Here is a 115,051-nt window from a genome sequence, read left to right as displayed (position 1 = left end):
CGACCACGTGACGTAGAACGGAATGTGCTTGTAGAGCGGGTCCGTGTGCTTTGCGCTGTAACCCATCGCGTCGATGTTGCGCATCTCGAAGCGCGCGCCGGTGCGGTCGAGGTCGCCCGCGCGCTCGCCGAGACCGAACACCTTGTCGCCGCGCTCGCGAGCGACGTAGTGATAGGCGCGATCGTCCCACCAGCCGAAGTTGTACGCCTGCGTCGCGCGATCGGCGAGCACGACGCGCCACGTGCCGTCGGCGCCGCGCATCGACCACGTGCAATGGCCGCCTTGCCGGCTTACCGTGAGGCGGATCTGCGCGGTTTCGATGCGCACGCCGCCGTCGTCTTCGACGAAGTCATAGGCCGGCTGCGCGAAGCCGCTCAGGTCGAGACGGTCGCGCCCTTCGAGCGGCACGTCGTCGAGGCCCGGCGCGATGGTCCAGGTGCGCGGGTTGCGCGCCGTCGCGTCGGGCAGCACGCGCACGCGCACGATGTCGTCCTCGAGCACGAAGATCTCGAGCGTCGCGTCCGCGTCGGACGCGAGCAGCACACGGTTCGCCTGCCGGTCGGCGACGTGGAACACGGGCGGATGAAGAAGCGAAGTCATGAAAGCGATTCCTGGTGAAGACGGAGGTCAGGCGTGCTGCGCGAGCAGGCGTTCCTGCTTCGACTGCCCGCGGATCAGCACCGCGAGCAGCGCGACACCGATGATGTCGAACAGGCCGAGGCACGCGAACAGCGGTGCGTAGCCGATCTTGTCGGCGAGCGCGCCGACCAGCAGCGAGAAGCCGAGCCCGCCGATCCATGCGGCCATGCCCGCAAAGCCGCTGGCGGTGCCGACTTCCTCGGGATCGAACACGTCGGCCGACAGCGTGTTGACGAGCGCGGAGATCATCTGGTGCGCGAAGCCGCCGACGCAGAACAGGCCGATGGCCATGTACGGCGACGACACGAGCCCGATCATCGCCGGCCCGAGCATCAGCACCGCGCCGAGCGCAACGCCGGCGACACGCGACCACACGAGCGGCAGCCTGAACCGGTTCGCGAGGTAGGGCGAGAGATAGCCGCCGGCGATGCCGCCGAGATCGGCCGCGAGAAACGGCATCCACGCGAAGACGGCGATCTGCGCGAGCGCCATGTGGCGTTCGGTGGCGAGGTACAGCGGAATCCAGAAACTGAAGGTCTGCCACGCGGGTTCCGCGAAGAAGCGCGGCAGCGCGATCGCCCAGAAACGACGCGCGGTGACGACGTCGCGAATCCGGCGCTTCGACGCGGCCGGCATCGTGGCCTGGCCGTCACGGATCAGCGTGCGCTCCTGTGACGTGATGCGCGGATGATCGGCCGGCGACCGGTACTGCGTGTACCAGAGCGCGGCCCACACGAAGCCGAGCGCGCCGGTGACCATGAACGCGGATTGCCAGCCGAATCGCATCGACAGGAACACGACGAGCGGCGGCGCGATCGCGGCGCCGAGCGACGTGCCCGCATTGAAGTAGCCGACCGCGACGGATTTCTCGCGATCGGGAAACCATTCGGCGACGGCCTTCATCCCTGACGGAATCGCGGCGGCCTCGAACAGCCCGAGCAAGCCGCGCAGGATGCCGAGCGACAGCCAGCCGGACGCGAAGCCGTGCGCGACGCCGACCACCGACCACAGCATCGCGAACAGCGCGAACCCGACCCGCAGGCCGATCAGGTCGACGATGAACCCGCATACCGGCTGCATGATCGTATAGCCGATCTGGAACGCCCCGACGATATACGAGTATTGCTGCGTCGAGATCGCGAACACCTGCTTCAGTTCCGGTGCGAGCACCGCGAGGGAATTTCGCGCAAGGTAGTTGAGGATCGTGCCGAGACATACCAGCACGATGATCCACCAGCGCAACGCCTTGACTGTTTTCACTGCTGTCTCCTGAGCCATGCAAGTCGCCCGGCTGGGGCGTCTTATGCGGTCATATTTGTACGATGTCAGATCTTCATGGGCGGCCGATTGACCTGGCTTCTACCGGAATTGGCGCATTCGATCGAACATTTCGCTGCTGTTGAAAGCCAGCGTTATCTGACGACTGATCATTTTCGAGCATCCTATGTTCGAATTCGAATCAGGTCAACGTGAATCTGCATTCGAACGAACATCCTCGGGGTATTCCCGATAGGTTCGCGGACGGGATCCTCGGTGCGTTGCGCGACGAGGGCGGCGAATGCCGGCTGGACGGCAATCGAGCGGTCGTCGCACGACCAACTGCATCAGGCGGGCCCGGCAGGGGGCGTGGGAACCCTGATGAAAATTTATTTTTTTCCGGTCGGCAGATTGTGTAAATTGATTTTCATCAACCTTGCAAAACCATTCGCAATGACGCCTCTCGTTCCGCACGATGCCAGTCACGAGGAATCCGCGATCGCGGAGCGCATCGCCTCGGCCATGCCGCGGATGACGCCAATCCACCGCCGGATGGGCGAGTTCGTGCTCGCGAATCCGTTTCGCGCGGCGACGATGCGGATCGACGAGCTGGCGCAGGCCGTGAACGCGTCGATCGCGACCGCGAACCGCTTCGCGAAGGCGCTGGGTTTCGACGGCTATCCGGCGATGCGCGCGGCGCTCGTGCGCGGCTTTGAGGCGACGCTCGGCCCGGTCGAGCGGCTGCGTTCCGCGCAGGAGCAGGAACAAGAGGGGGGCGTGCGCGGCGCAGCGTGGATCGACGCGGTGTTCGACCAGGCCGTCGCGAACATCGAGAACACGCGTGCGCAGCTGGATGCGGCCGACGTCGAGGCGGCCGTCGAGGCGATCGTCGGCGCGCGGCGCGTGCTGATTCTCGGCGCCGGTTCGAGCGCGTTTCTGACCGGACTGATGGAACACGGATTGTCGGTGTGTCACGACAACGTGCAGTCGCTCGCGCTGCTCGGGGGGCCGTCGCATGCGGCGCGGCGCCTGTATACGGCCGACTCGCGCGATCTCGTGATCGCGCTCGCGTTTCCGCGCTACGTCAAGGACACGATCGAGCTGGCCCGCCGCGCGGCCGCGCGCGGCGCGCGCGTGCTCGGCATCTCCGACGGGCCCGGTTCGCCGCTTGCACCGATCGCGTCGCTGAATCTGTATGTCAAGGCCGAACGGCGTTTCGCGGCCACGTCGGAGGCGGCCGTGCTGACGATGATCGAGGCGCTGATCGACGCGGTCGCGCTGCGCACGCACCGCTCCGCGAAGTCCGCCGCCGAAATGACCGAATTCCTGTTGCCGTGGCTGATCCACCCGCAAGCGGTGCCGCCGGCCGCCACCCCTTCTTCCTCCGGTACGAAAAAATCATGACTTCACCCGCGATCGTCGCGATTCATGGCGGTGCAGGCACGATCCTGCGCGATGCGATGGACACCGACACCGAACGCCAGTACCGCGCCGAACTCACCGCGATCCTGCTGGCCGCGCAACAGGTGCTCGCCGATGGCGGCAGCGCGCTCGACGCCGTCACCGTCGCCGTGCGGCTGCTCGAGGACTGTCCGCTGTTCAACGCCGGGCGCGGTGCCGTCTATACGGCCGAAGGCAAACACGAACTCGACGCGGCGGTGATGGACGGCACGACGCTCGCGGCCGGCGCGATCTGCTGCGCGACCCGCGTGCGCAATCCGGTGCTCGCCGCACGGCGCGTGATGGAGGCGAGCGAGCACGTGCTGCTGGCAGGCGCGGGCGCCGACGCGTTCGCGGCCGCAAAGGGCCTCGAACTCGCCGAGCCCGGCTACTTCGACACCGAGGCGCGTCATGCACAGTGGGTCAAGGCGCGCGCGGCGGCCGGCACGATGCTCGATCACGATGCCGCGACCTTCGCGTTCGGCGCCGGGCAGCCGGCCGAGCCGCTCGATCCCGATCGCAAGCACGGCACGGTCGGCGCGGTCGCGTGCGACGTGCACGGCCATATCGCGGCGGCGACGTCGACCGGCGGCATCACGAACAAGCAGCCCGGCCGCGTCGGCGATTCGCCGATCATCGGCGCCGGCTGCTATGCGGACGACGCGACCTGCGCGGTATCCGCGACGGGCACCGGCGAGATGTTCATCCGGCTCGCGACCGCGCATGACGTGGCCGCGCAGATGGCCTATCGCGGCGCATCGCTCGCCGATGCCGCGCACGACGCCGTGATGAACAAGCTGTCGCGCCTGGCCGGGCGCGGCGGGATCGTCGCGGTCGACGCGCACGGCAACGTCGCGATGCCGTTCAACACGGAAGGGATGTATCGCGGCTACGCGCGCGTCGGCGAGACGCCCGTGGTCGGCATCTATCGCGACGATGCGGCCTGATTCCGGATCGTACGAGGAGACCTTCGCATGACTTCGAGCCGAACCCCGTCCGCGCTGGTGCTGCCGGAGCAGCGCGTCGTCGCCGTCGACGACCTGTCGGTCATGTTTCGCCGCGAAAACGCGACGTTCGATGCGGTGCGCAACGTGTCGTTTCACGTCGATCGCGGCGAGACGCTCGCGATCGTCGGCGAGTCGGGCTCCGGCAAGTCGGTCACGTCGCTCGCGCTGATGCGGCTCGTCGAGCATGGCGGCGGCGAGATCACGAGCGGCCGGATCGCGTTGCGGCGTCGCGGCGGCGCGCTCGTCGACCTCGTGCGGGCGAGCGCGGCGACGATGCGCGGGATCCGCGGCGCGGACATCGCGATGATCTTCCAGGAGCCGATGACGTCGCTGAACCCGGTGTTTACGGTCGGCGACCAGATCAGCGAGGCGATCGCGCTGCACCAGTCGAAGAGCGCGACCGAAGCCCGCGCGGAAGCGTTGCGGCTGCTCGATCTCGTGCGCATTCCGGAGGCGCGCCGCGTGTTCGCGCGCTATCCGCACCAGTTGTCCGGCGGGATGCGGCAGCGCGTGATGATCGCGATGGCGCTGTCGTGCCGGCCCGCGCTCCTGATCGCCGACGAACCGACGACCGCGCTCGACGTGACGATCCAGGCGCAGATCCTGCAACTGATCCGCGGCCTGCAGGACGAAATGAACATGGGCGTGATCTTCATCACGCACGACATGGGCGTGGTCGCCGAGGTGGCCGATCGCGTGCTCGTGATGTATCGCGGCGAGAAGGTCGAGGAGGGCGAGTCCGAACGCATTTTCGCGACGCCCGCGCATCGCTATACGCGTGCGCTGCTCGCGGCCGTGCCGCGGCTCGGCTCGATGCAGGGCACCGATAACCCCGAGAAATTCCCGCTGCTGAAGGTGGACGGCGCGAGCGCGGCCACGCCGGCATCTGCCGCGAACGACGCGGTCGCGGCCCCCGTCGCCGGGCAGCCGCACGTCGATCCGGCCGCGCCGCCGATCCTGCGCGTGCGCGATCTCGTCACGCGGTTTCCGGTGAAGAGCGGTGTGTTCGGCCGCGTGTCGCAATACGTGCACGCGGTCGAGCGCGTGAGCTTCGAGCTGCGCGCGGGCGAGACGCTCGCGCTCGTCGGCGAATCCGGCTGCGGCAAGTCGACCACCGGCCGCTCGCTGCTGCGCCTCGTCGAATCGCAGAGCGGCTCGATCGAATTCGACGGCCGCGACATCAGCGCGATGAAGGGCCATGACCTGCAGGCGCTGCGCCGAAACATCCAGTTCATCTTCCAGGATCCGTTCGCGTCGCTGAACCCGCGCCTCACGGTCGGTTTCTCGATCATGGAGCCGCTGCTCGTACACGGCGTCGCGAGCGGCCGCGAAGCGCAGGCGCGCGTCGATTGGCTGCTCGAGAAGGTCGGCCTGCCACCGGAGGCCGCACGCCGCTATCCGCACGAATTCTCGGGCGGCCAGCGTCAGCGGATCGCCATCGCACGCGCGCTCGCGCTGAATCCGAAGGTCGTGATCGCCGATGAATCGGTGTCGGCGCTCGACGTGTCCGTGCAGGCGCAGATCGTGAACCTGATGCTCGACCTGCAGCGCGAGCTGGGCGTCGCGTATCTGTTCATCTCGCACGACATGGCCGTCGTCGAGCGCATCAGCCATCGCGTCGCGGTGATGTATCTCGGCCAGATCGTCGAGATCGGCCCGCGCCGCGCGGTGTTCGAGGCGCCGCAGCATCCTTATACGAGGAAGCTGATGAGCGCGGTGCCGGTGGCAGACCCCGCGCGCCGGCATGCGCCGCGCCAGCTCGCGGCGGACGAGATTCCGAGCCCGATCCGCGCGGTCGGCGACGAGCCGATCGTCGCGCCGCTCGTTGCGGTCGGCCCCGATCATTACGTCGCGGCGCATCGCGTCGGCGGCGCGTATTGATTGCACGGCGAGTCGGATATGGACCGCAGCTGCGCACGCGCCAGGCAACGGCGTCATTTTCCCGAGCGGATGCAGTCACGCCGCGATTTCCACCACGCGTTACCGAATCATCCAAAGGAGCCAGACAAAATGAACAAGTCGAATTCGTTCCCGATGTTCCGTCCGCGCGCGTTGTTCGCCGCGGGGGCAGGCGCGCTCGCGCTGTCGGTCGCCGTGCCCGCGTTCGCGCAACAGAACGTCGTGGTCGCCGTGTACTCGACGTTCACGACGATGGACCCGTATGACGCGAACGACACGGTGTCGCAAGCTGTCGTCAAGTCGTTCTACGAAGGGCTGTTCGGCTTCGACAAGGACATGAAGCTCGTCAACGTGCTCGCGACGAGCTACCAGGCGTCGCCCGATGCGAAGGTCTACACGGTCAAGCTGCGCCCGGGCGTGAAGTTCCACGACGGCACGGATTTCAACGCCGAGGCGGTGAAGGCGAACTTCGACCGCGTGACCGATCCGGCGAACAAGCTGAAGCGTTACGGGCTGTTCCGCGTGATCGAGAAGACCGAGGTGGTCGATCCGATGACGGTGCGCTTCACGCTGCGCGAGCCGTTCTCCGCGTTCATCAACACGCTCGCGCATCCCTCGGCGGTGATGATTTCGCCGGCCGCGCTGAAGAAGTGGGGGCGCGACGTGTCGCTGCATCCGGTCGGCACGGGCCCGTTCGAGTTCGTCGAATGGAAGCAGACCGACGACATGAAGGTGAAGAAGTTTGCCGGCTACTGGAAGAAGGGCTATCCGAAGGTCGATTCGATCGACTGGAAGCCGGTGGTCGACAACAACACGCGCGCCGCGTTGCTCAAGACCGGCGAGGCCGATTTCGCGTTCACGATCCCGTTCGAGCAGGCTGCCGACCTGAAGAGCAATCCGAAGGTCGAGCTGATCGAGCGGCCGTCGATCATCCAGCGCTACATCTCGCTGAACACGCAGAAGAAGCCGTTCGACAATCCGAAGGTGCGTGAAGCGCTGAACTACGCGGTCAACAAGGAAGCGCTCGCGAAGGTCGTATTCGCCGGCTACGCAACCCCGCAGACGGGCGTCGCCCCGGTGGGCGTCGAATACGCGACCAAGCTCGGGCCCTGGCCGTACGATCCGGCGAAGGCGCGCGCGCTGTTGAAGGAGGCCGGTTATCCGAACGGCTTCGAGTCGACGCTCTGGTCCGCGTACAACCATTCGACGGCGCAGAAGCTGATCCAGTTCGTCCAGCAGCAGCTCGCGCAGGTCGGCGTGAAGGTGCAGGTGCAGGCACTCGAGGCCGGCGAGCGGGTCGCGAAGGTCGAGAGCGCGCAGGATCCGGCGACGGCACCGGTGCGGATGTACTACAGCGGCTGGTCGGCCTCGACGGGCGAGGCGAACTGGGCGCTGTCGCCGCTGCTCGCGTCCACGTCGGCGCCGCCGAAGCTCTACAACACCGCGTACTACAAGAACGGTGCCGTCGACGACGATCTCGCGAAGGCGCTCGAGACGACCGACCAAGCGAAGAAGGCCTCCCTGTACGCCGACGCGCAGAAGCAAGTGTGGGCCGACGCGCCGTGGATCTTCCTGGTGCAGGAGAAGATCGTCTATGCGCGCAGCAAGCGCCTGCACGGCATGTACGTGATGCCGGACGGCTCGTTCAACTTCGACGAAATCTCGGTGAAATGACGGCGATTCGCCCGTTGTGCGGCGCCGGCGGCGCGAGCTGTCGGCGCGCTGATTCGATCGGTGCCCCATGCTGAATTTTCTCGTCAAACGCCTGTTCGGCCTGCTGCCCACGCTCGCGATCGTCGCGGTGCTGGTGTTCCTGTTCGTGCACCTGCTGCCGGGCGATCCGGCGCGGCTCGCGGCCGGCCCGGAAGCCGACGACGCGACGGTCGCGCTCGTGCGCGCCGATCTCGGGCTCGACCGGCCGCTGCCGGCGCAGTTCGCGAACTTCTTCGTGAAGATCGCGCACGGCGATTTCGGGACGTCGACGCGCAGCAAGCGTCCGGTGTCGACCGAGATCGGCGAGCGCTTCATGCCGACGCTGCTGCTGACGCTCATCAGCATGGTCTGGGCGACGGCGTTCGGGATGGCGATCGGGATCGCGTCGGCGGTATGGCGCAACCGCTGGCCCGATCGCCTCGGGATGACGATCGCGGTGTCGGGCATCTCGTTTCCGGCGTTCGCGCTCGGCATGCTGCTGATGGAGATATTTTCGGTGAAGCTCGGCTGGCTGCCCGTCGTGCCGGACGGCACGTGGAAGAGCTACGTGCTGCCGTCGCTGACGCTCGGCGCCGCGGTCGCGGCCGTGATGGCGCGCTTCACGCGCGCGTCGTTCGTCGAGGTGCTCAACGAGGACTACGTGCGCACCGCGCGCGCGAAGGGTGTGCACGAGCCGATGGTCGTGCTCAAGCATTGCCTGCGCAACGCGATGATCCCGGTCGTCACGATGATGGGGCTGCAGTTCGGCTTCCTGCTCGGCGGCTCGATCGTCGTCGAGGCCGTGTTCAACTGGCCGGGGCTCGGGCGCCTGCTGGTCGACGCGGTGACGATGCGCGACTACCCGGTGATCCAGGCGATCGTGCTGCTGTTCTCGCTCGAATTCATCCTGATCAACCTGACCGTCGACGTGCTGTACGCGGTCATCAACCCGACCATCCGGTTCAAGTGAGGCGCGCATGAACGCGACTGTCCAGCCCGCGGCGTCGGCCGCATCGAGCGCGATCCGCACGCCGTGGCGCGAATTCTGGCGCAAGTTCCGCAAGCAGACCGTCGCGCTGGTCGCGGGCGGTTTCGTGCTGGGGCTCGTCGTGCTCGCATTCGTCGGCCCGCACATCGTGCCGTTCGATCCGGAGAACTATTTCGACTACGACGCGCTGAACGCCGGTCCGTCGGCCGTGCACTGGTTCGGCGTCGACTCGCTCGGCCGCGACATCTTCAGCCGGATCGTCACCGGCACGCGCATCTCGCTCGCCGCCGGCTTCTTCTCGGTCGCGCTCGGCGCGCTCATCGGCACGTTCTTCGGGTTGCTCGCGGGCTACTACGAAGGCTGGTGGGACCGCATCACGATGCGCGTGGCCGACGTGCTGTTCGCGTTCCCGGGGATCCTGCTCGCGATCGGCGTGGTCGCGATCCTCGGCAACGGGATGGTCAACGTGATCTGCGCGGTCGCGATCTTCAGCATTCCGGCGTTCGCGCGGCTCGTGCGCGGCAACACGCTGATGCTCAAGCACATGACCTACGTGGAAGCCGCGCGCAGCATCGGCGCGTCGGACTGGACGATCATCATGCGGCACATCCTGCCGGGCACCGTGTCGTCGGTCGTCGTGTACTTCACGATGCGGATCGGCACGTCGATCATCACGGCCGCGAGCCTGTCGTTCCTCGGGCTCGGCGCGCAGCCGCCGACGCCGGAGTGGGGCGCGATGCTCAACGAGGCGCGCGCCGACATGGTGACGGCGCCGCACATCGCAGTCTTCCCGAGCCTCGCGATCTTCCTGACCGTGCTCGCGTTCAACCTGCTCGGCGACGGACTGCGCGACGCGCTCGACCCGAAGCTGGAGCGCCGCTGATGCGTGCGGTTCCGATGTGGAGCACGACGCTGCCGGCCGGGCCGCGCGGCACGATTGCCGACGTGCCGGGCGTGACGGTCGGCCATGCGACGCTCGATGCCGGCGACGTGCAGACCGGCGTCACCGTCGTGAAGCCGCATCCGGGCGACCCTTACCGCAGCAAGGTGCCGGCCGGCGCGGCCGTGATCAACGGCTTCGGCAAGAGCGTCGGGCTCGTGCAGGTCGACGAACTCGGCACGCTCGACACGCCGATCGCGCTGACCAACACGTTCGGCGTCGGCGCGGTCGCACAGGCGCAGATCCGCGCGGCGATCGCGAAGAATCCGCACATCGGCCGCGACTGGTCGACCGTCAACCCGCTCGTGTTCGAGTGCAACGACGGCTATCTGAACGACATCCACGCGTTCGCGGTGACGGCCGCGCATTACGAAGAAGCCTGCAATACCGCGGCGCGCGACTTCGCACGTGGCGCGGTGGGCGCCGGGCGCGGGATGTCGTGTTTCGACCTGAAGGGCGGGATCGGCTCCGCGTCGCGCGTGGCCGTCGCGGCCGGCAGGCCGTACACGATCGGCGCGCTGGTGCTCGCGAATTTCGGCCGGCTGCCGATGCTGACGCTCGGCGGCGTGCCGCTCGGGCGCATCGCCGCGCAGCGCCGTGCCGCCGTGGACGCGCAGGCGGCGGCGCCGGAGCAAGGCTCGATCATCCTGCTGCTGGCGACCGATGCGCCGCTCGACGCGCGGCAACTGTCGCGGCTCGCCCGTCGCGCGGGCGCGGGGCTCGCCCGCACCGGTTCGGTCTACGGGCACGGCAGCGGCGACATCGCGCTCGCCTTTTCGACCGCGTACACGATCGCGCACGATGCGTCGACCATCGCGCTACCGGCCCTCGTGGCCGATGCGGCGCTCGATCCGCTGTTCATGGCCGCGGCCGAGAGCGTCGAGCACGCGATCGCCGACGCGCTGCTGCAGGCCGTGACCGTGACCGGGCGCGACGGCCACGTGCGGCAATCGCTGCGCGACGTGGTGCCCGATCTCGATCGGTTATTCAACGAAGGTAACGAGGGACGTCCGATCCATTCATGAAGATACTCATCTCGACCGACATCGAGGGTGTCGCCGGCGTGTTCGCCATCGAGCAGACGCGTGCCGGCAATCCGGAATACGAACGTGCGCGCCGCTGGATGACCGCCGAGGCGAACGCGGCGATCGAAGGCGCGTTCGCCGGCGGCGCGCAGGCCGTCTGGGTCAACGATTCGCATGGCGGCTTCCGCAATCTGCTGCCCGACGGGCTCGATGCCCGTGCCCGCGTCGTGCTCGGCAAGCCGCGCATGCTGGGGATGATGGCGGGCCTCGAACAGCAGCCCGACCTCGTGTTCATGATCGGCTTTCACGCGAAATCGCAGACGCGCGGCGTGCTTGCGCACACCATCAACAACTTCGCGTTCACGCAGGTGTGGCTGAATGGCGTCGAGCTCGGCGAAGCTGGGCTGTACGGCGCGCTGGCGCGCGAATATGGCGCGCACGTCGCGCTGGCGTCGGGCGACGACGTGTTCGCCGAGGAAACCCGGCCGTTGTTTCCGGACGCGCGTTTCGAGACGGTCAAGACGGCCGGCGGCGCATCGAGCGGCGACACGCTCACGCCGGCAGCGTCCTGCGCGCGCATCGCGACCGCCGCACGCGAAACGGTCGCGCACGCGCTGTCGTCCGGCTGGCGCGCGGGTGCGCATCGGCCCGCGCCGGCTGCTTGCACGCTGCGCGTGCAGACGGCCGCGCTCGCCGACCTGTTCTGCGTGCTGCCGTCGCTCGAGCGGGTCGATGCGGTGACGCTGCGCTTCGACGGGCCGTCGGTGGAGCACGTGGTGCGCACGCTGAACAGCCTGTCGGCCATGTCGTTCATGCTGCGGTGATGCGTGCCGATCGGATGCCGGACCGCGAGCTCGTCGCTGAAATCCGCGTCGGTCCACGCCCCACGAGATGAAACGTATTGGGCATCTCCGCTCCGATGAAGTCGCTATCCGGCCGATTCGGCCGTCGGGTCTCGCGGCCGTCCGGTCGCGCAAGCGTGGAGCGGATCGTAGACCGATCGAAGGTGCCCCGCCTTCGCTGTCGGGTCACTCATGATGGAATTCGGGCCTTGAGAAATACGCTGCTGGATCCCTACGAACATATTCCGCGTAGCGTCGTGGCGACCGCCAACGACTACGCGGCGGGTACGACGTTTCCGGAGCGCGCGCACGGGCGCGGGCAGTTCGCGTTTGCGTCGCGCGGCACGATCGGCGTGTCGACGCCGCACGGCCGCTGGCTGGTGCCGCCGCAGCGCGCGTGCTGGGTGCCGGCCGGCGTGCGGCACGAAATGACGATGACCGGGCCGGTCACGATGCTCAACGCGTTCGTGTCCGAAGACGCGGCCCGGGCCGCAGGGCTGTCGGACCAGTGCGGCGTATATGGGGTGTCGCCGCTCTTGCGGCAGTTGATCGACGATGCGATCGACCTGCCGGCGATGTACGACGTCGACGGTCGAGCGGGCAAGCTGATGGCGCTGCTGATCGCGGAAATCGCGCAGATGCCGAGGCTGTCGCTGCACGCGCCGCTGCCGACCGATGCGCGCCTGGGGAAGATCTGTCGGCATCTGTTCGCGTCGCCGTCGATCGCGGCCGATCTCGACCGGATGGCGACCGATGTGGGCGTGAGCCGGCGCACGTTTACGCGACTGTTCCGCGCGCAGACCGGTATGAGTTTTGCCGCGTGGCGTCAGCAGGTCTGCATGTTGGCGGCAATTACACGGCTGAGCGACGGGCAGCCGGTGACGCGTGTCGCGCTCGATCTCGGATATGCGAGCGCGAGCGCCTTTACGTCGGCGTTTCGCCGCATTCTCGGCGAAACGCCGAGCCGGTATCTGGAGGCGCGCCGCTAGCCGGAACCGATACGGCGGCGGGGCGCGGCGCAGTGCTTCGGTCATGGACGAAAAAAACGCGCCTGCCAGGTTTCGGTCAGACGCGCTTAAAGGCACTCGGTTAGAAAAAATGCGCGACAGCCAGTGGGGCCATGTTCGCGCATCGAGTCGTGAAATTATTGCTTGATCCGATTCAATTCCGTCAGTGGACTGCGGATAGCGAAGCATACGCCGCATAACGCACAAACGATATCGCGCGGCCTCAATGATTCATGTGCAGTCGCAGCATGCGTTTTAATCGCGCGTTCGATTTCGGGGTCTGAAGCAGGCAACCGCGAGCGTTCGACGATCATGACCGGACGTGCTGCGGCGCGGCATCGAATGTTGGCGCCCGAAAACGAAAACCGCCGCGCGCCGCGATACCTGTTGGTATCGCGCCACGCGGCGGTTCGGTGCGATCAGCCGGCCGGCGCCGGCTCGCGCGTCACACGTCGAAGAACACGGTCTCGTCCGGCCCCTGCATGTGGATGTCGAAGCGGTACACGACGGGCCGGCCCGGTTGCGCGTCGCGTTTCGCGACGAGCGTCGCGCGGCGTTCGGCAGGCACCAGGTTCAGCACCGGATCAGCCGCGTTCGCGGCAGCTTCGTCGTCGAAATACACGCGGGTGAACGCGTGGGTCAGGATCCCGCGCATCATCACGGTCACGTTGACGTGCGGTGCTTCGTCGGCGGTGATGCGGCCAGGCTTCACCGTCGGTACCACGAAGCGGTTCTGCACATCGGTGCCCGTGCCGACGCGTGCGAAGCCCGTGAAACCGGACTTCGCGATGTCGTCACGCGACTCGGGATAGCGACCCGCCGCGTCCACCTGCGTGAATTCGAGCACCGCGTCGCTGACGACGTTGCCGTCGCCGTCGAACACCTGTCCGACCAGGAGCACGTGCTCGCCTTCGGCCTCCGGCGTGGCGATCGCCGGCGTGAACAGGCTCTTCAGGTCGTAATCGTATTGCTGCGGGCACAGGCCGTACGCGAAGTACGGGCCGACCGTTTGCGAAGGGGTTTGCTTCAGCGTCGTCATGGTTCAGCGCTCCATCGGGGTAGCGTCGCGGCCGCGCAGCACGATGTCGAATTCGTAGCCGAGCGCATAGCCTTCTTCGGTGATGTCCATCGAGAAGCGCGAGATCAGGCGGTCGCGCGCCGCTTCCGGCGTGCCCTGGAAGATCGGGTCGTACGCGAGCAGCGGGTCCCCGGGGAAGTACATCTGCGTGACGAGGCGCGAGCCGAAGTAGTCGCCGAACAGCGAGAAATGGATGTGATTCGGACGCCACGCATTCGGATGGTTGCCCCACGGATAGGCGCCGGGCTTGATCGTCAGGAAGCGGTAGCGGCCTTCGGCGTCGGTCATGCAGCGGCCGGCGCCGAGGAAGTTCGGGTCGAGCGGCGCGTCGTGCTGGTCGACCTTGTGCACGTAGCGGCCGGCCGCGTTCGCCTGCCATACCTCGACGAGCGTGTTGCGCACGGGCTTGCCGCCTTCGTCGAGCACGCGGCCGGTGACGACGATGCGCTCACCGAGCGGCTCGCCGTTCTTCACGGCGTTCTTCGTCAGGTCGTGGTCGAGCGCGCCGAGATCCTCGGCGCCGTAGACGGGCGCGAACTGGTCGCGCAGCTTTTCCTTCAACGGGATCATCGGGCGCGTCGGGCCGCGCGTCACCGACGAACGGTACTCGGGGTGGACATACGCGGGATGCGACGGCCAGTCGCGCGGCGTGAGGATCGTGGGGGAATCCATCGGGCGTCTCCTGTTAGGTATTTCGCGAAGTGGATGGCAAGACTTTAGTCAATCCGGAAAGTTATGAAAAATGAACTTTTTTAGCGAATTGCATAACCATTCGTTATGTTCTGCGGCGCCAGTGAAAATCCGGCGGACGGGCCGCCTGTCCGGCGGAGAGAGCGATCGGGCTTCGCGTCGTCGATGACGATGCCAGGCACGGCCCTCCAGCCAGCCCGTCGCTGCTTTCTTGTGTTTCGTTGTTGTTACCCGGCCTTCCCGGGCGTGCCCGTCGTTCGTGAGGCGTTACCGTCGGGCGGGATCGAAGACGATTCCGTCGAATTCGAGCGATAGCGTGCCGGTGCGCAGCGGTGCGGTCGGCGCCGAGCACGTCGCTCACGTAGTTCGCGCAGAACCCGCGCTGCGCCAGCAGGTCGACGCGGCTGCCGAGCCGCGCGTCGATCCGCCGTTCGGCCGGCGCGTGCACGTTGCGCTCCGCGTCGGCGCGCGGTACCGCGACGCGGCGGGCCAGCGCGATGCGTTCGCCGTCGGCACCGCTCGGGCAGAAGCGCGGCACGGCTCTGCTGATCGCGAAACGGATCAGGGAGCCGACCGGATTCCACGCGCTGCGGCGTCATGCGTGATACCACGCCGAATGCTTGGGTCTTTCCGGAAAGTTATGCAAAATGGCATTTCATCGCCACTCCCATAACTGCTCGTTATGAATAACCGTATCGCCGACGGCCGCGTCAAGTTCCGGCACCTGCAGTGTTTTCTCGCGGTCGCGCAACTGGGCGGCGTGCAGAAGGCGGCCGAAAGCCTGTCAATCACGCAGCCGGCCGTGTCGAAGACGATCGCCGAACTGGAGTCGATCCTCGGCGTGAAGTTGTTCGAACGCGGGCGGCACGGCGCGCAGCCTACGCGCGAAGCGCAACTGTTCATCCCGCATGCGAATGCGTGCGTGCTGGCGCTGCGGCAGGGCGTCGGGCTGCTCGCGCGCGAGGGCGGCGCGGCCGCGGCGACCCTCGAAATCGGCATGCTGCCGACGGTTGCGGCATCGCTCGCACCCGCGCTGATGAAGGCGCTGACCGCACGCTGGCCGCGCATCGTGGTGCGGATCACGACGGCCGCGAATGCCGAACTGCTCGAGCGCCTGAAGGCCGGGACGATCGAATGCGCGATCGGGCGCCTGTCGGAGCCGGAGCGGATGATCGGGCTTGCGTTCGAGCAGCTGTACAACGAACCGCTCGTCGCGGTCGTGCGCGCCGGCCATCCGCTGCTGGCGAGCGCCGCGCCGGCTGCCGAACTCGCTTCCTACCCGGTCGTGCTCCCGCCGTACGGCACGCTGATCCGCCAGTCGGCCGAGCACCTGCTCGGCGCATGCGGCGCGCCGCCGCTGGATTCGTTCATCGAGGTGCTGTCGGTGTCGGTCGCGCGGGCGCTTGCGCTCGAGAGCGACGCCGTGTGGTTCGTGCCGCTCTATGCGGCCGAATACGACCTGTCGGCCGGTGCACTCGCGCGGCTGGCGCTGCCGTCCGCAGGCACCGACGAGCCGGTCGGGCTCATCCTGCGCACCGATGCGCAACCGTCGCCCGTCGCCCGGACGTTGATCGACGCCGTGCGCGAGATCGCGCAGGCGCGGTTCGGCGATGCGCTCACCCGTCGCACGCCCCGCGGCGCGCGCAAGCCGGCTCGCCGCGCGCGTTGAGACACCGGGCAGGGCGTGGGCGGGTGGTGTCCGGCCGTCGTTCTTTCACCTCCATTCGTTAGCCGTTCGGTCAGTAGCGGGTCTCGTCATGCTTGGCATATCGTACCGTTTTTGATACGCTCGATGACACGACGATGGCGAGACAGCAGATTCAGATCACGCTCGGCGTGCGGTTCTTCCGCACCGCGCGTGGTAACGAGCCGGTGCGCGAATGGCTGGAGGCGCTCGGGCAGATCGAGCGCAGGATGATCGGCGAAGAGATCAAGACCGTTCAACTCGGCTGGCCGCTGGGCATGCCGCTGGTCCGGAAGATGTCGGCGGATCTTTGGGAAATCCGCGTGATGCTGCCGCGGCGAAGCGCGCGCGTGCTGTTCACGATCGTCGGCGACACGATGGTGCTGCTGCATGCGTTCTTCAAGCAGTCGCAGGCCACGCCGTCCGACGATCTAGACGTGACCGTCGCGCGGCTGAAAGCGCTGACGCGCGCCATCTGAATTCCCCCGGCCGCGCCGCCGCATGAGATCGGCGATGGGTCGGCCGGCAACGCCATGCACTGGAGTACTCATGACGACCACGAACAACCCGCATATCGGCAGCGACTTCGACACATTCCTCGAGGATGACGGCCACCTCGAAGCGGCCACCGCCACCGCGATCAAGCGCGTGATCGCGTGGCAGATCGGGCAGGAAATGAAGGCGCAGCACATCACGAAAACCGCGATGGCCGCGCGGATGAAGACCAGTCGCGCCGCGCTCAACCGGCTGCTCGACGAAACCGATACGAGCCTCACGCTCGCGACGCTCGCGAGCGCCGCCACCGCGCTCGGCAAACGGCTCAGCTTCGAACTCGTGCCCGCCTGACGCGCCGGGCGAAGCGGCGCGCGGCGGGCCGGTGCATCGCGGCGACGGGCGCACGCTCGTCCGCACACGGGCACCGGCGCGCGATCACGTGCGCTGTCCGGCCATCCGCAGATACAGCAGCGCACCGCCCGCGAGCAGCAGCGGGCACAGGAAATACCATCCGGTCGTCAGGAACAGCCCGGCGACGGCGACGAGCGAAATCCACGCGCAGCGATACGCGATGCCGCCGCGCGGCAGCAGTTTCAGCGCGGCGGCCGCGCCGAGCCCGTACACCATCACGAAGCATCCGGACGTGACGAGCACGAGCGGCTTCGGCCCGACGTTCGAGAGCGTCGTCGCGGCCAGCGCGACGGCCGCCAGCATCGCGATCACGCCGAGGCTGCGGCGCGGCACGCCGCCGACCTGGCTGCCTTGTGCGAGCCACGCCGGCAGTGCGCCGTCGCGCCCGAGCGCCGCGCCGAGCTTGGCCGCGCCCGCGAAATACGCATTCATCGTGCCGAGCGTCAGCAGCAGCGCAGCCGCGGCCGCCAGCACCTGCGCATGACCGCCGATGCCGCCCGCGATCAGTTCCGCAAGTGGCGCACCGGACGCGCCGGCCGACGGCCCGAGCACCGTCACGCTCGCGGCCGCGACCGACAGATACAGGAAGCCGACGACCACGACGGCGATGCCGGCCGAACGCGGCATGTCGTGCGCGGGTCGGCGAAATTCGGCCGCGAGGTGCGTGATCGCTTCCCAGCCCGCGAAGCTCCACACGAGCAGTGCGGCAGCCTGGCCGACCGCGAGCCACCCGTGCGGCGCGAACGGATGCAGGTTCGCCGTGCGCGCATGTGGCGCGGATGCGAGCACGGCGGCCAGCAGCAGCGCGACGAGCAGCGCCGACAGCACCAGCTGCATGCGGCCCGACACCGTGACGCCGAACGCATTCGCGGCCGACACCGTCCCGATCAGCGCGGCAGCCGTGACGATGACCGTCGTATGCCCCCCGCCCGTGACGGCCGCGACGTACGCGCCACCGAACATCGCGGCGGCCGGCGCACCGGCCGGCACCGCGAAATAGAAACACCAGCCGACGATCGCCGCGGCCTTCGGCCCGAACGCGCGTCGCGCGTAGGTCGATACGCCGCCCGCGTCCGGATAGCGCGCGCCGAGTGCGGCGAAGGTGGCCGCAAGCGGCCCCGACAGCACGACGAGCGCGGCCCACGCAAGTAGAGACGCAGGGCCTGCGACCTCGGCGGCGAGCGCGGGCAACGCAATCACACCGGTGCCGAGCACCGCGCCGATATACAACGCGGCACCCTGGAAAATCGTCAGCGAGCCCGCGTGATGAGCGGCGGGCGAATCGGCATGCGAGGACATGAAGGGCAGTCTCCGGAAGGCTTGTTCTGGGCGCGGTCGGCCGCGCGGTGAATCGCTCGATGCTACCCGAACGGGCGCGGCGATGCGGCACGGCGTTCAGTAGTCCGCGACGTGCCGCGTGTCAGCCGATGTCAGTAGCGGCGAGCGAGCCGCAGCCGCGCATCCTCGCGTGCAGCGGGCGGCAGCTCGGGCACGTAGTGGAACGTGCCCGATACGAGCGACGCGACCGGCACGCCATCGCGGAACAGCACGCGATTGCCGGCCAGCGCGGGCACCTTGTCCCCGGGCAACAACGTGCCGGCCAGGTTCAGCGGATCGGCGCCCGTCACGCACACGTACTGCCCGTCGCCCGGTTGGCGACGCAGTTCGCGCAGGATCGGGATCGCTTCCGGCAGCGCGAACTGCTCGCCCGCGAGCCCCGCGACGAAGCGTCCGCCGCGAATCTCGCCGCGCGCTTCGAGACGTTGCAGCACGCGCACGAGTTCGCGCCAGCTCGGCAGCCAGTCGGCCTCGCGTTCGAGCAGCCGCCAGAACACCACGCCGTAGCGGCGCAGCAGCGTCCAGGCGATATGTTCGAGTGCGTCGGGATCGATCGCGGCCGGGCCGCGCTTCGGTGCGGGCGCATTGTCCGGTGCCGAGGCGCGTTGCACGAGCGCCCAGCGGCCGGCGTCGTCCATCCCGCCGATCAGCGCGCCGCCGCGCCGCGTGCGCGGCGCATACGTCGCGCTGCGCTTGACCGCGGGCTTCAACAGCGCGCGCAGCCCGGCGAAGCTGTCCGCATTCACGAGGCCGGCCGACACGAGTTCGCCGAGCGCCTGTTCGAGTTCGACGGGCAGCATGTGCAGTTCGTCGAGCAGCGCGTCGAAGAACATCGCACCATGCGTGGCGAGTGCGTCGCGCACCTGCGTCGCGCGCGCGGACAGCGCCGGTTGCGGGTCCGCGTCGCGCAGCGCCTGCCATGCACCGAGGTGGCGGCGCGGCAGCAGCACGACTGGCGTCGTTTTCACGGGGGCGCCGGCCGCGCGGGCCGGCGCGCCGATTCGGGTCCACACGAGCTTGCCCGAGCGGCACAGCTCGTCGAGGCCGCCTGCCGTGTAGTCGGTCAGGCGCGCGGGCAGCAGCGCGTCTTCCCATGCGCTCGCCGCGGCTTCGTAGCCTTCGAGCTGCGCGACGACGGCCGCGAGCGCGTCGCGGCCCGTGCCGCGCGTGTCGGGCGTCAGGTGCTGCCAGTGGAACAGGAAGCGCATGAAATCGGCGCGCTCGACCGGTTCGATCTCGCGGCGCAGCCGCTTGACCGTGTAGCGATGAATGCGGGCGAGCAGGTGGCGTTCGCACCATTCGTCGGTCGTCGCGCCCGGCGTGAAGCGGCCGCGCATCACGTAGCCTTCGCGCTCCAGTGCCGCAAGCGCAGTTGCAACCTGCGCGGACGGCAGGCCGAGTGGCCGTGCGATCGCGTCGAGCATCAGCGGCCCGAAGCCGGTCAGCCGCGCGCGGATCACATCGACGAGCGCGGCATCGGCTTCCCATGGTTGCGCGCAGGCGGCGGGCACCTTCAGCGCGGGCGCGACGCGTGCGTCGGGGTGCAGCGCGCGCATGCAGACCAGCCGTTCGACCGGCACCCACACCGCTGCGCCGTCCGGCGTGACGAGTTTCGTCGCGCGCCGGCGTTCGGCCAGTTCCGCGAGCCGCTCGGGCCAGCCGTCGTGCGCGCGCGCTTCGCTGTCGGCGACGCAGGCGAGCGTGAGCAGTGCGTCGTGCATTTCGTCGGCATCGCGCACGAGCGGCCATGCTTCGTCGCGCACCGCGTTGATCGCGTCGGCGTCGAGCGCGCCGAGATCGTCGGCCGATTCGGGATCGCTCCAGCGGCGCGACTGCACGGCCTGCGTGCGGCGCTCCTCGAGCGGCGCGTCGTCGAGGAACGCATAGGGCTTCGCGTTCAGTATCTCGGCCGCCAGCGGCGACGGCGCGGGCAGGTCGCGCGCGATCAGCTCGATCGCGCCGCTTTCGATCCGGCGCAGCAGCGCGAGCCAGCCGTCGGTATCCATCGCGTCGTGCAGGCAATCGTCGAGCGTCTGGTCGACGAGCGGATGATGCGGGATCTCGCGTTCGCCGACGATGTTCTCGAGGCACGCGACCTGGTCGGGGAACACGGTCGCGAGCAGGTCCTCGCTCTTCATCCGCTGCAGCTGCGGCGCGGTGCGCCGGCCGCCGGTGAAGCGCGGCAGCGCGAGCGCGGTCGTCGCGTTCCAGCGCCAGCGCACGCCGAACATCGGTGCGTCGAGCAGCGCCTGGACCAGCACGTGCTCGGCGCTGGCCGAGCGGAGGTAGCGCCACACTTCGTCGAGCGCGAAGCTGTGCGCGAGCGACAGCGACAGAATGATCGCGTCGTCGGTCGCGGCCGCCTGCAGCTCGAAGTTGAAACTGCGGCAGAAGCGCTTGCGCAGCGCGAGCCCCCACGCGCGGTTGATGCGGCTGCCGAACGGTGAATGGATCACCAGCTGCGTGCCGCCCGATTCGTCGAAGAAGCGCTCCATCACGAGCGTGTCCTGCGTTGGCAGTGCGCCGAGCGCCGCGCGCGTGCGCGCGAGGTAGTCGACGATCTGGCGGGCCGCATCGGGAGACAGATGTAGATCGTCGACGAGCCAGCGCAGCGCCGGCGCGAGACGGCTTTCGGCCGGTTCGATCGCGGTGCCGACGGCATCGTTGGGCGAATCGGCGGCGGCACGGGCTTGTGCCGCTTGCCTGGCGTTGCCGCGCGTGCCCGTCTTGCCGGCCGCGTCGCCGCTCGTGTGCTTGCGTCCACCGGCCTTCGCGGGCCGATCGCCTTCGGCGAACAGCCCGTCGAGCCGCGCGCGCAGCCGGCCGACCGCCGCCGACAATTCGTCGCTGCGCCCGGGCGCCTCGCCGAGCCAGAACGGAATGCTCGGCGACTGGCCCTGCGCGTCCTCGACACGCACGCGGCCCGTTTCCACGCGAATGATCCGGTACGACTGGTTGCCGAGCTGGAACACGTCGCCCGCGAGGCTCTCGATCGCGAAATCCTCGTTGACCGTGCCGACCTGGAGGCCCTGGGGTTCCAGCAGCACCGCGTAGTCGGCCATGTCGGGAATCGTGCCGCCCGACGTCGTCGCGGTCATCATCGCGTTGCGGCGCCCGCGCACCGTGCCACCGACCACGTCGCGATGCAGATACGCGCCGCGCACGCCGCGCCGGCTCGTGAAGCCTTCCGCGAGCATCTTCATCACGTCGTCGAAGCGTTCCCGCGACAAGCGTGCATAGGGCGCGGCGCGCGTGAAGCTCGCGTACAGCGCGTCCTCCTGCCATTCCGCGCAGGCGACTTCGGCGACGATCTGCTGCGCGAGCACGTCGAGCGGCGCTTCGGGAATCCGCAATGCGTCGAGCTCGCCGCGTTGCACGCAGTCGAGCAGCGCCGCGCATTCGACCAGCTCGTCGCGCGACAGCGGGAACAGGCGGCCCTTCGGCACGCCGCCGACATGGTGACCCGAGCGGCCGACGCGCTGCAGGAACGGCGCGATCCCGCGCGGTGAACCGACCTGGCACACGAGATCGACGTCGCCGATGTCGATGCCGAGTTCGAGCGACGCGGTCGCGACGAGCAGTTTCAATTCGCCGCGCTTGAGCCGCTGTTCGGCTTCGAAGCGATGCTCCTTCGCGAGACTGCCGTGATGCGCCGCGATCGCGTCCTTGCCGAGACGGTCAGCGAGATGGCGCGCCATGCGCTCCGCGGTGCGTCGCGTGTTCACGAACACGAGCGTCGTGCGATGCGCGGCCGCGAGCGCGGCGATGCGGTCGTACACCTGTTCCCACACGTCAGTCGCCATCACCGGTTCGAGCGGCACGTTCGGCAGTTCGAGCGCGAGGTCGCGCTCGCGCGTGTGGCCCGTGTCGACGATCGTGCAGTCGCGCGGCGCGTCGGCCGGGCCGCCGACCAGGAAACGCGCGACCGCGTCGATCGGTTTCTGCGTGGCCGACAACCCGATGCGCGGCAGCGCGCAGCCGGTCAATGCGTCGAGGCGTTCGAGCGACAACGCGAGGTGGCTGCCGCGCTTGGACGATGCCAGTGCGTGAATCTCGTCGACGATCACCGAACGCACGTTCGACAGCATCTGCCGCCCCGACGTGGACGATAGCAGCACGTATAGCGACTCCGGCGTCGTCACGAGGATGTGCGGCGCGCGCTTGCGCAGCGCCGCGCGTTCGGCCTGCGTGGTGTCGCCGGTGCGCACGGCGGTGCGGATCGCCGGCACCGGCAGGCCGAGCTGCGCGAGCGACTCGGCGATGCCGGCCAGCGGCGCGTCGAGGTTTACGTGGATGTCGTTCGACAGCGCCTTCAGTGGCGACACATAGACGACGAGCGTCGCGTCGGGCAGCGCGCCGTCGTGCGCGAGCGCATCGCGCACGAGGTCGTCGAGCGCGCACAGAAACCCGGTGAGCGTCTTGCCGGAGCCGGTCGGCGCGGCGACAAGCGTCGACCGGCCGGCCTTGATGTGCGGCCACGCGAGCGCCTGCGCGCCGGTGGGCGCGGCGAACGTGCGCCGGAACCACGCGGCGACGGCCGGGTGGAACACGTCGAGCGCACTGGCGGCAGGGCGGGTAGCGGTGACGTCCATCGGAGCGTTGAATTGGGGTGCGAGCGCGTGGGCGGCGCGCGTCAATCGCCAGTGTGCCAGACGTCGCGTGTGCGTGCCGGGCACGGCGGGCGGGGGAACGCGCGCGCCGGAGATTCAGATGAGGTGCGGTGTCGGTATTTCAACATACAGGCGCGCGGAACGGCACCCGTTCGGCCGCGGGTGCCGGATCGGCGAGAGGAGGGCGTCGCGTTCGACGTGCGTCGGGCGGTTGCGCGGCTCGATCCGCGGCCACACGCAACTGTACGCGACTACACGCAACTAAACGCGATGCAACCAGCCAAGCCAGTGTTCGAGCAGCGGTGCACGCGTCCACAGCGACTGCGCGAGCCACAGCGTGCCGCCCCATGCGGCGGCCACGACGATCAGGTCGCAATGCCCGCTGTTCCACAGGTTCAGTGAATGGCGCCGCCAGATCCACGGCACGCCGAGCGGATTCGGCCAGTCGGCGAGCAGATGCATCACGCCGCCGCACGCGAAGCCGAACAGCGGCGCGGCCCACAGCGGATGCGGATGATGGATGAGCCCGTGCCACCCGAGTGCGAGCAGCGCGATCCAGCCGATGCCCCAATGCGTGACGGTGCGGTGCGTGATCCACAAGCGGCGCTTGCGGGTCCACCAGGCGACTTCGAGCCAGTCGGGCGCGGTGCCGCCCGCGACGCCCGCCGCGAATGCGGCGAACATGCCCAAATGCCACGGGCCCGTGGCGCCGGTTTGTGCGACGAGGACGGCGGCGGCGACGCCGGCCGCGAAGCCGGACGCATGATGCGCATTGTGTGAAGCCATAGGAAGCGAGACGAAGAAACGTGAAGCAGCGCGTGCAAGAAAAAAATGATGCGGCGCGAAAGCGGGGCGCTATCTTCGCAGATCGTCCGTTGCAGTGGGAGCGATGTTTGCAGATTTTTTTGCGCAGACTGCGCGGCGTGCCGCGCAGTTCGCAACTTTCGGTTTTGTGCACTGCGTGATGCTGCGTATCGCGTGCAATTTCGACCGATCCACCGGCCTGTTTTGACACTTCGACGTGACCACGCGCGCACAACGCATGCGCTTTCGTTGCACGTCATGTGTTCGACCCTTTTTGTCCCCCTATACTACGAAACCGGAGATGGCCGTCGGCATGCCGGCGGTCGTGAGCGGAACAGGTGCCTTTCCTGCCTGAAGGAGATCCACATGGGAGACATGCAATGACTATGCTGAATCGCTTCAAATCATCCGCTGTCGTGCTTGCGACGGTGGCCGGCATCGGTTTCCTGCCGAACGCGCCGGCCTATGCGAAGGGCCCGCAGCCGGCGGTCCTGACGAGCGCGGCGGTCGCCGTGGCCGACAAGTACAGCGCGGACGCCGCGGAGCGGATCTTCAAGGAAGGCGGCAACGCGATCGACGCAGCCGTCGCGATCGCGTTCACGCTCGCCGTCACGTATCCGGAAGCCGGCAACATCGGCGGCGGCGGCTTCATGACGATCTACAAGGACGGCAAGCCATACTTCATCGACTACCGCGAGCGTGCCCCGCTCGCCGCGACGAAGGACATGTATCTCGACAAGGACGGTAACGTCGTCAAGGGCATGAGCCTGTATGGCCCGCGCGCGGTCGGCGTGCCGGGCACGGTTGCGGGCATGTGGGAAGCGCAGAAGCGCTTCGGCAAGCTGAAGTGGAAGCAGGTGCTCGCGCCGGCGATCCACTATGCGCGCGACGGCTTCGTCGTCGACGAACAGCTCGCGCAGCGCGGTGTCGACGCATCGAAGGAGTTCGGCGGCAAGACCAACTTCGACAAATATTTCTCCGGGCTGAAGGCCGGCGTGAACTTCAAGCAGCCGGATCTCGCCGACGTGCTCACGCGCATCGCGAACGACGGCGCGGAAGGTTTCTACAAGGGGAAGACGGCCGAGCTGATCGCCGCATCGATGAAGACTGGCGACGGCAACGGGCTGATCACCACCGAGGATCTCGCGCAATACCGTGCGGTGTGGCGCCAGCCGGTGCAGGCGAAGTGGAACGGCTATGACGTGATTACCGCGCCGCCGCCGAGCTCGGGCGGCATCGGCCTCGTGCAGCTGCTGAAGATGAAGGCGGACCTCAAGCAGGACTTCGAGGGCGTGAAGCTCAACTCGCCGCAGTACATCCACCTCGTCGCGGAAATCGAGAAGCGCGTGTTCGCCGATCGCGCGCAGTATCTCGGCGATCCCGATTTCTACAAGGTGCCGATCTCACAGCTGACCGACGACACGTACATCGCGAAGCGGGCGGGCGAAGTCAACCCGAAGGAGCCGTCGGATACGAAGAGCGTGCAGCCGGGCCTCGGCACGACGATGCCGGAGAAGGCCGAGACGACGCACTTCTCGGTCGTCGACAAATGGGGCAACGCGGTGTCGAACACGTACACGATCAACGGCTATTTCGGCTCGGGCGTGATCGCCGACGGCACCGGCATCGTGCTGAACGACGAGATGGACGACTTCTCCGCGAAGCCGGGCGTCGCGAACATGTTCGGCGTGGTCGGCAGTGATGCGAATGCAATCGAGCCGAAGAAGCGCCCGCTGTCGTCGATGTCGCCGACGATCATGACGAAGAATGGCAAGGTGTCGCTCGTGATCGGCACGCCGGGCGGCTCGCGGATCTTCACGTCGATCTTCCAGGTGATCAACAACATCTACGACTTCAAGATGCCGTTGAAGGAGGCCGTCGGCGCGATGCGTTTTCACCATCAGCTGCTGCCGCCGAACACGATCTTCTGGGAGCCGTACCACCCGATCGAAGGCGAACTCGCGAAGCAGATCGAGGCTCGCGGCTACACGCTGAAGGGGCAGGACTTCAGCGGCGACATCCAGGTGATCAAGATCGACGGCAAGACGCCGGAGGCGATGGCCGATCCGCGCGGACGCGGGGTCACGCGGATCATTCACTGACGAAGGCGGCCGGATGCGCGACCGCCGCGGCGGTCGTGCCGCTGCGTGTCGCCTGACGCGCAGCCCCGGTCGTTCGCCGCGTTGCTTTCGAGGAAGCTGTCCACCGCGATCAGCGACGGCTCGTCGAGCGTGCCGCGCACGCTTTTCAGCGTCAACTGCAGATTGAGCACATCGAGATGGCGATCGAACAGCTTCTGCCGGATGCCCGAGATGTCGCGCCGCAGGTTCAGCGTTTCATACGTCGTGCCGTAGCCGACCCGGTGCGCTTTCATCGACGCGTCGTATGCGAGCCCCGCCGCCTGCAGCGACTGCTGCCGCGCACGCATGCGCATGCCGACCGATTCGAGCGCGGACAGCGCCTCGCGGTGATCGGTGCTGAATTGCTCCGCGACTTCGCGCAGCCGGTTGCGATACGGCTCGGTCACGTGTTCGGCTTATCCCGTTACACACGAAGACCACGCTTGACATTCGGGCCGCCGAATCGGACGCTGGCGTCCAATACCTTCAACATTACCGCGAACCCGGTGCAGACCAGCGTGCTGCCCGGATTCCGCTTCTGAGGGGCGGATCGGCCCCTTTTTCATCAATTTGACGCGAGACACTGGGATAATGGTGGAGTTTGGCTGCGTCAATTGAAGGAAGGAGGCCGCATGGACGATAACGATTCCCGCACCGAGACCGACAACTTCACCGATACGGCATCGCTCGATTCGCGCCGGCGCCGTTTCGAGGAAGACCTCGTCGACGCGTACGACGAAGAACTCGAAATGGAGCTCGACGACCGCCGCTTCGACAACGACGAGGATCTGCTGTTCTCGGCGGAGCGCCGGGAAGCGCGCAAGCAGTATTTCCGCGAGCTGTTCCGGCTGCAGGGCGAACTCGTGAAGCTGCAGGACTGGGTCGTGAGCACGGGGCACCGGCTCGTCGTGATTTTCGAGGGGCGCGACGCGGCAGGCAAGGGCGGCGCGATCAAGCGCATCACGCAGCGCCTGAACCCGCGCGTGTGCCGCGTGGCGGCACTCCCGGCACCGAGCAACCGCGAACGCACGCAATGGTATTTCCAGCGCTATGTCGCGCATCTGCCGGCCGGCGGCGAAATCGTGCTGTTCGACCGCAGCTGGTACAACCGCGCGGGTGTCGAGCGCGTGATGAATTTCTGCACCGACGATGAATACGAGGAGTTTTTCCGCTCGGTGCCCGAGTTCGAGAAAATGCTCGTGCGCAGCGGGATCCAGATCGTCAAGTACTGGTTCTCGATCACCGACCACGAGCAGGAGCTGCGCTTCCAGAGCCGGATCGAGGATCCGCTGAAGCAGTGGAAGCTAAGCCCGATGGACCTCGAGAGCCGCCGTCGCTGGGAAGCGTATACGGCCGCGAAGGAAGAGATGATGCTGCGCACGCATATTCCCGAGGCGCCGTGGTGGGTCGTGCAGGCGGTCGACAAGAAGCGCGCGCGGTTGAACTGCATCCACCACCTGCTGACCCAGGTGCCGTATCACGAGGTGCCGCGGCCGACGATCGATCTGCCGCAGCGCGAGCACCATGAGGACTACATTCGCCGTCCGACGCCGGACAGCATGATCGTCCCTGACGTCTATTGAGCGGTTCGGGCCGACTGGGTCGACCACTGAGGCGCGCCGTGCAATGCGGCGCGTGTCATACCGGATCGGGAATGCGGCTCGGTTGCCGGAATTTCACAGGTCGGGGAAGCCTGAGCGCCCCTGTGTCAAATCGAACAGTTCGGTCTTGGCAGCCGCCTCGGCCGTTTCCGGCAGCTTAATCACGAGCCTCACCGTCATCCCGTACGCGCTGTCCACCAGCTCGTAACCCGCCTGCTCGATCCAGCGGCGCACGCGTGCCTCGTCCGGGTAGCCGATTTCGATCGCGAACCGCGCGTGGCGAATGCGTTCGACGCGCTCGGCATCGAGCAGCGCCGAGGCGATCGCATCCGTATAGGCGCGCACCAGGCCGCCCGCACCGAGCTTCACGCCGCCGTAGTAGCGGACGACCGCGCCGAGCACGCCGTCGAGATCGTGATGACGCAGCACTTCGAGGATCGGCCTGCCGGCGGTGCCCGACGGCTCGCCGTCGTCGGACATCCCGGACTGGCCGCCGGCAAGCAGCGCCCAGCACACGTGGGTGGCCGTCGGGTGCTCGTCGCGCAGGCGCTGCAACGCCTGCATTGCGGCTTCGCGGTCCTCGACGGGGATCGCGAATGCGATGAAGCGGCTCTTGCGGATTTCGAGTTCGGTTGTGCGGGAAGCGGATAAGGTGTAAGTCACGTTGATCGTCGTCGGCATGCACGGGGCATGCAATGGCTTGCCCGCATTGCGGGCGCTTTCTGTCGCGGCCGAGGTGAACGCGGTGCATGGTTCGGCATGCGCGTGGCTGGCCGATGAACGGGACGGCCACGCGGCGGCGTCAGACGAAGGATACCGCGAGCGGGCGCGACGGCGGTGAAACCTCTCGCGACGCGCACCGAAAAGGGAGCGGGATTCGGCACGGACAATGGTTTCCGGGTTGTGACGGACAGCTTCGGACGGCCGTCGATCGAGGTCCAGGTTGCGCTCGACGCGCGCAAGGGGCGTGCATCGACGGCGGGCTTCGTTCGACTCGAGACCGTCGACATCGCTGCGGATGCCGATCTCGAAGCGACATTTGCACGGGAGATTGCGTGCAATCGCGAAGCGGCGGCTCAGCCGGGCGTCTTGGCGGCCGCCGTCAGCATCGAGCCGGCGCACCGGAAGGTGACGCGGGCGCTCGTGTCGGAGCATGAGCCGGAGGACGGCCGCGCAGGCGCCGTGTATCGGGTGCTGCATCTCGCGCGGCCGTTGCTGGAGACGCCCGAACGGAGCGAGTGCCGATGCGGTTGCCGCGCATCTGGCGGACGTGGTGGCGTCGATCGTCGCGCTCGCGACGCTGCTGGCGCTGGTGCTTCGATAGCCGAAGCAGCAGTCGGGCGCACGCGTGTCCGGCGTACGGAAAGCGGAAGCGCCGCACCTCACGAGCGCGGCGCTTCCGATCACTTCCGCGGCTCAGCTCCCCTGCAGCCGGATATCGCGCGACGACGCGCCCACATACACCGTCCCGCCCGGCACGACCTTCCATCCGTTGCGCGACGTGTCCCACACGCTCTGCATCCGCGGCGACACGGTCACGCGTACATGCCGCGCCTCACCCGGATTCAGCCGGATCTTTTCCCAGCCGACCAGCCGCTTCGGCGGTTCGTCCTTGTACGGCACGCCGAGATAGACCTGCGGCGTTTCCGCGCCGGCGACGCGGCCGTCATTGCGCACGGTAAACGCGACGCTCAAGGAACCGTCCCGTTGCCGCGACACCGACAGGCCCGAATACGCGAAGTGCGTGTACGACAGCCCGTAGCCGAATTCGAACATCGGCTTGATGTTGCGCGCGTCGTACCAGCGGTAGCCCATGTTCAGCTTCTCCGCGTAGACGGGATCGTTCTCGAACGCGCCGTTTTGCCCCCACGTCGGCGAATCCTGGTCGCGCGCCGGGAACGTGACGGGCAGCTTGCCGGACGGATTGACCGCGCCGAACAGCACGTTTGCGATGGCCTTGCCGCCGCCCTCGCCGGGATACCACGCCTCGACGATCGCCGACACGTTGTCCTTCCACGGCATCAGCACCGGATTGCCGCTCTGGACGACGACGATCGTGTGCGGGTTCGCACGCGCGACGGCTTCGACGAGCGCATCCTGGTTCGACGGGTTCGCGAGGCTCAGGCTTTGCAGATCGCCGAAGTCCTCGCCGGCCGGCTGCGCGACCACGACGATCGCGACATCCGAGCGGCCCGCGAGCGCCGCGGCCTGGTCGATTTCCTGCTGCGTGTACGCGCGGAACGGCGACTGCTGGTCGCTGTTGCCCGCGAACGTGACCTGTGCCGCCGGCGCGAGCGCGCGGATCGCCGCGACGATCGGCACGTCGACCTTGAGCCACGGATTGCGCCACCAGCTGCAACCCGTCGACGACCCGAACGTCAGCCCGCCGCAGCCCGCGAACGAACCCGTCACCGGATCGCGCGTGTTGCCCGAGCCGCCGCCCGACAGCACGGCCGCGTCGGCATGGCCGCCGATCACGGCGATGCGCGACAACGCCGCGGCCGCCAGCGGCAACTGGTTGCCGTCATTCTTCAGCAGTACGATCGACTGCTCGGCGACCCCCTGAGCGAACCGGTTCGCGGCCGCGAAATCGATCGCGCCGCCGCCCTTGGCCGGATCGTCCATCACGCCGACGCGAATCATCACGGCCAGCTTGCGGCGCACCATGTCGTCGAGGCGGGCGGTCGACACGGAGCCGTTCGAGATTGCCTGCTTGACGGCGGCTGGCGTCAGGTAGACCGACGGGCCGACGTCTTCTTCCTCGTCGAGCCCGGCGTTGATCGCGGCCGCCGTGCTGTGCGTCGCGCCCCAGTCGGATTGCACCTGGCCCTGGAAGCCCCATTCGTTCTTCAGCACGTCGTTCAGCAGGTGATTGTTCTCGCACGCGTACGTGCCGTTCAGACGGTTGTAGCTACACATCACGCTGCCGGGCTGCCCGCGTTTCGCGGCGATCTCGAACGGCAGCAGGTAGAGTTCGCGCAGCGTGCGCTCGTCGATCTGCGTGTTCCCGCCCATCCGGCCGTGCTCCTGTTCGTTGCCGGCATAGTGCTTGATGGTCGCGATGACCTTCTGCCGCTGCGTCGCGAGCGTGCGCTCCGCGAGCAGGTCGCCGGCGAGCAGCGGATCCTCGCCGAGATACTCGAACAGCCGGCCGCCGCGCGGCTCGCGCGCGAGGTTGGTGCCGCCGCCGAGACCCATGCCAAACCCTTGCGCGCGCAGCTGAATCGCGACCTGCTTGCCGTAGTCGTACGACAGGCGGCGATCCCAGCTCGCGGCGACGGCGATCGTCGCGGGGAAGGTCGTGCTCGCGAGCGACGTGCTGCCGGAGCCGGTCGCCGAGTCGACCATGTTGAGATCGGGAATGCCGAGTCGGGGCACACCCTGGATGTAGCCGGCGCCGCCGCTCGGCACCTTCGACATTTCGTATTGCGAATGGATGAACTGCAGTTTCTCGTCGAGCGTCATCTTGCGCACGAGGAGGTCGGCGCGCCGCTGCACGGCGGAAGACGCGAACGCGTCGGCCGCGTCGCTCTGTGAACTGAAATCGGCGTTGCCCGCGTAGGCGCTGGTGCAGAGGGTCGCCGCCAGCACGGCGGCCGGCCAGAGTGTGTCCCGCATGTTGCTCTCCATGATCGTATTGCTCGTTGTTCGGATGATGTCTGGAGCTGCGCACGCCCGGTGGATTCGCACCGGACGCATTCGGCTGGCGATGCAGGGTGGTTGCGCGTCGGCATGCCAGGCCAGGCGGGGAATCGTTACGGCCGGTTGGGCCCGATCGAACAACGCGGACGGCGACGCGGACCGTCCGATGCTGCCGAATCGGATGTAGCGATTCTCTGCAGCGACCAATCGTACGAATGTAGTTTGACTACAGCATCGGTGTTTCTACCGATACGTACGATCTTTTTTCGATGCGCGTGCGTGGCGTGGGAAAAAGACGGTCATCGTTCCCGATCCGGCGTGTGCGGCGGAGTAAGAAGTACCTGCGCGCGAGCGTCTGGCGGGGAGGGAGGTGCGGAGGTGCGTGCCCGCGCGATGCGGTTCGTTGCGCGCGCATCGAACGGAATGCCGTCGGATTCCGGCCGCCTCGGGGAGAATCGGGGCGGCACGAACGGTGCGCTAGCCGCGCCGCGCGACGGGACTGCCGGGCATCGGTATGCCGGCGCGATAGACGACGGTTGCAAGCGCCGCGGCGACGGCAGCCTCGGCCGTCAGCACGGCGGCGGCGGCGCCCACTTCGGCGAAGTACTTCGCGAGCACCGGCACGAGTACGATGTTCAGAATGCCCGATGACATGAGCACTCGCGTGAATTCGGACTTCATCCCGAGCGGCAGCATCGTCTGCACACCGAATAGGTCGGTCATCCCGGCCATGAATGGAATGAAGGCCATCCACCGCAGAACCAGGACCGTCGGTTCGTACGAAGGCCCGTACAGGATGCGCACGGCGAGCGGCGCGCCGAAGAAGATCGCGAGCGAGATACCGAGCACCATCGCGACCTGCACGACGAACAGCTTGCGGAGGAAGGAAAACGCGTCGTTTCGCGCATGCCGCATCAGATAGCTGATGCGCGGATAGGTGGCAGCCTTCAGCGGCTGGAGCATGCTGAGCGCAGCGCGGATCAGCTTGTCGCCGGCGGCGAAATAGCCGGCCGCGACGTTGCCCGACACGAAGCCGAGCAGCACGGTGTTGGTCGACGCATAGAACGCGATCGACGTCGATGCGAGGAACACCTGCCAGCCGCCTTTCAGCGATTCGGCGATGTCGGCGAAACCGACGCGAACGAAGTCGATTTCGCGCTGGGCATACAGATAGACGGCCAGCACGAGCGCGGACAGCGTCGGGACGGCGGCGTTGACGATCATCGCGCGGTCGATGTCGGCCGGGCTGTGCACGAGCGCGAACATCGCGGGCAGGCTCAGGATGCGGCCGATGAACAGGATCACGCTCAGCGCGCGCAACTTCTCCATGCCCTGGAAATACCAGCCCGGCGTGAACGCCACGCCGGCCACCATCCCGAAGCCGATCAGCAGCAGGTCGCGGTCCTCGCCGAAGCGGCCGACGAGGACGATCAGCCCGACCAGCGCGATGAAACAGATCACCGCGATGCCGATCTGCGCATACAGCGTCGCCCAGAAGATGCGGGAGCGTTCGGCGCGGTCGTCGCGGGCGAGCGCGATGCGCGGCGTGGCGGTCAGGTCGAAGCTGTAGCTCGTGCAGTTGGTGAGGTACGCGATGACCGCCAGCGAAAACGCGAGCTGCCCGTAGCCTTCCGGGCCGAGCGCATGCGTGAGCAACGGTGCGATCAGCAGCGGCACCGCATACATCGAAATCTGCAGCGTCAGCAGCAGCAGGAAATTCTTCTTGAGGTTTGACATTCGCTTGGTCGGCGCCGTGGGTGTCGCTGGGCGGCGGCGTGCGGGCCGCCGTGCGCTCGCGCGGCCGGTCGGCGCTGACCCGGCTGCGTGGGTTCGCGGCCCGTTCCGGCAGGCGCCGGCTTCGTCCGGCGATGCCGGACACGGCCACATCGTATGGCGGTCATGATACGGGCCGAGCGGGACGACTGTGTTCGCGAGCCTACCTTTCGAGGATTCGGTACGCATGGGCGGCGCGAATCGCGACAGCGCGGGCCGCGTTGTATCGCTGCAGTGATGAATGCATTTGTAAGCTGGCGCACCGAAGAACGCTCGGGCCGAGTGCTCTAATCGAACGACTGTTTTGGTTCGTGACGGAAAGGCTTGACGACGACTCGGGCCGGCAACCTGCCGTCCCCGGCAGCGGGACCAGGACAACGCATCGCGAAGGTCGAACAAGTCGCGCAGGGGCGCGGCGAAGGTCCGTTGCCAGAAGGCCGTGCCTGGTAGCGCAGTCACATGATCGTGGAGTGGCCGATTCCGGTGGAGCCGCCGGAATGCGCGTCCGCGTCCGATAAAAAATACCGATCCGAGGAGTACCAATTGAAGCCGATAACGTTCGGCAGCTGCGTGGGGTGGCTGCACGAAGGACAGACGAAACAAGGCGTGATCCTGTGCGAATCGCTGGGTCACGAGGCTTCGTGGACGCACAAGCTCATGCGGGCGATCGCTGAGCGGCTGGCCCACGAGGGCCTCACGGTATTGCGATTCAGCTATCCGTGCACCGGCGACTCGGCGGGCGACGATCGCGACGCCGGTCGGCATGCCGCGAGCATCGCCAGCATTCACGATGCGATCGACCTGCTGCGCGATCAGGCTGGCGTCACCGCGCTGACGCTGGTCGGGATCCGCGCAGGCGCGCTGTTCGCGATGCTGGCCGCCGCGGGTGTCGGCCCGCGCCCGGCGCCGCGCGTCGACGCAGTGGTGGCGCTGGCGCCGGTGGTGCGCGGCCGCACCTATCTCCGCGAGCTGTCGTTCGTGCATCGCCAGTGGCTCGATACCACGTCGCCTGCAATTCGCGTCGCGCATCGCGACGAACCGTGCATGAACGTGCTCGGGCATCGCTTTCCCGCCGATTTCGTCGAGGCGCTGAAGGCGGTCGATCTGTGCGACGTCGTGCGCGACGCGCCGACGTTGCCCGGCGCGATGTTGCTGATCCAGCCCGAGCAGGGCGACGGGCCGGCATTGCGTGAAGCGTTGCTCGAGCGCGGCGTGGACGTGGCGAGCGATCCGTTCCGCGAATGGCCGACGACGATGCAGGACGGCACGCGCTCGCGCTTGCCGCTCGCTGCGATCGACACGCTCGCGAACTGGATCGCCGAACGCGCGCCGGGTAGGCCGACTGGCGTCGAGACTCCGTCGCGAGCGGATCCGACGTGGAATGGCGAATCGGCCGTCGCGCTCGACTTGCACGACATGACCGAGCAGGTCGTCGCGGTCGGTCCGGACCGGCTGGTTGGCGTCCTGTGCCGTCCCGCCGACACGCGGCCGGCGAATCCGGTGGGGCCGGCTGTCGTGATCGCGAACACGTCGACGAATCCGCGCAGCGGCGAAGGGCGCTTCAGCGTGCGCCTCGCGCGCACGCTGGCACGCGCCGGCGTGACGACGCTGCGGATCGATGTGCATGGCGTCGGCGATAGCGGGCCCGCTGCGCTGGACGATCAGTCGGGCGTCGTGTATTCGGCGCAGTCGAGCGACGACGTTGCCGCTGCCGCGGACTGGCTGCGCGCCCTCGGTCACCCGGAGGTCGCCGCGGCCGGCATTTGTTCCGGCGCCTATGCCGCGTTGCATGCGGCCGTGAAGACCCCGTCGCTCGGCGGCGTGATCGCGATCAATCTTGCCCGCTTCGTCTGGCCGGCCGGGCTCTCGCTCGAGTCGGTGCAGAAGCAGCGGAACAACTCGGTGCGCGGCTACTGGCTGTCGGTGCGCGACTGGCAGAAGTGGAAGCGTCTTCTGCGGGAACGGCGCGACCTTCGGCCGATCGTGCGGGCAGTGGCCGCGAATGCGATCGCGCGGGTCAGCGTGCCGGCGAAGGAACTCGCCGCGCGCGTCGGCTGGAAGCCGGGCATCGGCACGCCGCGCGGCGTGATGCACGCGCTTGCGCAGCGCAATGTATGGACGACGCTGGTGTACGGCGCGCTCGATCCCGGCATCGACGATGTCCGGCGGCACTTCGGCGCAATCGAGTGCGCGTTCCGGCGCTCGCGTCACGTGCGTCTGCACCTCGAGCCGCAGGTCGACCATGCGGTGTACGGCGCGGTGGGCACGGACATCGTGATCGACCTGTGCATGCAGGCGCTGGGCCGCGACTCGGCCCGGCCGGTCGCGCGCGTCGCCGATCCGGCCGCACCCGACGCGGCCGCGCGATCGTACGCGAGCGTGTCGGTCGGGCGGTCGTGATGCGTGCTGCGTCGCACGCATCGGGCGCTTCGGGGTGCGATCCCCGTTACCTATGAAGATCGGCGTTCGGTGGGGTCCCTCACAGACGCGCCATTCGCCGTGGTGTCCAATCCCGTATCGGACATCGCCGGTCACGCCGTGGCATGACCGGCCGGGATGCGTCAGTCCGGATCGCCCGGTTGCTCATAGGGCGACTTCGCGTAGGGCGACTCGTACAACCTGTCGCTGCGCCATACGTCGGCGGCGGGTGCGCTGACCACTTGCGGGCGATGCGGCCGCCTCGGCACGAGCGGCCGACGCAGCATGCCACGGGCGCGCGTGTCGGGCTGGACGGCGGCGCTGGCGGCGGGACGCCCGAAGGCGGGCGTCGCGGCCCCGGGGGCGGTTGCAGCGGGATCGGCGGCGTCGCTTGTCGCGGCGGCTTGCGCGGAACGTTGCAGCGGTGCCGGCGGAAGCCCCGCCGACGATGCGAACACCGGCGCGTCGGCCGGGACGGCGGGCAACGTCTGCGCATTGACGGCGCAGGCAATGCCGGCCGAGACGATGCAGACGAGTGACGAAAGCGGCGAAGAGCAGTTCATGACGAATCGTACGGAATGACGTGCGGTGTAGAGGGAGGCGCGGCACCGCGATGCGAGCCGCGCCGGCAAGCGTAATGCCGGAACTCGCCGCGTTCGGCGGGTTACCACACAGTTTTGGAAGGGCACGATGTCAATCACTACGCAACCCGAATCGACGCCAGGGACGCCGCGGCCACGCGTGGCCGGCACCCGTCGCGCACCGTGGCTGTCGCGCATGGCGATCGTGGCGGCCGCGTGCGCGTTGAGCGCATGTGTGCTGTCGCCGGGCATGACGTATCGGGCGCCTGCCGACCGTGACGCGAATGCGCGCGTGAGCGCCGATGCGTCGGGCTCGGGCGGCCTCGACGGCGTGCAGAACGTGTCGAGCGAGGAGCTGATCGAAATCACGCCGGCATTCGTCGCGCAACAGCATGCTGGGCAGCATGCCAATGTCGACGCGGAGATCCATCAGCTGTTCGCCAAGCCGAAGCCGTACGCGATCGGCCCCGGCGACGTGCTCGGCATCGTCGTGTGGGACCACCCCGAATTGAACCTGCCGACGACGCAGACGACGGGCGGCGGCGACGGTGTCGGTGCCAGTTCGGTTGCGACCGGCTACACGGTCGACGCCAACGGCAACGTGCAGTTCGCGTATGCGGGACTCGTGCACGTGGCAGGGTTGACCGAGGCGCAGGCGCGCGCGCTGCTGACGAAGCGGCTCGGCGAATACGTGCGCAAGCCGCAGATCGCGCTGCGCGTGCAGACCTATCGCAGCAAGCGTGTCTATCTCGATGGCGAGGTGCGCACGCCGGGCCTGCAGATCGTCAACGACATGCCGATGACGCTGCCCGAGGCGATCGACCGCGCGGGCGGCTTCACCCCGACGGCCGACCGTTCGCAGGTCTCGGTCACGCGCGGCGACAGGACCGTGAACGTGAGCCTGCCGGCGCTGATCGCCGCGGGCGTCAACCCGTCGAACATCCTGCTGCGCGACGGCGATCTCGTGCGCGTGCGCGCGGCGAGCGACGCGAAGGTGTTCGTGCTCGGCGAGGTGTCGCGGCCCGCGACGCTGACGCTGACCGACGGCCGGATGAGCCTCGGCGAAGCACTCGGCGACACGGGCGGCACGAGCCAGTACACGTCGGACGCGCGCCAGGTGTTCGTCGTGCGTCGCGGACCGGACAACCGTCCGCGGGTGTACCACCTCGACGGCAGTTCGCCTGCGTCGTTCGCGCTGGCCGACCAGTTTCCGCTCGAGCGTCGCGACGTCGTGTTCGTCGATGCGTCGCCGTTGGTGCGCTGGAGCCGCGTCGTCAACCTGCTGATTCCGTCGTCCGCGCAGGGAGCGCTGACGGCCAAGGCGATTTCGCCGTGACACTCGTGACCCATTTCGTCATCGCGACCGCGCGTCGCGCCTACGGGACTGATGCCGTATGACTTCTTCGACCCTGCCCGACCCGCACAGCGGGCCCGCCCTGCGGCCGTCCTACCCGGTGCGCCGCTACTGGGGCATGCTCTACGGCGGCCGGCGCCTGATCCTTTGTACAGCGCTCGCGGGCGCGTTCATCGGCGCCGTGTATGCGCTGTGTGCGGCCCCCGTCTACCGGACCGACATCCTGTTCCAGGTCGAGCAAAGCCCGACCGACTCGAAATCGACGTCGCCGACCGGCGATCCGTCGTCGGTGTTCGACCTGAAGACGGACGCGTCGACCGAGATCGAAGTGCTGAAATCCCGCGCGGTGCTCGATCGCGCGATCGACAGCACCAACCTGGCCGTCGATGCACGGCCGCACTATCTGCCGCTGATCGGCTGGCGGTTCGTGAACGCGGCCGACGGGGTGTCGTCGCCGTTGCCGGGCGGCTACGTGTACGGCGCCGAGCGCATCGACGTGCCGACCTTCGACGTGCCCAAGCGCCTGCTCGGCAAGCGATTCGCACTGACCGTCGGTGACGACGGCGCTTACACGCTGCAACGGACCGGCTGGTTCGGCCGAACCGGCCCGGCATGGCAGGGGCGCATCGGGCAGCCGCTGCATGTCGAGACGGCGCAGGGGCCACTCGACATCTTCGTTCGCGGCGTGGCCGGCAAGCCCGGCGCACGCTTCGACCTGACGCGCTACAGCGACGAGGAGGCGACGGCCTGGCTGCAGAAGAACGCGTTGATCTCGGAGCGCGGCAAGCAGTCGAACATGGTCGGCGTGACGCTCGACGGCACCGATCCCGTGCACGACAGCCGTGTGCTGAACGCGATCGGCGACGCGTACCTCGCGCAGAACACGCAGCGCAAGTCCGAGGCGGCCGACAAGCTGATCCGCTTCATGGACGCCCAGTTGCCGCAGCTCAAGGCGCAGCTCGAAAAGGCGGAAAGCCGCTTCAACGCATTCCGGGCCTCGCACGGGACGGTCAATACGAGCGACGAGGCGCTGGCGTTGCGCCAGCAGTCGGTCGACATCGAGACGCGCGTGCAGACGCTGCAGCAGCGGCGCGAGGAATTGCTGACGCGCTTCATGCCGAAGCATCCGGCCGTGGTGGCCGTCGATGCCCAGCTCTCCGACGCGCAGCGTTCGCTCGACACGACGCGCAAGCAGATTCAGCAACTGCCTGCCGTCGAACAGGGCGTGCTGCAGCTGCAGCGCGATGTGGCCGTCGACACCGCGCTGTACACGAACCTGCTCAATACGCGCCAGCAGATGATCCTCGCGCGGGCCAGCAAGACCGGCACCGTGCGGATCGTCGATACGGCGAAGGTCGCCGAGCAGCCGATCGGCCCGCATCGCGGGGTCGCCGTGATCGCCCTGCTGCTGGTGGGCCTGCTGGCAGGCGCGGCGATCGTGGTCGTCCGGCAGCGGATCGTCGGCACGATCGGCGATGCCGAGGAAATCGAATGGACGACGGGGCTGCCCGTGTTCGCGACCGTGCCGCACAGCCCGGTCGCGGCGCAAGCGGAGTTGCGCCCGAAGGCCGGACGGCGCGGCGCGCGCGCGCCGGTTCCGCCGGTTGCCGTGCAGGACGCGGCGCTCGAAAGCCTGCGCAATTTCCGCGCGGCGCTGCAGCTGTCGATGCCGGACGCGTCGAATCCCGTCGTGCTGATCTCCGGGCCGACGACGGGTGTCGGCAAGTCGTTCGTCGCCGCGAATATCGCGTCGCTAGTCGGCGCGGCGAAGCGACGCGTCCTGCTGATCGATGCCGACCTGCGCAAGGGATCGCTGCACGAGCGGTTCCGCTACAGCCGCGCACCGGGCCTGTCCGACGTGGTGGCAGGCACCCACAGTCTCGACGAGGCGATCAAGCGCGGCGTCGTGCCGGGTCTCGATTTCATCGCGATGGGCAGCGTCGTGCCCGATCCGGGCGAACTGCTGCTGCAGCCCGCGCTCGCCGAACTGATCGAGCAGCTCGCATCGCGCTACGACATGGTCGTGATCGACGGACCGCCGTTGCTGCCGGTGGCCGATGCGCTGGTGCTCGGCCGCCTCGCGGGAACCGTGTTCCTCGTCGCGCGCAGCGGCGTGACTACGCTCGCCGAGCTCGACGAAAGCGCGCGACGGCTCGAACACGCGCATATCGACGTGCGCGGCGTGGTCCTGAACGATTACAAGGGCGCGCCGGGACGGTACGACTACGGCTATACGGATACGAACACGCATCAGGCCGCGTCCGGGTATGCGGGGGTGATCGCGCCGCGGCAACGGGTGGAACGGGTGTCATGAACCGGCGAGCGGGCGGCGCAGGGGGCGGGCCGCGACAGCGCCCCGCGACGATGCGCAGGATGGCGCGCGTGCGCGATGCCGCGGGCGGCTATACGGGCTATTGGTGGGAAGATCCGGCGCGCCTCGTGCTGATGTTCATCCTGCCGTTGTACGGATTGCTGTCGCTCAGCCTGCTGGGAGATCAGAAGTCGATCGCGCGGATCTACTTCGACGGCTACTACACGTTCGTCGGCGCGCTGTTCCTGATGGTGGTGATGGCAGCGGCATGGCTCGCGACGACCGAAGCGCGCACGCGACGAGGGCCGCCGCCTGCCGCCGTCGAACTGTCGCCTCGCGTGCTCGATTTCGTGTTCGCTCTTGCGTTGTTCGGCTATGCCTTGTTGCTGAGCGGCATCGTCACGCATCCTGCACTGCTGGTCGCGTTCGTCCGGGGTGAAGCGAATGCATACGACATGCTTGATCTGAAAGGGCGAATCACGGGCCTCAGCACGTTCACGCAGGCGACCGCACCGTACGTTGTCCTGTATTTCTATGTGTTCAGGAAACCGGTAAAGGGACTGAATCGCTACAAGATCTACTTTGCCGTGCTTGCAGTGCTGACGCTGCTGCGCAGCTTCATCTTCGCCGAGCGGCTCGCGCTGATCGAAATGGTGATGCCGCTTGCGCTCATGGTCGTGCGATTCCGGCTCGGCGGCCGGTATTCGCGGTTGTTGACGTTCGGCCCGTATGCGGCGATCCCGCTGCTGTTTGGGCTGTTCATCGCGAACGAGTACAACCGGTCGTGGGAAGCCTATTACGTCAACATCTACGACAACCTGTTCGATTTCGCGCTCGAACGGCTCGGTCTGTATTACTCGACGTCGTTGAACAACGGCGCGGGAATACTGAGTGTGCTGGGCTGGGACCAGGGCCACCCGATGTTCACGTTCGACTGGTTGCTGCGCTTCCCCGTCATCGGCGCGACGTTGCAGCCCTGGCTCGACTCGGGAGACAGCATCAACCTGTTCCTGAACGGCTACGCCGATCCGGAGTTCAATAATCCGTCGGGGATTTTCGTTCACTTCTACGAGTGGGGCTGGTTCGGTTTGCTCGACGCACTCGTGCTCGGGTGGGTGGTCGGCCGCAGTTATGCGGGCTGGCGGAGCGGGAACGGGTTCTGGTGCTGCGCACACGCGGTGCTGTTCGTGTCGGTCATGGAAATCATGCGGACCCCGAACCTGTTCAGCGGACGGAATTTCGTGCCGGTCGTACTGCTGATCGCCGTATTCCACTGGTTCGCCAAGGCTCGGGCACGCGAGAATCGCGCCGCGGACATCGATCCAGTGTTGTCGCGATAACAGCAAGGGTCGTGCGGTACGGGGCATGCGACCACTTTGTAGATTGCCGGGTCCCAAAACCAATATTTCCCGGAGCCACCACTTTTCATGGCTATTCACAAGCAGAAGTTTGAAATTCTGGACGGGTTGCGCGGCATTGCGGCAATCAGCGTGATGTTCATGCATTTCCTTCAGGATCTGCCGATTCCGATACTGCAGAGCGCGTATCTTTCGGTGGACGTTTTTTTCATGCTGAGTGGATTCATCCTGACGCAGGCTTACGGCGAAAGATTGCGTCAGGAATCGTGGTGGGGCGAGTATTTGAAGCGACGAGTGATACGCCTGTATCCAATGATATGCATCGGGCTCACGATCGGACTCGTGAGCCTCGTCGTCATGCGTATCCACTCGTCGGCGGCGTTTTCGTTCGGTAACCTGGCCGCAGCTTCCGGGCAGAACTATTTTCTCGTTCCGTATCTCGGTCGTTTCTCCGTGTCGGGCTTCGTCGGCGCGGCGAATCACGGCTTGCCGGCAGTCGATGACCCAGGGGTGTTTCCTCTGAATCCGCCTGCATGGTCGCTGTTCTTCGAGCTGTTCGCGAGTGTCGTCCTGATCGCGGCGTTCAGGATGAATGCGCGGAATCTGCTGCGACTGGCGTATGCATGTCTCGGCGCTTTCGTCGTGTATGGGTGGCTCGTGGGCCTCGACAACGACAAGCTGACCGTCATCCTGAATCAGGGTTGGTCTGCCGATAACTTCATCGGCGGATTCTTCAGGGTCGGCTACGGGTTCCTGCTGGGCATTGCGATCGGGAAGATGCACGACGCCGGTCTCCCGGTCAGGCCGCACTGGTTTGTCGCCGGGCTCATCAGGAACGACTACATGCTGTTTGTCGCTTTCCTGCTGATGGTCGTGTTTCCGACGTCGATCAAGGGAATCTACGCGCTTGCCGTGCTGATGTTTATCGCGCCTGCGCTGGTTTATCGGGGCGCCATGCTGGCTCCGAGCGGCAAGGTGATTGCACGTATCAGTGCATTCCTCGGCTGGATATCGTACCCGCTCTATTGCGTGCATTATCCGATCGGAAGGCTGGTGTTCGCGTATGCCCCGCATGGCGACATCCACGTCGTCAGAACGGCGATTCTTGCCGCGGGCGTTTCGATCGTCGCCGCTGCCGTCCTCGCGAAATTCGTCGAGGAGCCGATCAGGTCGTATCTCGGCAAGCGCCTGTTCGGTAATCGACGGGCTGCGACCGGCAGCACGGTCAACGTTGCGTAACTGCGCCGATTTGCCGAGCATGCCGGCCACCGGTGGCGCGACTGCGTGAAACCATGAGTCTCGGCCGGGGCGCCGGGCAGCGCATGAGGGCAGGGCGTGTCGATCCGTTCCTTTCCCGATGACCACACGCCGCGATCGCCCTACAGTGAATCGAAGATCTCCTTCATCATCTCGGCACTTCGGCTCCAGCGATATTTTTCCGCGTGCAGGCTTCCTTTACGTTTGAGCTCGGCCCTGAGCTCAGCGGAATCGAGCAGGCTCCGCAACTTCTGCGCGATATCGTCCTGCGAATACGGATCGCAGTACAGCGCCGCATCGGCACAGACTTCCGGCAGTGCGGCCGATTGACCGACGACCGCCGGACAGCCATATCGCATCGCCTCGAGCGGCGGTATGCCGAAGCCTTCGTAGATCGACGGGTAAAGGAAGCACGCCGCGTTCTGGTATAGCGCCTTCAGTTGCTCGTCGCTGATGTAGCCCACGTACTTGATGTTCGGTTCGGCCGCCGAGAGATGATCCTGCTTGCCGAACACGGTGGTGTTTTGCATACCGACGATCACGAGATCGACGGACGGATCGTTGATCTGCCGGAACGCCGCGATCAGCCGGCCGAAGTTCTTGGTAGGGTTCATGCTGCTGACCGCGAGCACGAACCGGTCCGGCGTCAGCGCGTGCTTGTCGAGCACGCTCGTGTCCGGTTCCAGGGCATCGAGATGGTCCGCACCAAGTGGCACGACGCTGATCTTGTCGGCGGAAACGCCGCAGTGATGCGCGAGGCGATCCCGCGAGAAACTGGAGTTGGTCAGCACGCAAACGGAGGTTCGCGCGAGAATCCAGAACATGATCCGGTACCACATGCGAAACGGCCGGGAGAAATGCGCGGGCGTGTCGAACACCGCCGCGTCGTGCATGTAGATGATCTGGTTGCCGATGAAAATGGATGCCGAATTGCTGAGATTGACGATGCAGCCGCGGCGCGCGAACAACGGGAGAACCAGTTGCTCCCAGACCACGCCCTTGTAAAACCCCACCTTGACCGTCTTCGCGCCGCTTATCTCGACGCTGGGCTGCGGCGGCACCAGCACGGTCACCGGCTCCTGCGGCTGAAACTTGATCAGTGCGGCGATCAGTTCGCGCGCGACGCGTTGCACGCCGGTTGTTTTCTGCGTCGTGAATCGTCCGTTGTATACGAGTTGCTTCGATTTCTTGAAAGCGGTCATGTCGATAAGGGAATGTCGAAATCGGAATCAGGCTTTGACGTGATCCGGTACAACCGGCTTGAAGTCGCGCGTGTCGACACGCGGCTCGTCGGTGTCGAGTCCGTAAAGGCCGTGCCACTGACGGAAGATCGCGTTCATCGAAAATCGCTGAATCGCCCGCTGCCGGGCAGCCGCACCCATTTCCTCGCGAAGCTGCCGGTCGTCGCGGAGCAGGCGCAGATATGCGGTCATCTCGTCGGCGTTCGACGCGACGTAGCCGGTCACGCCGTGAATCACCACGTCGCGATTGCCCACGACGTCCGTCACCACGGCCGGTATGCCGGCGACCTGCGCTTCGATCAGCGCGACCGGCATGCCTTCCCAGCGGGAAGTCTGGACGTAGATGTCCAGTTCCGATGTCAGCGCGAGCGCACGAGCGCGAGTTACCCAGCCGCTGCAGACGACGGCCCGGCGCTGGACGGGATCCGGAATCTCGGCGGCGTCGCCGCCGATCCAGAGAAACTCGACGTCCGCGCCATGCAGCGCGTCGGCGAGGCGTACGAATGCTTCATGATTCTTCTGGAACGACGCCCGACCGCTCATCCCGATGACGACTTTGTGATCGTCGCGCGTTCGACGCGGTGGAATCTCCGCCGCATTCACGCCGTTTTCCACCAGGACCGCCGACTTCGCCCGGACCTTTTCCCTGATCTCGGTGAGTTCGCTGCCCGAGCACGCGACGATGGTTCCGCCGATATGCGCCGCGATGCGTTCGAAGTTCAGGTAGGCGTACTGCTTCATGCGCGATACGTCGCGGCGCAGGAACGAGAGTCCGTGCGGCGAGTAGAGGACCCTCGCATCCGGGGCGGCGATCCGGGCGGCGACTCGCCCCAGCACGCCGGCCTTCGACGAGTGCAGATGAATCGCGGTCGGCTTGCAGTCGCGCAGGTTACGGACCAGCGAACGCAAGCTCCGCAGGTCCTGTTTGATGCTCACCTCGCGCGCCATGTCGACGTACGTGAGCTTCACGTCGGGCAGGAACAGCGTTGAAAAATCGGTCGGGGTTTCCGGTCGGATCGAATGCAGCACCGTCACTTCGACACCGGTTGCCGCGGCATGGTTCGCGAGATGGGTCAGCATCGACAGCACGCCGCCGCCAAATGCCTCGGCAATATGAACGATCTTTTCTTTGGTCATCTTCGGGTCTAGCGATCCGATCGCACATTCATCGCCCATCGTGACGATGAGCAGCCTGAAAATCGTGCGGTCTCGGTGTCCGGTTCGTTAAACTATGCATTCCTGATTGATAAATGCATGGCAGTCTTGGCCATTGGATCCTGCTGTCGCGGTCGCATGTGTGAGCTGGCGAGGCGGCCCGGTGATTCCAGCCGATGCAATATCGGGTAGACGTTGCCGGCGCGCACCGAACACGATGCAGCACGAAGCATCCATGTCGCGTTCTACGTGGCGGCTAGATTCCTCGGAATATCGGAAGCCGGCGTTCGACTACGACGACTGGAGACGAGAACGCGGCGAAATCCGGTCAGTGCGCGTGAATCCACTGGTCCGGATCATTGTGCAGCGCATGCGCGACCCACTGGGTGCGATGGCTTACCGAAGGCACGATTCGGCGCCGGAAGCGCGGGTCCCGCGCTGCTATCGAGCGTCGGCGCGACGACCGGATGACTTGCGCACGCGTGCGAGAGGGTTGGAGATGTAGCGAATCGCGCGGTTGCTGAGCGTTGCTGACGGCAGCAGGCATGCGAGTGACAACCCGGCGACGGCCACCTTCTTGGCAGGACCCCAGAACGGATTGCGGAGCACGGTTTGCCAGTAGCGCCCGGATTCGCACAGGAACCAGCGCCAGCGTCGCACGAGCGGCGCGCGATATAGGGTGCTGGCGAAGCGGGCCTTTTCGATCGCGAAGTCGAGCGGCGCGATCGGTAACGCCTCGTGCAGCCGCGTGCCGGCGATCATGCGCAGCGTCGACCACCGGCGTTCAGCCTTCTGCGCGCCTGTCGCGGCGTCTTCCGAATTGGTGAGGGCAAGGGCTGGCGTGCCGTCGGCCGGGCGCGTATCCGGCTGCTGATGCACGCGATAGCCGCCGAGCGTTGCATCGATCATGTGCACGTTGCCGAGCAACGCGATACCGTAGATCGCGTAGAAGTCGGCGCCATGCAGGTTGTCCGGGGTGACGGGCACCGGAAAGATGCGCTTGAGCGCATCGACCCGATATGCGTTGCCCGATGCTGGCGGCGACGGGTACAGCCAGCCCGCGCGCAGCAGGCGGCCGCAATCGGTGTCGACGGCTGACTGCGGCACGCTCGCCCCGGTCATCGCACCGTCCCGTGCGATCACGTCGAGCCGGAAATGCACCTTCACGAAGTCGCCGGACGCGAACGCTGCGAGCACGCGGATCGCGGCGTCGTCATAGAGCAGGTCGTCCGCGTCGAGCAGAATGACGTAGCGCGTCGTGACGTGCTCGAGCGCGCGGTTGTATGCGGCGACCTGACCGCGATTCTCCTGAAACACCGCCGTCACGCGCTCGCCGTACGAGCGAATGATGTCGCACGAATCGTCGGTGGAACCGTCGTCGACAACCAGCACGCGTACATCGTGCGCGGTCTGTGCGAGCGCCGAATCGATCGCGTCGCGCAGGTACGCGCCATGATTGTAGTTGCAGATTGCGATGGTCAGGTCGGTCATGAACGGGTGCTGAACGAGCGAAGGGCGGGCGATCCGGGTGCGGCGCGCGTGGTGCTCTCCCGGGCGCACTGCACGTCGGGACCACGACGCCGGATCGGGTGCGGCCGGTGCCTTTGGGCGATGCCGTAGCACGGTCGCGTCGCGTGATAGCCATGATACGCGTCGTCGATCGGCAGTCGGTTCGCGAGCCTACCGTTCTGCGATTCGCTTCAAGGGAAGTGCGATGGTCAACGGCACGCGAGATCGCGCCGCGAGAGCAGGGTGCATTGGTCTGTTGACGCACCGAAACCCGGCTGTTTCGAATGGTCTAATCGAACGTATCTTATCGCCCGCTTTTGGCGGTATCACGGGCAGGCAACCAGGCCGGCATGCCGTGTTCGGGGGCGCCAGCCGACGCGCACGAAGTCATTCGAGGGAGCAGATTCGATATGCGTAGATCGCAAAGCCCGTTTCTCGCATGCGCGGCGATCGCCGGCATGTGCATTGCAGGCGGCCCTGCGTGGCCGGGTAGTGCCGTGGCGGCAGTCGGTACGCCCGCACCGGGCGCGCTTCATGCGAACGTACCGGATGCGTACGTTCGTCCCGCCGCGGACGCGGGGGATCAGACCGACACGCTGCAACGTGCGCTGGACGCGTTGCAGCCGGGCCAGCGACTGATATTCGCGCCGGGGCGGTACGTGATCGGCCGCTCGCTGGTCGTGCGGCAGCCGAATGTGGTGTTGTCGGGCTACGGCGCGACGCTGATCGCGACAACTCCCGACGACCAGACGATCGAGATGCGCGGCGACGGTACGACACTCGTCGGCTTCCGGCTCGCGGGAACCGGCACGACGCGGCTCACGACGCCCGCGTCGACGAAGGTCGAGGTAACGGGGCGCGGCGTGCAGGTCCTCGACAACGTGGTCGACGGCGGCGCCGGCGCCGGCATCTTCGTGTTCGGCGGCGCGGACGTCGCGATCGTCGGCAACGAGGTGCTGTCGACGCTGGCGGACGGCATTCACATGACGCACGGCTCGCACAACGTGCTCGTGCAAGGCAACGTCGTGCGCGGCACCGGCGACGACATGATCGCCGTGGTGAGTTACCTGGCGGAAGGCGTGCTGACGCGCAACGTGCTGATTACCGGCAACTCGCTGGAGGGCAATCCGTGGGGCCGGGGCATCACGGTGGTCGGCGGTGCGAACGTCACCATCTCGAACAACATCGTGCGCAACGTGCAGGTGAGCTCGGGGATTCTCGTCGCGCAGGAAGACAGCAACCGCACCGCCGGCTCGTCCGACATCCGCATCGAGCGCAACTCGATCGCGGATATCCAGACCGCGACGGGGCGGCCCGATCCGCGCCCGATCACACAGCAGGCGGCGATCGAGGTCAGCACGTGGTCGGGTTCGGTGTCGCGCGTGACCGTGATCGGCAACCGCGTATCGCACGCGCGATTCGACGGCATTCGTCTGTGGGGAAACGTGTCCGGCGTACGTATTGCGGACAACCAACTGTCAGAGATCGGCGGAATGCCGGTCCGGATCGACCCTGCGCACGATTGCGCGGCCGGCCGGCCGACGACGGCATCGGGAGGGCGAGCGAAGGGCACGCCGTGTGCGGCCGCGCTTCAGTCACTGTCGGCCGCGAGTGACGCGGTCGGCGCGGATACGTCGTTGTTGCCGCGCGTGCGCGAGTCCGTCCGGCAGGCGCGCTGGTCGCAAGGCGGAATCGACTGATAGTGCGTCGCGTGGGACGCCGGTTTGCGGCGGCACGCGGAGAACGGACCGCCGTCGCTTGATCGCGCGGCGGCGCCCGTCATCGTCGAGCGCGCCGCCGCGATCGGCACGCGCCTACCGGATGACGCCGCGTTCCGCGACTTCCTCGTCCGGTTCGCGCGAGGCGAGCGACGCGCGCTGCGGCGCGGTCTCGACAACCGGCCGCCCATACAGATCGTCGAACCGCACGATATCGTCTTCGCCGAGATAGTCGCCCGACTGCACCTCGATGATCTCGAGCGGAATCCGGCCGGGATTCTCGAGACGGTGGACCTCGCCGACGGCGATGTAGGTCGATTCGTTCTCGCTGAGCAGAAAGGTTTCGTCGCCGCGCGTGACCTTCGCGGTACCGCGCACGACGATCCAGTGCTCGGCACGGTGATAGTGCATCTGCAGCGACAGCCGCTTGCCGGGCTCGACGACGATCCGCTTCACCTGGAACCGCTCGCCGAGATCGATCGAATCGTAGTGTCCCCACGGCCGCTGCACCTTGCGGTGTTCGCTTGCCTGCGGGCGCTGCTCGGTCTTCAGGCGCGCGACGATGTTCTTCACGCGCTGCACGTCGTGCTTGTTCGCGACGAGCACCGCATCGGGCGTCTCGATCACGACGACGTCCTTCATCCCGACGCACGCGATCAGCCGGCCTTCCGAGCGCACGAAACTGTCCTGCGTATCCTCGAACACGATCGGGCCGCGCGCGACGTTGCCCTGATCGTCCTTCGGCATGATTTCCCAGATCGCATCCCAGGTGCCGACGTCCGACCAGCCCGCGGAAAGCGGGACCACGATGCCTTCGATGCCGAGTTCGGGGCTCTGCGCGAGGCGTTCCATGACCGCATAGTCGATCGAGTCGGACGGACAGGCGTCGAAAGCCGCCGCGTCGATTCGGAAGAACGGGTCCTCGGCGGTGCCAGCGCGCCATGCCGCGTCGCAGGCCGCATGGATGTCGGGTGCGAGCGCGCCGATCGCCTTCAGCCAGATCGATGCGCGCGTGATGAAAATTCCGCTGTTCCACCAATAATCGCCCGAATGCAGGTAGCGTTCGGCGAGGGCGGCGTTCGGTTTCTCGACGAACCGCCCGATTGCATGGCCGCCTTGTCCGCCGAGGCGCCCGGCGCGCGGTTCGCCGACCTGGATGTACCCGTAGCCGGTTTCCGCGCGGCGCGGCAGCACGCCGAGGGTGACGATCGCGCCTTCCTGTGCGTAGCGCGCCGCGCGTCCGATCGTTTCCTGGAATGCGGCGACGTCCCCGATCACATGATCGGCCGGCATGACCACGAGGATGGGGTCGTCCGCAAGCGCGCTGGCGTCGAGCGCCGCGAGCGTCAGCGCAGGTGCCGTGTTGCGCGCGGCCGGTTCGAGCAGGATACGGGGAGGCGCCGCGCGCCCGAGCACCTGAGCGGCGCTCATGATGCGATGCTGTTCACCGCATACCAGCAGCAGCGTGTCGCCGAGTGCCGCGTTCGCGATGCCGTTCAGGCGGCGCGCGGTCGACGACAGCGGCGATTCGTTCGAGGTCAGCTCGATCAACTGCTTCGGATACTGCTCTCGCGACAACGGCCAGAGGCGCGTGCCCGAACCGCCGGCGAGAATGACGGGCAGGATGCAGGGCAGCTCCGGTTCGGGAACCGGGCGAAGGGTGGCGCTCATCGATTGACTCCGGTATCGGCGGACAGCCGGTTGTGTGCGCAGCCGTCGACGCGCGCGTCCTCGTCTCGCGATCGCGGCGCGGAGAGGCTCCGCGACAGGAGCTGGCGCAGCGCGCCGGCGGCGCGGCCTGCCGGCCGGACGAGACCGACGAACGGCGCACCCTGTTCCAGATAGGGGCCGTAAGCCTTGCGGAATCCGAAACGCTTGTAGAAAGCCTGGCGCTGTGCGGGCACGTGCGTGCGCACGGACACGTCGGGCCATGCTGCTTGCGCGGCCGTGAGCGCGCGCTGCATCAGTTGCTCGAGGGTGCGGTCGTCGCGACATGCCTCGCTCGTCAGTACCTTGTCGATCACGACGTCCGGATCCGCGTCGTCGCCGGGGAGCACGCGCGCGTAGGCGACGACTTCCGTCGTGTCGCCCCTGTGCATGCACGCGAACACGTGCAGCGCATGCGCATCCTTGCCGTCGATGTCGAGATGCGTGTACGCGTCCTCGACCACCAGCACCGCGTTTCGCGAGCGCAGGATTGCGTAGAGATCGATGGCGCTCAGATGTTCGAATTCACAACAATGCCATTCCATGATGCCGTCCTCGTGTGAAGCCTTCAGCACGCCGGGCCGCATCAACGCGTTCGTTGCGTGCGACCCAACGATATCCATGATGCGGATGCGGCGCGCGGCGGTCTGTTCGAAAGCGTACTCACGCTCCCGTTACTCCTGTTTCGCGGGGCCGATGCCGGCTGCGCAAGGCGTGCCGTGATCGGGGCAATGTGCGGTAGCACACGGTGGCCGTATGGCGGTTTTCCCATAATTGACGCATCGCGACGGCCCGCTGCGAAATGCGTAGCGAGGTCGTCCGCATCGAACGAGATTGAAGGACCGGGGGCCTTGCTTGAAGATTGAGATCGTTCATGGCGGTCAGGTCGCGCATCGCGATCGGCTGTCGCTCGCACACCACCGTCTACCGCATCGCCGATTTCCTCGCGGTGCGCGCATCCTTCATCTGGCCGCGATCATTTCGCCCTGCCGGCCAACACGCGCATACTTGCCATTCCGCGCTGCCCGACTCTTTTGGCGCTCGGCGCGGGCTTGCGCCAGCGCCGAGCCTGTCGCATTGGCATGCCGGCAACGACCGGAGATGGCGCGACAGGCATGGACGTCATGCTGCATCGCGACAGGAGACGGACGATCCGGCCGGCCGCTTCGTTACGATGTTGTAACGGGCGCGCCCGGTTCACCCGCGTTCGATGTGTCACACCGGTGTCGCGCTGGACGCGCGATTACCGACGCACGAAACATGTTGTCCGGACTTTTTGTGCGATTCAGGCGAGAATCGCGGGCAATGGGAGGCACCGATCTTGCAGAAAAGTGGGATTTGCCACTGATTGACAGGAATGGTCGTAGATAATCAAATCTGAGTCGCTAAATGCGCGCCGCGACGGCGGAGCGGCAGCGTAATGGCCTGAATTGTTATTTATCTTTTGGTAACAAGGCCATCTCGATACGGGGTGTAAATTCAGGAGCAGATGAAATGAGGTCACCATTCCGGAAGCGGGTTGGCGGCCATCCGGTTCAGCATCGGGCGCGACTGTCGTGTACGACGCGACGCAAATGCGGACGAAATTTCCGTTTGCCGACGTGCTCCGCCTGACGGCGCGTCGCATGAAAGCCGGAACGCCTCGGCTCCCGTGGCCGCGCGTTCCCTTCGAGTTCGATGACAACGAGGCCGGATAACATCCGGCTCGACCTCCGGGGGCTCTCGCCTTGTGCAGTTTCGATCTTCGCCAAAGCTGCGGAAACGCAGTAGGGACAGGCGGCCATGCGCCGCCGACCGCAGCGCACGCGAACGATTCGCGGAGTGGAGAAAGTGATGGTTCGTTATGAATATGCCAATAGCGCGCGATAACAGCGCAGGCGGGGGGAGGACTACCGTGCAGCGTCCTCTGATTTACTGGACCCAGTCGCCGTCCGTCATGCTGCGCAAGGAGCTTGCTCGGCGCGACTGGAAAGTGACGGTCGTTGCACACGCAAACGAATTGCGCGACACCTCCGGCGAAATCACCTGCGGCATCCTCGACCTGAGCGGCGGCCACGCCGACGCGATCGGCAGCATCGCGTCGACTTGCGCGTCGATGCGCGATGTCGTATGGGTCGCGCTCGTCGAAACCGGCCAGACGGCCTCGCCGAACGTGCGCGCACTGTTGCGCGACTATTGCTTCGACTACATCACGTTACCCGCGTCGCACCAGAGAATCGCCGATACGGTCGGCCATGCGTACGGAATGGAATGCCTGTTCGCGCGCGATCGCGAAGCCCTCGAATCGCGGGAGCACGGCATCGTCGGCACCTGTAGCGCGATGCTGCGGCTGTTCGATACGGTGCGGCGCTTCGCGCGCACCGACGCACCGGTGTTCGTGTTCGGCGAAACGGGAACCGGCAAGGAGCTGACGGCCGTCGCGATCCATCGTCATTCGGAACGGCGCAACGGCCCGTTCGTCGCGGTCAACTGCGGTGCGATCCCGCCCCACCTGCTGCAATCGGAACTGTTCGGCTACGAGCGCGGCGCGTTTACCGGCGCGAACGCACGCAGGATCGGCTACGTCGAGGCCGCGAACGGCGGCACGCTGCTGCTCGACGAAATCGGCGACCTGCCGCACGAGAGCCAGGCGAGCCTGCTGCGCTTCCTGCAGGAGGGCGCGATTCATCGCCTCGGCGGCAGCGATCCGGTGCCGGTCGACGTGCGGATCGTCTCCGCGACCCACGTCGACCTGCGCGAAGCGATGGAAGAAGGGCGTTTCCGCGCGGACTTGTTCCACCGTCTGTGCGTGATGCGCATCGATCAGCCGCCGCTGCGTGCGCGCGGCAAGGACATCGAGCTGCTCGCCCATCACATGCTGGAACGCTTTCGTGGCGACGCGCGCCATCGTGTGCGCGGCTTCTCGACGGATGCGATCACGGCGCTCTACAAGCACGACTGGCCGGGCAATGTCCGCGAACTGATCAACCGCGTGCGGCGCGCGGTCGTGATGACGGAAGGGCGCCTGATCACCGCGCAGGACCTCGAGCTCGAATACTGTCTCGACGCCGCCTCGCCGTCCGTTGCCGATATCCGCAAGTCGATCGAACGTGAAGCGATCGAATCCGCGCTGCTGCGCACGCGCGGACGCGTCGCCGCTTCCGCGCGCGAGCTCGGTGTGTCGCGTGCAACACTCTATCGCTGGATGGAAGCGTACGGAATCGAGCGGCCGCGCGGCACGGGATCGTCGGACTGACGTGTGCGGCGCGGCCGTGCGACCGTGTGTGCGGTCCGGTCGCGTCAGCCGGCCAACGCGGCGCGCACGGTTCGTGCGGCGTTGACCGCGCGGATCTCGACGGTCGGTGGCGCGCCGGCGGCCGGATGGTCGCCGGCGTTATCCTGCGGCACGAGCGCGACGCGTGCCGGCGTGCCGGGCGCGAGATCGAACCAGTCGTCGCGCGGCACGAAGCCCGGTGCGTCGATCTGCACGTGACGCGCGACGTGGCGCGTGTCGATGTCGACGTGCCATGTGTCGCCGGTGCGCGACACGCATGCCTCGATGCCGGGTTCGCGGCGGGCGAATACGGCCGGGTGCGTGCGGGACGGGAAGTAGAAGGCCTGCGACAGAAGCGTGCCGTCCTCGGCGCGCAGCGTCGCGACGACGGTATCGTGCTCGCACGGACCGAAGCGATACGCGTAGGTCCAGTCGAAGAAGCGACCGAGCAATTCGGCCGAATCGAGCCGCACCGTGCCGTGCGCGGCGATCCGGAGCGGCCCGCCGGCCCGCGCGACCGGCGTGCGGCCGTCGCGCAGCGCGACCAGCTCGACGGCTGCCGACAGCGGCGCCGGCCGCTCGTTGATCACGTGCACGTCGAGCCCGTTCAGCCCTTCGTCGACGAGCAGGACCTGCACCGGTTGAAGTACCTGGCGCAGCGCATACCATGCCGATTTCGGCCGATGCGTCGCATCGAGCAAGCCCCATCCGGCGCCCGCCATCACGTCCTGGAACTGCCAGACGAGCGCACCCGCGCAGCGTGAGCCGGTGCGCCGCCATTCCGAGAACGTGTCCCGCATCAGGTCCGCGATTACCGCGCGCGACAGCTCGAAGTAACGCGACGGGTCCTCGCGCCGCAGGCGGTCGGGTGCCACGTCGTACAACGTCTGCAGATAGTGATCGCGAATATCGTCGAAATCCCACGACGTGCCGGGATCGCGCGGCACGGCCGCTTTCCAGCGCGGCTCGTGTACGCCCGGCCAGCCGAGGCTTGCGAGCATCGCATTGCACGGCACGTTCGCGAACGCGAGGCATTCGCTTGCGAAGCGCACGTCGGCGCGACGCGCGTCGTCGAGCGGGCGAAGGTACGCGCCGACGCCATAGTAGTGCGATACGCGTTCGCGCGGCATGAACGGCAGCACGCCGCCGTCGGGCGAGTCGGGGACGTAAAGCGCGTCGGGCCGTCGCTTCGCCACATGGCCGGCGAGGCGCTCGGCGGTCAGTTCGAGGAAGCGCTGCCTCGGCCCGAGCCCCGACATCGCGGCCTGCTGCGCGATCTCGCTGCCGCCGCACAGCACCGCGAGCGATGGCGACGCACGGTGGCGCGTGAGGAACTGTTCGACTTCGCGATCGACGGCGTCCGCGAACGCGTGATCGTCGAGCGCGTAGTCGAAGTTCGCGAACATGAAGTCATGCCAGACCAGCAGTCCGAGCCGGTCGCACCACGCGTGGAATGCGTCGGCCTCGTACGCCATCGTTCCGCCGACGCGAATCATGTTGAAGCCTGCGTCGCGCGCGTGTCCGAGCAGCCGGCCATAGGTTGCGTCGTCCGCGTGCAGTGCGAGCGGCGCAGCGCTGCTCCAGCAAGCACCGCGCGCGAACACGCGTACGCCGTTCACGCGCACGCCGAACCCTTTGCCGTCGTCGCCCGCGTCCTGCTCGATCGTGCGAAAGCCTGTCGCGCCGAGCGATCGTCGGTCGGCGCCGATGTGTAATGCGACGTCATAGAGCACCGGTTCGCCGTGCGTGTGCGGCCACCAGCGGCGCACGTTCGGCACCGCGACGCTCGCGTGCAGGCGGCTGACGCCGCTGCGCTCGAGTGTCGCGTGGTGCTCGCCGCACGACAGCCGGGCCGTGAACGCCTCGGGCAGCGGTCGGGCGAACGCGAGTTCCGCGTCGAGCCAGCCGGTGTCGCCGTCGATGCGCGCATGCAGGTCGCAATGAACGAGAACGGGGCCGTCGGCCGGATCGAGGACGTCGACGGGCCGCCACGGTCCGGTCGGCACGCAGCGCGGAAACCAGCCCGGCATGTGCCCGAGCAGCGACGTGCGAACGGCGCGCAGCGTCGCCGGGTCGACCAGGCGCGTGCGCCAGCGTGCACGCCGCGGTGCGCGCACGTCGCGCAGGTGCGGCGCAAGGGCGCGGAAGCAGACGGTCAGCCGATGCGTGCCGTCGAGCGACACGGGCACGTCGTGCGCGACGAACATGCTGTCCGAGCGCAGGACCGGCGTGTCGTCGAGCCATGCTTCGGCGAGTGTCGCGAGGCCGTGAAAGCGCAACACGCGCGGCCCTTGCCCATGCAGTTCGACGCGATACCAGTGGTCGCGCTCGTCGAGCGACGCCGTGTCGTCGGGCCGTCCGGCCAGCGCGAGCGCTTGCGCGACCGTGCCGGGGACGGGGGCGGCGACCCAGCCGTCGGCGGGAAGATCGAGCGGCCCGCGCGCGGCGCCCGCGGCCGTGGCGAGCATCGACCACGCGAGCGCGGCTGGAGCGCGCATCACCGCATCAGCGGCACGGGGGCCGCGTCGCCGCGAACGGGTGCCGCGTGCTGAAGCGGCGGGGTGATCTGCCGCGCGCAGTCGATCAGGTCGGCGTAAGCCGCTTCGATCGCTTCGAGCGTCGCGTCGCCGCGCTCTTCCTTGCCGCGCGCGCAGGCCCGCGCCAGCCGGAACTCAAGCACCATCGCCTCGGACGCGATGCGGTCGCAGGCGATGCGAACCTCGGCGAACGGTCCGACGCAGCCACTTGCCTGCAGCCAGCGCGCGTAGTGGCCGAACAGTTCGAAGTTCGCGCCGAGTTGCCGCACCGAATTGAACGAGTACGCGTGGAACCGTTCGAGCGGAGAGACGGCGAGTGATTTCGCATCGATCTGCAACTGGCGCCGGAACATCGTGACCGGATTGACGACCGGCAGGCGGCGCAGATGGCGCTGCAGCGACGCGAGCGAGGCTTCGCACAGTGCGCGCTCGTCAAGCGGCGCGAAACGCCGCTTCGCGCACTCGACGTAAGGCGGCAGCGGCATCGGCGAACCGCCGCCGACGAGGCCGTCGTAGTCGATATCCTCGGCCACGTAATAGCCGCTGTTGTGGAAGTAGCCGATCTGGCGGCGCGTGCGATCGATCGCGTCGATACCGATCGTCGTCTTCGTATGCTGCGTGCGGTAGCTGCTGCCGCGCGTGTCCGGCAGGAACCACGCGTCGACTTCGACGATCATCAGGTGACCGCGCGCGACCTGCGTCTCGATGTGCTGGTCGAGCGGCTCGTAGATGGAGTGTTCCTGCACGACGATTCCGTAAAGCCGCTCCAGTTCGTCGTGCGGAAACTTGAAGAACGTGAACTGGTCGCCCTCGAAATCGAGTGCGATCGTAAACGGCAGCGCCGCGTAGGGATTGAGGCCCCACCACCGGAGCGCCTCGAGCCACATGTCGACGTAGCAGTTGGTCTGCTTCCAGACCATCTCCTGACTGTGCAGCGGGTGCGGCCGGTAGTGGCGTGCGCGGTGGCGCACGTCCTCGAACGACGCATCCTCGCCGTCGCGGGACACGAATTTCATCGCGTACCCCACAGCACGTCGCGAACGTCGGCAGGCCATGCGTCGATGTCGAAACCATGATGACGGAACAGCGCGAGCGTCAGCCGCTCGAGGCCGAAGCCGACACAGCCCGTGTGCGCGACGTCACCCGTTGCAGTGCGGATGTCCCACAGCAACCCGAAGTGATCCATGTGGTAGTTGAAGCTCAGGCACGCGGTCTGGCGATCGTCGTGCTCGATCGGGATCAGAAGCTCGAACTTCAGGTTCTGCTCCCGCTGGCTGTTCGCGACGATCTTGCCGCCGCGCCCGAAGAACGGATCGTTCGCGAGATCGATCGCGTTCGGCAGCCGCAGCGCCTCGATCATCCGCGTGCCGCGCTCCATCCACGTCGCGCGGAACGCGACGATCTGCTCGGGCGTGCCGATCTGCACGTATTCACGCATCCGGAACAACTGCATGCGGGTCGGGTCGAGCGACGGCTCGTGGCGGAAGCAATACGAAAACACGTCGACGATGCGGCCGTGGTCAGGCAGTGCACCCGCGCGCGCGACGACCGGATAGACCGGGTAGCAGGCGGCCGGCGTCATCACGACGTAAGTCGGCTTCTGGCTTTCGGTCCAGTCCTCGCCGCGGTCGAGGCACTGCAGCACGCGCTGGTGACGCTGTTCGTCGCCGCAGAACGCGTGCACGCTGCCCGCGAGTTGCGGGAAGCTCTTCATGTATTCGCTGCGCTCGAATTCGGTGCGGCTCATCGCCGGCGGGAAGCGCAACACTTCGGCCTGCTGGTCGGCGCCGAGGCGCGTGACGAAGGCGTCGAGCGCCTCGACGACGCGCTCGAACCGTTCGCTGCGGCCGAACAGGCCCTGGATGCCGGTCGACACGAGCAGGCCCGCATCGATCAGCTCGTCGCGCAGCGGATTGACGCCCGCGCGGTCGAGCGGCGCGTCGGACGGGGTGGCGGCGGAGGGCACGGACAGGCGGTCGTTCACGAATGGATCTCCAGCGTCGCGGGACGCAATGCGAGCAGCAAGCTCGCGGTATTGGCGGCAATGCGGTCGTTGCTGATCATCAGCGGCGCCGCGTGCAGGTCGCGCAGATGGCGGCCGATGCTGAACGGCGTGCCGTGCTTGTAGCCGGCCATCCCGCAGATCATCATTGCCTGCTGTGCGACTTCGAGCGCGGTCGACGACACATAAGTCTTCAGCGTGTTGATCTCGGCAGCCCAGGCCATGCCGGCCGACCACGAGCGGGGCGACGCGCTGGCATAGAGGCGCAGTACGTTGTCGACGCGGGCCTGCATCGCCTGCATCAGCGCAAGCGATTCGGCGATGCGCCGCGACGCGGGCGACGGCGCGCCGTCAGTCTGGCGCGCCTGCGCGCGGAAGAACTGATGCGCGCGATGGAACGCATCGCCGGCCACGCCGATCCACACCGCCGCCCACAGGATGTGCGAAACCGGCACCATCGTCTGTTCGGCGATCTGCGCGAACGGCACGGGCAGGCATTGCTCGGTCGCGCCGTGTGCGTCGAGCACGAAGCCGTTGCTGCACGTTCCGCGCATGCCGAGCGTGTCCCATTCGCCGCGGCGCGTGAGCGTATAGCCGTCGCGCAGCAGGGTAACGAGCACCTGGTCGGACGCCGGCGCGTCGGCGTCGCGCCGCGCGGTCGCGAGGATACCGTCCGCATAGTCGCCGTACGAGATCGTCGGCGCGGACTTGTGCAGCCGGAATTCGCCGCCGTTGGTCGCGAGCGCGCACTGGCTCGCGCGCAGGTTGCCGCCGACGCCGTCTTCCGACGTCGCCGACGCGAGCAGCCACTGATGGCGCACGAGCTGCTGCAGGAACAGCTTGTGCCAGCCCTGGTCGGCAGCGTGATTGACGATGCAGGCGACCTGGATCTGATGCATCGCAAACACCATCGCCGACGATGCGCAGGCCTGGCCGAGGATCGAGCATGCCGATGCGATATCGGCCAGCGATGCGCCGGCGCCGCCGAGCTGGGCCGGGACCATTGCGCTCAGCAGGCGGCGCGCGCGCATGGCCTCGATCGCTTCGACAGGGCAGCGCGCGTCGCGATCGACCGCATCCGCGTGCTGGGCGGCGATTTGCGCGACCGCGTGCGCGGCCTCGTCGAGCCGGCGCGCATCGTCGTCGGCCGCGAGTTCGGGAAGCAGCGCGCTCATGCGGAATGCTCGGAGCGTTGCAGCGTAGCGATCGTGTCCGCGAGCGCGTCGATGCTGCGGAACAGATTGCGGTTCAGCATCTCGTCGGGAATCTCGATGTTGAACTGCTTCTCGATCGCGAGCATCAACTGGATCGTGTCGAGCGAGGAGAGGCCCGCTTCGTAGAGGTCGTCCCCGTCACCGATCGAATCGATCGCAGCTTCGAGGTGGGCAACGTGCTTGAGGATGGTTCTGATTTCGTTTTTCACGTGCTGCTCCGGCGTGTGTGATGTCGTCCGCACGGTCGGACGCGCGCAGCGCGCTGACATCCCCCCGGCAGTCCGGCATCAGTAGACCATTCGCAAGCACGGCGTTCTGTACGCCACCCTACAATCGGCTGACTCGGATCGCACGCGTGCGCCGAAACGGCGTGCGCATCACGCGCGTGCCGCAGCGGTCACGCTCGAGTCGGCCGACAGGATGCGCTTCATCTCGTCGCGCACGATCGCGCGGCAGCCGCACGACATTTTCTCGAGGCCCGCAAGATCGGCAAGCTCGATCGAGCTCCGGTACTGTCGAATCAGGCCGAGTTTCTGAATCTCGCCGGCTGCGTCCGTGACCGTCTCGCGACGCACGCCGAGCATCTGCGCGAGCATGCTGTGGGTGACCTGGATCTCGATGCTGCGCGACCGGTCGTAGGCAAGCAGGAACCATCTGCATAACTGATGTTTGAGCACGTGATGACGGCTGCAGAACGTGATCTGCGATACCTGGGCCATCAGCAGCCGCACGCAGACAAACACCAGGTGGCGAATCACCGGCGACGCATCGAAAGCGGCGGTGAAGATGCGTCGGTCCAGCCGGTAGACGAAGCCGTCGCGGCATGCGACGGCACGGCACGGCATCCGGCCGCTGCCGCCGATCACGTCGTCGCATACGACACTCTCGCTGCCGATCTCGGCAACTTCCAGCGTCATGCCGCCGGACGAAACGTACTGCAGCGAAATCGCCGTCGTGACGGGCAGGTAAACCGCGGTGAGCGTTTCGCCGGGCTCGCACAGCACCTGGCCCGATTTCAGGTGAACGAGCTGAAGATTGGCAATCAGCGTGGCGCGTTCCTCGCGGTCGAGGGCCGCGAGGAACCGGTTGGCGTCGAAGCTGTGGGAGAGCTCGATCATGCCGTTCGCGTGGGCGACGGCGTCATTGGCCTGGTGGGTCACGGCGCATCCTCGTAGGGGGCGGTCGCACGTCGCGCGGCGGTATCCCGGGGGATTTAGCACGCGCGTGCGGATTTGTGTTCGTCGAAATTCGAATGACGATCGCGGGAAAAGGCTAGCACGCAATTGAATTCGATAAATTGCGCACTACGTCACTTCACAAAGTTTGACGATTCAACGTAAATGAAAATGTTATATGGATTTGAAGATCATGCTCTGAAGAGTTAATCGCGTTGATATGGATCGACGGATAAGTCGAGAATTCGATGTCGATCCGGAATCAATCGAGAAGTGACGGGTATCGTACATGTAAAACATTAAGAATGCATCTGGCATTATTTGACAATCGAGATTGCGGTTGTGAATTTATCAATCGAATCATGTGGTTATGTGGGTTATGTGCGTTCGCTTACAAAGCCGTAAATTAATGTGTAGATTCATATTTGAGACAGTTTCAAACGATCATTCGAGGTGCCGTGAACCGCCCAGGCGCCATGCGAGACATCACGGAAACAATTGAAAACGGCCCGTAAGTATTTGAACGATAAGCTTCGCGCGCCGCTGCTGGCGCCGCCGTGCACTCGGTGATCATTGATCAGTCGAATCGCTTCCTGTGTCCACTGTGGCAGAGGGTGTCCGAAAATGAGACGCTTTTGACAGTTTTCAGTTGGTAATTCGGCGGAGCTGAATCGCCGGTCATTTATATATTAAGGATGAAGCGGGTATTGGCACGTAAATCGCTTATTGAGATGGGCGCATCGAAACGGGACGCCCGATTCGATCCGGCGGCGTGAAGCCGCAGGTCGATTGGATGGAGGGTTGTGGGCCGCAACCCGCGTCGCCGTCAGGACGCGCATCACGATAACGAGTTCCGCTGACGCAGTTGCATGCGGCGCGGAAGACAAATGGGATACAGACATGCTTCATCTTCACTCGAGCTACTCGGCGAATGCCATCCTCGATGCCCTCCCGGAGGACAGCATCCGTGCCATCGCACCGCACCTCGAACTGGTCAGGATCAAGGCCGGCATGCTCGACCGTGTCGGGGAACCGATGCGCCATCTGCATTTCCCGACGACCGCCATGATGTCGGTGCAGCACCTGATGGAAGACGGCGCGATGGTCGAGGTTGCCGTGGTCGGCCGCGAAGGTGTGGTCGGCCTGGCGACGCTCGTTGGCGGCACCTCGGTATCGAACCGCATCGAAGTCCGTATCGGCGGGATGGCCTACCGTGTCCCGACCTGCGTGATGCGCGCGGAATTCGAACGTTCGCCGGCGACGTATCGGCTGTTGTTGAACTACTGCCAGGCGATGATGGCGCAGATTTCGCGCAGCGCGTTGTGCAACCGCCATCACTCGGTCAGCGAGCAGTTGAGCCGCTGGCTGCTGCTCGCGCATGACCGGATCGACGGCGACGAACTGGCCGTCACGCAGCAGACGATCGCGAACATGCTCGGCGTGCGTCGCGAGGGGGTGACGGAAGCAGCCGGCAACCTGCAGGAAGCCGGGCTGATTCGTCAACGTCGCGGCCGCATCACGGTGCTCGATCGCGACAGCCTCGAGCGCCAGGCGTGCGAGTGCTACGAGCTGATTCGTGCGGACTATCGCCGGCTGCTCGGCACGCGTGCCGGCGTGCGATCGATGCCGGTGCGATCGCGCATGCACGATGTGCACGGCGGATTCCCCGCGCACGGTGCGTGACGATGCATGCGACGGCGGGTGGAACGAATACGATGCGGCGCGCCGCGATCGCCGCGGCCGATGCCGCGCTCGTGCTGGCAGGCGCGCTCGCCGCGCAGGCGGTGATGGGACTCGCCTGGCGCGATCTGTCGGACGCGCAGCGCGGCGCGATTGCATTGCTGTGCGCGTTGACGGTCGCGCTGTTGCCGCGCAGTGTGCGCTTGTCGCGCGGCGCGGCATCGTCGCATGACAGCGGCACCGTGCTGACGCGCACGATGATCGCCGTTGTGTGCGTGGGCATGCTGACGGTGGCTGGCACGATGTGGATCATGAACCGCGGCGGCACGGTCACGACGCGCTGGATTGCGCGGACGGTGCTGTCCGGCGACGCGGCACTGCTGCTTGGCAGGCTGGCACTGTGCGCGCTGGCGATCAAGCGGGGCGATCGGCGCGCGCGGCAGCGGCGGGTCGCGATCGTCGGCGCGACCGCTTACGGACGGGTGGCGATCGAGCGCATGCAGCGCGAGCCTGCCGGCCCGTTCGCGGCGGCCTGCGTGTTCGACGACGACGCGCCGGCCTCGGCAGCCGCCGACGGAATCGGCGGTGTCCCGGTGATCGGCGACTGGGGCGCGCTGCGGCGCATGATCCGCGGCGGCGAGATCGACGAAGTGTGGCTCACGCTGCCGATGTCGCACGAGTCGCGCATTCAGCGCATCGTGCGCGAATTGCGCGACGAGTTCGTCGAGTTGCGACTGTTGCCTGACGTGCGGCAGATGGCGGTCGTCGAGCGATCCGCGACCGATGTGCTCGGCATGCCGGCAATCAACCTCGCGACCACGCCGCGTTCCGCTCCGGAACTGTGGGCGAAGTTCGCGTTCGACCGGATGTTCGCGGTCGCCGTGCTGATCCCGCTGCTGCCGCTGCTTGCGGTGCTGGCGGTCGCCGTGAAGCTGTCGTCGCCGGGGCCTGTCTTGTTCAGGCAGCGCCGCAAGGGTGCCGACGGTCGCGAGTTTCACATCCTCAAGTTCAGGACGATGCGCGTGCATCGCGCACAGCCCGGTGTCGTGCGGCAGGCGTCGCGCAACGACGCGCGCATCACGCCTGTCGGCGCGTTCCTGCGACGCACGTCACTCGACGAGCTGCCCCAGTTCTTCAACGTGTTGTTCGGCCAGATGTCGGTGGTCGGCCCGCGTCCGCATGCGATCGAACACGACGACTTCTACCGGCAACTGGTCGACTGCTACATGTATCGCTATCGCGTACGACCGGGGATCACCGGATGGGCGCAGGTGAACGGCTATCGCGGCGAGACGCGCAAGGTCGAGGCGATGGCCGCGCGTGTGAAGTTCGATCTGTTCTACATGCAGAACTGGAGCTTCTGGTTCGACATGAAGATCATCCTGATGACGGTCGTTCGTGGCTTCGTCGGGCGTAATGCATTTTGATGAACAGGATTGCGAATTATTATGCGTGGTTTTTTCGTCGTCGATGCGATGCTCCACGCAACGGCGCACCTGAAACCGCGCGTCAACCGTCCGACGGCGGCTGAGCGGCCGCCGGCGACGCGGTGGGCGTGACGGCGGGGCTGGCATCGGGCGCGGCTTGGGCGCTCGACGGCTGGATGGCGTGCTGGATCGTCGGCACGACCATCGTCGGGAACAGGGCCGCAAGGGCCACCCAGATGACGACGCCGAACAACATGACGTTCTCCCGGAAAACCGCGGATTCACCGCGCATGCTTTCAATCTATGTCGCAACTTTTTACAGGGGATTGATCGACCTCAACGGCGGCTGCGTCAGACGAATGCGGGCGTGCTGGATTATCGCGTCGGTCCCCGGTTTTTCGCGCGCATGGTGCGGGCGCTGACGACGGTCAACACATGCGTGTGCATTGGGTTTATGCTGCGTCGAATGCGTCCGGCGCTTCGTGCGGCCGGGCGCGCATCCGGGCGCGGCGAGCCGGGCGTTCCGGCCCGCCGCGCACCGGCGCGACAACCGCGCGCCGCATGCGCTTTGCGCGGAACCCGGAAAAGGAGAGACGGCGATGGCGCTCGATCGAGAACAACGGCAGACGCTGCAGCGGCGCCTGACCGAGAGCGAGCAGGCGTTGCGGGCGAACATTCGCACGAGCGAGGACCAGCGCGCGTCGGAGTCCTATGCGGATCTCGCCGGCGCGGCGCCGGACGAGGGCGACGAGGCGAACGCCGATCTGTTCGTCGACATGGATCACGCGCTGATCGGGATGAAGCTGGCCGAGTTGCGTGCGATCGGGCGCGCGCAGCAGCGCATCCGCGACGGCAGCTACGGCGAATGCATCGATTGCGATGCGCCGGTCGGCTACGAGCGGCTGCTCGCGCGCCCGACTGCCGAGCGTTGCACGCATTGCCAGTCCCTGTACGAGCGTCGCTACGCGACGACGCCGCGCGCATCGCTCTGATGTATCGGCGCAAGAGCCGCGCAGGCCGCATGCCTCGCGCGACATGACACGGGCAATCGGTGCAGGATGATCAACGGGCGCCCGCCGTCGTCGACATGCGGCGCCGGGCGGGCAGAGGCCGCCGCACCAGCGCACGGCGCCATCCACGTGGGAGGGAGCCACGCCGACCATGCCGATCCACAATGCCGAGTGTGCGGCCGTCTTCGCCGAAATCGCCGATATGCTCGAGATCCAGGGCGCCAACCCGTTCAGGGTGCGCGCCTATCGCAACGCGGCGCGGACGATTGCCGATTATGGGCGCGACATTCCGGCGATGCTCGCGAGCGGCGGCGATCTCGGCCGGATTCCATCGATCGGTGCCGATCTCGCGGCGAAGCTGCGCGAGATCGCCTCGACCGGCACCTGCGAACTGCAGCAAACGCTACGCCATGCGCTGCCGCGCGCGATCGTCGAACTGCTCGACGTGCCGGGGCTCGGCGCGAAACGAGTCAAGGCGCTGCATGACGCACTGCACGTCGAGTCGCTCGAACAGCTACGCGTCGAAGCGAAGAGCGGGCACGTGCGCGCGCTGCCGGGTTTCGGCGCGAAGACCGAAGCCCATCTCCTCGACGCGATCGACGACCGCCTGAAGCGCGAGCCGCAACGCTTCCTGCTGCCGGATGCCGCGCAATCGCTGATGCCGTTGCTCGAGCGTCTGCGCAAGGTGGCCGGCGTCGGGGAAGCGGTGCCGGCGGGCAGTTTTCGCCGCAACCGCGAGACGGTCGGCGACCTCGACATCCTCGTGACGGCGCGCGATCCGGCCGCGGTGGCCGATGCGTTCGTCGGCTACGGTGAAGTCGCGCGCGTGCTCGCGAACGGCAAGACGCGTTCGAGCGTCATGCTCGGCAACGGGCTGCAGGTGGACCTGCGCGTCGTCGATGCCGGCGCGTTCGGTGCCGCGCTCGTCTATTTCACGGGATCGAAGGCGCACAACATCGCCCTGCGCAGGATCGCGCAGGCCGGCGGCCTGAAGATCAACGAATACGGCGTATTCCGCGGCGACGAGCGGATCGCGGGCGCGACGGAGGCATCCGTCTACGAGGCGATCGGTCTTCACTGGGTACCCCCCGAGTTGCGCGAGGACCGCGGCGAGATCGACGCGTCGCGCGCGGGCACGCTGCCGGCGCTGGTCGAGCGCAGGCACGTTCATGGCGATCTGCATGCGCATACCAGGGCGTCGGCCGGGCGCGACAGCCTGCGCGCAATGGCGGATGCGGCCCGGGCCCGCGGGCTCGCGTATCTGGCCGTCACCGATCGCGCACCGGATACGCAAGGTGGCCGAGCCGATGGCGACTGGCTCGTGCGGCAGATCGACGAGATCGACCGCCTCAACGCGTCATTCGACGACTTCGTGCTGTTGAAGGGCGTCGAGGCCGGCATTCGCGAAGACGGCAGTCTCGACGTGCCCGACGACGTGCTTGGGCGCCTCGACCTCGTCGTCGGCGCGGTGCGCGACGGCTTCGACCTGACAGGCGACGCGCAGACCGGGCGAATCCTGCGTGCGATGGATCATCCGTATTTCACGATCCTCGCGCATCCGACCGGCCGGCTGCTCGGCGAACGCGACGCATGCGAACTCGACGTGCCGCGTGTGCTCGCCGCGGCCGCCGCGCGCCGCTGCTTCGTCGAACTCGATGGCGACCCGCGACGGCTCGATCTGCCGGACGTCTGGTGCCGCGAGGCCGCGAAAGCCGGTGTCGCCGTGGCGATCGGCTCGGACGCACGGTGCGCCGACGATCTTGACAACCTCGAATACGGCATCGGCCAGGCGCGGCGTGGTTGGCTCACGCGGCACGACGTGCTCAACACGCGCACGCTCGCGCAACTGCGGCCGCTGCTGGCGCGCACGATGCACGCGAGCGGGGCGTCGAAGCGCGGCCGCCCGAAGGGCGCGTGACGGCGCCCGCCGAAGTCAGGCCAGCACGTCTTCCGCCGGTACGTACGGCAGGCCGAGCGCCAGCGCGACGGCCTCGTAGGTGATGCGGCCGTCGCACACGTTCAGGCCCGCGCGCAGATGCGGATCGTCGGCCATCGCGCGTTTCCAGCCCTTGTCGGCGAGCGCGAGCGCATGGCCGAGCGTCGCATTGTTCAACGCGAACGTCGACGTGCGCGCGACCGCGCCGGGCATGTTCGCGACGCAGTAGTGCACGACGCCGTCGACGACGAAGGTCGGCTGCGCATGTGTCGTTGCATGCGATGTCTCGAAGCAGCCGCCCTGGTCGATCGCGACGTCGACGACGACGGCACCCGTGCGCATCGTCGCGATCATGTCGCGCGTGACCAGCCGCGGCGCCGACGCGCCAGGCACGAGCACTGCGCCGATCACGACGTCGGCGTCGCGCACGGCTTCGTCGATCGTGTGCGCGTTCGAGCAGACGGTCGCGATCCGGTTCGCGAAGACCAGGTCGAGCTGGCGCAGCCGGGCCACGTTCGTGTCGAGCACGGTGACGCGTGCGCCGAGGCCGACCGCCATCTGCAGCGCACCGGTGCCCACCACGCCTGCGCCGAGCACCACGACGTGCGCGGCCGGCACGCCGGGCACGCCGGCCATCAGCACGCCGCGGCCGCCGCGCGGGCTTTCGAGGTGCGTCGCCGCGACCTGGATCGACATGCGTCCGGCGACCTCGCTCATCGGCGCGAGCAGCGGCAGCCCGCCGCCGGGGCCCGTCACGGTCTCGTACGCGATGCACACCGCGCCGGACTTCACCAGCGCGGCCGCCTGCTGGGGATCGGGCGCGAGATGCAGATACGTATAAAGAATCTGTCCGCGCCGCAGCATCGCGCACTCGGCCGCCTGCGGCTCCTTGACCTTGATGATCATGTCGGCGCGCGCGAAGACGTCGCGCGCGTCGTCGCACAATGTCGCGCCTGCGGCCGTGTAGTCGTCGTCGTGCAGACCGATCGCGGTGCCCGCGCCGCGCTGCACGAGCACGCCGTGGCCATGACGCGTGAGTTCGCGCGTGCCGGCCGGCGTGAGGCCGACGCGGTACTCGTGATTCTTGATCTCCTTCGGCACACCGATCAGCATGAGTCGCCTCCATGGGTATTCGTCATTGTTGTCGTGCCCGAGCGCGCCGGCGAACGGCACGTATGCGACGGCTGCGCATGCACGGTTCGAGTGCCGTACTGGAATAAAAGGGTAGTGGTGCCCGGAGGGAAGTCAAGCGGCGGCCGGTGCGACGGTGCGCGCGCATTGCATCGCAGCACGCGGCGTGGCGTATTGCGACCGGACGTCGCAATGCATGCGGCACGTGGTTTGGGTATCGTCTCGTGTTGCGCGGAACGGAGCCGCGTGCTGCCGGAGCCGTTCCGGCTGGATCACGACACGATGAGACAAGGAACCTTACCGAGATGAGCGGCGCGTATTTCAGCGTGCCGACGCTTTGTGCGATTGCAATCGTTCACGTCTACTGGGCGTTCGGCGGACGGCTCGGCAAGCGTGCGGCCATTCCGGAACAGGACGGGGTACCGCTCCTGCGGCCGACCATGCTCGGCACGCTCGCCGTCGCGACGGCGTTGCTGGCCGGCGCATGCGCGGTGGCGTCGCGCGCCGGCTGGCTGTGGCCGAACCTGTATCCCGGCGCGATCGCGTTCGCGATCGTTGCGCTCGCATTGATCTTCGCGGTGCGCGCGGTCGGCGATTTCCGCTACGTCGGCTTCTTCAAGCGGGTGCGCGGGTCGCGTTTCGCGCAGATGGACAGCCTGTGTTACTCGCCGTTGTGCGTGGCGCTCTCGTTGTCGATCGCGTCGATGCTGTGGTCGTGATGAGCGTCGCGCCTGGCGCGGCAGCCAGTTTGCAGCGCGCGGAGCCCTGACGCCCGTCGCCGCGTCGCGATCGAACGCGCGGAGTGGGCGAAGCCCGCGCATCGCGCCACCGTGGTGAGCGTCGACACGACCCGCGCCACGGGTCTTGCGCATTCCGGAAAACGATTTCCTCATTATTGCGGTTTTCGATGTAATGAATTGCATTGAACCCTTTGGAAATGGAACCGGTTCCATTTATAATTCGCGGCGTTTGTCGTCGGGCCCGGAATGAGGGTCGTGCACGATGCGCTTGCCGTCGGCCAGCGCGGCGTCTAAGTTGAACAGGGCCATGGCGATGAAGGGCAGATGCGGGCGGTAAGCCGGTATCTGCCCGATGATCAGACCCGCGAAGAGGTCGAACCCGCAGCGCGCCGGAACCGGCGCGCTGCGCGGCTGCATGACGGCGCCACCGCGCAGCGCGTGGCGTGCGCCCGCATCGAGGTTGTTCGCAACGCCGCAAGAACAGGACGGCCGGCCGCGCGCGGCAAGGCTGCCGTGCCGGGCATGCCGCATGCGGAATGCGCGCCCCGAACCACGTTCCACAACGATCACCATCCGACCATGTCCACGCCACCCGACAAACCCAATTCGCGTCGCCGCTTCCTGCGCACGTCGGTCGCGCTCGTGCCGATCGCGTCGGTCGCGTCGGTCGCCGGTTGCGACCTGCGCTCGTCGTCGTCCTCGACCACGGCCGGCAATGCCTCCACCGCGCCGGCCGGCGGCGAACGCGCGCCGTACAAGCCGACCTTCTTCGATGCGAAGGAGTGGGCGTTCGTCCAGGCCGCCGTCGACCGGTTGATCCCGGCCGACGCCGAAGGCCCCGGCGCGCTCGAATCCGGCGTGCCCGAATTCATCGACCGCCAGATGGAAACCCCGTACGCACACGGCGCGACGTGGTACATGCAGGGGCCGTTCCAGCAGGGCGTGCCCGAGCTCGGCTACCAGCTCAAGCTCGTGCCACGCGACATCTACCGGCTCGGCATCGCGGCGGTCAACCGCTATTGCGAAAAGGCCCATGGCAAGGTGTTCGCCGATCTCGACGCGCCGACTCGCGACACCGTGCTCGGCGAACTCGAAAAAGGCGGCGCGCAGATCGACGACGTGTCGTCCGCCGTGTTCTTCGGCCAGTTGCTGCAGAACACGCGCGAAGGCTACTTCTGCGATCCGGTGCACGGCGGCAATCACGACATGGCCGCGTGGAAGATGATCGGTTTTCCGGGCGCGCGCGCCGACTTCATGGATTTCGTCAACCAGAACGGCAAGCCGTACCCGTACGGCCCCGTCTCGATCAACGGGGAGCGCAGCTGATGGCCGCAGAGAAAAAGCCGCATGTCGATGCGGTGATCGTCGGCTTCGGCTGGACCGGCGCGATTCTCGCGAAGGAACTGACCGAAGCGGGCCTGAACGTCGTCGCGCTCGAGCGCGGCGAGTATCGCGACACCTACCCGGACGGCGCGTATCCGAACACGATCGACGAGCTGACCTACAACGTCCGCAAGAAGCTGTTCCTCGACCTGTCGAAGACGACCGTGTCGATCCGCCACGGCGTGCAGGACACCGCGCTGCCGTACCGGCAGCTCGCCGCGTTCCTGCCGGGAGAGGGCGTCGGCGGCGCGGGGCTGCACTGGTCGGGCGTGCATTTCCGGATCACGCCGGAAGAGCTGCGCCTGCGCAGCCACTACGAAGAGCGCTACGGCAAGAAGTTCATCCCGGAAGGGATGACGATCCAGGACACGGGCGTGACCTACGACGAGCTCGAGCCGCATTTCGACTTCGCCGAGAAGGTGTTCGGCACGTCGGGGCAGGCGTACAAGGTCGGCGGCAAGGTGGTCGGCGACGGCAACGTGTTCGAAGCGAACCGCAGCGACAACTTCCCGCTGCCCGCGCAGCTCAACACCTATTCGGCGCAGCGCTTCTTCGACGCGGCCAGGTCGCTCGGCCTGCATCCGTACCGGCTGCCGTCGGCGAATACGTCGGGCCCATACACGAACCCGTACGGCGTGCAGATGGGCCCGTGCAACTTCTGCGGCTACTGCAGCGGCTACGCGTGCTACATGTACTCGAAGGCGTCGCCGAACCTGAACATCCTGCCGGCGCTGAAGCAGGCGCCGAACTTCGAGCTGCGCTCGAAGTGCCACGTGCTGCGCGTGGACCTCGACGGCACGAAGAAGCGTGCGACGGGTGTCACCTACGTCGACCCGGCCGGCCGTGAAGTGCATCAGCCGGCCGATCTCGTGATCGTCGCGGCGTTCCAGTATCACAACGTGCACCTGCTGCTGCTGTCGGGTATCGGCAAGCCGTACGACCCGATCTCGGGCGAAGGCGTGGTGGGCCGCAATTTCGCGTACCAGAACCTGTCGACGATCAAGGCGTTCTTCGACAAGGACACCTTCACGAACCCGTTCATCGGCGCGGGCGGCAACGGCGTCGCGGTGGACGACTTCAACGCGGACAACTTCGACCATGGCCCGCTCGGCTTCGTCGGCGGTTCGCCGCTGTGGGTGAACCAGGCCGGCGTGAAGCCGATCAGCGGCATTGCGACGCCGCCGGGCACGCCGCAATGGGGCGCCGCGTGGAAGAAGGCCGTGAAGGACAACTATGCGCACACGATCTCGATGGATGCGCACGGCACGAACATGTCGTACCGCGATGTCTACCTCGACCTCGATCCGACCTATCGCGATTCGTACGGCCAGCCGCTCTTGCGGATGACCTTCGACTGGAAGGACAACGACATCAAGATGGCGCAGTACGTGACCGGGCAGATGAAGAAGATCGCGGAGGCGATGGGGCCGAAGGCGATCGGCGTGTCGACGCGCGAGTTCGGCAAGCACTTCGATTCGCGCGCATACCAGACGACGCACCTGGTGGGCGGCGCGATCATGGGCACCGATCCGAAGACGAGCGTGCTGAACCGCTACCTGCAATGCTGGGACGTGCACAACGTGTTCGTGATGGGCGCGTCGGCGCTGCCGCAAGGCATCGGCTACAACCCGACCGGGATCATCGCGGCGCTGGCCTACTGGTCGGCACGCGCGATCCGCGAGCAATACCTGAAAAATCCCGCTCCGCTGGTGACCGCATGAAGAGGACAGTGAACCACCACAACGCCGCGCGCCGAATTTCCCCGCTGCGGCGCGCACTGGCGATCGGCACGGCATGGGCGGCGTTCGGTCTCGCGGGCGGGGCGGCCTTCGCGCAACCGGCGGGGCCGGCTGCGGCTTCGGGCCCGACGGCGGCACCGGCGGCACAATCGGCCGACGCGAACCTCGTCAAGCGCGGCGAATATCTTGCCCGCGCGGGCGACTGCATCGCGTGCCACACTGCGAGCGGCGGCAAGCCGTTCGCGGGCGGGCTGAAGTTCGACACGCCGATCGGCGCGATCTATTCGACCAACATCACGCCGGACCCGAAGACGGGCCTCGGCGGCTGGACGCTCGACGACTTCACTCGCGCGGTGCGCGAGGGCGTCCGCAAGAACGGCGACACGATGTACCCGGCGATGCCGTACCCGTCCTACGCGCGCCTGAGCGACGACGACGTGAAGGCGCTGTATGCGTACTTCATGCACGGCGTCACGCCGGTCGAACGCGAAAACCGCGCGGTCGACATCGTGTGGCCCCTGTCGATGCGCTGGCCGCTGATGTTCTGGCGCAAGCTGTTCGCGCCGGCGCCGAAGCCGTTCGACGCGGCGTCGTACACCGATCCGGTGGTCGCGCGCGGCGCGTATCTCGTGCAGGGTCTCGGTCATTGCGGCGCGTGCCACACGCCGCGTGCGGCGACGATGCAGGAGCGCGCGCTGACCGATGCGGGCGGCCTCGACTTCCTGGCCGGCGGCGCGGCGATCGACGGCTGGGTGCCGACGAGCCTGCGCGGCGAGTCGCGCACCGGGCTCGGCACGTGGAGCGAAACCGAGATCGTGCAGTTCCTGAAGACCGGCCGCACGCTGCGCACGGCCGCGTTCGGCGGGATGACGGACGTGGTCGGCCACAGCATGCAGCACTTGAGCGACGACGACCTGACCGCGATCGCGCGCTACCTGAAGACGCTGCCGCCGCGCGTGCAGGGCGAGCAGCCGCACATGTACGACGCGGCCGCGGCGAAGGCGCTGCAGACCGGCGACGCGAGCAAGCCGGGCGCCGCCGTCTATCGTGACAACTGCATGGCGTGCCACCGCAGCGACGGCCACGGCTACACGCGCGTGTTCCCGGCGCTCGCCGGCAATCCGGTCGTGCAGGGCGAGGATCCGACGTCGCTGATCCACGTCGTGCTGGAAGGCAGCGCGCTGCAGGGGACGCACACCGCGCCGTCGACCTTCACGATGCCCCCGTTCGGCTGGCGCCTGTCGGACCAGGAAGTCGCGGACGTGTCGAACTTCGTGCGCACGAGCTGGGGCAATACGGGCACGGCGATCACGGCCGCGCAGGTCGCGAAGGTGCGCAAGAGCACGCCGTCGACGCGGCCGGAGCCGCCGCCGGGCGCGCGGTTCCCGCAGGCGTCGCGCTGACGCACGCGGCGGGACGCCGGTCGCCGCCCGATCGATCCGCCGCGCGCCGCCGGCCGGCGCGTGGGGCGCGTTCCGACTGCCCGGGGTAGTACCCCCGCAATGGCGGGCCACCGCGCGAATATTTCGCGGTGGCCCGCCATTTTTCCATCTCATCCCTTATCCTTCCATTCTTGAACCTTACTAAATAGTTACAAGAACTCGGGAGGGGGGATGCCTCATGACGTCAGCCTGATTGCGTTGCTCGCGGCCGGTTTCGGTCTCGCGATGATCTTCGGTTACCTCGCGTCACTGCTGAAAATGCCGCCGCTCGTCGGCTATCTGCTCGCCGGGATCGTGATCGGCCCCGGCACGCCCGGTTTCGTCGGCGACCTGTCGCTCGCGCAGCAGCTCGCGGAAGTCGGCGTGATGCTGCTGATGTTCGGTGTCGGCCTGCATTTCTCGCTCGGCGATCTGCTCGCGGTGCGCAAGATCGCACTGCCGGGGGCCGTCGTCCAGATTACCGTCGCAACGTTGCTCGGCGGCGGGCTCGCGCTCACGTGGGGCTGGAGCCTCGGTGCGGCGCTCGTGTTCGGGCTCGCGCTGTCGGTCGCGAGCACGGTCGTGCTGCTGCGGGCGCTCGAGGGGCGCGGCCTCGTCGAGACGGTGAATGGGCGCATCGCGGTCGGCTGGCTCGTCGTCGAGGATCTCGTGATGGTGCTGGTGCTCGTGCTGCTGCCGCCCGTCGCGGGGCTGCTCGGCGGCACGCCGCCCGGCGATGCGCACGCGGCCGGCGGTAGCGTGTGGGGCACGCTCGGCGTCACGATGCTGAAGGTCGCCGCGTTCATCGCACTGATGCTCGTGGTCGGCAAGCGCGTGTTCCCGCGCATCCTGTGGCTCGTCGCGCGCACCGGTTCGCGCGAGCTGTTCACGCTGTGCATGATCGCCGCGGCGGTCGGCATCGCGTACGGCGCGGCGAAGCTGTTCGACGTGTCGTTCGCGCTCGGCGCGTTCTTCGCCGGGATGATGATGCGCGAGTCGGAGTTCAGCCGGCGCGCGGCCGACGAGACGCTGCCGCTGCGCGACGCGTTCTCGGTGCTGTTCTTCATTTCGGTCGGGATGCTGTTCGATCCGACGGTGCTGCTCACCGAGCCGCTGCACGTGATCGAAGTCGCGGCGATCGTCCTGATCGGCAAGACGCTCGCGGCGGTCGCGCTCGTGATCGCGTTCCGCTATCCGCTGAACACCGCGCTGACGGTCGGCGCGGGCCTCGCGCAGATCGGCGAATTCTCGTTCATTCTCGCGGGGCTCGGTCGTGCGCTCGGGCTGCTGTCGGCCGAAGGGCAGAGCCTGATCCTCGCGGTCGCACTGATCTCGATCGCGATGAACACGCTGCTGTTCGCGATGATCGATCCGGCGCTCGCGTGGATCCGCAAGCATTCTGCATTTGCGCGCAAGCTCGAGGCGCGCGACGATCCGCTCGCCGCGCTGCCGATGTCGACGCCGCAGACGCACCTGACCGGGCAGGTCGTGATCGTCGGCTACGGCAAGGTCGGCACGCGGATCGCGCATGCGCTGGACGAGCGCGGCATCGCGTATGTCGTCGTCGAGCAGAATCGCGAGCTCGTCGAAAAGCTGCGCGCGGACGGCGTCGCCGCCGTGTCGGGCGACGCGATCGAGCCGGTCGTGCTCGTGCAGGCGCATATCGCGCGCGCCGGGATGCTGGTCGTCACGCTGCCGGACGTATTCGACGTGCGGCAGATCGTCGAGATCTCGCGCACACTGAACCCGATGCTGGAGGTCGTGCTGTGCACGAACAGCAGCGACGAGGCCGCGTTGCTGTCGAGCGAGGGTGTCGGCACCGTGTTCATGGGCGAGAGCGAACTCGCGCGCGGAATGACCGAGCACGTGCTCGGCAGGATGGTGAAGCCGGTGGCGGATGCGCACGCGCACTGACGGTCGCGCGGCCGGGTTCGCGCGGGTGGCGGGATAGTGTTGGCCAGCGGAAAGGGGGCGTGCCGGGAATTCGGCACGGCGAACAGTCGACCTGTTCGCCTCGCGCGGCGCCCAGTGCGCCCCGGCGGCTTCAGCCTGCCGCCGCCTTCGCCGGTACGGCCGCGCCGGATTGCGCGGCCGTTTTCACGGGGGCCGATGCCTTCTGCTCGCCCGCCGTCTTCGGTTGCGCCGTGGCCTTCGGCGCCGCGACGGTCTTCTGCGGTGCGGCCTTGACCGGCGCATTCGGCGTCGGCTCGACCGGTGCGTCGGGCGGCACGCCGAGCAACTGCAGCGAGCCGCTCGTGACCGACGAGAACACCGGGCCGGCCACCGTGCCGCCGTAATAGCCCTTGCCGCGTGGCTCGTCGATCATCACCGCGACGATCAGGCGCGGGTTGCTCATCGGCGCCATCCCCGCGAACAATGCGCGGTACTTGCCCTTCGCATAGGTCGCGCCGACCTGCTTGCGCGCCGTGCCCGTCTTGCCGCCGATCCGGTAGCCGTCGACGCGCGCGCGGCGCCCCGTGCCGCCTTCGCCGACGGCCGACTCGAGCATCGCGCGGATCGCCGCCGCGGTTTGCGGCGACGTCACGCGGTGGCCGCGATGGGCATTGATCGTCTGCGGGTCGGAGCCGTTCTTCAGCAGCGACACCGGGTGCAGCGTGCCGTCGCCCGCGTAGGCGGTGTAGGTCTGCGCGATCTGCAGCAGCGACATCGACAGCCCGTAGCCGTACGCCATCGTCGCCTGCTCGATCGGCCGCCAGCGCTTGTAGCCGCGCAGGCGGCCCGACGCGACGCCCGGGAATGTCAGCTCCGGCGCGCGGCCGATCCCGTATTCCTGGTACTTGTTCCAGATCGTTTCGGCGGGCAGGTTCAGCGCCAGCTTCGCGAGCGCGACGTTGCTCGACTTCTGCAGCGCCTGCGAGACGGTCAGCGAGCCGTGGTTCGACGTGTCGTGGATCACGGCCGGGCCGATCTTGTAGGTGCCGGGCGATGTGTTGATGATCGTGTTCGGCGTGACCTTGCGCTCGTCGATCGACAGCGCGACGACGAGCGGCTTGATCGTCGAACCCGGCTCGAACGTGTCGATCACCGCGCGGTTGCGCAGCTGCTGGCCCGTCAGCCGGGCGCGGTCGTTCGGGTCGAAGGTCGGGTAGTTCGCGAGCGCGAGGATTTCGCCGTTCTGCGCGTCGAGCACGACCACGCTGCCGGCTATCGCGTTGTTCTCGAGCACTGCGGCCTTGAGCTGGCTGAACGCGAGCTGCTGGATCCGCCGGTCGATCGTCAGTTCGATCGTCGCGCCGTGCTGCGCGGGCACGAGCGGACGCGTGTCGGACACGATGCGGCCGAGCCGGTCGCGGATCACCTCGCGCTGCCCGGAGGTACCCGACAGCCGCCCGTTCGCCGCGAGCTCGACGCCTTCCTGGCCTTTGTCCTCGACGTTGGTGAAGCCGACTACGTGCGCGGCCGATTCGCCCTCCGGATAGAAGCGCTTCGAGTCGGCGATCTGCGTGATGCCGTCGATCTCGAGCTTGTCGAGCCGGCTCGCGGTGTCGGCGTCGATCTGCCGCTTGAGCAGCACGAACGTGCGGTCGTTGCGCAGGCGGCGCTTCACTTCCGCGAGCGGCATGTCGAGCAGCTTCGCGATCTGCGGATAGTCGATTTCGGCGACTTGTTTCGGATTCGCCCAGATTTCATACGTCGACAGGCTGACCGCGAGCATCGCGCCGTTGCGGTCGACGATGCGCCCGCGCATCGCGTCGAGCTCGATCGTGCGCTGGTAGCGCTTCTGGCCTTGCCCGACGTAGAAATCCTGGTTCGCGACCTGCACCCAGAAGGCGCGTCCGATCAGCGCGGCGAAACCGAGGGACACCATGATCACGACCAGCTTCGAGCGCCACATCGGCAGGCGCGACGCGAGCATCGGATGCTTGGTCGCGGCGGCGTATGGATCGGCGGGATGGGTCTTCTTTTTCACGCTCATGCAAGGGCCGGGTCGGGCCGCCGGACGGCGGCAAGTCAGTTGGAATAATGCGATTGTAATAAATGAGTAAACATCATGTGGGGAAAGTATGTTTCGGCCCCATAAAAGGTTTGCGTTTCCGCCCGGGTAGGGTCCGAAGAAGGGAAGCGCGGCGAAATGGCAATGCGGCCTGACGTACTTGTGCCGACGGAGCCGGGAGGGATGGGCGGAGCGTTGTTACCGCCGCCGCGGTTCGATTAACCCGGCCCCGATTAATTAAGGGTCCGGAAAATAAAAAGGCGCCTCGAAGAGAGGCGCCGTTATTCGTGAATATCTAAATGAATATCGCGGAAACTGGAATAAACCCGAAAACCGCAGAGGATTGCCGTCAAAAATACCTATCGCGCGACGGCAATAAATTCATGATATTCCGACTCCGCCGTGGAACGATCGACCGCCTGCAGTCGCCATGCGCCGTCGGGGTGCTCGCCGGCGAGCACAGCCGGACCTTGTTCGCGCTGCGTCGCGCTGAACGACAGCCCCTTCAACTGGCATACGGCATTCCCGCTGTCGGCCGCGCAGAGGGCCATTGCGCCTTCCACGTCCCGGACCTTGCCCCAGCTCGGAAGATCGATCCCCTGGTGTGCCTCGCGTGACCACAGCCCCTCATCGGTATCGACCCAGAGCACCGCGAAGGAGTGACGGGTTGCCGACTCGCTGCCATTAATCCGAATAGTGAGGCGCATTGGATCGTCTCCTGAAAAAAATGACACATTCGACCGTTTTGGTTTGACCAGTCTAGATAGACTGCCGTGAAACGCAAGTGATAATCCGCAATAAATCCGAATTGCACCAATAGGCGTTTCCCGATGAAACGACGTCTGACGATCCGCCACGATCGTGACGGAGCGCGCAAACGCAAGCGCAGCATGATCCGCGCGCCGCGACCGGAACCTGGCGTGTCCCGGACATGCGATGACCCGGGAGAGGCCGCGTCGAAGTGTCGCGTCGAAGCGAGGGCCCGACGCGCATCGGCCATCCTGCCACGGAAGCCCTCGCATGCTGCCCGACCGGACGTTTCGATGATTTGACCGCCTGGCCGGTACGACACACTCCGACATTCGCATACAAATCCGCACACTTTCACGAAACTTTCAGGACAGACTTGCGGGCGATCAGGCCCCACACTTGGATCTTCCGATCCTGCGCCGCGGGCGCCTGTCCGTGGCGGGCCGCCGCCGCCTCGTGCCAGAGATGCGATCGACGCGATCGCGGGCCGCAGCCCGATCGGGATAACCGGGGCGAGCGTCGGCCCCGGCCCGGCCGACAGCCGTGCGCCGCTCCGCGATCCGGGGCGGCCGCGGCGTCCGGCCGATTCTTCGAAGGAGACTATCGTGCTGATCTGGAAAACCGCGTTGTCGCTCAACTGGCGCACGAGCCTCGTGTCGCCGGCCAGCGCACCGGTCGCGGCGGCCAACGTCGGACGGCTGGTGCTCACCGGCGCCACCGGCTTCATCGGCAGCACCGTGCTGACGGCGCTCGTCAACGCCGGGTTGCTCGAGCGCATCGTGTGTGTCGTTCGTGCGGAGCATCGCGCCCACGCGGTCGCGCGTTTGCGCGAAGCGGCATTGCGCGCTGGGCTCGCGCCGTACTGGGCATCGCGTCTCGGCGACGCGAACGTGGTCGTCGGTGCGCTCGGCGACGTGTGGCAGGGCACCGACGCGTCGCGTCTCGCCGGCGCGACGCACGTGATCCATTGCGCGGGCCATGCGTCGCCGGCCGACGGTTCGCACCTGCAGGCCGACATCGCCGATTCGCTGCGCTTTGCCGAGCGGTTCGCGCACGCGCCGCAGCTGCAGCGTTTCGTTTACGTCGGCACCGCCTATGCGCACGCGGGCCGCGGCGGGATCGTGTACGAGGCGTCGGCGGGCGACGCGGCGCAGGGCGGCGACGGGTTGCACGGCGCGGTGCTCGCGGCGGACTACCTGCAAGCGAAGGCCGAAACGGAGCAGCGCCTGCGCGCGCTCGGGCTGCCGCTCGTCGTCGTGCGTCCGTCGCACGTCGTCGGTCATACGGTGCTCGGCACGCGGCCCGCACCGAATTCGTTCTGGATGTTCCGCGTCGCGCACGCGGCGCGGCGCTTTACCGCGCGGCCGATGACGCGCATCGACATCGTGTCGGTCGACGATGTCGCGCGCGCGACGATGCTGCTGGCCGTGAAGCCGACGCTGATGCACGACGTGTACCACGTGTCGGCCGGCGACGAGGCGCCGCAGGTCGCGCAGATCGTGCGCGCGATGGACGAGGCGGCCGGCATGACGGGCGCGCCGCGCTACGCGGCCTGTGCGCCGGCCGAACTGCCGCTCGTGGTGCGCGATGTGCTGGGGCGGTCCGATCCGGCGCTCGAACGCGTGATCGGCCGCGCGTTGCAGCGGTGCGCGGAGTTCGCGATGGTCGATCGCGTGTTCGACAACCACCGCGTGCGCGATGAAATCGATTTCGAGCCGCTGCCGTTCATCGATTACGTCGAGGAATGCATGCGCACGTCGCGCGGCGTCGCGGTGACGGAACTGATGCGCGGCGCGCTGCACTGACGGCCCGCGCGATGCGGGGCCTGCCGATTCCCGGGGGCCGGTTCGTCGCCGCTCGCGGCGGTCCGGCGGCGGCAGGCCCTACGACGCGCTGCCGAGTTCGATCAGCCGGTCGAGCGCCCGGTAGATGTCGTCCAGGCCGTCCTGGCCGAAACGCGCTTCAAGCTGACGATATTGCTCGTCGATGCGCGGACCGATTTCCGTGACCAGTTTCCTGCTTTGCGGCGTCAGGCTCACCAGCAGCCTGCGCTGATCTTCCTGCGCGCGGGTGCGCGTAATCAGGCCGTCGCGCTCCATGCGTTCCAGCACGCCCGTGAGGCTTGGGCTCAGGATGCAGCAGCGGCGCGCGATCTGTCCCGCTTCGAGCGCGTGCGCCGGCTCGCCGTCGAGCACGCGAATGATCCGCCATTGCTGTTCGGTCAGCGCGAATTCCTTGAGAATGGGCCGGAACAGGCACATCAGCGTTTCGCGGGCCTCGAGCAGCAGCATGGCCAGGTTGCGATGGTCGAGCGTACGGTTCATCGGGGTGGGTAGAGGGGCAGAGGACGGGGACGCATCAATCTTAACAGTCGGTGGGAATGAATTTCGTGTATCAGGGTAATCGAGGTTGCGAGCGTTCGATTGTTTACTTAAGATGTTAAGTATTGACGATGCGCCGCGACGCGCGGCAGGGGAATGACGCATGGAGCTGTCCTGCATGACCGCCGCGGCGCCGCCGCTGCCGGTCGCCATCGGTACCGTCTACGGTGCGCTGCTCAACGAGCGCGCCGCACTCGACGCGCTCGGCGACGCCGTTCACGCGCCGCCTTACGGCCGTCCGCCGCAGGCACCGATCCTTTACATCAAACCGGCCAACACGCACGCAGCCGACGGCGCGGCCGTCGTGGTGCCGGCGGGCATCGATGCGTTGGAGATCGGCGCGTCGGTGGCCGTCGTGTTCTCGCGGCGCGCGACGTGCGTGCCGGCCGCGCAGGCGCTCGACTACGTGCACGGCTTCACGCTCGCGAGCGACGTGTCGGTTCCGCACCGCGATTACTACCGTCCGGCCGTGCGCTTCAAATGTCGCGACGGTTTCTGCCCGTTGGGCCCGGCGATCGTGCCTGCTACTGCGCTCGGCGACATCCACGCGATCGGCCTGACGGTACGGATCGACGGCAGCACCGCGGTGTCCGCATCGACCGCCACACTGATCCGCCCGGTGCGCGAGCTGATTGCCGACGTGACGGCGTTCATGTCGTTCGACGCGGGCGACGTGCTGCTGCTCGGCGTTGCGGGTGGCGCACCGCTTGCCCGCGCGGGAAGCGTGGTGGAGATTACCGCTGCCGGCATCGGCACGTTGCGGCATACGTTGATTGCGGAGGAAGCACGATGAAGACGGCGCGCGTGATCTACAACGGCGCACTGCATGCGGCCGAACCGGCCAGCGACGGCGCGATCCGCCTCGACACGGGGCGCGTGCTCGCCGAGGACGCGGTGACGTGGCTGCCGCCCGTCGCGCCGCGCACGACATTCGCGCTCGGCCTCAACTACGCGGACCACGCGAAGGAACTCGCGTTCAAGGCACCGAGCGAGCCGCTGATTTTCCTGAAGGGGCCGAACACCTTCATCGGTCATCGGTCGCGCACCATGCGCCCGGCGGACGCGACGCACATGCACTACGAGTGCGAGCTGGCCGTCGTGATCGGCCGCCCGGCGCGCAACGTGAGCCGGGCGCGGGCAATCGACTACGTTGCCGGCTACACGGTCGCGAACGACTACGCGATCCGCGATTACCTCGAAAACTACTACCGCCCGAACCTGCGCGTGAAGAACCGTGACACCTGCACGCCGCTCGGGCCCTGGCTCGTCAGCCGCGACGAGATCGGCGATGCGGGCGGCCTCATGCTGCGCACGACGGTGAACGGCCGGGAGACGCAGCGCGGCAGCACGCGCGACATGATCTTCGACGTACCCGCGCTGATCGAGCACATCAGCGGTTTCATGACGCTCTCGCCGGGCGACCTGATCCTGACCGGCACGCCGGAAGGGTTGGCCGACACGAAGCCGGGCGACGAGGTGGTGACCGAAATCGAAGGGATCGGCCGGCTCGTGAACACGATCATCGGCGAAGCAGACTACTATCGCGCCGGCTGAGCCCGTCGCCCAAGGAAGGAGAGCACATGACCATCAAGCACTGGATCGACGGCCGCGAAGTCGAGAGCCGCGAGACCTTCACGACGCTGAATCCCGCGACGGGCGACGTGATCACCGACGTCGCATCGGCCGGCGAAGCCGAAGTCGACGCGGCCGTGCGCGCGGCGAAGGAAGCGTTCCCGAAATGGGCGAACACACCCGCCAAGGAGCGCGCGAAGCTGATGCGCAAGCTCGGCGAGCTGATCGAGAAGAACGTGCCGATGCTCGCCGCGCTCGAGACGCAGGACACGGGTCTGCCGATCGCACAGACGAGCAAGCAGCTGATTCCGCGCGCGTCCGAGAACTTCAACTTCTTCGCGGAAGTGTGCGTGCAGATGAACGGCCGCACGTATCCGGTCGACGACCAGATGCTGAACTACACGCTGTACCAGCCGGTCGGCGTGTGCGCGCTGGTGTCGCCGTGGAACGTGCCGTTCATGACCGCGACGTGGAAGACGGCGCCGTGTCTCGCGCTCGGCAACACGGCCGTGCTGAAGATGTCGGAGCTGTCGCCGCTGACGGCAGACCAGCTCGGCCGGCTCGCGCTCGAGGCTGGCATTCCGCCGGGTGTGCTGAACGTCGTGCAGGGCTACGGCGCGACCGCAGGCGACGCGCTGGTGCGCCATCCGGACGTGCGCGCGGTGTCGTTCACGGGCGGCACGGTCACGGGCAAGCGGATCATGGAGCGCGCGGGCCTGAAGAAGTATTCGATGGAGCTTGGCGGCAAGTCGCCGGTGCTGATTTTCGACGATGCCGATTTCGACCGCGCGCTCGACGCGTCGCTGTTCACGATCTTCTCGATCAACGGTGAGCGTTGTACCGCAGGCTCGCGGATCTTCGTGCAGCGCACGATCTACGATCGCTTCGTGCAGGAATTCGCGCGCCGCGCGAACAATCTGGTGGTCGGCGACCCGTCCGATCCGGCGACGCAGCTCGGCGCGATGATCACGCGCCAGCACTGGGAGAAGGTGACCGGGTATATCCGGATCGGCGAGCAGGAAGGCGCGCACGTGGTGGCCGGCGGCGCGGACAAGCCGGCCGGTCTCGCCGAGCATCTGCGCAACGGCAACTTCGTGCGCCCGACCGTGTTCGCGGACGTCGACAACCGGATGCGCATCGCGCAAGAGGAAATCTTCGGACCGGTCGCGTGCCTGATCCCGTTCGAGGACGAGGAAGAAGGTCTGCGGCTCGCCAACGACACGTCCTACGGGCTCGCGTCGTACATCTGGACGCAGGACGTCGGCAAGGTGCATCGCCTCGCGCGCGGTGTCGAGGCCGGGATGGTGTTCGTGAACAGCCAGAACGTGCGCGACCTGCGCCAGCCGTTCGGCGGGGTGAAGGAGTCGGGCACCGGCCGCGAGGGCGGCGAGTACAGCTTCGAGGTGTTCGCGGAGATCAAGAACGTGTGCATCTCGATGGGTTCGCATCACATCCCCCGCTGGGGCGTGTAACTGGCGCGGGTCGTTCCGCCGCAGGAACGCCGCCAGAACGCCAGAACGATACGGAGACTTAACGATGGGCAAACTGTCCCTCGCCGCGAAGATCACGCACGTGCCGTCGATGTACCTGTCGGAGTTGCCCGGCAGGCATCATGGCTGCCGCGAAGCGGCGATCCGCGGCCATCAGTTGATCGGTGAGCGCTGCCGCGCGCTCGGCGTCGACACGATCGTCGTGTCGGACGTGCACTGGCTCGTCAACGCCGGGTATCACGTGAACTGCAATGCGCGGTTCGCGGGCACGTATACCAGCAACGAACTGCCGCATTTCATCCGCGACATGGAGTACGCGTATCCGGGCAACCCGGCGCTCGGCCGCCTGATCGCCGAGACGGCCAGCGCGCGCGGCATCGCGACGCGCGCGCACGAGATCGACAGCCTCGAACTCGAATACGGCACGCTCGTGCCGATGCGTTACATGAACGGCGATCAGCACTTCAAGGTCGTGTCGATCGCGGGCTGGTGCATGTGGCACACGCTCGACGAAAGCCGGCGCTTCGGCGAGGCGCTGCTCGAGGCGATCGGCAAGAGCGATTCGAATGTCGCATTCCTCGCGAGCGGTTCGCTGTCGCACCGCTTCAACGACAACGGCAGCCCCGAGGAATCGATCCACCAGATCAGCCGCGAATTCTTCCGGCAGGTCGACCTGCGCGTGGTCGAGCTGTGGAAGCAGGGCGATTTCAGGACCTTCTGCGCGATGCTGCCCGAATACAACACGCATTGCCACGGCGAAGGCGGCATGCACGACACGGCGATGCTGCTCGGCCTGCTCGGCTGGGATCGCTACGACAAGCCCGTCGAGATCGTCACCGACTATTTCGCGAGCTCCGGCACCGGGCAGATCAACGCGATCTTCCCGCTCGCCTGAGCGCCTCATCACCTATCAGGAGCGTTGCCATGCCACACATCGTCGTCGAGTACACCGCGAACATCCGCGACGACGCGCGCATTCCCGCGCTGCTGCGCACGATCAACGCGACGCTGATCGCGCAGGGCGGCGTGTTCCCCACGGGCGGCATCCGCTCGCGCGCCATCGAGCTGCAGGACTACTGCGTCGCCGACGGCACCGAGGACGACGCGTTCGTCCACGTAACGCTGAAGATCGGCTCGGGTCGCAGCGACGAAACCAAGAAGGCCGCGTGCGACGCGTTGTTCGACGCGATCAAGGCGCATTTCGCCGAACTGTACGCGAAACGTTACCTCGCGTTGTCGATGGAGCTCACCGAGTTCAGCGAAAGCGGCTCGTACAAGCACAACAACATCCATGCCCGCTACAAGCGGGCCGGCTGAACCCCATTCCCGATCCGACCATGCTCGAACCTGCCCTCATCGATCAGCTCGCCCGACGCCTGCACGACGCCGAGCGCGCGCGCACGCAGATCCGCCAGATCTCGCTCGACCATCCCGACATCACGATCGACGACGCCTATGCGATCCAGCGCGCGTGGGTGAATCTCAAGCTTGCGGAAGGCCGCACGCTGAAAGGGCACAAGATCGGCCTTACGTCGAAGGCGATGCAGAACACGTCGCAGATCGACGAACCCGATTACGGTGCGCTGCTCGACGACATGTTCTTCGACGACGGCGGCACGATTCCGACCGGGCGCTTCATCGTGCCGCGCGTCGAGGTCGAACTCGCATTCGTGCTCGGCAAGCGGCTTGCCGGCCCGAACTGCACGATCTTCGACGTGTACGACGCGGTCGACTACGTGGTGCCCGCGCTCGAGATCATCGACGCACGCAGCCAATCGATCGACCCCGACACGAAGCGGCCGCGCAAGGTGTTCGACACGATCGCCGACAACGCGGCCAATGCGGGCGTCGTGATCGGCGGGCGCCCGGTGCGGCCGCAGGACGTCGACCTGCGCTGGGTCGCGGCGATCATGTCGCGCAACGGCGTGGTCGAGGAAACGGGGGTCGCGGCCGGCGTATTGAACCATCCGGCCAATGGCGTCGCGTGGCTCGCCAATCGGCTGGCGCGTTTCGGCGTCGCGCTCGAGCCGGGGCAGATCGTGCTGGGCGGCTCGTTCACGCGACCGTGCGCGGCGCGGCCGGGCGACACGTTCAGCGTCGACTACGGTCCGCTCGGGACGATCCAGTGCCATTTCGAGTGAGGGGCGCGCGATGCAGATTCCGCCGAATGTCTTCAAGCGCGCGCTCGCGCGCGGCGATGCGCAGATCGGGCTGTGGCTCGGGCTCGCGAATCCGTACAGCGCCGAAGTCGTCGCCGGCGCCGGGTTCGACTGGCTGCTGATCGACGGCGAGCATGCGCCGAACACGGTGCCGACGATTCTCGCGCAGTTGCAGGCGATCGCGCCGTATCCGTCACATGCGGTCGTGCGGGTGCCGTGGAACGATCCGGTGATCGTCAAGCAGGTGCTCGACCTCGGCGCGCAGACCTTGCTCGTGCCGATGGTGCAGAGTGCCGATGAAGCGTGCGCGGCGGTGGCCGCGACGCGTTATCCTCCGCACGGGATTCGCGGGGTCGGCAGTGCGCTTGCGCGCGCGTCGCGTTGGAATCGCGTTGGGGACTACCTGCATCGCGCGAACGACGAGATGGCCGTGCTCGTACAGGTCGAGACGCGCGCCGGGCTCGATGCGATCGACGCGATTGCGCGGGTCGACGGCGTCGATGGCGTGTTCATCGGGCCGGCGGACCTCGCTGCCGATCTCGGGCATCTCGGCAATCCGGGGCATCCCGATGTGCAGGCTGCGATCGACGGCGCGATCCGGGCGATCAAGGCGGCAGGGAAGGCGCCGGGCATTCTCAGCGCGGACGAGGCGGCGGCGCGTCGGTATCTCGAGGCTGGGGCGTTGTTTGTTGCGGTCGGCGTGGATACAACGCTGCTGGCGCGGAGTGCGGAGCGACTGGCGGCGCGATTCAAGGGGAACGGCGGCGAGGCGGCGAAGAAGGGAGATGGGACGTATTGACGAATGGCGGCGGCAGGCGTTTTCCGTCTACCGGACGCTTGCCTTCCGTCCCATGGTTTCCCATTTGCCAAGGGCCGCGCTCATTCGTCTCCGCGTCGCCCTGTTTCCATATACCTCCCCGGCGTCGTCCCCAACGCACGCTTGAACATGTCGATGAACGCGCTCACATTGTCGTACCCGAGATCGAGCGCGATCGTCGTCACCGGCACGCCGTCGGCAATGCTCTCCAGCGCCCGCAGCAGCCTGGCCTGCTGACGCCACCGGGCGAACGTGAGCCCCGTCTCCGCGACGAAGCGACGGCTCATCGTCCGCGCGCTGATCCCGGCCCATTCGGCCCATTCCTCGAGCCGCCGGTTGTCCGCGAGATCCGCGGCAAGCGCATCGGTGATCCTCATCAGCTGCGGATCCCGCGGCCGCACCAGCCCCAGCGCCTCGACCTCCGACGACGCGATTTCATCGAGGATCACATCGGCGATCCGCGTCTGCGCGGCATCCAGGTCCGCATTCCCCCAACTCGCCGCGCGCTGCACGGCTTCGCGCAGCAGCGGCGTCGTGCGGATCGCGCGCGGGGTGTCCGGCAGTACCGCGCAGCGCGCTTCGGCGACGAACGCCGACCAGCCGGCAATCGGCCCGAACGAACGCAACGAATGCCGGCAGTGCGGCGGAATCCAGATCGCGTGGATCGCCGGCACGACCCAGTCCTGATCGTCGAGGCCGATCGTCAGCAGCCCGCTCAGCGCGCCGACGAGTTGCCCGCGCGCATGCGAGTGGGATGGCGTCACGCGCGGGTCGCGTTGCGACATGACGGCAGCGACGACGAACGGGCCGTCGTCGGACGTGACGAATCGGGCGGGCAGGAGTGGATCGGACATGGCCGGATATCGGTATCGAATGGCCGTTATACCGGAGATCGGCCGGATTCGCACGCCTACACTGCGACCATCGATGACAACCGGAGTACGACACGATGCGAGCCGAACAGATGCTTCCCGACCATGCCGACCGGATCGAGGCCGACGGAACGACGATCCGCAAGGGCACGGTTGGTGCGTTCCTGGTCAACGCGCGGGTGCTGACCGACCCGAACGCCGCGCCCGCCGACCGGGCGCGCGCGGAAGTCGACACGATCGATGCATTGCCCGCCTTACGCGCGCTTGGCCTGTTCGACGTGCTGGAAGTTCGCGATCCGGCGCTGCGCGCGTGGCTGGACGCACGCTGACGCGCACTGGAACCGTCGATCGAGATCCCCCGATTGAAGGAGCCACCGTGAAAGCAGCAGTCGTAACGGGCGCCGGCGAGCGCCCCGTCATTGCTCGGCGCGGGCGCTCGAGCCACATTTCCGCACAGGCGCGGATGTCGTGCTCGACTGTCTGTGGGGGAGCAGCGCGCAGGCGCTGCTGGTTGCCGCGGCGAAAGCGACGCCCGATGACCGCCGGCTGCGTTTCGTGCAACAACCAGGGGCGGGGCGGCCAGTCGAGGCCCGGCGACGCGGCGCGCAACGTCTGCGCCGCCGCCCGCCGTCAGACTCAGAACCGCTGCTGAATCCCCGCCGTCACGCCGACCTGCGTCGTGCCGTAGCCCGCGAAATCGCGCGAAACGCCGACCTTTTGGTCATGCTTCGCGATCGCAAACGCGCCTGCCGCGTACAGCACCGTGCGCTTCGACAGCGCGTAATTCGCGCGCACCGACACCAACGTCGGATCTGCATCGGTGCCGCCCTTGACGTTCTGGTGATAGACAGCGGCGATCAGCGAGAACGTCGGTGTGAACTGGTACGACCCGCCGACCCAGTACGTGTCGCTCAACTGGTTCGCCGCAGTGGTGCGAAACGTGCGCTTGTAGTTGCGATAGCCGGCCATCGTTTTCAGGTTGCCGAAGTCGTAGCTCAGGCCCGCGTGGATGCCCTGGATGTAGTTGACGGTATCGGCCGGCGTGACGCTGTCGGCCGCGCCGTTCTGCCGGTCGAACGTCAGCACTGCCGCGAACGGGCCGGTCTCGTAGCCGAGCGCGAAGTCGTATTTCGAGCTGGTCTTCACGCTGCCCGGCACGTTGCCGAAGCCGTACATCGCGCCGAACTTCACGCCGCTGAATTCACCGTCGTAGCGCACCGCGTTCGACGAGCGCGTGAACATGCCGTCCTTGCGGCCACCCGTCGCCATCGACGACGTCGCCCACGAGTAGTTCTGCGCGTAACCCATCGGGTCGAACGGCAGCATGTAGTCGTACGTGACGGTGTAGTTGCGGCCGAGCGTCAGCTCGCCCCATTTTCCTTTCAGGCCGACCGTCGCGCGGCGTGCGAAGATCGAGTCGGGGCCGTCGTCGAACGCCCCGTTCGCGAGATCGATGCCGCTTTCGAGGCGGAACACGGCTTTCAGCCCGCCGCCGAGATCCTCGACGCCGCGCAGGCCCCAGCGCGACGTATTCTTGTTGCCCGACTTCAGCTTGACGGAACTGCCGCCTTCCGGTGCCGCATGGTTCGTGTATTCGATGCCGGCATCCATGATCCCGTACATCGTGACCGACGACTGCGCGTGCACGGCCGGCGCGGCGATGCAGGCCGCGGCGGCTGAGCTGGTGAGGAGTGCTGCACGAAATTTCATTGACGGTGTCTCCTGGTTTATTGTGGGTTGGGTGAAACGGGTGTGATGCGGTCGCGGCCAACGCCGGAAAGCGTTCGCCGGGCCAGCCGGTCATTGCCTTGCTCGACGTGCGCGACGGCGCGCAGGCCGCCGCGCGGGTCAGCCCGCTTTCGCGAACGCCCAGCAGTCGTTGGTCGGGAATTCGATCCAGTGCTTGCCGGCCGCGCGCGGCACGTGGCCGAACGCGCGCAGGCGCATTTCGCCGCAATGGAACAGGTATTCCCAGCGATCGCCGAGATACATCGACGTGACGAGATCGGCCTGCAGCCGGTTCGCGCCCGGGCCGTCGGCGACCTGCACGCGTTCGAGGCGGATCACGGCCTGCACGTCCTGGCCCGGTGCGAACGCGCCGCGGGCCAGCGCCTGCAGTTCCCAGCCGTCGCCGGCGAGCGTCACGCGTTCGCCGTCGACGGCGGCGACGCGTGCGTCGATGCGGTTGTTGCTGCCCATGAACTCGGCCGTGTACAGCGAGCGCGGCGCGCCGTACAGCTCGGCCGGCGTGCCTTCCTGTTCGATGCGGCCGTTGCGCAGCAGCAGGATGCGGTCCGACATCGCCATCGCCTCGGTCTGGTCGTGGGTCACGCAAAGCGCCGACAGCCCGAGCGACACGATCAGCTCGCGCAGCCATGCACGCGCTTCCTCGCGCAGCTTAGCGTCGAGGTTCGACAGCGGCTCGTCGAGCAGAATCACCGGCGGGTTGTAGACGAGCGCGCGTGCGATCGCGACGCGCTGCTGCTGGCCGCCCGACAGCTGATGCGGAAAGCGTTCCGCGAGATGGCCGAGCCCGAGCTGGTCGAGCGCGGTCTGCACGCGGCGCTTCTGTTCGGCCGGCGCGACGCGCCGCAGCTTGAGCCCGTAGCCGACGTTCTCGGCCACGGTGCGGTGCGGCCACAGCGCGTACGACTGGAACACGAGGCCGAGCGAACGCTGTTCGACCGGCAGATCGACGCGCTGCGCGCCGTCGAAGAACACGCGGTCGTCGAGCTGGATGCGGCCGTCGGACGGCTGTTCGAGGCCGGCCACCGCGCGCAGCAGCGTGGTCTTGCCGCTGCCCGATGCGCCGAGCAGGCACACGACTTCGCCAGCCTTCAGTTCGAACGACACGCCCTTGAGGATCGGGTTGGCGCCGTAGCTGAGATGCAGGTCGTCGACGATGAGCTTATCCATGAAGTTTCACTCCGAAGCGCAGGGCCACGCCGAGACCGGCGCCGACCATCGCGATGTTGATGACAGAGAGCGCGGCAACCTGGTCGACGGCGCCGGTCGCCCATAGCGACACGAGCAGCGCGCCGATCACTTCGGTGCCGGGCGACAGCAGGTAGACGGCGGTCGAGTATTCGCGCTCGAAGATCATGAAGATCAGGAGCCACGCGGCGAGCAGGCCGAAACGCACGAGCGGCAGCGTCACGTCGAGCGACACGCGGCTGCGCGTCGCGCCGACGCTGCGGCCGGCTTCCTCGAGCTCGGGGCCGACCTGCAGCAGCGCGCTTTGAATGAGCCGCATCCCGTACGCGAGCCACACGACCGTGTACGCAATCCAGATGCTCCACATCGAGTTCTTCAGCTCGCGCAGGCCCGGGACGAACAGGAAGATCCACAGGAACGCGAGACCGGCGAGCAGGCCGGGCACCGCACGCGGCAGCAACACGAGGTAGTCGAGCAGCTTGGTCGCCCAGTCGGGGCGGCGATGGCCGGCGAACGCGACGAGCGAGTAGAAGCCGATCGCGAGCGCGCCGCCGATCACGCCGATGCCGAGCGTGTTGATGATCGCGCGCACGAGGTTGTCCTGCTCGAACAGCTCGATGAAGTTCGACAGCGTCAGCACTTCGGCGAGCGCGACGCCTTCGCCCCAGTTGGTCACGAATGCGCGCAACACGATGCCGGAGATCGGTACGATCACCGTCAGCATCAGCCACAGCGCGACGATCGCGAGCGCGACCCAGCGCCATACGCCGAGCGGCAGCACCGTCGCGCGGCCGGCCTTGCCCTTCACGGTGACGAAACGGTTCGCGGTCTTCAGCAGGCGGCGCTGCAGCAGCACGAGCGGGAACGTGATCGCGACGATGCACACCGCAACCGCGGCCATCAGGTGATATGACGGCACGCCGAGCTTGTTGGTCAGCTTGTACAGGTAGGTCGCGAGCACGAGGTGGCCTTCTGGATCGCCGAGCACGAGCGGCAGCCCGAACACCTCGAAGCCGAGGAAAAACACGAGCACGCCGGCGAACAGCAGTGCGGGCATCGTCATCGGCAGGCTCACGTCGAGCGCGACGCGGAACGGGCGGGCACCCGTCACGCGCGCGGCTTCCTCGACGTCCGAGCCGAGGTTGCGCAGCGCGGCCGACGAGTACAGGTACACGTGCGGAACGTGCGTGAGGCCGACGATCACCGTGATCGCGAAGATCGAGTAGACGTTCCAGGGTACGTTCTGCACCCCGAACAGTTCCTTGAACCACACCGAGTAGAAGCCGACCGGGCCGGCGGCGACCACGTAGCCGAACGCGAGCACCATCGGCGACACGAACACGGGCGTGAGCAGCAGCGGTTCGAGCCAGCGGCGGCCGGGCAGGTCGGTGCGCACCATCAGGAACGCGAGAATGCCGCCGAGCGGGATCGAGATGAACAGCATCCCGCCGGCGATGATGAACGAGTTCTTTACGGCCGACCAGAAGTCCGGGTCGGTGAAGATGAAGCGGAAGCCTTCGATGCCGAGCGTCTTGTTCGCATCGAAGAACGGCGCGGACAACAGGCTCTGGAACAGGATGAAGCCGAGCGGCAGTGCGACCGCGACGGTGAGCACCGCGACGACGATCCAGCGCAGCATGCCGGCGAGCGGCTGCAGGCTGTTGGCCGGCAGCGCGGGGATCGCGCCGCCTGGGCCGGTGGTGGGCGGAACGGCCGGCGCCGTTGCCCGTGTGCTGGTTGAAAGCATGAGTTCGCCCCTGCGGCCATCCGGATGGCCGCCTCTAGGAAGTCGGTAAGGGGAAGGGGGCGCCCGCGCGATGCGCCGCGGGCGGCCCGTGGTCAGCTGCTCAGCCGATCAACGCTTGATCGCCTGCTGCCATTGCTTCAGGAACGCAAGCCGCTTCGACTGGTCGAGATAGACGAGCAGGCCGGTGCCGATCTGGATCGGCTTCAGCGAATCGCCGAGTTCCTTCGTGAGGCTCGCGGCCGACGTTTCGCCGGTCACGTCCGCACGGATCGCGTACAGGTTCGCCTGATTCGCGATCAGCGTCTGGCCGCGCTGCGACAGCAGGTAGTCGACCCACAGCTTCGCGGCGTTCGGGTTCTTCGCCTTCTTCGAGATCGTGGCCAGGCGGCTCACGACTTGTGTGTAGTCCTTCGGAAACACGTAGCCGATCGACTTGTCCTTCTTCGCCTTCGCGTACGCATACGAGCCGATGATGTTGTAGCCGATCAGGTTCTCTCCGGACGAAATGCGCTCCATCATCGCGCCGGTGCTCGACTGCAGCTTCGGGCCGGTCGCGCCGATCGCCTTCACGAGCTCCCACGTGACCTTCTCGTTCACGTGCGCGTCCTGCGTCAGGTAGTTGAAGCCGACGCCCGACTTTTCGATGTCGTAGGTCGTGACCTTGCCCTTGAACTTGTCGGCCTGCGTGGTGAGCAGCTTGATCAGGTCGGCGCGCGTCTTCGGCACCTCGTTCTCGGGGATCAGGCGCTTGTTGTAGACGATCGCGAGCGGCTCGAACGTCGTGCCGTACGCCTGCTTCTGGTATTGCGCCCATTGCGGCAGGTTCGCGCTTTCGGGCGAATCGTACGACGCCATCAGGCCGTCGTTGACGAGCTTGACCTGCAGGTCCATCGCCGAGCTCCACAGCACGTCGGCACTCGTGCTGCTCGCCGCGTTCTCGCTGATGTAGCGGTTGTACAGCTCGGTGCTGTTCATGTCGTTGTATTCGACCTTCACGCCGTACAGGCTTTCGAAGTCCTTGATCAGCGGGCGCACGAGGCCCGTGTCAGTCGTCGAGTAGACGATCAGCTTGCCTTCCTTCTTCGCGGCGTCGACGACGCCTTGGTAGTTACCCGGATACCCGGCCGGGACCTGCGCGACAACGGCGCCGGCGGCGGTGCCCAGGACGATCGCCAGCGCGGCGGTGAGCTGCTTCGGTGCAAACGGCATGTCTTCCTCCAGTGATGCGTGTGTGTTGTTCGAGTGACGCGGATGTTAATTGCGAGGCACTTTCAGCCTGCTTTCATTTCGGTTCACAATAGCGTCCTTTGTGTCATGGATTTCCCGAGGTCCCCATGCGTGTGCTGCTCGTAGAAGACAACCCGAACTTGGCGCAGTCGCTGAACGACGCGCTGAGCGCCGCGCGCTTCGCGGTCGATCACATGGCGGACGGGGAGGCGGCGGATCACGTGCTGCGCACGCAGGACTACGCGCTGGTGATCCTCGATCTCGGGCTGCCGAAGCTCGACGGGCTCGAGGTGCTGCGGCGGTTGCGCGCGCGCCGCAATCCCGTGCCGGTGCTGATCCTGACCGCGCACGGCTCGGTCGAGGACCGCGTGAAGGGGCTCGATCTCGGGGCCGACGACTATCTCGCGAAGCCGTTCGAACTGACCGAGCTGGAGGCGCGTGCCCGCGCGCTGATCCGGCGCAGCCTCGGCCACGAGCATTCGCGGGTCGCATGCGGGCCGCTTTCGTATGACAGTATCGACCGCAGCTTCCACCTCGCCGGCGAAGCGCTGCCGCTCACGCCGCGCGAGCGCTCGGTGCTGGAGGTGCTGATCCTGCGCAACGGTCGCGCGATCAACAAGGAGACGCTGTCGGAGAAAATCTTCGGGCTCGACGAGTCGGTCAACGCGGACGCGATCGAGATCTACGTGTACCGGCTGCGCAAGAAGCTGGAAAACACCGGCGTCGCGATCGTCACGCTGCGGGGGCTCGGGTATCTGCTCGAAGCGAAGGCCGCCGGATGAACCCATCCCACGCTCGCTGGCTTTGCACGGGACCGGAGTGCGCGCTGAAGCGCAATGCCGGATCGACACTTCCGCTGCCTTCCGAGGGGGCGCATGCCGTGCCTGGGGCGGCCCGGCGGGAGACATGATGATCCGCCGACCGAACCTGCGCACGCAAGTCGCGCTGTGGCTGCTGCTGCCGCTGCTCGGGCTGCTCGCGCTCGACTCGTGGCTCACGTACCAGCGCGCGATGAGCGCCGCGCACGTCGCGTTCGACCGCACGCTGTCGTCGTCGCTGAAGTCGATCCGCGAAGGCGTGCGGCTCAACGACGGTGAGATCGAGGTCGACCTGCCGTATCTCGCGCTCGAGATGTTCGAGTCGGGCGACGGCGGCAAGATCTACTACCTGATCCGCGAGGACAACGGGCACACGATCACCGGCTATCCGGACCTGCCGCTGCCGCCGGGTGACGGCGCGCTGTTCGTCACGCGCTACTACAACGTCGTCTATCGCGGCGAGCAGCTGCGCATGGCCGCGTTGCGCGTGCCGGTGCACGACGTGCCGACCGCGCAGACGCGCATCGTGTGGGTGATGGTCGGCGAAACGATCGAGGGACGCCAGGCGCTCGCGCGCGAAATCCTGATGGGCTCGCTGCTGCAGGAAGGACTGCTTGTCGTGCTCGCGCTCGGGATCGTGTGGCTCGGCGTCGGGCGCGGGCTGCGGCCATTGAACCGGTTGTCCGCGAAGGTCGCCGCGCGTACCGACGGCGATCCGACGCCGCTCGACACCGGCGGCATGCCGAGCGAGCTCGCGCCGCTCGTCGAGTCGATCAACCAGTACATCGGCCGCACGCAGCAGATGCAGGTCGCGCGGCGGCGTTTCTTCGCGGACGCGGCCCATCAGCTGAAGACGCCGCTCGCGGCGGTGCAGGCCGGCGTCGAACTGGCATTGCGGCCGGACGAGCAGCCGCGCGTGAATGTGCACTTGCGGCGCGTGAACGGTGCGGTGCGGCAGGCCGCGAAGATCATCCAGCAGCTGCTGTCGCTGTCGCGGCTCGATTCGGACAGCGGCCTTGCGGTCGCCCACCAGCCGGTCGCGTTGCATCGGCTGGCGCGCAGCGTGACGCTCGACTGGTCCCCGGTGGCGCGGGCGCGCGACATCGATCTCGGCTTCGAGCACGAGGCCGACGTCGACGTGCACGGGCAACCGGATCTGCTCGGCGAAATGATCGGCAACCTGATCGACAACGCGATCCGTTATTCGGGCGACCGCGCGGTAATCACGGTGCGCGTGTCGCGCGACGGCGAGCATGCGCGGCTCGACGTGATCGACAACGGGCCGGGCATTCCGGCCGGTGAGCGCGACGCGGTGTTCGAGCGCTTCCATCGTGGCAGCAAGACGCAGACGGTCGAAGGCACCGGGCTCGGGTTGTCGATCGTGCGGGAAATCGCGCGCGTGCATCAGGGCAGCGTGACGCTCTCCGATGCGGCGGACGGCGGGCTGATCGTGACGGTGATGCTGCCGACGGTTCGGGCGGCGCAGTAGCAGTCGCGGCGATCGACGCAACCGAGGTGAATGGCGGCGGAGGGCGGCGACGGAAACGATATGCCGTCCGCCGCTTCGACCGATCCGCTCAGTCGCCGAACCCGATCTCCGCTTCGAGCGACTGCCCGACTTCGAGCCACGCGCCCGCGCCTTCGACGACGATTGCGTTGATGCCGAATGTCAGCGCGTCGTCGTAGTTCGGATGCGCGCGATAGGTCTGCATCGTGTCGGTCGGCTCGTGCGGCCATGCCGGATCCGGCGCGCCGGTCACCTGGTCGATCGTCGGCATCGGGCAGCGCGTGCACAGCTTCACGAGGCGCAATCGCACGCGCGTCGCGCCTTCCGCGTCGAGATGCTCGACGAAATCCTCTTCGTACGCATCGAGATCCGTCACGACGATGTTCGGGCGGAAGCGGTTCATCGGAATCGCCGGCGCGCCTTTCGCGACGAGCTTCGCGTTCAGGTCGTCGAGCGACGACTGGCCGATCACGAGCAGCGGGTAGCCGTCCGCGAACTGCGTGTGCGTATCGATGTCGCCGGTCCATTTGCGGTTGCAGCCACGGCGCGACTCGGCACCGAAGCGCGCGAGCTTCAACGGCATGCCGAGGAATTCGGTGAGCCACGCGGCCGTCGCGGCGCCCGTGTCGATCGCGTCGACGGTGTCGCGCCAGACGGTCGCGGCCATCTTCGGCGTGGCGGGTGTTGCATCGCCGTCGAGCGGCGTACGGATCTCGGGCATGCCCGGCGCATTCAGCACCAGCGCATCGTGCTCGAGCGCGGTGCGGATCAGCGCGAGGCGCGGGTGCGTGCGCTGCGTGATCATCATCCCGTCCGGGGTGGTGATCAGCCAGTGGCGGTCGTACGCGAGGCCCGTTTCGAGCAGCTGTGCGCGCGACAGCGCGATGCCGGCGCAGGATTTGATCGGATAGACGAAGAGTTCGGAGATGGCTGGCATGACGCTGGCTGACGAAGGCGGGATGGTCGAATCGCGATTGTGCCAGATCATGCGAAAGCCGTTTGGGCGGTTGCAGGCCGCCGCGCCGCGCGGCCGGTCACGCCAGCGGAAAGCCGAGGTCGAAGGTCGTGCGCACGTCGAGCGGCTGGCGCAGCAGCCCGGCCTTCAGGTAGAAGTCGGCCGTGCGTTGTTGCCCGGCGATCACCGTCGCGTCGATCGGCAGCCACCGCGTGTTGCGGCGCTCGAACTGCAGCTTCGCGGCAGCCGGCGGGATGCCGACGATGCGCGCGAGCGTCGCGGAATACGCGTCGACGTGCCGGTACGACCAGGCCTGCGCGCGCACGACGCGTTGCAGGAAGTCGCGCAGCACGTCGCGCTTCGACGCGATCGCCGCGTCGGTCGCCGCGACGTAGCTGAGGCCCGACCACAGGCCGCGGCCGTTGACGAGCACGCGTGCGCGGCCGCTCGTTTCGGCGAGCGCGGTATAGGGTTCCCACGTCGCCCACGCGTCGATCGAACCGGTTGCGAGCGCAAGCATCGTGTCGGCCGGCGGCAGAAAGCGGAACGATACGGCATCGGGCGGCAGGGCTGCGGCTTCGAGCGCCTTCAGCGTGACGAAATGGCCGATCGAGCCGCGCGTGGTGCCAATGCGCTTGCCTTTCAGGTCGGCGGCGTCCTTCAGCGTCGCATCGGGCCGCACGAGCAAGGCGGTGCCGTACGGGTCGGACCGGTTCGCGCCGATCACCTTGATGCGCGCACCCGATGCGAGCGCGAAGATCACCGGCGCGTCGCCGATCGGTCCGCAGTCGACGGCCGCCGCGTTCAGCGCTTCGGCCAGTGGCGCGGCGGCCGGGAATTCGGTCCATGCGATGTCGTAAGCGAGGCCGTTCAGTTCGCCGGCCGCTTCGAGCAGCGCGCGCAGCCCGCCCTTTTGGTCGCCGGCACGCAGCAGCGGTCGCGTGCCCGATTGCGCGTGCAATGCGGTCGGAGCCACGCCGACGGTGGCGGCGGCGAGGGCGCTCGCTTGCGCGAGGAAGTGGCGTCGGGTCGGATTCATCGTGAAGTTCGGTCGATTGGAGGAAACGGTTCAGAGATTCAATGCGCAAGCCCGGCCTGCACGTCGCGCACCGGTTCAGCGTCCACACGCAGCAGCAGCGCGGTCAGCGGATCGACGTTCGCGGGGGCGGCGGAAGGCCGTGCGGTCGCATCCGAGCGGCACAACAAATCATCGGCCGACCAGCCCGCGCTGCCAGGCAACGCGCGCGCCCGTAGCCAGCCGCGCCGGTCGGCAAGCAGTTGCGTGCCGCCGAACGTCTCGGGCGACACGCCAGCGATCGTCGCGAACGCTTGCCATGCGCCGGGCGTCGACGCGACGCAGTTCGCGCGCGAGCCGGTGGCCGGTGGCGCGGGCGTGTCGTCGGCGGTGACGAGCAGCGTCTGCCAGCGCGGATCCTCCGTCGGCGGCGCGCTGCCCGGCGCGAGCGCAACGATGCGCACGCGCTGGCCTTCGCGCCAGCGCTCGAGCGGCTGCGGCGCGGCGCCGCCGCAACGCACGTCGAGCGTAGGCAGCGGAACGGGCACGGGCCACGCACCTTCCGCCTGCGCGCCGCTGCCGGCCGACAGCGCCTTCAGGTAAGCGAGCACGGCCCACGTGTCGCCGGGGCCGAGCGTCGCGGCAAAGCCCGGCATCGACGACGCGCCGCGCGCGTCGTGCGTACCGTGCCGCACGCGCCAGTACAGTTCGCCTTCGAGCCGGCGGGCGAGCAGCGCGCCCGCGAAGGTCGGCGGCCAATGCGCGAGCGTTGCCGCGAGCGGTCCTTCGCCGCGGCCGTCCGCGCCGTGACACGCCGCGCAATGCCGCGCATACAGGTGCGCACCGCGCATCACGTTGGCGACGGAAAGCGGCGCGGGGTTGCGCTGGAAACTGGTCGGCACCGCGGGCGCGAGCCACAGCGACGCCGGTGGCCACGGCGCGAACCACGCGACCGCCAATGCGGCGATTGCCGACGCCGCTCGCCACTTGCGCGAAACGAGCGCGATGCAGACCAGCGCTACGGCGAGCGCGGTTGCCGCGCAGGCGAACGCAAGCTGTCGCGTGAGCCCGGCATCGATGCGCAGCGTTTCAAGGGCGATCCGATGCGCCCAGGGCCACGCAGCCTGTCCGTCGGCGTCCCCGGTCAGGCCGGCCGCATGCAGTGCCCGGGCGAACGCGATCTGCGCGCGATACAGCAGTTGCAGGAACAGGAGCGCCCAGTCGGCGAACGGCGGTGCATTCATCGGCGCGGCCTTTGCCGTGCGCGGGCCATCCCGCTGGAGGCACCCGGCATCTACCAGCTCGAATCGAGTCCGAGATGCCGCAGCGCTTCGTGGCGCAGTCCGGCGAGACGCGGGTCGCCGCGATGGCGCGGATAGGGCAGGTCGACACGCAGTTCCGCGACGATCCGCGCGGGACGCGGCCCGAACACGATCACGCGTTGCGCGAGAAACAGCGCTTCCTCGACATCGTGCGTGACGAGCAGCGCGGAGAACCCGTCGCGCTGCCACAGCGCGGTCAACTCGGCCTGCATCGTCAACCGCGTCAGCGAATCGAGCTTGCCGAGCGGCTCGTCGAGGATCAGCAGGCGCGGATCGTTGACGAGCGCGCGGGCGAGCGCGACACGCTGCGCCATCCCGCCCGACAGCTGATGCGGAAACACGTTCGAGAATTCCTGAAGTCCGACGCGCGCGAGCGCATCGTCGACGCGATGCTGCGCGGTGCGCGCCACGCCACGCGCCTCGAGGCCGAGCGCGACGTTCGCGCGCACGCGGCGCCACGGGTAGAGCGTCGGATCCTGGAACACGACGATGCGCGACGGATCGGGCCTTTCGATCGGCACGCCGTCCTGCACGATTGCGCCTTGTCGAGCGGCGTCGAGGCCCGCGACGAGCCGCAGCAGCGTCGATTTTCCGCAGCCGCTCGGGCCGAGCAGCGCGACGAATTCGCCGGCCGCGACCGACAGCGTGACGTCGTCCAGCACCGGCAGCGGGCCGCCGGGGCCGTCAAACGCATGGCTCACGCGGCGGATGTCGATGCGCGCGCCGCGCGCCGTCGCGGCACCGGGCGTGACGGGTGCCGTGGAGACGGACGATTCGAGAGCGGCGGCGCTCACCATTTGACGGTTCCTTTCTGCCATGCGAGCACACGGTCGCGCACCGCGAACAGCAGCGCGATCAGCCCGGAAAACAGCAGCGCCATCACGATCAGCGCCGCATACATGTTCACGTACGATGCCCAGCCCTGCGCCCAGCTCAGGTACCAGCCGAGCCCCGACTTGACGCCCATCATCTCGGCGACGACGAGCACCGTGAACGATGCGCTCAGCCCCATGAAGATGCCGACGAACACATGCGGCAGCGCGGCGGGAATCGCGACGCGCAGCACCAGGAAGCGCGCGTTCGCGCCGAGCGTGCGCGCGACGTCGTAGTACTGCCGGTTCACGCTCGCGACCCCCGACCACGTCAGCACCGCGACCGGGAAGCCGGTCGACAGCGCGATCAGGAACGCAGCGGCCGAATAGCTCGTCGGGAAGAAGTAGAACGTGAGCGGCAGCAGCGCGGTGGCCGGCACCGGGCCGAGCACGCGCAGCACCGGATGCACCCAGTAGCCGATGCGGCGCGACCAGCCGATCGATACGCCGACCGCGAACCCGACCGCGACGCCGTACGCGAACCCGAGCGAAAGCAGCTTCAGCGTATTGGCGGCGCTGCCGGCGAGCCGCGGCCAGTCGTCGACGTAGACCTCGATCAAGGCCTGCGGCGGCGCGAAGAACGGCGTCGGCAGCCAGCCGGTCTTGGCCGTGACGATTTCCCACGCGGCAAGCACGAGCGGCAGTGCGACGAGCCACGGGCCGGCCGGGCGCACGCGTGCAAGCCGCAGGCGCGTGGCCGGCACGCGATGGCCAAGCGTCGCGGCGACCAGCAGCAGCGCGGCGATCGCCCACGCGGCGATGCCGAACGTGTCGGTGTATGCCCAGTCGGTGAAACCGACGACGCGGTTCGGCCACACGTAAGTCACCGCGCCGAGCGCGGCCCACGCGAGCGCCGCGACGATGCCGGTCGGCCAGGTACGCGCGCGGCGGGCTTCGGCCGCGAGCGTCGCGTCGCAGGCCGTGCATGCTGCGCGGGACGTGGCCATTGCGGTGGCGGTGCCGCTCGTTGCGGATGCCGTTCGCGCGGCGGACGCGTGTTCGATCGTCGACATCGCGTCACCCCAGCACGTTCGCATAGACCTGCTGCGCGAAGCGCTGCGGGTCGGTGCTCTTCTTCAGCACGCTGATCCGGCGGAAATCGTCCGCGTAGAACGCGATTTCCTGCTGCAGGTCGACGTTGGTCGGGTGGTGCGTGTAGGTCAGCGTCGCGTACAGCTTGCGCAGGTCTTCGGGATTGATCTTCGGCGAATACTTCGCGAACGCCTTCGCGGCTTCATTCGGGTTGTCGTGCGTGTATTCGGTTGCCTGCACGATCGAGCGCGCGAGTGCGGCGGCCGCCGGCCGGTCGTTGCGCACGAGGTCGCCGCGCGCGCCGATCACGCAGCACACCTTGCGCGCGTATTCGCCGGACAGGTTCGTCGCGAGTTCCGTATACGCGCCGTTGCTGCGCTTCTCGAGGAGATAGAGATTCGGGTCGCCGTCGGCGATCGCCTGGATCTCGCCCTTGTCGACCGCGACGCCGAGCAGATCGGCCGGATACTGCCGCCACGTGATGTCGCGTTCGGGATCGATGCCGTTCTTCGCGAGCAGGATCGAGAAGAAGTGCTTGCCGGGCGCCGCGAGATCGCTGACGCCGACCGTCTTGCCCTTCAGCGCCTGCAGCGTCGTCACGCCGGCCGTCTTCGCGCCGAGCAGCCGCACGCAGCCGCCGTGCGAGCTGCCGATGATCTTCACGTCGAAGCCGGCTTCGAGCGGTTTCAGCCAGCGGTGGATCATCCCGACCGCCGCGTCGGCCTTGCCGGTCGCGATCGATTCGAGCAACTGATCGGTCGATCCGCTGTAATTGATCAGCTCGACCTTCAGTCCGTTCTTCTCGAAGAAGCCGTTCTCCTGCGCGACGACGATCGGCGTCAGGCAGAACGCGTTCTGGTTCCACGCGAACGTGAGCTTCTTCAGCGGCGGCGCGGACCATGCGTTGCGGCCCAGCGTGATCGCCGGCGCGGCGAGCGCGGCGGCGCCGGCCGCGCGCAGCAGCCGGCGGCGCTTGTCGTCATGGGCGCCGGTCGGCGCGGGGGCGGTGGTATCGGTCATCGTGTGGTCTCCGGTTCCGGTCGTGCGCAAGGGCGTTCAGTCGAGCAGGTCGGGTTCGTCGGCGACGACGCCTGCGAACAGGCTGTCGAACGCGTGCAATGCGCCGTCGGGGCCACCGATCTGGCCGTGCGTGTGTCGCGCGGTCGCGTGATCGATCGGTTGCGGCGCGCCGGCCGCTTCGGCCAGCAACTGCGTGTGCGCGGCGTTGTCGAGCGCGATGTACCACCACGCGGCGGCCTCGACCGTCGGGCCGGCCGTCAGGATGCCGTGGTTCTTCAGGATCACGCCCTTGTGCGTGGTGCCGTCGGGCTTCGCGAGCGCGCCCGCGATCCGTGCGCCTTCGCTCGTGTCGACGACCATGCCCGTGAAGTCGTCGAACAGCGCGTGATCCTCGTAGAACACGCACGCGTCCTGCGTCAGTGGATCGAGCGGGCGGCCGAGCGTCGACCATGCCTTGCCGTAGGTCGAATGCGTGTGCGCGGCGGCGACGATGTGCGGATGCGCGTCGTGAATCGCCGCGTGGATCGCGAACGCGGCCTTGTTCAGCGGCCGGTTGCCGATCGCGGTTTCGCCGCGTGCGTTGACGAGCAGCAGGTCCGATACCTTGATCCGCGAGAAATGCACGCCGAGCGGATTCACCCAGAAGTGGTCGGGCAGTTCGGGGTCGCGCGCGGTGATGTGGCCGGCGAGGCCCGACGCGAAGCCGAAGCGCGCGAACAGGCGGAACGCGGCCGCGAGCCGCTCCTGCCGGTGGCGACGCTCGGCGGCGACGTCGACGCGCGGCGCGGGCGGGTCGAACCAGAAATGCTGGCGCGGCGTGTCGGCGAGGACGAGGCCCGACGCGGTGCGTGCGGGCGATGACGAAGCCAGGACGGCGGACATGGTCGGCGTCTCCCTTTGGGTCAGGCCGCGCGGCGTGCCGCGTCGCGTGCCGCGACGGCGCTGCGCACGCGCGGAATCAGTTCGCGACCGTAGTCGATCGCGTCTTCGAGCGGATCGAAGCCGCGGATCAGGAACGTCGTCACGCCGAGGTCGTAGTAGTCGAGCAGCGCGTCGGCGACCGGTTCGGGCGTGCCGACCAGCGCGGTCGAATTCGAGCGTGCGCCGGTGAGCTTCGCGATCTCGGTCCACAGCCGCTTGTCGACGCGCGAGCCGCGTTCGGCCGCGGCAAGCAGGCGCCGCGCGCCTTCGCTTTGCTGCGGGCCGCCGGTGCCGAGGCCGGCCGCTTCGCGCACGCGGCGCGTTTCGTCGAGGATCCGGTGCGCGCGCGCCCATGCTTCGTCTTCGGTCGCCGCGAGGATCGGCCGGAACGACACGGAGAAGCGCACCTGCCGGCCGTGCTTCGCGGCTTCGGCGCGCACGCGGATCGTCAGGTCGCGCACCTGGTCGAGCGATTCGCCCCACAGCGCATAGACGTCCGCGTGCTTGCCGGCGACTTCCAGCGCCGCTTCCGAGGCGCCGCCGAAGTAGATCGGCACGTGCGGCTGCTGAAACGGCTTCACTTCCGAAAAGCCCTGCGTGAAGCGGTAGTGCGCGCCGTCGTGATCGAACGGCTGCGTTTCAGTCCAGATGCGGCGCAGGATGCCGAGATATTCGTCGGTGCGTGCGTAGCGTGCGTCGTGGTCGAGGAAGTCGCCGTCGCGCTGCTGCTCGCTGTCCGAGCCGCCGGAGATGAAGTGCACGGCGAGCCGGCCGCGGCTGAACTGATCGAGCGTCGCGATCTGCCGCGCGGCGAGCGTCGGCGCGGTGAAGCCCGGCCGATGCGCGAGCATGAAGTGGATGCGCTCGGTCGCGGCGGCGGCGAACGCGATCGTCAGCGTCGCGGACGGGCCGGTCGAGTGGTGCGGGACGAGGATCCGGTCGAAGCCGGCCGTTTCATGTGCGCGGGCGAAGTCGCGCACGTAATCGGGGTCGACGGCGGGGCCGGCGGGCGGATGGATTTCCGACTGCTTCTGGCTCTGGATCATGCCGATGAATTCGACGCTCATCTGGGTCTCCGATGCAAGGACGGCCCCACGCGGCCAGCAACGGTTGGCGGGGGCGGGAATGGAGCGCAGATTACCGCCGGGATCATGCGGAATGGAAATAATCAATCCCGAATTGAATATCAGATTTGCATGGTTTGGCCGCGTGTGCATTGCGCATACGCTGTGGGCTCGCGATTGTGTTGAAAGGGGGCGGGGCGTGCCGGGCAGGGCTGTTGCGCCGAGCAGGAACCGGATCCGCATGCGGTCCGGGATGTGCGGTCCGGTTCGAATGCCGATGCGTGCGCAGGCATGCGCGGCAAACGTCCGCGAACCGGCAGGCGAGTGCGCAACCGCAACCGATCGCCGGCGGCTTCACGCGCCGCCGCGCCGTCCGCCAATCGATCTCCGCCATTGCCGCCGTTGCGTTACCCCGCTATCCAGTCACCGAGGGAACCCGTACCGATGTCCGCCAGACTTGCTGCTTCCTCGCCGCTACCGCCGCAGTCGTCGCTGCGCCATCTGCCTGCCGACGATGCGCGCGTCGCGGCGCTGCTCGAGCGTCTTGCTCCCGAACTCGCCGCGGACGCCGCCCGCAACGACGTCGACGGCCGCTTCCCGCACGAGAACTTCGCGCGGCTGCATCGCGCCGGGCTGATCGCGCAGGTCGTGCCGCGCGAGCATGGCGGCGCGGGCGCGACGCTGGCGCAGGCGAGCCGGATCGTGGCCGCCGTCGCGCGCGCCGATCCCGCGACTGCGCTGGTGCTGACGATGACGTATCTGCAGCATCGCGCGCTCGGCCGCGCGGACAACCGCTGGCCCGCGCACGTGCGGCGTGCGGTGTTCGACAGTGCTGTGGCTGAAGGCGCGCTGATCAACGCGTTGCGCGTCGAACCGGCGCTCGGTTCGCCGTCGCGCGGCGGCCTGCCCGAAACGATTGCGCGTCGCGACGGCGACGGCTGGCGGCTGTCCGGCCACAAGCTGTACAGCACCGGCATTCCGGCGCTGCGCTGGCTCGCCGTATGGGCACGCACCGACGAACCCGAGCCGCGTGTCGGCGTATTCCTCGTGCCGCGCGAGCGCGATGTGGAGGACGACGCAGGCATCCGCGTGATCGAAAGCTGGAACCACCTGGGCCTGCGCGCATCGGGCAGCCACGAGGTCGTGTTCGACGACGTGCGGCTGCCAGCCGATCATGCGGTGGACGTGCGCGGGCCCGATGCGTGGGCCGTATCGGCCGCGAGCCATGCGGATATCGACGCGCAGGCTGACCAGCAGGCGTGGATGGTTGCGTTGCTCGGCAGCCTCTACGATGCGGTGGCGCGCGCATCACGCGACTGGCTGCTCGAGTTCGCGACGACGCGCGCGCCGAGCGGGCTCGGGGCACCGCTCGCGACGCTGCCGCGCATGCAGGAGGCCGTCGGCGAGATCGAAGGGTGGTTGCACACGAACCGCGTGCTGCTCGACGAGCACATCGCGCGCACCGATTCGGGCGACGCACCGACGGTGACGACGAGCGGCCTCGTCAAGCGAATCGTGACGGAGCAGGCGATCCGCACGGTCGAGCACGCGTTGAAGCTGTCGGGCAATCACGGGCTGAGCCGCCACAATCCGCTCGAACGTCATTATCGCGACGTGCTGTGCAGCCGCGTGCATACGCCGCAGGACGATACGATCGCGGTCGCCGCCGGGCGTGCTGCGCTCGACGCCGCGGCGCGAAGCGCAACCGAGAACGCCAGCGCGGAGGCTGGCGGGACGTCACGCGGCGCACCGGCTTCCGGTCGAAGCGATGCGTGAGCGGGGCCGCATGACGGCCGGCGCAAACGGGACAGCGCGGTGCCGGCGTCGCAGGCCTTGGTCAAGCTCAGGCGGCTTCGTCGTGCGCGGCGGCATCCGCGGGCAGTGCGAATGCCGCGCGCGCATGCGCGCCCACGGCCGCGAGCGGCGCCGCGAAGCGTGCGGCGTCCTGCCGGTGCAGCAGCCACAGATCGATCTGCGGCTTGAAATCGGCGAGCGGCACGATGTCGACCGCATCGCGCAGCGGGCTGCCTTCGACGAGCGGCATCGGCATCAGCCCGATGCCGATGCCGTTCGCGACGCTCTGCAATTGCAGGTCGCGACCATGGGTGTCGAGCGTGACGGGCATCGGCAGCCCCTGCGCGTCGAGCGCGCGGCGCAGGCCCGCGCGAAAGCCGCAGCCGTCGGGATTGAGCACCCAGCCGCGCGCATGGCAGTCGGCGAGCCGGTAGCTGCGGCGCGGCCAGTCGCCCTTGCGGCCGACCGCGACGAGCCGGGTGGCCAGCAGCCGTTCGCCCTCGACGTGCGGCGGCAGCACCATCTCGCGGGCCAGAAACACCAGCGCCGCATCGAGTTCGCGGCGCGCGACGCGCTCGACGAGCATGCCGCCCCAGGCGGTCGTGACCTGCGTGGCGAGCGACGGCCATTGCCCGGCGATCCGCGCGATCAGGCCGGGCAGCATCAGTTCGCCAAGCCCTTGCGTGAGGCCGACGCGGAATTTGCCGGCGGGCGGCCGCTGGCCGGCCGTCAGTTCGCGCAGCGCATCGACCTCGCGCAGGATCGCGCGGCACTGCGCGAACACCTGCAGCCCGATGTCGGTCGGGCGCGGCGGTTTCGTGTTGCGGTCGAGCAGCGTCGCGCCGAGCGCTTCCTCGAGATTCTGCACGCGCCGTGTGATCGCCGGCTGCGTCATCCCGAGTTCGGCCGCGGCCTGGCTCAGCGTCTGGCAGCGGACGACCGCTGCAAAAGCGTCGATATCGCTAATTTTCATGTTTGTTCTGCATGATCTTTCGGGTGATCATGACGATTCATCATATTCGGCATCATATTCGAGGAGGCAGCCGATGAGTACGCTTTCGTTGCATCAGACGCCGCTGCGTCCGTTCGTCGACGGCCTGGGCGCGCTGCTCGCGTCCGGCGCGAACGAGGCGCGCATTCTCGACGAGGGCGGCGCGCTGCTTGCCGCGCTCGTCGCGCACGACGACTGGCTGCCCGACGCGTTCGCGCAGCCCGATCCCGAGCGCTACCGCCAGTACCTGCTGCATCTCGATCCCGACGATCGGTTCTCCGTCGTCAGCTTCGTGTGGGGGCCTGGCCAGACGACGCCGATCCACAATCACACGGTGTGGGGGCTGATCGGCATGCTGCGCGGCGGCGAGTTTTCGCAGCCGTACCGGTTCGACGCGACCGGCAGGCCGGTGCCGTCGGGCGCTGCGGTGCAACTGCGGCCGGGCGACGTCGAGGCCGTGTCGCCGAGCATCGGCGACGTTCATCGCGTGACCAACGCGTTCGCCGACCAGGTATCGATCAGCATCCACGTGTACGGCGCGAACATCGGCAAGGTCGAGCGCGCGGTGTTCCTGGACGACGGCACCGTGAAGCCGTTCGTGTCCGGCTATTCGAACGTGTGACGCCGAAAGTCGCGGGCGTTCCGTTGCGAGCGCACGCCCGCGGCCTCGGGCTTCATCCGTTTTCCGTTTGCTTTTTTCACCGACTTCAACAGAATCCGACAGAGACATCGTGACGCAATCCGTTGAATCCACTTCCCGTTTCCCCGGCGCGTCGTACCAGGACGTACGCGCGCGCCTCCTGGCCCGCGACGAGCTCGCGCTGATCGACGTGCGCGAGGAAGATCCATACGCGCAGGGCCATCCGCTTTGGGCCGCCAACTTTCCGCTGTCGAAGCTCGAACTCGACGCGTGGACGCGCATTCCGCGCCGCGACACGCCGATCGTCGTGTTCGGCGAGGCCGGCGGCGAGGATCTCGCGCCGCGCGCGGCCGTGAAGCTCGCGCAGCTCGGCTATACCGACGTGCGGCTGCTCGACGGCGGTCTCGCGGGCTGGCTCGCCGCGGGCGGCGAGCTGTTCATCGACGTGAACGTGCCGAGCAAGTCGTTCGGCGAATGGGTCGAGGCCGAGCGCCATACGCCGTCGCTGTCCGCGCAGGAAGTGCAGGCGCTGATCGACGAAAAGGCCGACGTCGTGATCGTCGACGCGCGCCGCTTCGACGAATACCAGACGATGAACATCCCGACATCGACGAGCGTGCCGGGGGCGGAACTCGTGCTGCGCGTGCGCGCGCTCGCGCCGAACCCCGCAACCCGGGTCGTGGTGAACTGCGCGGGCCGCACGCGCAGCATCATCGGCACGCAATCGCTCGTGAACGCAGGGCTGCCGAACCCGGTCGCGGCACTGCGCAACGGCACGATCGGCTGGACGCTCGCGGGCCAGACGCTCGAGCACGGCGCCGCGCGACGCTTTCCCGACGACGTCGAACCCGCGCAGCGTGAGGAAGCCCGCCGCGCCGCGCGCGCGGTGGCCGAGCGCGCCGGCGTGCCGCGCATCGCGCTCGCGGACGTCGCGGCGCTCGACGAGCCGGGCCGCACGCTGTACCGCTTCGACGTGCGCACGCCGGAGGAATACGAGGCCGGCCATCTGCCAGGCTTCCTGGGCACGCCGGGTGGCCAGCTCGTGCAGGAGACCGACCATCACGCGCCCGTGCGCGGCGCGCGAATCGTGCTCGCAGACGACGACGGCGTGCGCGCGGACATGACCGCGTCGTGGCTCGCGCAGATGGGCTGGGACGTGCGCGTGATCGAGCCGGCCGGCACGGCGGCCTTCACCGAGCGCGGCCAGCCGCCGCGCGACGTGCCGGCGACGCCGCAGGTGACCGAGGTGTCGCCCGCGACGCTTGCGGGCTGGCTGAAGGAAGCGGCCGCGGGCGAGGTCGCGATCGTCGACGTGACGACCAGCGCGAACTACGTGAAGCGCCATATCCCCGGCGCGTGGTTCGTCGTGCGTGCGCAGTTGCGCGACGCGCTCGCCGCGATCCCGCCGGCGAAGCGCTATGTCTTCACGTGTGGTTCGAGCCTGCTCGCGCGGTTCGCGGCGGACGACGCGCGCGCGTTGCTGCCGGCTTCCGCGGCGATCACGGTGCTGACCGGCGGCACGGCCGCGTGGATCGACGCGGGGCTGCCGCTCGAGCACGGCGAGACGCATCTGGCGTCGCCGCGCGTCGACCGCTACCGGCGCCCGTATGAAGGCACGGACAACGCGGCCGCCGCGATGCAGGCGTATCTCGACTGGGAATACGGGCTGGTCGACCAGCTGAAGCGCGACGGCACGCACCACTTCCGCGTGATCTGACCGCGACGCGGCAACCGGCGTGCGGCACGACATGCGCCGCGCCCGGTTGCCGCGCGCTCAGCGGCGCATCGCATCCGGCGCGTTCAGTCCACTCAGCGCTTGAACGTGTCGACGGCCGTGCGGCCGACGGCCGGATCGTCGGTGAAGAAGCCGTCGATGCCCGCGCGCAGGTACGCCTGGATCTCGCGCACCGAGCCCGCGGTGTTGCGCGTGGCCGGCGTGCCGCCGTCCTTCAGCGACGCGGGCAGGAAGTTGTTCTCCGGACGGAACGTGTACGGATGCACGACGAGGCCGGCTTCGTGCGCGTAGCGCACGTACGGCGTCGGCTGCTGCAGCGTGCCATCGGCGGCGACCGCGATGATCGATGTCTTGTACGGGCCGACGCCGTTCGCATAGGACGCGATCTCGCGCATTCCGTCGCGCGTCGACAGGTCACCGTAGGTGCGCTTGTCGTTCGCCTTCACGAAGTCGTACGGACGCTGATCGGCTTCGTCCATCAACTGCACGAGCTTCCAGTTCGGCTGGCTCGTCTTGATCCGGTTGCGGATCGTCTTCAGGTTCGCCACTTCGAACGACTGGATGTAGACGGTCGCCGTGCGTGCCGTGTACGGATCCTTCAGCAGCGCATCGACGAGACGGTCCTCGAGCGGCAGGCCGATCGACTGGAAGTAAGTCGGGTGCTTGGTTTCCGGATACAGGTGGATCGTGCGGCCGGTCTGCGCGGCCATCTGTTTCGCGAGCGCGACGATCTCGTCGAAGGTCGGAATCTCGAACTGGTCGTTGTACGCGGTGTTCGCCGGGCGGACCTGCGGAATGCGCTCGCGGGCACGCAGCGTCTTCAATTCGGCGACCGTGAAGTCCTCGGTGAACCAGCCGGTCAGCTGCGCGCCGTCGATCGTCTTGGTCGCCTTGCGGCTCGCGAACTGCGGCAGGGTCGACACGTTCGTCGTGCCGGAGATTTCATTCTCGTGGCGCGCGACGAGTACGCCGTCGCGAGTCGAGACGAGATCGGGTTCGATCACATCCGCGCCGTCCTCGATCGCCTTGCGGTACGACGCGAGCGTGTGTTCGGGGCGCAGCGCGCTCGCGCCGCGATGACCGACCACCTGGACCTTCGCGGAGATCGGCTGCGTCGGATCGGATGCCGACACGTCGTCACCGCCGCAGGCGGCGAGCAGGAGGGCGGCGGCACAGGCGAGCGGGATGCAGCGCAGGGCGGTCGGGCGCGTGAAGAGCATGGTGGAGAACCTTCGAAACGGAAGTCGGTGAAAGGGCGGTCGTTCCGGCGGGTGCGGCCTGTCTCTGCGGGCCGCGCGGGATCGAACGGGACGCGATCGTCGCATCGGATAATTACATATGTATTACTCGTGCCTTTCTTTTTCGTTTCCGCTCAAAACGCACGGGATGGCCTGATAGCGCAACCGTGCGTGCGGCGCGATCCGGCCGTCGCCGGGAGCCGGCGCGCCGGATGCACTAAACTTGCGGGACTTTTGCATCGCCGCACCGGGCCGACGCCTGCTCGCGCGCGACGATGCGGCGACTCGCGGGCCGGCGCGGGCGCCCGGCGACAGCGTGCGTCCGGGGCCCGCGCCGGCCGATTTTTACCGACCCATGACGACTCATACCGATCCCGCCTATCTGCTCGGCGACCTGCTGAAGAACGTTTCCCGCTCCTTCTACCTGACGCTGCGCGTGCTGCCCGACGGCATGCGCGACCCGGTCGGCCTGGCCTATCTGCTCGCGCGCGCGGCCGACACGATCGCCGACACGGCGCTCGTCGCGCCCGATCGCCGTGCGGCGCTGCTGACCGACCTGCGCGACGAGGTCGAGCGGCTCGGCGACGGCGCAGCGCTGTCGCGTGCGCTTGAGGAGGTGACGCGGATGCAGACGGATTCGCACGAGCACGTGCTGCTCGGCTCGATGCAGCCGATGCTCGCGCTGCTGCGCGCGCAGCCGGAGGCGGATCGCGCATCGATCCGCAAGGTCGTCGCGACGCTGACGTCGGGGATGGAGTTCGACCTGCGCACGTTCCCCGACGAACAGTCGGGGGAGGTCGCGTCGCTGCCGGATCGCGACATGCTCGATCGCTACACCTATCTGGTCGCCGGCTGCGTCGGCGAATTCTGGACCGACATGACCGGTGCGCACACGCGCGCCGCGCGCGGTTGGGACCTGGCGGACATGCGCGAGAAGGGCATTCGTTTCGGCAAGGCGCTGCAGATGACCAACATCCTGCGCGACTGCGCGAAGGACCTGCGGATTGGCCGCTGCTACCTGCCGGACGACGTGCTGGCCGCGCACCGCGTGGGCGTCGCCGACCTGATGTCGCCCGACGCGTCGGCGCGCGCGCGCGGCGTGCTGGTCGACCTGCTGCGCGTGGCGCTCGATCAGTATCGCGACGCGTGCCGGTACACGCTGGCGATTCCGCGCCGCTTCGTGCGTCTGCGGCTCGCGTGCCTGTGGCCCATCATGATCGGCCTCGAAACGCTCGAACTGCTGGCCGGCCATGACGCGTGGCTCGATCCGGCGAGGCCGGCGAAGGTGCCGCGCAAGCGGATCTACCGGATCATGGCGTCGTCGCTCGCGCTCGTCGGCTCGAACGCGGCGATCCGTGCGCGCATGAACGCGCTCGTCGACGCGGTGAACACGCGGATCGGGCAGGCGTCCGCGCGCTGAGTTGCGCTGCACGATGCCGGCGCGACAGGCGCGGGCATCGCCCTCGGCCCGCGTTCGCCGGGCCACTCCCGTCTGATTCTCCCCACACGGACTGAAACGTTTACACGATTTCGCTTCCCGAAACGTGGGTGTCATGAATGTCAGCGATCCTGCGCGGCGGCGTGAATCGCGGCACCAGCCGAGGTCGCGCTTTTGTAAGAAGGTTGTTGCCGAAGGCGTCTGACGACATTGGACGGTCGCGATGCACCAGTAAAAATGTAAAGCTAGGGTTTTCACCGGGAAATGCCGGAGAGGCCCACCGCGTAAGCGTTTTCAGGTGTTATGTAACCGTTTGGTGAACCCCTGCGTTGCGTCGATCATACGATGACCGACTGCACATGTTGGGAAACGATTGGTAATCCGTCAGAATCGCACCGGCATGTACTCGCACATGTGTCAGTCATAAAACCACACCAGAAAAGAAATCATTCTTTGAGGACGGAGAATCAATGAAAAAGCGCGTCGCTTTCGCCATGACGGCAGTGGGTCTCGCAGCCGCTACCGCCGCCCACGCCCAGAGCAGCGTTACCCTGTACGGTATCGTCGATAACGCTATCGCTTGGCAGAACAACTCGTCGGCTACCAGCGCGGTTTCGGGTGGTCACTCGAAGGTGCAGATGGCCACCGGCATTTGGGCAGGCAGCCGCTTCGGCCTGAAGGGCAGCGAAGATCTCGGCGGCGGCACGAAGGCGATTTTCCAGTTGGAAGCCGGCTTCAACGCGAACAACGGCTCGTCGCAATGGACGAACGGCATCTTCACGCGTCAGGCGTGGGTGGGTCTGACCAACGCGACGTACGGTACGCTGACGGCCGGCCGCCAGTACACCGCGTATTACACGCTGCTGTCGCCGTATAGCCCGACGACCTGGCTGACCGGTTACTACGGCGCGCACCCGGGCGATATCGACTCGCTCGACACCAACTATCGCACGAACAACTCGCTCGTCTATATGTCGCCGAAGTTCTACGGCTTCACGGTCGGCGGTTCGTACTCGCTCGGCGGCGTGGCGGGCAGCTTCAACCGCGGCTCGACCTGGAGCGCGGCGATCCAGTACCTGAACGGTCCGGCAGGCATCGCGGTCGGCTATCAGCGCATCAACAACGCGACGCTCGGCGGCGGCGTGTGGGGCGCGAACTCGACCGCGCAAAACGGTCTGGATTCGAGCGGCAACGGTGCGGAACAGGCCGTGTCGTCGATCAACGGCGGCTACAAGACGGCACAGTCGCAGCAACGCGTCGCCGTGACGGCCGGTTACCAGTTCACGCCGGCGTGGGACATCTCGGTGTCGTACTCGAACGTCCAGTACATCCCGGGCACGCAGTCGGCATTCCGCAATACGGCGATCTTCAACACGGCAGGCGCCGTGCTGCACTGGAAGGCAGCGCCGCAGTGGGACTTCGCGGCAGGCTACTCGTACACGCGTGCGACCGAATCGAACGGCGTCTCGAGCTCGGCCAAGTACCATCAGGTCACGCTGTCGCAGTACTACAGCCTGTCGAAGCGCACGGGCCTGTACGCGGTTGAAGCGTACCAGCACGCCAGCGGCAACACGATCAGCGGCCTGACCGGCGGCATCGTCAATGCAACGACGTCGATCGGCGACGGCGTGGGCGCGGGTTCGAAGCAGAACCAGATCGCTGCCGGCGTCGGCATGATCCACCGCTTCTGATGTCGCGCGGCGCGCAAGCGCCGCTCACGGCATGCGGTATGAAAAAACCGGCCTTCGGGCCGGTTTTTTTTCGCGGATGCGTGCCGCGCGCATCGCGCGGGCACACGTCGTCCTGATCGTCACCGGGTCGAATCGTCCTCCGACCAGTTCCCCGCCAGCGACTGAAACAGCGCCGCCGTATCGGCAAGCCGGTCGGCCTGCGCGCGCGTGCGATCGAGCGCGGTCTGCAGTGCCTGCCGCTGCGCATCGAGCAGCGCGAACGTGCTGATCCCGCCTGCCGCGTAACGGTCGCCGGCAATCGCGTTGCCGGCCGCCGCTTCCCGTGCGGCCGTGTCTCGTGCCTCCAGCTCCGCCGCATCGTGTTCGACCGCGCGCATTGCGTCGGCGACCTGCTGGAGCGCCAGCAGCACGGTTTCCCGATAGCTTGCGAACGCGGCATCGTATGCGGCTTCGGCCGCGTGCTTCCTCGCGCGCAGTTCGCCGCCATGAAAGAGCGGCTGCGTCAGGCCGAGACCGACATTCCAGACATTGAGCCCGCTCACGATATCGGCGATGCGCGTGCGTTCCGAACCGATTCCCGCCGAAATCGAGAAACGCGGATACAGGTTCGCGGTCGCCACGCCGACGTTCGCGCTCGCCTGATGCAGCACGGCCTCAGCCGCGCGGATGTCGGGCCGTTCGCGCGCGAGCGTCGACGGCAGCGCGACCGGCAGCGTGTGCGGCAGCGCGAGCGCATCGAGCGTGAGGTCGGCCAGTGCGGCGTCGGACGGCGGCGCGCCCAGCAGGATCGCGAGCCGGTGGCCGGCCTGCGCGAAGCGGGCCGCGAGCGGCGGTAGCGAGGCCTGCGTCTGCGCGAGCAGCGTGCGCTGCGCATGCACGTCGGCCTGCGATACGCCACCCGCCGCGAAGCGCGCTGCGACGATGCGCAACTGCCGCGCCTGCGCGTCGACGAGCTCACGCGTGAGCGCGATCTGCTGCGCGAGCGACGCCCGCAGGATCGCGGTCGCGACGACGTTGCCCGCGAGCGTCAGGCGCGCGGCGTCGAGCGTGTATGACTGATAGTCGACCTGGGCGCGCAGCGCTTCGAGCGCGCGCCGGTTGCCGCCGAACACGTCGAGGACGTACGACACGCTCACCGACGCGTCGTACAGCGTGAACGGCCCCGGATTCGGCACGTTGGCGGGCAGCCCGAACGCAGCGATGTCGACTTTCTGGCGCGTGGCGGACACGTTCGCGTCGACGCGCGGCAGCATCGTCGCGCCGGCTTCCGCCGCATGGTTCTGCCGTGCTTCGTCGAGCCGCGCGCGGGCCTCGGCGAGCGTCGGGCTGTTTTGCCACGCGGTATCGACGAGCCGGTTCAGCGGTTCCGAGCGGAACTCGGTCCACCAGTGTCGCGGCGTGTGCGCGGCTGATGCGAACGTCTGCGCGCCGCCGGTCGGGCCACCGGCGGCTACCGTCGTGACGGGCGGTTCATCGCGCGTGTACCGCTGCGTGGCCGGCGCATCGGGTATGCGGAAATCCGGCCCGACCGCGCAACCGGCGACGAGCAGCGCAGCAGCGGCCAACGTCAAGCAGCGGGCGGTGTGGGTGGCGCGACGCGAAGCCGGTTTCATCGCGCGGCCCCTAGTCGAGCGTGCGCCGGTAGAAGCGCAGCGCGATGCCCATCACCACGAGCGTGAAGAGCGCGACGGGCCACACGGACGGCCACAGGTCGGCCCAGCCGTTGCCTTTGAGCAGGATGCCGCGCACGAGGCGGTTGAAGTAGGTGAGCGGCAGCAGGTTGCCGATGAACTGCGCCCACTTCGGCATCCCGGCGAACGGGAACATGAAGCCCGACAGCAGGATGTTCGGCAGGAAGTAGAACACCGCGAGCTGCATCGCCTGCAGCTGGTTCTGCGCGAGCGACGACAGCGTGATGCCGACCGTGAGGTTCGCCGCGATGAACAGCAGCGCGGACAGGTAGATCGCGAACAGGCCGCCGACGAACGGCACGTCGAAAACGTAGCGCGCGGCCGCGAGGATGATCGACACCTGGATCAACCCGATGAACACGTACGGGACGATCTTGCCGGTCATCACCTCCAGCGGCCGCACGGGTGTCGCCAGCAGATTCTCCATCGTGCCGCGCTCGCGTTCGCGCGTGATCGCGAGGCCCGTCATCATCACCATCGTCATCGTCAGGATCACGCCCATCAGGCCCGGCACGACGTTGTACTGCGTGATGCCTTCGGGGTTGTACAGCCGGTGCAGCACGACGTCGAACGCGGCCGGGCGGCCGTTCAGGTGCGCGAGCGGCCCCGTGAGATCCTTGTCCGCGACGGGCTGCACGAGGCCCGGCAGCGCGCCGATCGCCGACGCGGTCGCGACGGGGTCGGTCGCGTCCGCCTCGACGAGCAGCGTCGGGCGCTCGCCGCGCAGCAGCCGCTTCGAGAAATCGGCCGGCACGCTCAGCACGAACTGCACGTCGCCGCGGGCGAGCGCATGCCGGCCGGCCGTCTCGTCGGGCAGCGTCGCGACGATGTCGAAGTACGCGGAATTGCGCATCGCGGCGATGAAGCTGCGTGCGAACGGGCTCGAGTCGGCGACGATCACCGCGGTCGGCAGGTGCTTCGGGTCGGTGTTGATCGCGAAGCCGAACAGCGCGAGCTGAATGATCGGCACGCCGACGATCATCGCGAACGTCACGCGGTCGCGGCGCAGCTGCAGGAATTCCTTCAGCACGATGCTCCACCAGCGCGCGACCGAGAACGATTCGCGCAGGCCCGCCCACGCGTTCATGGCGATGCTCCGCCGGGCGGCGCGGATGCGCGGCCCATCATGTAGATGAAGACGTCTTCGAGCCCGGTGTCGATCGG

The 115,051-nt window shown here is 67.5% G+C and carries 91 protein-coding genes and 6 pseudogenes (2 of these 97 running past the window's edge); 49 read left to right on the top strand and 48 right to left on the bottom strand.

The features are described from left to right. Positions 1-600, bottom strand: the start of a protein-coding gene (locus tag ACT2FV_RS05690) for a TIM-barrel domain-containing protein (protein WP_444503417.1). Its footprint begins 1,821 nt before the window's first position; 600 of the gene's 2,421 nt are visible here — the first part of the coding sequence; the start codon lies at positions 598-600; its stop codon lies beyond the left edge, outside the window. A 27-nt stretch (positions 601-627) separates the two neighbouring features. Further along, positions 628-1,899: an MFS transporter gene (locus tag ACT2FV_RS05685; protein WP_444503416.1), complete on the bottom strand. Its 1,272-nt coding sequence runs from the start codon at positions 1,897-1,899 to the stop codon at positions 628-630. A gap of 450 nt (positions 1,900-2,349) precedes the next feature. Between ACT2FV_RS05685 and ACT2FV_RS05680 the strand changes: the two genes are divergently transcribed. From ACT2FV_RS05680 to ACT2FV_RS05640, 9 genes are all read left to right on the top strand, one after another. Further along, positions 2,350-3,300, top strand: a complete 951-nt coding sequence (locus tag ACT2FV_RS05680; RefSeq protein ID WP_444503415.1) for a MurR/RpiR family transcriptional regulator — start codon at positions 2,350-2,352, stop codon at positions 3,298-3,300. Then, positions 3,297-4,283 carry an isoaspartyl peptidase/L-asparaginase family protein gene (locus ACT2FV_RS05675; RefSeq protein WP_151048903.1) on the top strand — a complete coding sequence of 329 codons (987 nt, stop codon included), beginning with the start codon at positions 3,297-3,299 and terminating at the stop codon, positions 4,281-4,283. Before ACT2FV_RS05680 ends, ACT2FV_RS05675 begins: the two co-directional genes overlap by 4 nt. A 27-nt stretch (positions 4,284-4,310) precedes the next feature. Then, positions 4,311-6,224: a dipeptide ABC transporter ATP-binding protein gene (locus ACT2FV_RS05670; RefSeq protein ID WP_151048902.1), complete on the top strand. Its 1,914-nt coding sequence runs from the start codon at positions 4,311-4,313 to the stop codon at positions 6,222-6,224. A 129-nt stretch (positions 6,225-6,353) separates the two neighbouring features. Continuing rightward, positions 6,354-7,916 (top strand): glutathione ABC transporter substrate-binding protein GsiB, encoded by a 1,563-nt coding sequence (gene gsiB / locus ACT2FV_RS05665; RefSeq protein WP_124900654.1) that lies wholly within the window; start codon positions 6,354-6,356, stop codon positions 7,914-7,916. A 67-nt stretch (positions 7,917-7,983) separates the two neighbouring features. Then, positions 7,984-8,904 carry a glutathione ABC transporter permease GsiC gene (gene gsiC / locus ACT2FV_RS05660; RefSeq protein ID WP_124628683.1) on the top strand — a complete coding sequence of 307 codons (921 nt, stop codon included), beginning with the start codon at positions 7,984-7,986 and terminating at the stop codon, positions 8,902-8,904. A gap of 7 nt (positions 8,905-8,911) precedes the next feature. After that, positions 8,912-9,805: a glutathione ABC transporter permease GsiD gene (gene gsiD / locus ACT2FV_RS05655; RefSeq protein ID WP_059598882.1), complete on the top strand. Its 894-nt coding sequence runs from the start codon at positions 8,912-8,914 to the stop codon at positions 9,803-9,805. After that, positions 9,805-10,887 (top strand): DmpA family aminopeptidase, encoded by a 1,083-nt coding sequence (locus ACT2FV_RS05650; protein ID WP_444503414.1) that lies wholly within the window; start codon positions 9,805-9,807, stop codon positions 10,885-10,887. The genes gsiD and ACT2FV_RS05650 overlap by 1 nt, the downstream gene beginning before the upstream one ends. After that, complete coding sequence (locus tag ACT2FV_RS05645) at positions 10,884-11,711, top strand: M55 family metallopeptidase (RefSeq protein ID WP_151048900.1); 828 nt, start codon at positions 10,884-10,886, stop codon at positions 11,709-11,711. Before ACT2FV_RS05650 ends, ACT2FV_RS05645 begins: the two co-directional genes overlap by 4 nt. Positions 11,712-11,938: 227 nt before the next feature. After that, complete coding sequence (locus ACT2FV_RS05640) at positions 11,939-12,718, top strand: AraC family transcriptional regulator (RefSeq protein WP_226115011.1); 780 nt, start codon at positions 11,939-11,941, stop codon at positions 12,716-12,718. A gap of 463 nt (positions 12,719-13,181) precedes the next feature. Here the strand turns inward: ACT2FV_RS05640 and pcaG are convergent, their stop codons facing one another. From pcaG to ACT2FV_RS05625, 3 genes and pseudogenes are all read right to left on the bottom strand, one after another. After that, complete coding sequence (gene pcaG, locus ACT2FV_RS05635) at positions 13,182-13,775, bottom strand: protocatechuate 3,4-dioxygenase subunit alpha (RefSeq protein ID WP_151048898.1); 594 nt, start codon at positions 13,773-13,775, stop codon at positions 13,182-13,184. 3 nt (positions 13,776-13,778) lie between these two features. Then, positions 13,779-14,486: a protocatechuate 3,4-dioxygenase subunit beta gene (gene pcaH, locus ACT2FV_RS05630; protein WP_151048897.1), complete on the bottom strand. Its 708-nt coding sequence runs from the start codon at positions 14,484-14,486 to the stop codon at positions 13,779-13,781. Positions 14,487-14,771: 285 nt separating this feature from the next. Continuing rightward, positions 14,772-15,018, bottom strand: a pseudogene (locus ACT2FV_RS05625) (YiiX/YebB-like N1pC/P60 family cysteine hydrolase); the annotation flags it as partial. Between ACT2FV_RS05625 and ACT2FV_RS05620 the strand changes: the two are divergent. From ACT2FV_RS05620 to ACT2FV_RS05605, 4 genes and pseudogenes are all read left to right on the top strand, one after another. Then, positions 15,008-15,109: pseudogene (locus tag ACT2FV_RS05620) on the top strand (transcriptional regulator); the annotation flags it as partial. The pseudogenes ACT2FV_RS05625 and ACT2FV_RS05620 overlap by 11 nt on opposite strands. Before the next feature lie 77 nt (positions 15,110-15,186). Continuing rightward, a complete protein-coding gene (gene pcaQ, locus ACT2FV_RS05615; RefSeq protein ID WP_444503413.1) occupies positions 15,187-16,173 on the top strand; it encodes a pca operon transcription factor PcaQ in 987 nt (328 codons plus the stop codon). A 134-nt stretch (positions 16,174-16,307) separates the two neighbouring features. Further along, the gene (locus ACT2FV_RS05610; RefSeq protein ID WP_059598893.1) at positions 16,308-16,667 is read left to right on the top strand and encodes a type II toxin-antitoxin system RelE/ParE family toxin; all 360 of its coding nucleotides are present in this window, start codon (positions 16,308-16,310) and stop codon (positions 16,665-16,667) included. A gap of 70 nt (positions 16,668-16,737) precedes the next feature. Then, complete coding sequence (locus ACT2FV_RS05605) at positions 16,738-17,034, top strand: XRE family transcriptional regulator (protein WP_059598888.1); 297 nt, start codon at positions 16,738-16,740, stop codon at positions 17,032-17,034. 84 nt (positions 17,035-17,118) lie between these two features. Here ACT2FV_RS05605 and ACT2FV_RS05600 read toward each other — a convergent pair whose 3' ends face one another. The 3 genes from ACT2FV_RS05600 to ACT2FV_RS05590 all read right to left on the bottom strand — a co-directional run bounded on the left by ACT2FV_RS05600 (position 17,119) and on the right by ACT2FV_RS05590 (position 23,828). Next, positions 17,119-18,393, bottom strand: coding sequence for an APC family permease (locus tag ACT2FV_RS05600; RefSeq protein ID WP_124900666.1), 1,275 nt, complete (start codon positions 18,391-18,393; stop codon positions 17,119-17,121). 131 nt (positions 18,394-18,524) lie between these two features. Continuing rightward, positions 18,525-23,024, bottom strand: coding sequence for a DEAD/DEAH box helicase (locus ACT2FV_RS05595; protein WP_444503412.1), 4,500 nt, complete (start codon positions 23,022-23,024; stop codon positions 18,525-18,527). Between the two features lie 279 nt (positions 23,025-23,303). Further along, positions 23,304-23,828, bottom strand: a complete 525-nt coding sequence (locus ACT2FV_RS05590) for a metal-dependent hydrolase (protein WP_059599250.1) — start codon at positions 23,826-23,828, stop codon at positions 23,304-23,306. A gap of 398 nt (positions 23,829-24,226) precedes the next feature. Here ACT2FV_RS05590 and ggt point away from each other — a divergent pair, with 398 nt between their 5' ends. Next, positions 24,227-25,948, top strand: coding sequence for a gamma-glutamyltransferase (gene ggt, locus ACT2FV_RS05585; protein ID WP_444503411.1), 1,722 nt, complete (start codon positions 24,227-24,229; stop codon positions 25,946-25,948). A 74-nt stretch (positions 25,949-26,022) separates the two neighbouring features. On the opposite strand, the pseudogene ACT2FV_RS05580 reads toward ggt, so the two are convergent. Beyond that, positions 26,023-26,382, bottom strand: a pseudogene (locus ACT2FV_RS05580) (TolC family protein); the annotation flags it as partial. 216 nt (positions 26,383-26,598) lie between these two features. Between ACT2FV_RS05580 and ppk2 the strand changes: the two are divergent. Next, positions 26,599-27,549 carry a polyphosphate kinase 2 gene (gene ppk2, locus ACT2FV_RS05575; protein ID WP_059599253.1) on the top strand — a complete coding sequence of 317 codons (951 nt, stop codon included), beginning with the start codon at positions 26,599-26,601 and terminating at the stop codon, positions 27,547-27,549. Between the two features lie 93 nt (positions 27,550-27,642). Here ppk2 and ACT2FV_RS05570 read toward each other — a convergent pair whose 3' ends face one another. After that, positions 27,643-28,248, bottom strand: coding sequence for an IMPACT family protein (locus tag ACT2FV_RS05570; protein WP_239007376.1), 606 nt, complete (start codon positions 28,246-28,248; stop codon positions 27,643-27,645). 156 nt (positions 28,249-28,404) lie between these two features. Here ACT2FV_RS05570 and ACT2FV_RS05565 point away from each other — a divergent pair. After that, positions 28,405-28,710, top strand: a pseudogene (locus ACT2FV_RS05565) (DUF4865 family protein); the annotation flags it as partial. A 273-nt stretch (positions 28,711-28,983) separates the two neighbouring features. Here the strand turns inward: ACT2FV_RS05565 and ACT2FV_RS05560 are convergent. Both ACT2FV_RS05560 and ACT2FV_RS05555 read right to left on the bottom strand, forming a co-directional pair. Further along, positions 28,984-31,185, bottom strand: coding sequence for a glycoside hydrolase family 3 C-terminal domain-containing protein (locus tag ACT2FV_RS05560; protein ID WP_444503410.1), 2,202 nt, complete (start codon positions 31,183-31,185; stop codon positions 28,984-28,986). Between the two features lie 501 nt (positions 31,186-31,686). Further along, positions 31,687-32,946, bottom strand: a complete 1,260-nt coding sequence (locus tag ACT2FV_RS05555; protein WP_059599254.1) for an oligosaccharide flippase family protein — start codon at positions 32,944-32,946, stop codon at positions 31,687-31,689. A gap of 579 nt (positions 32,947-33,525) precedes the next feature. Between ACT2FV_RS05555 and ACT2FV_RS05550 the strand changes: the two genes are divergently transcribed. Beyond that, positions 33,526-35,382, top strand: a complete 1,857-nt coding sequence (locus ACT2FV_RS05550) for an alpha/beta hydrolase (RefSeq protein WP_444503409.1) — start codon at positions 33,526-33,528, stop codon at positions 35,380-35,382. Between the two features lie 161 nt (positions 35,383-35,543). On the opposite strand, the gene ACT2FV_RS05545 is transcribed toward ACT2FV_RS05550, so the two are convergent. Further along, entirely contained in the window at positions 35,544-35,963 is a 420-nt protein-coding gene (locus ACT2FV_RS05545; protein ID WP_444503408.1) for a hypothetical protein, read from the bottom strand. Between the two features lie 127 nt (positions 35,964-36,090). On the opposite strand from ACT2FV_RS05545, the gene ACT2FV_RS05540 reads away from it, so the two are divergent. The 4 genes from ACT2FV_RS05540 (at position 36,091) to ACT2FV_RS05525 (ending at position 42,243) form a co-directional block, all read left to right on the top strand. Beyond that, positions 36,091-37,317, top strand: a complete 1,227-nt coding sequence (locus ACT2FV_RS05540; protein ID WP_444503407.1) for a polysaccharide biosynthesis/export family protein — start codon at positions 36,091-36,093, stop codon at positions 37,315-37,317. Between the two features lie 58 nt (positions 37,318-37,375). Continuing rightward, the gene (locus ACT2FV_RS05535) at positions 37,376-39,649 is read left to right on the top strand and encodes a polysaccharide biosynthesis tyrosine autokinase (RefSeq protein WP_444503406.1); all 2,274 of its coding nucleotides are present in this window, start codon (positions 37,376-37,378) and stop codon (positions 39,647-39,649) included. Continuing rightward, complete coding sequence (locus ACT2FV_RS05530) at positions 39,646-40,986, top strand: oligosaccharide repeat unit polymerase (protein ID WP_444503405.1); 1,341 nt, start codon at positions 39,646-39,648, stop codon at positions 40,984-40,986. Before ACT2FV_RS05535 ends, ACT2FV_RS05530 begins: the two co-directional genes overlap by 4 nt. Positions 40,987-41,073: 87 nt before the next feature. Then, positions 41,074-42,243: an acyltransferase family protein gene (locus ACT2FV_RS05525; protein ID WP_444503404.1), complete on the top strand. Its 1,170-nt coding sequence runs from the start codon at positions 41,074-41,076 to the stop codon at positions 42,241-42,243. A gap of 140 nt (positions 42,244-42,383) precedes the next feature. On the opposite strand, the gene ACT2FV_RS05520 is transcribed toward ACT2FV_RS05525, so the two are convergent. From ACT2FV_RS05520 to ACT2FV_RS05510, 3 genes are all read right to left on the bottom strand, one after another. Further along, entirely contained in the window at positions 42,384-43,463 is a 1,080-nt protein-coding gene (locus ACT2FV_RS05520) for a glycosyltransferase family 4 protein (protein ID WP_444503403.1), read from the bottom strand. A gap of 27 nt (positions 43,464-43,490) precedes the next feature. After that, positions 43,491-44,639 (bottom strand): glycosyltransferase, encoded by a 1,149-nt coding sequence (locus ACT2FV_RS05515; RefSeq protein WP_444503402.1) that lies wholly within the window; start codon positions 44,637-44,639, stop codon positions 43,491-43,493. A 459-nt stretch (positions 44,640-45,098) separates the two neighbouring features. Then, positions 45,099-46,148: a glycosyltransferase family 2 protein gene (locus tag ACT2FV_RS05510; protein WP_444503401.1), complete on the bottom strand. Its 1,050-nt coding sequence runs from the start codon at positions 46,146-46,148 to the stop codon at positions 45,099-45,101. Positions 46,149-46,576: 428 nt separating this feature from the next. On the opposite strand from ACT2FV_RS05510, the gene ACT2FV_RS05505 reads away from it, so the two are divergent. Beyond that, positions 46,577-47,866, top strand: a complete 1,290-nt coding sequence (locus ACT2FV_RS05505) for a right-handed parallel beta-helix repeat-containing protein (protein ID WP_444503400.1) — start codon at positions 46,577-46,579, stop codon at positions 47,864-47,866. A gap of 114 nt (positions 47,867-47,980) precedes the next feature. On the opposite strand, the gene ACT2FV_RS05500 is transcribed toward ACT2FV_RS05505, so the two are convergent. Next, a complete protein-coding gene (locus ACT2FV_RS05500) occupies positions 47,981-49,555 on the bottom strand; it encodes a mannose-1-phosphate guanylyltransferase/mannose-6-phosphate isomerase (RefSeq protein ID WP_444503399.1) in 1,575 nt (524 codons plus the stop codon). Beyond that, the gene (locus tag ACT2FV_RS05495) at positions 49,552-50,136 is read right to left on the bottom strand and encodes a drug:proton antiporter (RefSeq protein WP_444503899.1); all 585 of its coding nucleotides are present in this window, start codon (positions 50,134-50,136) and stop codon (positions 49,552-49,554) included. The genes ACT2FV_RS05500 and ACT2FV_RS05495 overlap by 4 nt, the downstream gene beginning before the upstream one ends. A 1,298-nt stretch (positions 50,137-51,434) precedes the next feature. Here ACT2FV_RS05495 and ACT2FV_RS05490 point away from each other — a divergent pair. Further along, positions 51,435-52,826 (top strand): sigma-54 dependent transcriptional regulator, encoded by a 1,392-nt coding sequence (locus tag ACT2FV_RS05490; protein ID WP_059599264.1) that lies wholly within the window; start codon positions 51,435-51,437, stop codon positions 52,824-52,826. Between the two features lie 44 nt (positions 52,827-52,870). Here ACT2FV_RS05490 and ACT2FV_RS05485 read toward each other — a convergent pair whose 3' ends face one another. The 6 genes from ACT2FV_RS05485 to ACT2FV_RS05460 all read right to left on the bottom strand — a co-directional run bounded on the left by ACT2FV_RS05485 (position 52,871) and on the right by ACT2FV_RS05460 (position 59,757). Next, positions 52,871-55,345 carry a glycoside hydrolase family 2 protein gene (locus tag ACT2FV_RS05485; protein ID WP_444503398.1) on the bottom strand — a complete coding sequence of 825 codons (2,475 nt, stop codon included), beginning with the start codon at positions 55,343-55,345 and terminating at the stop codon, positions 52,871-52,873. Further along, on the bottom strand, positions 55,342-56,397 hold the full coding sequence (locus tag ACT2FV_RS05480) for a DUF1839 family protein (RefSeq protein WP_444503397.1): 1,056 nt from the start codon (positions 56,395-56,397) through the stop codon (positions 55,342-55,344). The genes ACT2FV_RS05485 and ACT2FV_RS05480 overlap by 4 nt, the downstream gene beginning before the upstream one ends. After that, positions 56,394-57,365 carry an amino acid--[acyl-carrier-protein] ligase gene (locus tag ACT2FV_RS05475; protein ID WP_059599267.1) on the bottom strand — a complete coding sequence of 324 codons (972 nt, stop codon included), beginning with the start codon at positions 57,363-57,365 and terminating at the stop codon, positions 56,394-56,396. The genes ACT2FV_RS05480 and ACT2FV_RS05475 overlap by 4 nt, the downstream gene beginning before the upstream one ends. Next, on the bottom strand, positions 57,362-58,558 hold the full coding sequence (locus tag ACT2FV_RS05470; RefSeq protein ID WP_174906652.1) for an acyl-CoA dehydrogenase family protein: 1,197 nt from the start codon (positions 58,556-58,558) through the stop codon (positions 57,362-57,364). The genes ACT2FV_RS05475 and ACT2FV_RS05470 overlap by 4 nt, the downstream gene beginning before the upstream one ends. Continuing rightward, a complete protein-coding gene (locus tag ACT2FV_RS05465) occupies positions 58,555-58,806 on the bottom strand; it encodes an acyl carrier protein (RefSeq protein ID WP_047903457.1) in 252 nt (83 codons plus the stop codon). Before ACT2FV_RS05465 ends, ACT2FV_RS05470 begins: the two co-directional genes overlap by 4 nt. Before the next feature lie 168 nt (positions 58,807-58,974). Continuing rightward, a complete protein-coding gene (locus tag ACT2FV_RS05460) occupies positions 58,975-59,757 on the bottom strand; it encodes a Crp/Fnr family transcriptional regulator (protein WP_444503396.1) in 783 nt (260 codons plus the stop codon). Between the two features lie 915 nt (positions 59,758-60,672). On the opposite strand from ACT2FV_RS05460, the gene ACT2FV_RS05455 reads away from it, so the two are divergent. Together ACT2FV_RS05455 and ACT2FV_RS05450 are read left to right on the top strand one after the other, a co-directional pair. Beyond that, the gene (locus ACT2FV_RS05455) at positions 60,673-61,455 is read left to right on the top strand and encodes a Crp/Fnr family transcriptional regulator (protein ID WP_059599269.1); all 783 of its coding nucleotides are present in this window, start codon (positions 60,673-60,675) and stop codon (positions 61,453-61,455) included. A gap of 32 nt (positions 61,456-61,487) precedes the next feature. Further along, positions 61,488-62,879 carry an undecaprenyl-phosphate glucose phosphotransferase gene (locus tag ACT2FV_RS05450; RefSeq protein ID WP_059599331.1) on the top strand — a complete coding sequence of 464 codons (1,392 nt, stop codon included), beginning with the start codon at positions 61,488-61,490 and terminating at the stop codon, positions 62,877-62,879. An 82-nt stretch (positions 62,880-62,961) separates the two neighbouring features. On the opposite strand, the gene ACT2FV_RS05445 is transcribed toward ACT2FV_RS05450, so the two are convergent. Next, positions 62,962-63,135, bottom strand: coding sequence for a hypothetical protein (locus ACT2FV_RS05445; RefSeq protein ID WP_170296460.1), 174 nt, complete (start codon positions 63,133-63,135; stop codon positions 62,962-62,964). Between the two features lie 343 nt (positions 63,136-63,478). On the opposite strand from ACT2FV_RS05445, the gene ACT2FV_RS05440 reads away from it, so the two are divergent. Together ACT2FV_RS05440 and polX are read left to right on the top strand one after the other, a co-directional pair. Beyond that, positions 63,479-63,871 carry a TraR/DksA family transcriptional regulator gene (locus ACT2FV_RS05440; protein WP_444503395.1) on the top strand — a complete coding sequence of 131 codons (393 nt, stop codon included), beginning with the start codon at positions 63,479-63,481 and terminating at the stop codon, positions 63,869-63,871. A 169-nt stretch (positions 63,872-64,040) separates the two neighbouring features. After that, positions 64,041-65,807 carry a DNA polymerase/3'-5' exonuclease PolX gene (polX, locus tag ACT2FV_RS05435; RefSeq protein ID WP_444503394.1) on the top strand — a complete coding sequence of 589 codons (1,767 nt, stop codon included), beginning with the start codon at positions 64,041-64,043 and terminating at the stop codon, positions 65,805-65,807. 15 nt (positions 65,808-65,822) lie between these two features. On the opposite strand, the gene ald is transcribed toward polX, so the two are convergent. Continuing rightward, a complete protein-coding gene (gene ald / locus ACT2FV_RS05430; RefSeq protein WP_124623680.1) occupies positions 65,823-66,938 on the bottom strand; it encodes an alanine dehydrogenase in 1,116 nt (371 codons plus the stop codon). A 323-nt stretch (positions 66,939-67,261) separates the two neighbouring features. Between ald and ACT2FV_RS05425 the strand changes: the two genes are divergently transcribed. After that, positions 67,262-67,675, top strand: coding sequence for a DUF3995 domain-containing protein (locus ACT2FV_RS05425; RefSeq protein ID WP_444503393.1), 414 nt, complete (start codon positions 67,262-67,264; stop codon positions 67,673-67,675). Between the two features lie 234 nt (positions 67,676-67,909). On the opposite strand, the gene ACT2FV_RS05420 is transcribed toward ACT2FV_RS05425, so the two are convergent. After that, positions 67,910-68,269 carry a hypothetical protein gene (locus ACT2FV_RS05420; protein ID WP_444503392.1) on the bottom strand — a complete coding sequence of 120 codons (360 nt, stop codon included), beginning with the start codon at positions 68,267-68,269 and terminating at the stop codon, positions 67,910-67,912. 6 nt (positions 68,270-68,275) lie between these two features. Here ACT2FV_RS05420 and ACT2FV_RS05415 point away from each other — a divergent pair, with 6 nt between their 5' ends. The 4 genes from ACT2FV_RS05415 (at position 68,276) to ACT2FV_RS05400 (ending at position 74,153) form a co-directional block, all read left to right on the top strand. After that, positions 68,276-69,022 carry a gluconate 2-dehydrogenase subunit 3 family protein gene (locus ACT2FV_RS05415; protein WP_444503391.1) on the top strand — a complete coding sequence of 249 codons (747 nt, stop codon included), beginning with the start codon at positions 68,276-68,278 and terminating at the stop codon, positions 69,020-69,022. Continuing rightward, positions 69,022-70,800, top strand: coding sequence for a GMC family oxidoreductase (locus ACT2FV_RS05410; RefSeq protein ID WP_444503390.1), 1,779 nt, complete (start codon positions 69,022-69,024; stop codon positions 70,798-70,800). Before ACT2FV_RS05415 ends, ACT2FV_RS05410 begins: the two co-directional genes overlap by 1 nt. Beyond that, positions 70,797-72,221 (top strand): cytochrome c, encoded by a 1,425-nt coding sequence (locus ACT2FV_RS05405; protein ID WP_444503389.1) that lies wholly within the window; start codon positions 70,797-70,799, stop codon positions 72,219-72,221. Before ACT2FV_RS05410 ends, ACT2FV_RS05405 begins: the two co-directional genes overlap by 4 nt. Positions 72,222-72,431: 210 nt before the next feature. Then, complete coding sequence (locus ACT2FV_RS05400; protein WP_124900703.1) at positions 72,432-74,153, top strand: cation:proton antiporter domain-containing protein; 1,722 nt, start codon at positions 72,432-72,434, stop codon at positions 74,151-74,153. 130 nt (positions 74,154-74,283) lie between these two features. Here ACT2FV_RS05400 and ACT2FV_RS05395 read toward each other — a convergent pair whose 3' ends face one another. Continuing rightward, complete coding sequence (locus tag ACT2FV_RS05395; protein ID WP_124623697.1) at positions 74,284-76,176, bottom strand: peptidoglycan D,D-transpeptidase FtsI family protein; 1,893 nt, start codon at positions 76,174-76,176, stop codon at positions 74,284-74,286. 377 nt (positions 76,177-76,553) lie between these two features. Next, positions 76,554-76,901: a DUF3564 family protein gene (locus tag ACT2FV_RS05390; protein ID WP_444503388.1), complete on the bottom strand. Its 348-nt coding sequence runs from the start codon at positions 76,899-76,901 to the stop codon at positions 76,554-76,556. Positions 76,902-77,549: 648 nt separating this feature from the next. Between ACT2FV_RS05390 and ACT2FV_RS05385 the strand changes: the two genes are divergently transcribed. Next, positions 77,550-78,749, top strand: a complete 1,200-nt coding sequence (locus ACT2FV_RS05385; protein ID WP_124623699.1) for an SDR family oxidoreductase — start codon at positions 77,550-77,552, stop codon at positions 78,747-78,749. Positions 78,750-78,827: 78 nt separating this feature from the next. On the opposite strand, the gene hpaR is transcribed toward ACT2FV_RS05385, so the two are convergent. Then, entirely contained in the window at positions 78,828-79,268 is a 441-nt protein-coding gene (hpaR, locus tag ACT2FV_RS05380; protein ID WP_059599282.1) for a homoprotocatechuate degradation operon regulator HpaR, read from the bottom strand. Between the two features lie 160 nt (positions 79,269-79,428). Here hpaR and ACT2FV_RS05375 point away from each other — a divergent pair, with 160 nt between their 5' ends. The 7 genes from ACT2FV_RS05375 to hpaI all read left to right on the top strand — a co-directional run bounded on the left by ACT2FV_RS05375 (position 79,429) and on the right by hpaI (position 85,345). Continuing rightward, a complete protein-coding gene (locus ACT2FV_RS05375; protein WP_444503387.1) occupies positions 79,429-80,118 on the top strand; it encodes a fumarylacetoacetate hydrolase family protein in 690 nt (229 codons plus the stop codon). Then, complete coding sequence (locus tag ACT2FV_RS05370; protein ID WP_444503386.1) at positions 80,115-80,879, top strand: fumarylacetoacetate hydrolase family protein; 765 nt, start codon at positions 80,115-80,117, stop codon at positions 80,877-80,879. Before ACT2FV_RS05375 ends, ACT2FV_RS05370 begins: the two co-directional genes overlap by 4 nt. A gap of 26 nt (positions 80,880-80,905) precedes the next feature. After that, positions 80,906-82,369, top strand: coding sequence for a 5-carboxymethyl-2-hydroxymuconate semialdehyde dehydrogenase (gene hpaE / locus ACT2FV_RS05365; RefSeq protein WP_444503385.1), 1,464 nt, complete (start codon positions 80,906-80,908; stop codon positions 82,367-82,369). A 64-nt stretch (positions 82,370-82,433) separates the two neighbouring features. Further along, positions 82,434-83,282 (top strand): 3,4-dihydroxyphenylacetate 2,3-dioxygenase, encoded by an 849-nt coding sequence (hpaD, locus tag ACT2FV_RS05360; RefSeq protein ID WP_124900709.1) that lies wholly within the window; start codon positions 82,434-82,436, stop codon positions 83,280-83,282. 29 nt (positions 83,283-83,311) lie between these two features. Further along, positions 83,312-83,704, top strand: a complete 393-nt coding sequence (locus tag ACT2FV_RS05355) for a 5-carboxymethyl-2-hydroxymuconate Delta-isomerase (protein WP_059599287.1) — start codon at positions 83,312-83,314, stop codon at positions 83,702-83,704. A gap of 20 nt (positions 83,705-83,724) precedes the next feature. Continuing rightward, a complete protein-coding gene (hpaH, locus tag ACT2FV_RS05350) occupies positions 83,725-84,528 on the top strand; it encodes a 2-oxo-hept-4-ene-1,7-dioate hydratase (RefSeq protein ID WP_059599288.1) in 804 nt (267 codons plus the stop codon). A 10-nt stretch (positions 84,529-84,538) separates the two neighbouring features. After that, positions 84,539-85,345, top strand: coding sequence for a 4-hydroxy-2-oxoheptanedioate aldolase (gene hpaI, locus ACT2FV_RS05345; RefSeq protein WP_124623718.1), 807 nt, complete (start codon positions 84,539-84,541; stop codon positions 85,343-85,345). 80 nt (positions 85,346-85,425) lie between these two features. Here hpaI and ACT2FV_RS05340 read toward each other — a convergent pair whose 3' ends face one another. Continuing rightward, positions 85,426-86,217 (bottom strand): AraC family transcriptional regulator, encoded by a 792-nt coding sequence (locus ACT2FV_RS05340; protein WP_059599290.1) that lies wholly within the window; start codon positions 86,215-86,217, stop codon positions 85,426-85,428. 95 nt (positions 86,218-86,312) lie between these two features. Between ACT2FV_RS05340 and ACT2FV_RS05335 the strand changes: the two genes are divergently transcribed. Both ACT2FV_RS05335 and ACT2FV_RS05330 read left to right on the top strand, forming a co-directional pair. Continuing rightward, positions 86,313-86,564, top strand: a complete 252-nt coding sequence (locus ACT2FV_RS05335; RefSeq protein ID WP_175815199.1) for a hypothetical protein — start codon at positions 86,313-86,315, stop codon at positions 86,562-86,564. 97 nt (positions 86,565-86,661) lie between these two features. Beyond that, a pseudogene (locus ACT2FV_RS05330) lies at positions 86,662-86,796 on the top strand (quinone oxidoreductase family protein); the annotation flags it as partial. A 75-nt stretch (positions 86,797-86,871) separates the two neighbouring features. Here the strand turns inward: ACT2FV_RS05330 and ACT2FV_RS05325 are convergent. The 4 genes from ACT2FV_RS05325 to ACT2FV_RS05310 form a co-directional block, all read right to left on the bottom strand. Beyond that, on the bottom strand, positions 86,872-87,945 hold the full coding sequence (locus ACT2FV_RS05325) for a porin (protein ID WP_444503384.1): 1,074 nt from the start codon (positions 87,943-87,945) through the stop codon (positions 86,872-86,874). Between the two features lie 138 nt (positions 87,946-88,083). Then, complete coding sequence (locus ACT2FV_RS05320) at positions 88,084-89,151, bottom strand: ABC transporter ATP-binding protein (RefSeq protein ID WP_444503383.1); 1,068 nt, start codon at positions 89,149-89,151, stop codon at positions 88,084-88,086. Continuing rightward, positions 89,144-90,916: an ABC transporter permease gene (locus ACT2FV_RS05315; RefSeq protein WP_059679647.1), complete on the bottom strand. Its 1,773-nt coding sequence runs from the start codon at positions 90,914-90,916 to the stop codon at positions 89,144-89,146. Before ACT2FV_RS05315 ends, ACT2FV_RS05320 begins: the two co-directional genes overlap by 8 nt. A gap of 108 nt (positions 90,917-91,024) precedes the next feature. After that, positions 91,025-92,125, bottom strand: coding sequence for an ABC transporter substrate-binding protein (locus ACT2FV_RS05310; protein WP_444503382.1), 1,101 nt, complete (start codon positions 92,123-92,125; stop codon positions 91,025-91,027). Between the two features lie 125 nt (positions 92,126-92,250). Here ACT2FV_RS05310 and ACT2FV_RS05305 point away from each other — a divergent pair, with 125 nt between their 5' ends. Continuing rightward, positions 92,251-92,925 carry a response regulator gene (locus ACT2FV_RS05305; RefSeq protein ID WP_059599296.1) on the top strand — a complete coding sequence of 225 codons (675 nt, stop codon included), beginning with the start codon at positions 92,251-92,253 and terminating at the stop codon, positions 92,923-92,925. A 127-nt stretch (positions 92,926-93,052) separates the two neighbouring features. After that, the gene (locus tag ACT2FV_RS05300; protein ID WP_444503898.1) at positions 93,053-94,450 is read left to right on the top strand and encodes a sensor histidine kinase N-terminal domain-containing protein; all 1,398 of its coding nucleotides are present in this window, start codon (positions 93,053-93,055) and stop codon (positions 94,448-94,450) included. A gap of 88 nt (positions 94,451-94,538) precedes the next feature. On the opposite strand, the gene ACT2FV_RS05295 is transcribed toward ACT2FV_RS05300, so the two are convergent. The 8 genes from ACT2FV_RS05295 to ACT2FV_RS05260 form a co-directional block, all read right to left on the bottom strand. Then, a complete protein-coding gene (locus tag ACT2FV_RS05295) occupies positions 94,539-95,405 on the bottom strand; it encodes an MOSC domain-containing protein (protein WP_444503381.1) in 867 nt (288 codons plus the stop codon). Positions 95,406-95,502: 97 nt separating this feature from the next. Then, positions 95,503-96,462, bottom strand: a complete 960-nt coding sequence (locus tag ACT2FV_RS05290) for an ABC transporter substrate-binding protein (protein ID WP_124900716.1) — start codon at positions 96,460-96,462, stop codon at positions 95,503-95,505. A 38-nt stretch (positions 96,463-96,500) separates the two neighbouring features. Continuing rightward, on the bottom strand, positions 96,501-97,682 hold the full coding sequence (locus tag ACT2FV_RS05285; protein ID WP_174920109.1) for a c-type cytochrome: 1,182 nt from the start codon (positions 97,680-97,682) through the stop codon (positions 96,501-96,503). 50 nt (positions 97,683-97,732) lie between these two features. Further along, complete coding sequence (locus ACT2FV_RS05280; RefSeq protein WP_444503380.1) at positions 97,733-98,557, bottom strand: ABC transporter ATP-binding protein; 825 nt, start codon at positions 98,555-98,557, stop codon at positions 97,733-97,735. Beyond that, a complete protein-coding gene (locus tag ACT2FV_RS05275) occupies positions 98,551-99,645 on the bottom strand; it encodes an ABC transporter permease (protein WP_444503379.1) in 1,095 nt (364 codons plus the stop codon). The genes ACT2FV_RS05280 and ACT2FV_RS05275 overlap by 7 nt, the downstream gene beginning before the upstream one ends. 4 nt (positions 99,646-99,649) lie before the next feature. Then, a complete protein-coding gene (locus ACT2FV_RS05270) occupies positions 99,650-100,684 on the bottom strand; it encodes an ABC transporter substrate-binding protein (protein ID WP_059679641.1) in 1,035 nt (344 codons plus the stop codon). 36 nt (positions 100,685-100,720) lie between these two features. After that, positions 100,721-101,566, bottom strand: a complete 846-nt coding sequence (locus ACT2FV_RS05265) for a class II aldolase/adducin family protein (protein ID WP_151051937.1) — start codon at positions 101,564-101,566, stop codon at positions 100,721-100,723. Positions 101,567-101,586: 20 nt separating this feature from the next. Beyond that, the gene (locus ACT2FV_RS05260; protein ID WP_444503378.1) at positions 101,587-102,672 is read right to left on the bottom strand and encodes an LLM class flavin-dependent oxidoreductase; all 1,086 of its coding nucleotides are present in this window, start codon (positions 102,670-102,672) and stop codon (positions 101,587-101,589) included. 441 nt (positions 102,673-103,113) lie between these two features. Between ACT2FV_RS05260 and ACT2FV_RS05255 the strand changes: the two genes are divergently transcribed. Beyond that, positions 103,114-104,445 carry an acyl-CoA dehydrogenase family protein gene (locus ACT2FV_RS05255; RefSeq protein ID WP_444503377.1) on the top strand — a complete coding sequence of 444 codons (1,332 nt, stop codon included), beginning with the start codon at positions 103,114-103,116 and terminating at the stop codon, positions 104,443-104,445. Positions 104,446-104,512: 67 nt separating this feature from the next. Here the strand turns inward: ACT2FV_RS05255 and ACT2FV_RS05250 are convergent. Continuing rightward, a pseudogene (locus ACT2FV_RS05250) lies at positions 104,513-105,492 on the bottom strand (LysR family transcriptional regulator). 17 nt (positions 105,493-105,509) lie between these two features. On the opposite strand from ACT2FV_RS05250, the gene ACT2FV_RS05245 reads away from it, so the two are divergent. Beyond that, positions 105,510-106,076 (top strand): cysteine dioxygenase family protein, encoded by a 567-nt coding sequence (locus ACT2FV_RS05245; protein ID WP_151051929.1) that lies wholly within the window; start codon positions 105,510-105,512, stop codon positions 106,074-106,076. Positions 106,077-106,185: 109 nt separating this feature from the next. After that, positions 106,186-107,811: a rhodanese-related sulfurtransferase gene (locus ACT2FV_RS05240; RefSeq protein ID WP_444503376.1), complete on the top strand. Its 1,626-nt coding sequence runs from the start codon at positions 106,186-106,188 to the stop codon at positions 107,809-107,811. 92 nt (positions 107,812-107,903) lie between these two features. Here ACT2FV_RS05240 and ACT2FV_RS05235 read toward each other — a convergent pair whose 3' ends face one another. Beyond that, positions 107,904-109,049, bottom strand: coding sequence for a glycerophosphodiester phosphodiesterase (locus tag ACT2FV_RS05235; RefSeq protein ID WP_444503375.1), 1,146 nt, complete (start codon positions 109,047-109,049; stop codon positions 107,904-107,906). A gap of 373 nt (positions 109,050-109,422) precedes the next feature. Here ACT2FV_RS05235 and ACT2FV_RS05230 point away from each other — a divergent pair, with 373 nt between their 5' ends. Further along, positions 109,423-110,487, top strand: coding sequence for a phytoene/squalene synthase family protein (locus ACT2FV_RS05230; RefSeq protein WP_444503374.1), 1,065 nt, complete (start codon positions 109,423-109,425; stop codon positions 110,485-110,487). Between the two features lie 488 nt (positions 110,488-110,975). Next, on the top strand, positions 110,976-112,196 hold the full coding sequence (locus ACT2FV_RS05225) for a porin (protein WP_151052332.1): 1,221 nt from the start codon (positions 110,976-110,978) through the stop codon (positions 112,194-112,196). A gap of 119 nt (positions 112,197-112,315) precedes the next feature. Here the strand turns inward: ACT2FV_RS05225 and ACT2FV_RS05220 are convergent, their stop codons facing one another. The 3 genes in view from ACT2FV_RS05220 to ACT2FV_RS05210 are tightly spaced (at most 10 nt apart) and all read right to left on the bottom strand, a layout consistent with a single transcriptional unit that may run on beyond the window. Continuing rightward, on the bottom strand, positions 112,316-113,809 hold the full coding sequence (locus ACT2FV_RS05220) for an efflux transporter outer membrane subunit (protein ID WP_174919827.1): 1,494 nt from the start codon (positions 113,807-113,809) through the stop codon (positions 112,316-112,318). 10 nt (positions 113,810-113,819) lie between these two features. Beyond that, positions 113,820-114,974, bottom strand: a complete 1,155-nt coding sequence (locus tag ACT2FV_RS05215; protein ID WP_124623772.1) for an ABC transporter permease — start codon at positions 114,972-114,974, stop codon at positions 113,820-113,822. Then, on the bottom strand, positions 114,971-115,051 hold the 3' portion of the coding sequence (locus ACT2FV_RS05210) for an ABC transporter ATP-binding protein (RefSeq protein WP_151049537.1). It continues 879 nt past the right edge of the window; the window shows 81 of its 960 coding nt (coding positions 880-960); its start codon lies off the right edge, out of view; the stop codon is at positions 114,971-114,973. The genes ACT2FV_RS05215 and ACT2FV_RS05210 overlap by 4 nt, the downstream gene beginning before the upstream one ends.

Source organism: Burkholderia sp. PR2 (genome assembly GCF_052372875.1).
Taxonomy (GTDB): Bacteria; Pseudomonadota; Gammaproteobacteria; order Burkholderiales; family Burkholderiaceae; genus Burkholderia; species Burkholderia diffusa.
This window is presented reverse-complemented; position numbering and strand designations above follow the sequence as displayed.

What these genes read in the sequence shown, in the direction of transcription:
- ACT2FV_RS05680 (WP_444503415.1), top strand. Translation starts at nt 2,350, where the DNA reads ATGACGCCTCTCGTTCCGCACGATGCCAGTCACGAGGAATCCGCGATC.
- ACT2FV_RS05675 (WP_151048903.1), top strand. Translation starts at nt 3,297, where the DNA reads ATGACTTCACCCGCGATCGTCGCGATTCATGGCGGTGCAGGCACGATC.
- ACT2FV_RS05670 (WP_151048902.1), top strand. Translation starts at nt 4,311, where the DNA reads ATGACTTCGAGCCGAACCCCGTCCGCGCTGGTGCTGCCGGAGCAGCGC.
- gsiB (WP_124900654.1), top strand. Translation starts at nt 6,354, where the DNA reads ATGAACAAGTCGAATTCGTTCCCGATGTTCCGTCCGCGCGCGTTGTTC.
- gsiC (WP_124628683.1), top strand. Translation starts at nt 7,984, where the DNA reads ATGCTGAATTTTCTCGTCAAACGCCTGTTCGGCCTGCTGCCCACGCTC.
- gsiD (WP_059598882.1), top strand. Translation starts at nt 8,912, where the DNA reads ATGAACGCGACTGTCCAGCCCGCGGCGTCGGCCGCATCGAGCGCGATC.
- ACT2FV_RS05650 (WP_444503414.1), top strand. Translation starts at nt 9,805, where the DNA reads ATGCGTGCGGTTCCGATGTGGAGCACGACGCTGCCGGCCGGGCCGCGC.
- ACT2FV_RS05645 (WP_151048900.1), top strand. Translation starts at nt 10,884, where the DNA reads ATGAAGATACTCATCTCGACCGACATCGAGGGTGTCGCCGGCGTGTTC.
- pcaG (WP_151048898.1), bottom strand. Translation starts at nt 13,775, where the DNA reads ATGACGACGCTGAAGCAAACCCCTTCGCAAACGGTCGGCCCGTACTTC.
- pcaH (WP_151048897.1), bottom strand. Translation starts at nt 14,486, where the DNA reads ATGGATTCCCCCACGATCCTCACGCCGCGCGACTGGCCGTCGCATCCC.
- pcaQ (WP_444503413.1), top strand. Translation starts at nt 15,187, where the DNA reads ATGAATAACCGTATCGCCGACGGCCGCGTCAAGTTCCGGCACCTGCAG.
- ACT2FV_RS05610 (WP_059598893.1), top strand. Translation starts at nt 16,308, where the DNA reads ATGGCGAGACAGCAGATTCAGATCACGCTCGGCGTGCGGTTCTTCCGC.
- ACT2FV_RS05605 (WP_059598888.1), top strand. Translation starts at nt 16,738, where the DNA reads ATGACGACCACGAACAACCCGCATATCGGCAGCGACTTCGACACATTC.
- ACT2FV_RS05600 (WP_124900666.1), bottom strand. Translation starts at nt 18,393, where the DNA reads ATGTCCTCGCATGCCGATTCGCCCGCCGCTCATCACGCGGGCTCGCTG.
- ACT2FV_RS05595 (WP_444503412.1), bottom strand. Translation starts at nt 23,024, where the DNA reads ATGGACGTCACCGCTACCCGCCCTGCCGCCAGTGCGCTCGACGTGTTC.
- ACT2FV_RS05590 (WP_059599250.1), bottom strand. Translation starts at nt 23,828, where the DNA reads ATGGCTTCACACAATGCGCATCATGCGTCCGGCTTCGCGGCCGGCGTC.
- ggt (WP_444503411.1), top strand. Translation starts at nt 24,227, where the DNA reads ATGACTATGCTGAATCGCTTCAAATCATCCGCTGTCGTGCTTGCGACG.
- ppk2 (WP_059599253.1), top strand. Translation starts at nt 26,599, where the DNA reads ATGGACGATAACGATTCCCGCACCGAGACCGACAACTTCACCGATACG.
- ACT2FV_RS05570 (WP_239007376.1), bottom strand. Translation starts at nt 28,248, where the DNA reads ATGCCGACGACGATCAACGTGACTTACACCTTATCCGCTTCCCGCACA.
- ACT2FV_RS05560 (WP_444503410.1), bottom strand. Translation starts at nt 31,185, where the DNA reads ATGCGGGACACACTCTGGCCGGCCGCCGTGCTGGCGGCGACCCTCTGC.
- ACT2FV_RS05555 (WP_059599254.1), bottom strand. Translation starts at nt 32,946, where the DNA reads ATGTCAAACCTCAAGAAGAATTTCCTGCTGCTGCTGACGCTGCAGATT.
- ACT2FV_RS05545 (WP_444503408.1), bottom strand. Translation starts at nt 35,963, where the DNA reads ATGAACTGCTCTTCGCCGCTTTCGTCACTCGTCTGCATCGTCTCGGCC.
- ACT2FV_RS05540 (WP_444503407.1), top strand. Translation starts at nt 36,091, where the DNA reads ATGTCAATCACTACGCAACCCGAATCGACGCCAGGGACGCCGCGGCCA.
- ACT2FV_RS05535 (WP_444503406.1), top strand. Translation starts at nt 37,376, where the DNA reads ATGACTTCTTCGACCCTGCCCGACCCGCACAGCGGGCCCGCCCTGCGG.
- ACT2FV_RS05530 (WP_444503405.1), top strand. Translation starts at nt 39,646, where the DNA reads ATGAACCGGCGAGCGGGCGGCGCAGGGGGCGGGCCGCGACAGCGCCCC.
- ACT2FV_RS05525 (WP_444503404.1), top strand. Translation starts at nt 41,074, where the DNA reads ATGGCTATTCACAAGCAGAAGTTTGAAATTCTGGACGGGTTGCGCGGC.
- ACT2FV_RS05520 (WP_444503403.1), bottom strand. Translation starts at nt 43,463, where the DNA reads ATGACCGCTTTCAAGAAATCGAAGCAACTCGTATACAACGGACGATTC.
- ACT2FV_RS05515 (WP_444503402.1), bottom strand. Translation starts at nt 44,639, where the DNA reads ATGACCAAAGAAAAGATCGTTCATATTGCCGAGGCATTTGGCGGCGGC.
- ACT2FV_RS05510 (WP_444503401.1), bottom strand. Translation starts at nt 46,148, where the DNA reads ATGACCGACCTGACCATCGCAATCTGCAACTACAATCATGGCGCGTAC.
- ACT2FV_RS05505 (WP_444503400.1), top strand. Translation starts at nt 46,577, where the DNA reads ATGCGTAGATCGCAAAGCCCGTTTCTCGCATGCGCGGCGATCGCCGGC.
- ACT2FV_RS05500 (WP_444503399.1), bottom strand. Translation starts at nt 49,555, where the DNA reads ATGAGCGCCACCCTTCGCCCGGTTCCCGAACCGGAGCTGCCCTGCATC.
- ACT2FV_RS05495 (WP_444503899.1), bottom strand. Translation starts at nt 50,136, where the DNA reads ATGGAATGGCATTGTTGTGAATTCGAACATCTGAGCGCCATCGATCTC.
- ACT2FV_RS05490 (WP_059599264.1), top strand. Translation starts at nt 51,435, where the DNA reads ATGAATATGCCAATAGCGCGCGATAACAGCGCAGGCGGGGGGAGGACT.
- ACT2FV_RS05480 (WP_444503397.1), bottom strand. Translation starts at nt 56,397, where the DNA reads ATGAAATTCGTGTCCCGCGACGGCGAGGATGCGTCGTTCGAGGACGTG.
- ACT2FV_RS05470 (WP_174906652.1), bottom strand. Translation starts at nt 58,558, where the DNA reads ATGAGCGCGCTGCTTCCCGAACTCGCGGCCGACGACGATGCGCGCCGG.
- ACT2FV_RS05455 (WP_059599269.1), top strand. Translation starts at nt 60,673, where the DNA reads ATGCTTCATCTTCACTCGAGCTACTCGGCGAATGCCATCCTCGATGCC.
- ACT2FV_RS05450 (WP_059599331.1), top strand. Translation starts at nt 61,488, where the DNA reads ATGCGGCGCGCCGCGATCGCCGCGGCCGATGCCGCGCTCGTGCTGGCA.
- ACT2FV_RS05445 (WP_170296460.1), bottom strand. Translation starts at nt 63,135, where the DNA reads ATGTTGTTCGGCGTCGTCATCTGGGTGGCCCTTGCGGCCCTGTTCCCG.
- ACT2FV_RS05440 (WP_444503395.1), top strand. Translation starts at nt 63,479, where the DNA reads ATGGCGCTCGATCGAGAACAACGGCAGACGCTGCAGCGGCGCCTGACC.
- polX (WP_444503394.1), top strand. Translation starts at nt 64,041, where the DNA reads ATGCCGATCCACAATGCCGAGTGTGCGGCCGTCTTCGCCGAAATCGCC.
- ald (WP_124623680.1), bottom strand. Translation starts at nt 66,938, where the DNA reads ATGCTGATCGGTGTGCCGAAGGAGATCAAGAATCACGAGTACCGCGTC.
- ACT2FV_RS05425 (WP_444503393.1), top strand. Translation starts at nt 67,262, where the DNA reads ATGAGCGGCGCGTATTTCAGCGTGCCGACGCTTTGTGCGATTGCAATC.
- ACT2FV_RS05420 (WP_444503392.1), bottom strand. Translation starts at nt 68,269, where the DNA reads ATGGTGATCGTTGTGGAACGTGGTTCGGGGCGCGCATTCCGCATGCGG.
- ACT2FV_RS05415 (WP_444503391.1), top strand. Translation starts at nt 68,276, where the DNA reads ATGTCCACGCCACCCGACAAACCCAATTCGCGTCGCCGCTTCCTGCGC.
- ACT2FV_RS05410 (WP_444503390.1), top strand. Translation starts at nt 69,022, where the DNA reads ATGGCCGCAGAGAAAAAGCCGCATGTCGATGCGGTGATCGTCGGCTTC.
- ACT2FV_RS05405 (WP_444503389.1), top strand. Translation starts at nt 70,797, where the DNA reads ATGAAGAGGACAGTGAACCACCACAACGCCGCGCGCCGAATTTCCCCG.
- ACT2FV_RS05400 (WP_124900703.1), top strand. Translation starts at nt 72,432, where the DNA reads ATGCCTCATGACGTCAGCCTGATTGCGTTGCTCGCGGCCGGTTTCGGT.
- ACT2FV_RS05395 (WP_124623697.1), bottom strand. Translation starts at nt 76,176, where the DNA reads ATGAGCGTGAAAAAGAAGACCCATCCCGCCGATCCATACGCCGCCGCG.
- ACT2FV_RS05390 (WP_444503388.1), bottom strand. Translation starts at nt 76,901, where the DNA reads ATGCGCCTCACTATTCGGATTAATGGCAGCGAGTCGGCAACCCGTCAC.
- hpaR (WP_059599282.1), bottom strand. Translation starts at nt 79,268, where the DNA reads ATGAACCGTACGCTCGACCATCGCAACCTGGCCATGCTGCTGCTCGAG.
- ACT2FV_RS05375 (WP_444503387.1), top strand. Translation starts at nt 79,429, where the DNA reads ATGGAGCTGTCCTGCATGACCGCCGCGGCGCCGCCGCTGCCGGTCGCC.
- ACT2FV_RS05370 (WP_444503386.1), top strand. Translation starts at nt 80,115, where the DNA reads ATGAAGACGGCGCGCGTGATCTACAACGGCGCACTGCATGCGGCCGAA.
- hpaE (WP_444503385.1), top strand. Translation starts at nt 80,906, where the DNA reads ATGACCATCAAGCACTGGATCGACGGCCGCGAAGTCGAGAGCCGCGAG.
- hpaD (WP_124900709.1), top strand. Translation starts at nt 82,434, where the DNA reads ATGGGCAAACTGTCCCTCGCCGCGAAGATCACGCACGTGCCGTCGATG.
- ACT2FV_RS05355 (WP_059599287.1), top strand. Translation starts at nt 83,312, where the DNA reads ATGCCACACATCGTCGTCGAGTACACCGCGAACATCCGCGACGACGCG.
- hpaH (WP_059599288.1), top strand. Translation starts at nt 83,725, where the DNA reads ATGCTCGAACCTGCCCTCATCGATCAGCTCGCCCGACGCCTGCACGAC.
- hpaI (WP_124623718.1), top strand. Translation starts at nt 84,539, where the DNA reads ATGCAGATTCCGCCGAATGTCTTCAAGCGCGCGCTCGCGCGCGGCGAT.
- ACT2FV_RS05340 (WP_059599290.1), bottom strand. Translation starts at nt 86,217, where the DNA reads ATGTCCGATCCACTCCTGCCCGCCCGATTCGTCACGTCCGACGACGGC.
- ACT2FV_RS05335 (WP_175815199.1), top strand. Translation starts at nt 86,313, where the DNA reads ATGCGAGCCGAACAGATGCTTCCCGACCATGCCGACCGGATCGAGGCC.
- ACT2FV_RS05325 (WP_444503384.1), bottom strand. Translation starts at nt 87,945, where the DNA reads ATGAAATTTCGTGCAGCACTCCTCACCAGCTCAGCCGCCGCGGCCTGC.
- ACT2FV_RS05320 (WP_444503383.1), bottom strand. Translation starts at nt 89,151, where the DNA reads ATGGATAAGCTCATCGTCGACGACCTGCATCTCAGCTACGGCGCCAAC.
- ACT2FV_RS05315 (WP_059679647.1), bottom strand. Translation starts at nt 90,916, where the DNA reads ATGCTTTCAACCAGCACACGGGCAACGGCGCCGGCCGTTCCGCCCACC.
- ACT2FV_RS05310 (WP_444503382.1), bottom strand. Translation starts at nt 92,125, where the DNA reads ATGCCGTTTGCACCGAAGCAGCTCACCGCCGCGCTGGCGATCGTCCTG.
- ACT2FV_RS05305 (WP_059599296.1), top strand. Translation starts at nt 92,251, where the DNA reads ATGCGTGTGCTGCTCGTAGAAGACAACCCGAACTTGGCGCAGTCGCTG.
- ACT2FV_RS05300 (WP_444503898.1), top strand. Translation starts at nt 93,053, where the DNA reads ATGATCCGCCGACCGAACCTGCGCACGCAAGTCGCGCTGTGGCTGCTG.
- ACT2FV_RS05295 (WP_444503381.1), bottom strand. Translation starts at nt 95,405, where the DNA reads ATGCCAGCCATCTCCGAACTCTTCGTCTATCCGATCAAATCCTGCGCC.
- ACT2FV_RS05290 (WP_124900716.1), bottom strand. Translation starts at nt 96,462, where the DNA reads ATGAATCCGACCCGACGCCACTTCCTCGCGCAAGCGAGCGCCCTCGCC.
- ACT2FV_RS05285 (WP_174920109.1), bottom strand. Translation starts at nt 97,682, where the DNA reads ATGAATGCACCGCCGTTCGCCGACTGGGCGCTCCTGTTCCTGCAACTG.
- ACT2FV_RS05280 (WP_444503380.1), bottom strand. Translation starts at nt 98,557, where the DNA reads ATGGTGAGCGCCGCCGCTCTCGAATCGTCCGTCTCCACGGCACCCGTC.
- ACT2FV_RS05275 (WP_444503379.1), bottom strand. Translation starts at nt 99,645, where the DNA reads ATGTCGACGATCGAACACGCGTCCGCCGCGCGAACGGCATCCGCAACG.
- ACT2FV_RS05270 (WP_059679641.1), bottom strand. Translation starts at nt 100,684, where the DNA reads ATGACCGATACCACCGCCCCCGCGCCGACCGGCGCCCATGACGACAAG.
- ACT2FV_RS05265 (WP_151051937.1), bottom strand. Translation starts at nt 101,566, where the DNA reads ATGTCCGCCGTCCTGGCTTCGTCATCGCCCGCACGCACCGCGTCGGGC.
- ACT2FV_RS05260 (WP_444503378.1), bottom strand. Translation starts at nt 102,672, where the DNA reads ATGAGCGTCGAATTCATCGGCATGATCCAGAGCCAGAAGCAGTCGGAA.
- ACT2FV_RS05255 (WP_444503377.1), top strand. Translation starts at nt 103,114, where the DNA reads ATGTCCGCCAGACTTGCTGCTTCCTCGCCGCTACCGCCGCAGTCGTCG.
- ACT2FV_RS05245 (WP_151051929.1), top strand. Translation starts at nt 105,510, where the DNA reads ATGAGTACGCTTTCGTTGCATCAGACGCCGCTGCGTCCGTTCGTCGAC.
- ACT2FV_RS05235 (WP_444503375.1), bottom strand. Translation starts at nt 109,049, where the DNA reads ATGCTCTTCACGCGCCCGACCGCCCTGCGCTGCATCCCGCTCGCCTGT.
- ACT2FV_RS05230 (WP_444503374.1), top strand. Translation starts at nt 109,423, where the DNA reads ATGACGACTCATACCGATCCCGCCTATCTGCTCGGCGACCTGCTGAAG.
- ACT2FV_RS05225 (WP_151052332.1), top strand. Translation starts at nt 110,976, where the DNA reads ATGAAAAAGCGCGTCGCTTTCGCCATGACGGCAGTGGGTCTCGCAGCC.
- ACT2FV_RS05220 (WP_174919827.1), bottom strand. Translation starts at nt 113,809, where the DNA reads ATGAAACCGGCTTCGCGTCGCGCCACCCACACCGCCCGCTGCTTGACG.
- ACT2FV_RS05215 (WP_124623772.1), bottom strand. Translation starts at nt 114,974, where the DNA reads ATGAACGCGTGGGCGGGCCTGCGCGAATCGTTCTCGGTCGCGCGCTGG.